General features: G+C 69.0%; 110 protein-coding genes, 1 tRNA gene, 1 pseudogene and 1 riboswitch (1 of these 113 cut by a window edge). Of the genes and pseudogenes, 53 read left to right on the top strand and 59 right to left on the bottom strand.

Annotation, left to right across the window (positions count from 1 at the left end; translation table 11 throughout):
* Positions 1-19, bottom strand: the beginning of a protein-coding gene (locus LOK44_RS12130) for a nucleotidyltransferase family protein (RefSeq protein ID WP_237570215.1). Its footprint begins 566 nt before the window's first position; only the first 19 of its 585 coding nucleotides appear in the window; the start codon lies at positions 17-19; its stop codon lies beyond the left edge, outside the window.
* A 19-nt stretch (positions 20-38) separates the two neighbouring features.
* On the opposite strand from LOK44_RS12130, the gene LOK44_RS12125 reads away from it, so the two are divergent.
* From LOK44_RS12125 to LOK44_RS12115, 3 genes are all read left to right on the top strand, one after another.
* Entirely contained in the window at positions 39-812 is a 774-nt protein-coding gene (locus LOK44_RS12125; RefSeq protein ID WP_237570214.1) for an endonuclease/exonuclease/phosphatase family protein, read from the top strand.
* 75 nt (positions 813-887) lie between these two features.
* Positions 888-1301 (top strand): phage holin family protein, encoded by a 414-nt coding sequence (locus LOK44_RS12120; RefSeq protein WP_237570213.1) that lies wholly within the window; start codon positions 888-890, stop codon positions 1299-1301.
* Entirely contained in the window at positions 1298-1624 is a 327-nt protein-coding gene (locus tag LOK44_RS12115; protein WP_237570212.1) for a DUF3618 domain-containing protein, read from the top strand. The genes LOK44_RS12120 and LOK44_RS12115 overlap by 4 nt, the downstream gene beginning before the upstream one ends.
* A gap of 10 nt (positions 1625-1634) precedes the next feature.
* Here LOK44_RS12115 and LOK44_RS12110 read toward each other — a convergent pair whose 3' ends face one another.
* On the bottom strand, positions 1635-2471 hold the full coding sequence (locus LOK44_RS12110; RefSeq protein ID WP_237570211.1) for an SDR family oxidoreductase: 837 nt from the start codon (positions 2469-2471) through the stop codon (positions 1635-1637).
* Positions 2472-2548: 77 nt separating this feature from the next.
* Here LOK44_RS12110 and LOK44_RS12105 point away from each other — a divergent pair, with 77 nt between their 5' ends.
* The gene (locus LOK44_RS12105) at positions 2549-3280 is read left to right on the top strand and encodes a GAF and ANTAR domain-containing protein (protein ID WP_237570210.1); all 732 of its coding nucleotides are present in this window, start codon (positions 2549-2551) and stop codon (positions 3278-3280) included.
* Here the strand turns inward: LOK44_RS12105 and LOK44_RS12100 are convergent.
* From LOK44_RS12100 to LOK44_RS12090, 3 genes are read right to left on the bottom strand one after another with little or no spacing between them, the layout of a single operon-like run.
* Positions 3240-5132 carry a CheR family methyltransferase gene (locus LOK44_RS12100; RefSeq protein ID WP_237570209.1) on the bottom strand — a complete coding sequence of 631 codons (1893 nt, stop codon included), beginning with the start codon at positions 5130-5132 and terminating at the stop codon, positions 3240-3242. The genes LOK44_RS12105 and LOK44_RS12100 overlap by 41 nt on opposite strands.
* Complete coding sequence (locus LOK44_RS12095) at positions 5129-5881, bottom strand: STAS domain-containing protein (protein WP_237570208.1); 753 nt, start codon at positions 5879-5881, stop codon at positions 5129-5131. Before LOK44_RS12095 ends, LOK44_RS12100 begins: the two co-directional genes overlap by 4 nt.
* Positions 5874-6869: a chemotaxis protein CheB gene (locus tag LOK44_RS12090; protein WP_237570207.1), complete on the bottom strand. Its 996-nt coding sequence runs from the start codon at positions 6867-6869 to the stop codon at positions 5874-5876. Before LOK44_RS12090 ends, LOK44_RS12095 begins: the two co-directional genes overlap by 8 nt.
* A gap of 115 nt (positions 6870-6984) precedes the next feature.
* Between LOK44_RS12090 and mbp1 the strand changes: the two genes are divergently transcribed.
* From mbp1 to LOK44_RS12065, 5 genes are all read left to right on the top strand, one after another.
* A complete protein-coding gene (mbp1, locus tag LOK44_RS12085) occupies positions 6985-7218 on the top strand; it encodes a microaggregate-binding protein 1 (protein WP_237570206.1) in 234 nt (77 codons plus the stop codon).
* 91 nt (positions 7219-7309) lie between these two features.
* Positions 7310-8521: a glycosyltransferase gene (locus tag LOK44_RS12080; RefSeq protein WP_237570205.1), complete on the top strand. Its 1212-nt coding sequence runs from the start codon at positions 7310-7312 to the stop codon at positions 8519-8521.
* Positions 8522-8656: 135 nt separating this feature from the next.
* Positions 8657-9652 carry an AraC family transcriptional regulator gene (locus LOK44_RS12075; protein ID WP_237570204.1) on the top strand — a complete coding sequence of 332 codons (996 nt, stop codon included), beginning with the start codon at positions 8657-8659 and terminating at the stop codon, positions 9650-9652.
* Positions 9653-9706: 54 nt separating this feature from the next.
* Complete coding sequence (locus LOK44_RS12070; RefSeq protein ID WP_237570203.1) at positions 9707-10888, top strand: zinc-dependent alcohol dehydrogenase; 1182 nt, start codon at positions 9707-9709, stop codon at positions 10886-10888.
* Positions 10889-11225: 337 nt separating this feature from the next.
* A complete protein-coding gene (locus LOK44_RS12065) occupies positions 11226-12923 on the top strand; it encodes an HNH endonuclease signature motif containing protein (protein WP_237570202.1) in 1698 nt (565 codons plus the stop codon).
* Here LOK44_RS12065 and LOK44_RS12060 read toward each other — a convergent pair.
* Entirely contained in the window at positions 12920-13123 is a 204-nt protein-coding gene (locus LOK44_RS12060; protein WP_237570201.1) for a hypothetical protein, read from the bottom strand. The genes LOK44_RS12065 and LOK44_RS12060 overlap by 4 nt on opposite strands.
* Before the next feature lie 109 nt (positions 13124-13232).
* Here LOK44_RS12060 and LOK44_RS12055 point away from each other — a divergent pair, with 109 nt between their 5' ends.
* The gene (locus LOK44_RS12055; protein ID WP_237570200.1) at positions 13233-13940 is read left to right on the top strand and encodes a phosphodiesterase; all 708 of its coding nucleotides are present in this window, start codon (positions 13233-13235) and stop codon (positions 13938-13940) included.
* A 49-nt stretch (positions 13941-13989) separates the two neighbouring features.
* On the opposite strand, the gene LOK44_RS12050 is transcribed toward LOK44_RS12055, so the two are convergent.
* A complete protein-coding gene (locus tag LOK44_RS12050) occupies positions 13990-14532 on the bottom strand; it encodes a hemerythrin domain-containing protein (RefSeq protein WP_237570199.1) in 543 nt (180 codons plus the stop codon).
* A 141-nt stretch (positions 14533-14673) separates the two neighbouring features.
* On the bottom strand, positions 14674-15165 hold the full coding sequence (locus LOK44_RS12045; RefSeq protein ID WP_237570198.1) for a DUF4383 domain-containing protein: 492 nt from the start codon (positions 15163-15165) through the stop codon (positions 14674-14676).
* A gap of 135 nt (positions 15166-15300) precedes the next feature.
* On the opposite strand from LOK44_RS12045, the gene LOK44_RS29745 reads away from it, so the two are divergent.
* Positions 15301-15435: a hypothetical protein gene (locus tag LOK44_RS29745; protein WP_283817804.1), complete on the top strand. Its 135-nt coding sequence runs from the start codon at positions 15301-15303 to the stop codon at positions 15433-15435.
* 13 nt (positions 15436-15448) lie between these two features.
* Here the strand turns inward: LOK44_RS29745 and phoU are convergent, their stop codons facing one another.
* Positions 15449-16129, bottom strand: a complete 681-nt coding sequence (gene phoU, locus LOK44_RS12040) for a phosphate signaling complex protein PhoU (RefSeq protein ID WP_237570197.1) — start codon at positions 16127-16129, stop codon at positions 15449-15451.
* A 197-nt stretch (positions 16130-16326) separates the two neighbouring features.
* On the opposite strand from phoU, the gene LOK44_RS12035 reads away from it, so the two are divergent.
* Both LOK44_RS12035 and LOK44_RS12030 read left to right on the top strand, forming a co-directional pair.
* Entirely contained in the window at positions 16327-17022 is a 696-nt protein-coding gene (locus LOK44_RS12035) for a HemK2/MTQ2 family protein methyltransferase (protein ID WP_237570196.1), read from the top strand.
* A 113-nt stretch (positions 17023-17135) separates the two neighbouring features.
* On the top strand, positions 17136-17675 hold the full coding sequence (locus LOK44_RS12030) for a Dps family protein (protein WP_237570195.1): 540 nt from the start codon (positions 17136-17138) through the stop codon (positions 17673-17675).
* 10 nt (positions 17676-17685) lie between these two features.
* Here LOK44_RS12030 and LOK44_RS12025 read toward each other — a convergent pair whose 3' ends face one another.
* From LOK44_RS12025 to LOK44_RS12015, 3 genes are read right to left on the bottom strand one after another with little or no spacing between them, the layout of a single operon-like run.
* The gene (locus LOK44_RS12025; protein ID WP_237570194.1) at positions 17686-18498 is read right to left on the bottom strand and encodes an MBL fold metallo-hydrolase; all 813 of its coding nucleotides are present in this window, start codon (positions 18496-18498) and stop codon (positions 17686-17688) included.
* Between the two features lie 32 nt (positions 18499-18530).
* The gene (locus LOK44_RS12020) at positions 18531-19106 is read right to left on the bottom strand and encodes a uracil-DNA glycosylase family protein (RefSeq protein ID WP_237570193.1); all 576 of its coding nucleotides are present in this window, start codon (positions 19104-19106) and stop codon (positions 18531-18533) included.
* A 7-nt stretch (positions 19107-19113) separates the two neighbouring features.
* Positions 19114-20559: a lipase maturation factor family protein gene (locus LOK44_RS12015; protein WP_237570192.1), complete on the bottom strand. Its 1446-nt coding sequence runs from the start codon at positions 20557-20559 to the stop codon at positions 19114-19116.
* Between the two features lie 106 nt (positions 20560-20665).
* Between LOK44_RS12015 and LOK44_RS12010 the strand changes: the two genes are divergently transcribed.
* Positions 20666-22231, top strand: a complete 1566-nt coding sequence (locus LOK44_RS12010; RefSeq protein ID WP_237570191.1) for a Na+/H+ antiporter — start codon at positions 20666-20668, stop codon at positions 22229-22231.
* A gap of 19 nt (positions 22232-22250) precedes the next feature.
* Here LOK44_RS12010 and LOK44_RS12005 read toward each other — a convergent pair whose 3' ends face one another.
* The 6 genes from LOK44_RS12005 to LOK44_RS11980 form a co-directional block, all read right to left on the bottom strand.
* Entirely contained in the window at positions 22251-23762 is a 1512-nt protein-coding gene (locus LOK44_RS12005; protein ID WP_237570190.1) for an FAD-dependent oxidoreductase, read from the bottom strand.
* A gap of 46 nt (positions 23763-23808) precedes the next feature.
* On the bottom strand, positions 23809-24951 hold the full coding sequence (locus LOK44_RS12000) for an AI-2E family transporter (protein ID WP_237570189.1): 1143 nt from the start codon (positions 24949-24951) through the stop codon (positions 23809-23811).
* Between the two features lie 3 nt (positions 24952-24954).
* Positions 24955-25110 (bottom strand): hypothetical protein, encoded by a 156-nt coding sequence (locus tag LOK44_RS11995; RefSeq protein ID WP_170314468.1) that lies wholly within the window; start codon positions 25108-25110, stop codon positions 24955-24957.
* A gap of 136 nt (positions 25111-25246) precedes the next feature.
* Positions 25247-25870: a pyridoxamine 5'-phosphate oxidase family protein gene (locus LOK44_RS11990; protein ID WP_237570188.1), complete on the bottom strand. Its 624-nt coding sequence runs from the start codon at positions 25868-25870 to the stop codon at positions 25247-25249.
* 8 nt (positions 25871-25878) lie between these two features.
* Entirely contained in the window at positions 25879-27027 is a 1149-nt protein-coding gene (gene menE / locus LOK44_RS11985) for an o-succinylbenzoate--CoA ligase (protein ID WP_372481237.1), read from the bottom strand.
* Entirely contained in the window at positions 27024-27335 is a 312-nt protein-coding gene (locus LOK44_RS11980) for a DUF3349 domain-containing protein (RefSeq protein WP_237570187.1), read from the bottom strand. Before LOK44_RS11980 ends, menE begins: the two co-directional genes overlap by 4 nt.
* Positions 27336-27575: 240 nt before the next feature.
* On the opposite strand from LOK44_RS11980, the gene LOK44_RS11975 reads away from it, so the two are divergent.
* The 3 genes from LOK44_RS11975 to LOK44_RS11965 are packed head-to-tail and all read left to right on the top strand — an operon-like array spanning position 27576 to position 29491.
* Complete coding sequence (locus LOK44_RS11975) at positions 27576-28826, top strand: inorganic phosphate transporter (protein WP_237570186.1); 1251 nt, start codon at positions 27576-27578, stop codon at positions 28824-28826.
* 55 nt (positions 28827-28881) lie between these two features.
* A complete protein-coding gene (locus LOK44_RS11970; protein WP_237570185.1) occupies positions 28882-29166 on the top strand; it encodes a hypothetical protein in 285 nt (94 codons plus the stop codon).
* Between the two features lie 10 nt (positions 29167-29176).
* Entirely contained in the window at positions 29177-29491 is a 315-nt protein-coding gene (locus LOK44_RS11965; protein WP_237570184.1) for a DUF3349 domain-containing protein, read from the top strand.
* Here the strand turns inward: LOK44_RS11965 and LOK44_RS11960 are convergent, their stop codons facing one another.
* The 8 genes from LOK44_RS11960 to LOK44_RS11925 all read right to left on the bottom strand — a co-directional run bounded on the left by LOK44_RS11960 (position 29492) and on the right by LOK44_RS11925 (position 35401).
* Complete coding sequence (locus LOK44_RS11960; RefSeq protein WP_237570183.1) at positions 29492-29881, bottom strand: VOC family protein; 390 nt, start codon at positions 29879-29881, stop codon at positions 29492-29494.
* 99 nt (positions 29882-29980) lie between these two features.
* A complete protein-coding gene (locus LOK44_RS11955; protein ID WP_237570182.1) occupies positions 29981-30754 on the bottom strand; it encodes an ABC transporter permease in 774 nt (257 codons plus the stop codon).
* The gene (locus tag LOK44_RS11950; protein WP_237570181.1) at positions 30751-31503 is read right to left on the bottom strand and encodes an ABC transporter permease; all 753 of its coding nucleotides are present in this window, start codon (positions 31501-31503) and stop codon (positions 30751-30753) included. Before LOK44_RS11950 ends, LOK44_RS11955 begins: the two co-directional genes overlap by 4 nt.
* Positions 31500-32450 (bottom strand): efflux ABC transporter ATPase subunit, DrrA-related, encoded by a 951-nt coding sequence (locus tag LOK44_RS11945; RefSeq protein ID WP_237570180.1) that lies wholly within the window; start codon positions 32448-32450, stop codon positions 31500-31502. Before LOK44_RS11945 ends, LOK44_RS11950 begins: the two co-directional genes overlap by 4 nt.
* Before the next feature lie 32 nt (positions 32451-32482).
* Positions 32483-33361, bottom strand: a complete 879-nt coding sequence (locus LOK44_RS11940; RefSeq protein ID WP_237570179.1) for an SDR family oxidoreductase — start codon at positions 33359-33361, stop codon at positions 32483-32485.
* An 11-nt stretch (positions 33362-33372) separates the two neighbouring features.
* Positions 33373-33933, bottom strand: coding sequence for a GNAT family N-acetyltransferase (locus tag LOK44_RS11935; protein WP_237570178.1), 561 nt, complete (start codon positions 33931-33933; stop codon positions 33373-33375).
* Positions 33934-33959: 26 nt separating this feature from the next.
* On the bottom strand, positions 33960-34463 hold the full coding sequence (locus tag LOK44_RS11930; RefSeq protein ID WP_237570177.1) for a hypothetical protein: 504 nt from the start codon (positions 34461-34463) through the stop codon (positions 33960-33962).
* Positions 34464-34486: 23 nt separating this feature from the next.
* Positions 34487-35401: a 1,4-dihydroxy-2-naphthoyl-CoA synthase gene (locus LOK44_RS11925; RefSeq protein WP_237570176.1), complete on the bottom strand. Its 915-nt coding sequence runs from the start codon at positions 35399-35401 to the stop codon at positions 34487-34489.
* A 104-nt stretch (positions 35402-35505) separates the two neighbouring features.
* Here LOK44_RS11925 and LOK44_RS11920 point away from each other — a divergent pair, with 104 nt between their 5' ends.
* Positions 35506-35781, top strand: coding sequence for a hypothetical protein (locus LOK44_RS11920; protein ID WP_237570175.1), 276 nt, complete (start codon positions 35506-35508; stop codon positions 35779-35781).
* Here the strand turns inward: LOK44_RS11920 and LOK44_RS11915 are convergent.
* Genes LOK44_RS11915 through LOK44_RS11900 form a run of 4 tightly spaced genes read right to left on the bottom strand, consistent with a single transcriptional unit; the run spans position 35759 to position 39463 of the window.
* Positions 35759-36235 (bottom strand): nitroreductase/quinone reductase family protein, encoded by a 477-nt coding sequence (locus LOK44_RS11915; protein ID WP_237570174.1) that lies wholly within the window; start codon positions 36233-36235, stop codon positions 35759-35761. The two genes, LOK44_RS11920 and LOK44_RS11915, sit on opposite strands and share 23 nt — an antisense overlap.
* A 10-nt stretch (positions 36236-36245) precedes the next feature.
* Positions 36246-36938: an HAD family hydrolase gene (locus LOK44_RS11910; RefSeq protein ID WP_237570173.1), complete on the bottom strand. Its 693-nt coding sequence runs from the start codon at positions 36936-36938 to the stop codon at positions 36246-36248.
* Positions 36935-38206, bottom strand: coding sequence for an RNA polymerase sigma factor (locus LOK44_RS11905; RefSeq protein ID WP_237570172.1), 1272 nt, complete (start codon positions 38204-38206; stop codon positions 36935-36937). The genes LOK44_RS11910 and LOK44_RS11905 overlap by 4 nt, the downstream gene beginning before the upstream one ends.
* A gap of 21 nt (positions 38207-38227) precedes the next feature.
* Complete coding sequence (locus LOK44_RS11900) at positions 38228-39463, bottom strand: CynX/NimT family MFS transporter (RefSeq protein ID WP_237570171.1); 1236 nt, start codon at positions 39461-39463, stop codon at positions 38228-38230.
* A 48-nt stretch (positions 39464-39511) separates the two neighbouring features.
* Here LOK44_RS11900 and LOK44_RS11895 point away from each other — a divergent pair, with 48 nt between their 5' ends.
* Positions 39512-40171, top strand: a complete 660-nt coding sequence (locus LOK44_RS11895) for a FadR/GntR family transcriptional regulator (protein WP_237570170.1) — start codon at positions 39512-39514, stop codon at positions 40169-40171.
* A 96-nt stretch (positions 40172-40267) separates the two neighbouring features.
* Here LOK44_RS11895 and fadD8 read toward each other — a convergent pair whose 3' ends face one another.
* A complete protein-coding gene (gene fadD8, locus LOK44_RS11890; protein WP_237570169.1) occupies positions 40268-41869 on the bottom strand; it encodes a fatty-acid--CoA ligase FadD8 in 1602 nt (533 codons plus the stop codon).
* Positions 41870-41931: 62 nt separating this feature from the next.
* Here fadD8 and LOK44_RS11885 point away from each other — a divergent pair, with 62 nt between their 5' ends.
* Positions 41932-42192 carry a DUF3253 domain-containing protein gene (locus LOK44_RS11885; RefSeq protein WP_249783437.1) on the top strand — a complete coding sequence of 87 codons (261 nt, stop codon included), beginning with the start codon at positions 41932-41934 and terminating at the stop codon, positions 42190-42192.
* 78 nt (positions 42193-42270) lie between these two features.
* Here the strand turns inward: LOK44_RS11885 and LOK44_RS11880 are convergent, their stop codons facing one another.
* A complete protein-coding gene (locus tag LOK44_RS11880; protein WP_237570167.1) occupies positions 42271-42741 on the bottom strand; it encodes a YciI family protein in 471 nt (156 codons plus the stop codon).
* Positions 42742-42855: 114 nt separating this feature from the next.
* Here LOK44_RS11880 and LOK44_RS11875 point away from each other — a divergent pair, with 114 nt between their 5' ends.
* The 9 genes from LOK44_RS11875 (at position 42856) to LOK44_RS11835 (ending at position 53136) form a co-directional block, all read left to right on the top strand.
* Positions 42856-44475 carry an amidohydrolase gene (locus LOK44_RS11875; protein ID WP_237570166.1) on the top strand — a complete coding sequence of 540 codons (1620 nt, stop codon included), beginning with the start codon at positions 42856-42858 and terminating at the stop codon, positions 44473-44475.
* A gap of 30 nt (positions 44476-44505) precedes the next feature.
* Entirely contained in the window at positions 44506-46071 is a 1566-nt protein-coding gene (locus tag LOK44_RS11870; RefSeq protein ID WP_237570165.1) for a long-chain-fatty-acid--CoA ligase, read from the top strand.
* 25 nt (positions 46072-46096) lie between these two features.
* Positions 46097-47065, top strand: a complete 969-nt coding sequence (locus LOK44_RS11865) for an o-succinylbenzoate synthase (protein WP_237570596.1) — start codon at positions 46097-46099, stop codon at positions 47063-47065.
* A gap of 12 nt (positions 47066-47077) precedes the next feature.
* A complete protein-coding gene (locus LOK44_RS11860) occupies positions 47078-48259 on the top strand; it encodes a TetR/AcrR family transcriptional regulator (protein ID WP_237570164.1) in 1182 nt (393 codons plus the stop codon).
* 76 nt (positions 48260-48335) lie between these two features.
* Positions 48336-49316 (top strand): GlxA family transcriptional regulator, encoded by a 981-nt coding sequence (locus tag LOK44_RS11855; RefSeq protein WP_237570163.1) that lies wholly within the window; start codon positions 48336-48338, stop codon positions 49314-49316.
* Positions 49317-49338: 22 nt separating this feature from the next.
* Positions 49339-50052 (top strand): DJ-1/PfpI family protein, encoded by a 714-nt coding sequence (locus LOK44_RS11850; protein ID WP_237570162.1) that lies wholly within the window; start codon positions 49339-49341, stop codon positions 50050-50052.
* A 69-nt stretch (positions 50053-50121) separates the two neighbouring features.
* Entirely contained in the window at positions 50122-50904 is a 783-nt protein-coding gene (locus LOK44_RS11845) for an alpha/beta fold hydrolase (protein WP_237570161.1), read from the top strand.
* Between the two features lie 37 nt (positions 50905-50941).
* On the top strand, positions 50942-52588 hold the full coding sequence (menD, locus tag LOK44_RS11840; protein WP_237570160.1) for a 2-succinyl-5-enolpyruvyl-6-hydroxy-3-cyclohexene-1-carboxylic-acid synthase: 1647 nt from the start codon (positions 50942-50944) through the stop codon (positions 52586-52588).
* Positions 52585-53136: a DUF3592 domain-containing protein gene (locus LOK44_RS11835; protein WP_237570159.1), complete on the top strand. Its 552-nt coding sequence runs from the start codon at positions 52585-52587 to the stop codon at positions 53134-53136. Before menD ends, LOK44_RS11835 begins: the two co-directional genes overlap by 4 nt.
* Here the strand turns inward: LOK44_RS11835 and LOK44_RS11830 are convergent.
* Positions 53097-53804, bottom strand: a complete 708-nt coding sequence (locus LOK44_RS11830; protein WP_308192734.1) for a DsbA family protein — start codon at positions 53802-53804, stop codon at positions 53097-53099. The genes LOK44_RS11835 and LOK44_RS11830 overlap by 40 nt on opposite strands.
* Before the next feature lie 90 nt (positions 53805-53894).
* Here LOK44_RS11830 and LOK44_RS11825 point away from each other — a divergent pair, with 90 nt between their 5' ends.
* Entirely contained in the window at positions 53895-55022 is a 1128-nt protein-coding gene (locus LOK44_RS11825) for a glycosyltransferase family 4 protein (protein ID WP_237570158.1), read from the top strand.
* Positions 55023-55079: 57 nt separating this feature from the next.
* Here the strand turns inward: LOK44_RS11825 and LOK44_RS11820 are convergent, their stop codons facing one another.
* Positions 55080-55904, bottom strand: a complete 825-nt coding sequence (locus tag LOK44_RS11820) for an SDR family oxidoreductase (protein WP_237570157.1) — start codon at positions 55902-55904, stop codon at positions 55080-55082.
* Positions 55905-56014: 110 nt separating this feature from the next.
* Between LOK44_RS11820 and LOK44_RS11815 the strand changes: the two genes are divergently transcribed.
* The 3 genes from LOK44_RS11815 (at position 56015) to LOK44_RS29965 (ending at position 61962) form a co-directional block, all read left to right on the top strand.
* Positions 56015-56704 (top strand): demethylmenaquinone methyltransferase, encoded by a 690-nt coding sequence (locus LOK44_RS11815; protein ID WP_237570156.1) that lies wholly within the window; start codon positions 56015-56017, stop codon positions 56702-56704.
* 142 nt (positions 56705-56846) lie between these two features.
* Entirely contained in the window at positions 56847-57479 is a 633-nt protein-coding gene (locus LOK44_RS11810) for a hypothetical protein (protein WP_237570155.1), read from the top strand.
* A gap of 4 nt (positions 57480-57483) precedes the next feature.
* Complete coding sequence (locus LOK44_RS29965; protein WP_308192733.1) at positions 57484-61962, top strand: cation-translocating P-type ATPase; 4479 nt, start codon at positions 57484-57486, stop codon at positions 61960-61962.
* Here the strand turns inward: LOK44_RS29965 and LOK44_RS29960 are convergent.
* Positions 61845-62096, bottom strand: a pseudogene (locus LOK44_RS29960) (hypothetical protein); the annotation flags it as partial. The gene LOK44_RS29965 and the pseudogene LOK44_RS29960 sit on opposite strands and share 118 nt — an antisense overlap.
* On the opposite strand from LOK44_RS29960, the gene LOK44_RS11795 reads away from it, so the two are divergent.
* A complete protein-coding gene (locus LOK44_RS11795; protein ID WP_237570154.1) occupies positions 61977-62249 on the top strand; it encodes a hypothetical protein in 273 nt (90 codons plus the stop codon). The pseudogene LOK44_RS29960 and the gene LOK44_RS11795 overlap by 120 nt on opposite strands.
* Positions 62250-62308: 59 nt before the next feature.
* On the opposite strand, the gene LOK44_RS11790 is transcribed toward LOK44_RS11795, so the two are convergent.
* From LOK44_RS11790 to menJ, 3 genes are all read right to left on the bottom strand, one after another.
* A complete protein-coding gene (locus LOK44_RS11790) occupies positions 62309-63268 on the bottom strand; it encodes an alpha/beta hydrolase (protein WP_237570153.1) in 960 nt (319 codons plus the stop codon).
* A 201-nt stretch (positions 63269-63469) separates the two neighbouring features.
* Positions 63470-66217 (bottom strand): AAA family ATPase, encoded by a 2748-nt coding sequence (locus LOK44_RS11785; RefSeq protein ID WP_237570152.1) that lies wholly within the window; start codon positions 66215-66217, stop codon positions 63470-63472.
* A gap of 117 nt (positions 66218-66334) precedes the next feature.
* Positions 66335-67537, bottom strand: coding sequence for a menaquinone reductase MenJ (menJ, locus tag LOK44_RS11780; RefSeq protein WP_504928326.1), 1203 nt, complete (start codon positions 67535-67537; stop codon positions 66335-66337).
* 147 nt (positions 67538-67684) lie between these two features.
* On the opposite strand from menJ, the gene grcC1 reads away from it, so the two are divergent.
* From grcC1 to LOK44_RS11760, 4 genes are all read left to right on the top strand, one after another.
* Positions 67685-68692, top strand: a complete 1008-nt coding sequence (gene grcC1 / locus LOK44_RS11775; protein ID WP_237570151.1) for a nonaprenyl/(2E,6E)-farnesyl/geranylgeranyl diphosphat synthase — start codon at positions 67685-67687, stop codon at positions 68690-68692.
* 97 nt (positions 68693-68789) lie between these two features.
* The gene (gene htpX / locus LOK44_RS11770) at positions 68790-69668 is read left to right on the top strand and encodes a zinc metalloprotease HtpX (protein ID WP_237570150.1); all 879 of its coding nucleotides are present in this window, start codon (positions 68790-68792) and stop codon (positions 69666-69668) included.
* A 172-nt stretch (positions 69669-69840) separates the two neighbouring features.
* On the top strand, positions 69841-70380 hold the full coding sequence (locus tag LOK44_RS11765) for a hypothetical protein (protein ID WP_237570149.1): 540 nt from the start codon (positions 69841-69843) through the stop codon (positions 70378-70380).
* 22 nt (positions 70381-70402) lie between these two features.
* Positions 70403-72148, top strand: a complete 1746-nt coding sequence (locus LOK44_RS11760; RefSeq protein ID WP_237570148.1) for a hydroxysqualene dehydroxylase — start codon at positions 70403-70405, stop codon at positions 72146-72148.
* A gap of 13 nt (positions 72149-72161) precedes the next feature.
* Here the strand turns inward: LOK44_RS11760 and LOK44_RS11755 are convergent, their stop codons facing one another.
* The 4 genes from LOK44_RS11755 to LOK44_RS11740 form a co-directional block, all read right to left on the bottom strand.
* Positions 72162-73115, bottom strand: a complete 954-nt coding sequence (locus LOK44_RS11755) for a DUF5995 family protein (protein WP_237570147.1) — start codon at positions 73113-73115, stop codon at positions 72162-72164.
* A gap of 12 nt (positions 73116-73127) precedes the next feature.
* Positions 73128-75920: a LuxR C-terminal-related transcriptional regulator gene (locus LOK44_RS11750; RefSeq protein ID WP_237570146.1), complete on the bottom strand. Its 2793-nt coding sequence runs from the start codon at positions 75918-75920 to the stop codon at positions 73128-73130.
* A gap of 65 nt (positions 75921-75985) precedes the next feature.
* Positions 75986-77011 (bottom strand): NAD(P)H-dependent glycerol-3-phosphate dehydrogenase, encoded by a 1026-nt coding sequence (locus LOK44_RS11745; protein WP_237570145.1) that lies wholly within the window; start codon positions 77009-77011, stop codon positions 75986-75988.
* A 112-nt stretch (positions 77012-77123) separates the two neighbouring features.
* Entirely contained in the window at positions 77124-77615 is a 492-nt protein-coding gene (locus tag LOK44_RS11740; protein ID WP_237570144.1) for a YajQ family cyclic di-GMP-binding protein, read from the bottom strand.
* A gap of 99 nt (positions 77616-77714) precedes the next feature.
* Here LOK44_RS11740 and LOK44_RS11735 point away from each other — a divergent pair.
* A tRNA-Tyr gene (locus tag LOK44_RS11735) sits at positions 77715-77797 on the top strand.
* A gap of 197 nt (positions 77798-77994) precedes the next feature.
* Here the strand turns inward: LOK44_RS11735 and LOK44_RS11730 are convergent.
* On the bottom strand, positions 77995-79563 hold the full coding sequence (locus LOK44_RS11730; RefSeq protein ID WP_237570143.1) for a hypothetical protein: 1569 nt from the start codon (positions 79561-79563) through the stop codon (positions 77995-77997).
* Positions 79564-79925: 362 nt separating this feature from the next.
* Here LOK44_RS11730 and LOK44_RS11725 point away from each other — a divergent pair, with 362 nt between their 5' ends.
* Together LOK44_RS11725 and LOK44_RS11720 are read left to right on the top strand one after the other, a co-directional pair.
* Positions 79926-80384, top strand: a complete 459-nt coding sequence (locus LOK44_RS11725) for a septum formation family protein (protein ID WP_237570142.1) — start codon at positions 79926-79928, stop codon at positions 80382-80384.
* Between the two features lie 286 nt (positions 80385-80670).
* Positions 80671-81978 (top strand): serine/threonine-protein kinase, encoded by a 1308-nt coding sequence (locus LOK44_RS11720; RefSeq protein WP_237570141.1) that lies wholly within the window; start codon positions 80671-80673, stop codon positions 81976-81978.
* A gap of 8 nt (positions 81979-81986) precedes the next feature.
* Here the strand turns inward: LOK44_RS11720 and LOK44_RS11715 are convergent, their stop codons facing one another.
* Positions 81987-82208, bottom strand: coding sequence for a hypothetical protein (locus LOK44_RS11715; protein ID WP_237570140.1), 222 nt, complete (start codon positions 82206-82208; stop codon positions 81987-81989).
* Between the two features lie 135 nt (positions 82209-82343).
* Positions 82344-82436: riboswitch (glycine riboswitch) on the top strand.
* Positions 82437-82582: 146 nt separating this feature from the next.
* Between LOK44_RS11715 and LOK44_RS11710 the strand changes: the two genes are divergently transcribed.
* Positions 82583-83956, top strand: a complete 1374-nt coding sequence (locus tag LOK44_RS11710; RefSeq protein WP_237570139.1) for an L-serine ammonia-lyase — start codon at positions 82583-82585, stop codon at positions 83954-83956.
* A 3-nt stretch (positions 83957-83959) separates the two neighbouring features.
* On the opposite strand, the gene LOK44_RS11705 is transcribed toward LOK44_RS11710, so the two are convergent.
* The 3 genes from LOK44_RS11705 to LOK44_RS11695 form a co-directional block, all read right to left on the bottom strand.
* Positions 83960-84307 (bottom strand): SEC-C domain-containing protein, encoded by a 348-nt coding sequence (locus LOK44_RS11705; protein ID WP_237570138.1) that lies wholly within the window; start codon positions 84305-84307, stop codon positions 83960-83962.
* A gap of 32 nt (positions 84308-84339) precedes the next feature.
* The gene (locus LOK44_RS11700) at positions 84340-84510 is read right to left on the bottom strand and encodes a hypothetical protein (protein WP_237570137.1); all 171 of its coding nucleotides are present in this window, start codon (positions 84508-84510) and stop codon (positions 84340-84342) included.
* Positions 84511-84606: 96 nt separating this feature from the next.
* Positions 84607-84939, bottom strand: coding sequence for a hypothetical protein (locus LOK44_RS11695; RefSeq protein ID WP_237570136.1), 333 nt, complete (start codon positions 84937-84939; stop codon positions 84607-84609).
* A 165-nt stretch (positions 84940-85104) separates the two neighbouring features.
* On the opposite strand from LOK44_RS11695, the gene LOK44_RS11690 reads away from it, so the two are divergent.
* Positions 85105-86655, top strand: coding sequence for an alkaline phosphatase D family protein (locus tag LOK44_RS11690; RefSeq protein ID WP_237570135.1), 1551 nt, complete (start codon positions 85105-85107; stop codon positions 86653-86655).
* A gap of 57 nt (positions 86656-86712) precedes the next feature.
* Here the strand turns inward: LOK44_RS11690 and LOK44_RS11685 are convergent, their stop codons facing one another.
* Positions 86713-89187 (bottom strand): phosphoketolase family protein, encoded by a 2475-nt coding sequence (locus LOK44_RS11685; RefSeq protein ID WP_237570134.1) that lies wholly within the window; start codon positions 89185-89187, stop codon positions 86713-86715.
* A 306-nt stretch (positions 89188-89493) separates the two neighbouring features.
* Between LOK44_RS11685 and LOK44_RS11680 the strand changes: the two genes are divergently transcribed.
* Positions 89494-89826 carry a hemophore-related protein gene (locus tag LOK44_RS11680; RefSeq protein WP_237570133.1) on the top strand — a complete coding sequence of 111 codons (333 nt, stop codon included), beginning with the start codon at positions 89494-89496 and terminating at the stop codon, positions 89824-89826.
* Positions 89827-89880: 54 nt separating this feature from the next.
* On the opposite strand, the gene LOK44_RS11675 is transcribed toward LOK44_RS11680, so the two are convergent.
* Both LOK44_RS11675 and LOK44_RS11670 read right to left on the bottom strand, forming a co-directional pair.
* Positions 89881-91284 carry an NAD(P)/FAD-dependent oxidoreductase gene (locus LOK44_RS11675; RefSeq protein WP_237570132.1) on the bottom strand — a complete coding sequence of 468 codons (1404 nt, stop codon included), beginning with the start codon at positions 91282-91284 and terminating at the stop codon, positions 89881-89883.
* Between the two features lie 79 nt (positions 91285-91363).
* Positions 91364-92200 (bottom strand): LLM class flavin-dependent oxidoreductase, encoded by an 837-nt coding sequence (locus LOK44_RS11670; protein ID WP_237570131.1) that lies wholly within the window; start codon positions 92198-92200, stop codon positions 91364-91366.
* A gap of 147 nt (positions 92201-92347) precedes the next feature.
* On the opposite strand from LOK44_RS11670, the gene LOK44_RS11665 reads away from it, so the two are divergent.
* The 3 genes from LOK44_RS11665 (at position 92348) to LOK44_RS11655 (ending at position 94718) form a co-directional block, all read left to right on the top strand.
* Complete coding sequence (locus LOK44_RS11665; RefSeq protein ID WP_237570130.1) at positions 92348-92863, top strand: hypothetical protein; 516 nt, start codon at positions 92348-92350, stop codon at positions 92861-92863.
* A 117-nt stretch (positions 92864-92980) separates the two neighbouring features.
* Positions 92981-93766 (top strand): SDR family NAD(P)-dependent oxidoreductase, encoded by a 786-nt coding sequence (locus LOK44_RS11660; RefSeq protein WP_237570129.1) that lies wholly within the window; start codon positions 92981-92983, stop codon positions 93764-93766.
* Positions 93759-94718: a phosphotransferase family protein gene (locus tag LOK44_RS11655; RefSeq protein ID WP_237570128.1), complete on the top strand. Its 960-nt coding sequence runs from the start codon at positions 93759-93761 to the stop codon at positions 94716-94718. The genes LOK44_RS11660 and LOK44_RS11655 overlap by 8 nt, the downstream gene beginning before the upstream one ends.
* Here the strand turns inward: LOK44_RS11655 and LOK44_RS11650 are convergent.
* From LOK44_RS11650 to LOK44_RS11640, 3 genes are read right to left on the bottom strand one after another with little or no spacing between them, the layout of a single operon-like run.
* Positions 94715-96010 carry an acyl-CoA dehydrogenase family protein gene (locus tag LOK44_RS11650; protein WP_237570127.1) on the bottom strand — a complete coding sequence of 432 codons (1296 nt, stop codon included), beginning with the start codon at positions 96008-96010 and terminating at the stop codon, positions 94715-94717. The two genes, LOK44_RS11655 and LOK44_RS11650, sit on opposite strands and share 4 nt — an antisense overlap.
* 26 nt (positions 96011-96036) lie before the next feature.
* Positions 96037-96807 (bottom strand): enoyl-CoA hydratase/isomerase family protein, encoded by a 771-nt coding sequence (locus LOK44_RS11645; protein WP_237570126.1) that lies wholly within the window; start codon positions 96805-96807, stop codon positions 96037-96039.
* Between the two features lie 2 nt (positions 96808-96809).
* Positions 96810-98051, bottom strand: a complete 1242-nt coding sequence (locus LOK44_RS11640; protein ID WP_308192743.1) for an acetyl-CoA C-acetyltransferase — start codon at positions 98049-98051, stop codon at positions 96810-96812.
* A gap of 166 nt (positions 98052-98217) precedes the next feature.
* Between LOK44_RS11640 and LOK44_RS11635 the strand changes: the two genes are divergently transcribed.
* From LOK44_RS11635 to LOK44_RS11615, 5 genes are all read left to right on the top strand, one after another.
* Positions 98218-99396 (top strand): N(5)-(carboxyethyl)ornithine synthase, encoded by a 1179-nt coding sequence (locus LOK44_RS11635; protein ID WP_372481225.1) that lies wholly within the window; start codon positions 98218-98220, stop codon positions 99394-99396.
* Between the two features lie 109 nt (positions 99397-99505).
* Positions 99506-101314 carry a serine/threonine protein kinase StpK7 gene (stpK7, locus tag LOK44_RS11630; protein ID WP_237570124.1) on the top strand — a complete coding sequence of 603 codons (1809 nt, stop codon included), beginning with the start codon at positions 99506-99508 and terminating at the stop codon, positions 101312-101314.
* A 4-nt stretch (positions 101315-101318) separates the two neighbouring features.
* Positions 101319-102674: an alpha/beta hydrolase domain-containing protein gene (locus LOK44_RS11625; protein ID WP_237570123.1), complete on the top strand. Its 1356-nt coding sequence runs from the start codon at positions 101319-101321 to the stop codon at positions 102672-102674.
* Between the two features lie 136 nt (positions 102675-102810).
* Positions 102811-104067, top strand: a complete 1257-nt coding sequence (locus LOK44_RS11620) for a sensor domain-containing phosphodiesterase (RefSeq protein ID WP_237570122.1) — start codon at positions 102811-102813, stop codon at positions 104065-104067.
* A 5-nt stretch (positions 104068-104072) separates the two neighbouring features.
* Positions 104073-104693 (top strand): rhomboid-like protein, encoded by a 621-nt coding sequence (locus tag LOK44_RS11615; RefSeq protein WP_237570121.1) that lies wholly within the window; start codon positions 104073-104075, stop codon positions 104691-104693.
* On the opposite strand, the gene LOK44_RS11610 is transcribed toward LOK44_RS11615, so the two are convergent.
* A complete protein-coding gene (locus LOK44_RS11610; RefSeq protein ID WP_237570120.1) occupies positions 104690-105856 on the bottom strand; it encodes a zinc-dependent alcohol dehydrogenase in 1167 nt (388 codons plus the stop codon). The two genes, LOK44_RS11615 and LOK44_RS11610, sit on opposite strands and share 4 nt — an antisense overlap.
* Before the next feature lie 12 nt (positions 105857-105868).
* Positions 105869-106396 carry an SRPBCC family protein gene (locus LOK44_RS11605; RefSeq protein WP_237570119.1) on the bottom strand — a complete coding sequence of 176 codons (528 nt, stop codon included), beginning with the start codon at positions 106394-106396 and terminating at the stop codon, positions 105869-105871.
* A gap of 151 nt (positions 106397-106547) precedes the next feature.
* Here LOK44_RS11605 and LOK44_RS11600 point away from each other — a divergent pair, with 151 nt between their 5' ends.
* Positions 106548-107690, top strand: coding sequence for a sensor domain-containing phosphodiesterase (locus LOK44_RS11600; RefSeq protein ID WP_237570118.1), 1143 nt, complete (start codon positions 106548-106550; stop codon positions 107688-107690).
* Positions 107691-108007: 317 nt separating this feature from the next.
* Here LOK44_RS11600 and LOK44_RS11595 read toward each other — a convergent pair whose 3' ends face one another.
* From LOK44_RS11595 to car, 4 genes are all read right to left on the bottom strand, one after another.
* Positions 108008-109792, bottom strand: a complete 1785-nt coding sequence (locus LOK44_RS11595; protein WP_237570117.1) for a thiamine pyrophosphate-requiring protein — start codon at positions 109790-109792, stop codon at positions 108008-108010.
* Positions 109793-109852: 60 nt separating this feature from the next.
* Positions 109853-110173: an ANTAR domain-containing protein gene (locus LOK44_RS11590; protein WP_237570116.1), complete on the bottom strand. Its 321-nt coding sequence runs from the start codon at positions 110171-110173 to the stop codon at positions 109853-109855.
* A 53-nt stretch (positions 110174-110226) separates the two neighbouring features.
* On the bottom strand, positions 110227-111342 hold the full coding sequence (locus tag LOK44_RS11585) for a diguanylate cyclase domain-containing protein (protein ID WP_237570115.1): 1116 nt from the start codon (positions 111340-111342) through the stop codon (positions 110227-110229).
* 213 nt (positions 111343-111555) lie between these two features.
* Positions 111556-115077: a carboxylic acid reductase gene (gene car, locus LOK44_RS11580; RefSeq protein WP_237570114.1), complete on the bottom strand. Its 3522-nt coding sequence runs from the start codon at positions 115075-115077 to the stop codon at positions 111556-111558.
* Positions 115078-115343: the final 266 nt, after the last annotated feature.

Here is a 115343-nt window from a genome sequence, read left to right as displayed (position 1 = left end):
CAGGTGGATGAATCGTCATGGTGGGTACCTAGTACCCCATGCGGATGGCGACATTCAACATCTTGCACGGGCGAACCGTGGGCGACGGGGTGGACCTCGACCGCCTGCGCGACTGCGTGCGGACCATCGACGCCGACGTGTTGGCACTGCAGGAGGTGGATTTCGAGCAGGAGCGGTCGGGGATGGCCGACTTGACGGCCGTCGCCGCCGAGGCGATGGGGGCCGTCAGCCACCGGTTCGTGGCGGCGATCTCCGGTACGCCGGGTGCGACGTGGATGGCGGCCACCGGCGACCATCAGCCCGGTACCGCCGCCTACGGGGTGGCGCTGCTGTCGCGCTTCCCGGCGACGTCGTGGCAGGTCGTGCGCTTGCCGCGGATCCCGATGAAGTTCCCGATGTACCTTCCAGGGCCCAATCGCGTGATGGTGGTCGACGAGGAACCCCGCGCCGCGGTCATCGGCCGGTTCGACACCCCGATCGGGACGCTCACGGTGGCCAACACCCACCTGTCGTTCGTGCCGGGCTGGAACCGCAGCCAGTTGCGGAGGCTCGTCCGCGACCTCAAGGGTCTGCCCGGGCCGCGGATCCTGACCGGCGACTTGAACCTGAACGCGAACTCGGCGCGGCGCTGGTCTGGTCTGCGCTCACTCGGCGACCCGTCTCCCACGTTCCCCGCGACCAAGCCCGACCGGCAGCTCGACCACCTGCTGACCGACGACCCGACCTTGGTGGCGCGCGCCACCGCGACCCCGGAGATGGCGATATCCGATCACCGCCCGCTAGTCGTCGACCTAGACGTTTCGCGCCGGTGATCACGGGGCACTGCCTGCCATGAACCGGGGCGAGCGAAGCGACGGGGAATTGAACCCTGCGAGAGGAGTGACCTCATGACCAGCAGTACGCGAGACACGGGATCTCGGTCGGACGCACCGATCGCAGAACTCGTCAGCGACCTGTCCGCACAGACGTCCCGTCTGGTGCGCGACGAGATGCGTTTGGCGACGGCCGAACTCAAGGAATCCGCGAAGCACGCGGGTGTCGGCGCCGGGTTGATCGGCGCTAGTGGCCTGATGGCGGTGTTCGGTTTGGCCGCGCTCATCACGGCCGCCATCGCCGGGCTGGCCCTGGTGCTCCCGGTCTGGGCCTCGGCGTTGATCGTCGCAGTCGTCCTGTTCGTGATCGCCGCTGTCGCCGCACTGATCAGCAAGGCGCAGGCGAAGAAGGTGCCGCCGCCACTGCAGGTGAGTACCGAGAGCGTGAAGAAGGACATCCAAGAAGTGAAGGGATCGGCGACGTCATGACCGACACCAGCGGCAGTGCGGGCAACCCCTCGGAACCGGCGCCCGACGCTGGCGTCGAGGAGATCCGTGCCGACATCGAGGAGACCCGTGCGGCGCTCGGCGAGACCGTCGCCGCGCTGACCGACAAGATGGACGTCAAGGGCCGCGCCGAGGACAAGGTGCACGAGAAGGTCGCCGACGCCAAGGTCGCCGTCGCGCGCACCAAGCACGTCGTCACCGAGAACGCCCGCGCCTACCCTGCGGTGCCGTGGGTTGCAGCCGCCGTCGTCGCGGTGCTCCTCGGCGGCGTTGTGGTGTTCCGCCGCCGCCGAGGCCGCCGCTGAGCGAGCCTGCTCAGCCCGGCAGGGTCTCCCCGCCGATGGGCGCGAGCACCTCACCGCTGTAGTACGACGACATTCGTCCGGCGGCGAAGAATACGTAGGACGGGGCGATCTCGTCGGGCTGGGCCGGGCGGCCCATCGGCGTTTGCTCGCCGAACGACTCGGCCTTCTCCTTGGGCATCGTCGCCGGGATGAGCGGCGTCCAAACCGGTCCTGGGGCAACGCAGTTCACCCGAATGCCGCGCTCCTGCAGTGACTGGGCCAGCGAGTAGGTGAGTGCGATGACGGCCCCCTTGGTAGCCGAGTAGTCGATCAGGGTCTTGTTGCCCCGCAACCCATTGATGGACGCCGTGTTGATGATCGACCCGCCGTCGGGCAGGTGCGCCAGCGCGGCCTTGGTGACGTGGAAGAAGCTGTCGACGTTGACGGCGAACGTGTGGCGCCACTGCTCGTCGGACAGTTCGGCGAAGTCCTCGACCGGGTTCTGGTAAGCGACGTTGTTGACCAACAGATCGAGGCCGCCGAGGGCCTCGGCGGCCTCCGCCACCACCTCGCGGCAGCGCTGGGGGTCGGACAGGTCACCGGGCAGTCGAACCGCCTTGCGGCCTTCGCGTTCCACGAGTTCTACGGTGTGCTTGGCGTCGTCGTCTTCGGAGAGGTAGGCGATTGCGACGTCGGCGCCCTCCTTGGCGAACGCGACGGCAACGGCGCGGCCGATGCCGGAGTCGCCGCCGGTGATCAGGGCGCGCCTACCGGCAAGCAGGCCCCGTCCCTCGTAGTCAGCCATCTCGTCGGAGGGACGGTCGGACATCTCGCCGGTGCGGCCGGGGTATTCGGTGTCATTGGACATGTGCGCCCGGTACCCGGGGCCCAAGCCGCCAAACCGCGCCTAGACTGGTGCCCTCAACTTCAGTACGGGGGTTCCACATGCCGTTCGATGCCACCGAGTTGGCAGGCCGCGTGGAGTCCCTCCTGCGGCAGGTGCAGGGCGGCAAGGCCACCGAGGCCGAACTCCTCCTCGGCGACCTCGTGACGGCGGCGCTCGACGGCATCTCCGCCGCTGGTGAGGTGGGCATAACGGTCACGTCCAAGCACGGTGACGTCAGCACCCTCGCAGCAACCGGTCCCGTGGCCAAGATCCTCGACGACGCCCAGCGGCGGCATCAGGAAGGCCCATGCGTGTCGGCTGCGTGGGCCAACCACATGGTGCGCGTCGACGACCTGACCACCGAGACCAGGTGGCCCGCGTACGCCGAGGATGCACTGGCGCAGACGTCGGTCCGATCGATCCTGGCGTTCCAGTTGTTCGCCGACAACCAGACGATGGGGGCGTTGAACTTCTACTCCGACGAGCCTGTTGCGTTCGACGATACCGACGTCGAAACGGGTCTGCTGTATGCGACGCACACGGCGCTGGCCTGGAATCTGCTCCGCCGCGACGAGCAGTACCGCAGCGCGCTGGCCAGCCGGGACGTCATCGGACAGGCCAAGGGCGTCTTGATGGAACGGTTCTCCGTCGACGCCGTCCAGGCCTTCGACTTGCTGCGGCGTCTGTCGCAGCAATCCAACACGGCGCTGGTCGACATCGCCCGCCGTGTGGTCGAGAATCCCGGCAAGGCTACGGAGCCACGACCTCCATCAGCAGCATCGCGCCCGTGACGCCGAGCCCGGTGGTCTGAAACGAGGAGCACGTCACGCGTACCCGCGTCGGCTTGCCGCGGCGATTGAACGTGTCGACGACGGCCTCGCTCGAGGCGTCGGGCTCGACGAATGCCGCGCCGATCAGCGGCTTGAGTTCCTGAGTCGGGAGCCCGACGTCGAGGTCGAGCAACGACCGGCCGGTCGCCTCTTCGGGCCGTAGGCCCCAGAGTTCCTGGCACCCGCGGTTCCACACGGAGACCCGCAGTTGCTGGTCCACGACGACCAAGCCGAACCGGATCGAGTTGATCAGCGACTCCGAGAAGATCTTCGCTTCGTCGAGTTGCATGCCGCGTTCGGTGAGCGCGTCGTTGATGGTGTGCAGTTCGTCGTTCGTGGACTGCAGCTCCTCGTTCATCGTCTCGAGTTCTTCGTTGGTCGACTGCAGCTCCTCGTTGGTGGTCTCGAGTTCCTCGACCGTGGACTGCAGTTCCTCGTTCGTGGTCTCGAGTTCCTCGTTGGTGGACTGCAGCTCCTCGTAGGCGGTCTCCAGCTGGTGGTTGGTCTGCACCACCTTGTCGAGTAGGGCCTTGGTGGCCGTGACGTCGAAGAACACGATCGAGACGCCAGCGAAGCCGTCGGCGGCGTCGATCAGCGGGTTAACGTGCACCTCGAACCACACCGGGTCGGCACCGGGCTGCTGCCACCGCACGTCCTGGACGCGGGCGGATCGGCGCTCGGACCTTGCCCGGTCGATGTAGGGACGGAGTTCGACCGGCCGGTAGGACACCTCGAGGTCACGCAACAACCGGCCGACGTCGCGCCCCGTCAGCCCGAGCAGCGCTTCGGCCTGATGGTTGATCATGGCGACGGTGTCCTCGCCCGTCACGACGATCTGTGCCACCGGGCTGGCGCGAAAGGCGAGTTCGCGTACGCCCTGCAGTCCTGGGAGGTCGCCATGTCGTTCCACCGGCAACGCCACGAGGTCGGCGCGTTCGACGGTGACGTGGCTGCCTACGGCCTTGCGGAAGATCCGGTTGGGCAGGTCGAGCGCCGTGAACCGCTCGGTGTGGCTCAGCAGCATCTCGGCGTGGACGAGGAACAGCGTGCCGCGCGGGCCGAGCGCGAAGTGCAGGCGCTTGACGATGTTCCGTTGCGTCTCGGCGTTGAGGTACATCAGCGTGTTGCGGCACACCAGCAGGTCCACGCGTGAGATGGGTGCGTCCTTGACGAGGTCGTTGCGGCCGAAGACGACGGCGCGCCGCAGGTCCTTGTGGAAGGCGTAGTGCCCGCCGATTTGCTCGAAGTACTTCTCCCGCAACGGTTCCGGGATCGATTCGACCTGCCGTGCGTCGTAGGTGGCCAGTCGCGCCTCGGCGAGGGCCTCCTCGTCGACGTCGGTGGCGTAGATCTTGACGCGTTGCCGGAAGGCTTCGGTGCCCATGGCCTCGGCGAACAGCATCGCGATGGTGAACGGCTCTTGGCCGGTGGCGCAGCCCGCGCTCCACACCCGGATGGGGTCCGTCGGTGAGCGCTCGGCCAGCAGGCTGGGGACCACCTCGCCGGTGATGAGATCCCACGCTTCGGGGTCCCGGAAGAACGACGTGACGTTGATCAGGATCGTGTTGAACAGGGCGTCGAACTCGTCGGAATCGGCTTGCAGCACGTCGAGGTAGTCGTCGAAGGTCTCGCAGTGCGCCTGGTCCATCCGATGCCGCACGCGGCGCATCAGGGAACCGCGCTTGTACCCGGTGAAGTCGAAGCCGCGGGAGTCGCGGACGAACCGCAGCAGTGCCTCGAATGACTCGTCTGCGGCGTCTTGCGAGTCGTCGGTTCGGCGTAATCCCGTCAAGGCTCGAACCTTACCGGTCATAGCCTGTTCTCCGGCCCGAGGACGGCCCATACGGTCTTGCCGGTCGAGGTGGGCGCCGACCCCCATGTCCGCGTCAGTGAGTTGACGATCGCGAGTCCGGACACCACGTCCGTGCCGCCGCCGGTGTCCTCGTGCCGCATGGCGGGGGACGAGTTGGCGTCCTCGACGGCGATGGTGATGGTGCCGCCGAGTTCCTCGACGATGAGGGCTGGATCGCTGAGGGTGTGGACGAGTGCGTTGTCGACCAGCAGCCACGCCACGGTCGCCGCCGCCGGTGACATGTCCTCGGCGTCCCAGGCGTCCAGACTGTCGGCGACGAACCGCCGCGCCTCGGCGCACCCCAGTGCACGGGCGATGGTCGTACGGGCGCGGCGTCGCACGGAACCGACGGGCCGGTCGAGCGCGGCCACTGCCGACTCGAGATCGGCGAAGGCGGGCACGTATCGGGTGATGCCGTTGCGCTGCAGGACGAGGCGGCCCCGTTCGTGCGCGCAGACGAGCGCCACGGGAACGTCGGGCCACCTGCTGACGTGCCAGCGCGCGCTGGTGAACACCGTCCATGCCGAGGGGGACGGCGCATCGAGGCGGGTCACGTCCACGACGACGCCCTCGGGCTGGTCGAGCGCGGACTTCACGACCGCGTCGCGCAGCGTCCGGTAGGTCGAGCCGTCGAGGATGCCTTCGACGGTGAGCACGCACGCGTTCGTCGCGGCGTCCGCCGTGATCCGCAGTGGCGCGACGCTACTCACGGCCCGGTAGGCCGATGCTCGACAGCCGGTCGCGCAGCACCGTGAGTGCCCGATCCGCTTCTTCGGCAGATGCGGTGTAGCGGGTGGCCATCATGCCCGGCCCCACTTTCTCGGCAAGCGTCCGCGACAGCTTCGCCTTCTCCTGCAGGCTGCGTACCGCCACCCACAGCGCGCCTTCGATCTCGGTGTCCCGGGCGTCGAGCAGGGCGTCGGCAGTCCAGGCGTGGCCGACCTGGCATCGGAAGCCCCGGTTCTCGACGCTCTGCAGCGATCCATTGCAATCCGGGCAGGTATAGCCCGACGGCGGGCCGAGTTCCTCGGTGTCGATCGGCGCGCCGAACTGCGGCGCCATCGCGATCCGGTTCTCCAGTTCCATTGCGGCGTCACGCGGCATGGAAGGCTCCTCCATCTTGTGGCCGCTCACCTGTTTGAGTATGCCGCTGATCTCCAGCACGGGGACCGTATGGTCTACGGCGCCCGCGGCGAGCGCATTCTTCGGCAGCGATGGGAACAGTGCGTCGTCGGGCGCCTGGCAGATCGTGATGCCGCCGCGAGCCTTGATCGCCTGCAGTCCGAGCACGCCGTCGTCGAGCACGCCCGACAGCAGCACCCCGATCGCGCGCGGCCCGAACGCCAGTGCTGCCGAGCGGAAGAGCGCGTTGATCGCTGGGCGGTGGCCGTTCTCGGTGGGGCCCTTCGTCACGGCGACGTGGTGATCGTCGAGCAGCAGGTGGTGATCCGGCGTCGCCACGTACACGTGCCCGGCCTTCAGATGCGTGCCGTGCTCCGCGGGCACCGCGGGCAGTGGGCCGGCGCGGTCGATGATGTGGGCCAGCACGCTGGGCGCCTCCGACGGCATGTGCAGCACCACCAGGACGGCGTACGGCAGGTCGGCAGGAAGGGTGGAGGCCAGGCGCATCAACGCCTCGACACCGCCCGCCGAGGCGCCGACGACGACCACGCCAACCATCGCACTGTCTTCAGTCATCATCAGTCGGCTACCCACTGATCGCCCCGTCAACCAAGATCGCGCACGGGCGTTTGGTGGTGCCGGTCATGGGAACCCGGCGTCCGTCATCGCTCGACCATCGAAGGAGGACTCCATGGCGGACAACAGCGGTCCGGAGGAAGGCATCAAGGGCGCCGTCGAGGGCGTGAAGGGCAAGGCGAAGGAAGTCGCGGGCACGGTCGCCGGTCGCGACGACCTGCAGCGTGAGGGGCAGGCGCAGCAGGACAAGGCCGACGCGCAGCGCGAGGCGTCGCAGAAGGAAGCCGAGGCCGAGGCCGCACGCAGCGCCGCCGACGCCAACGAGGCTCGGGAGAAGTCCCAGCAGTAGCCCATCCCGGCGCTATCCACGTAGCGAAACGCGGTAACCCCCTGACGCATAACCCCGTTTCACTGCGAGGCGCCCGGATATCTCGAGTTTCGTGAAGGTCAGCCTGGTCGGTCCGCATGCAGAAGTCGACGCCGACGGCCGCATCCGAGAAGGAACCCATGCCGGTCGCCGGGTGAGTGGGTTGGCCTCGGCGCTGTCCGGTCAGGGACATGCCGTCACCGTGTACACCCGACGCGCGCACGCCGGTCAACCCGACCAGTGCACGACCACCGTCGGCTACGTGGTCAAGACACTGACCGCAGGCGAGATCGCCGTGGCGCACCCGGATGACGAATTGCCCACCATGGGCGAGTTCGCGCAACGGCTCGACGCCGCATGGACGTCGGACCGGCCCGACGTCGTCCACGCCGACTGGTGGACGTACGGCATCGCCGCACAGCTCGCTGCGAATCATCATGACGTCCCGACGGTGCAGACGTTCACCGCCATCGGTTCGGTGCAGCGCCGCCGCCAGAACCGCGACGCCGTCTCCGACAACCGGACCCGCATGGAGAAGGTGTTGGCGCGCAACGCGTGCTGGGTCACGGCGTCGTGTTCGGAGGATCTCGACGAGCTGGTCCGGTTCGGGCGGCCGCGTGGCCGGATGTCGGTCCTCGGGCGCGGGGTCGACACCGAGGCGTTCACGGTCGAGGGACCCGTCGCATCCCGCACCGAACGCCACCGCGTGGTCGTGGTGGCCCGTAACCTGCTGCCGCACAGGAACATCGATCTACTGATCCGCGCCATGGCGACGGTTCCGGATGCCGAGCTGCTGGTGATCGGGGGTCCGCCCCGCAGTGACCTACGACGGCACGACGAGGCCTGCCGACTGCATCGCATCGCAGTCGAGACTGCGGTCGCCGACCGCGTGCACTTCACCGGTGCGGTTCCGCCCACCGACATGCCCGCACTGATGAGGTCGGCCGACGTCCTGGTGTGTCCCTCGGCGTACGAACCCTTCGGGCTTCCCGTCGTGGAGGCGATGGCATGTGGTGTGCCGGTGGTGGCCTCGAGCGTCGGCGGCATGGTCGACACCGTCGTCCACGACGTCACCGGACTGCTCGTCTCCTCCGTCACGCCCAGGACACTCGGACACGCCGTCCGCAACGTCTTGAGGCAGGGGGTGCTGCGCCGCGGGATGGGCCTCGCCGGCCGGGCACGGGCCAGCTCACGGTACGGGTGGGAGCGGGTCGCCCGTGACACGGAAGTGGTCTACGACCGACTGTTGACGACGGCCGACCGTCGGGTACGGCAACCTTCCTGACCATTTCGTGACGTCAGCGGCGTATGCTGTGGTGGTCTGGCTGAGCATCGAGCCGACGAGGCTCGGTCCGAACGCCCCCCGAAGGTGGTGGTTTGCGCCCGAGTCATCGCCCGGACTCCGAAGAGCGGACACGACATGACCCAAGCCTCTCGACTTCGAGATCTCGACATCGCGGAAGAACCGTCGGGTCCCGCCGATGCGTTCTCCACCATGGATCCCGTCGCGGGCGATCGCTTCATCGGCGCGCTGTACGGCGGCACGGTACGCATCCTCGGCTTCACCAGGGGCACGCCGCTACGGCACGCACGCTATGACGGCGGCGAGTTCACGCTGGACGAGGTCACGCTGCCGCGCGGTGTTCGCCTCGAGGCTGCACCCGAGTCCGGCGCACTGGTATTCGAGGTGGTGTCTGGCGAACTGCGCTTCACCGACGACGAGGGCCAGTCCACGCTGCTGTCGGCGGGGGATTCGGCGCTCGCCGCGTCGGGTCTGCCTCTGACGCTGCACGCCACCCAGGCCAGGATCCGGATCGTGGGCCTGGCGGCATCACTGCTGCGCCGGGTCGCCGGTGAACAGGCGCTGTTGTTCCAGGGGTCGCTCGAGTTCCAGCACCGCCTTCCCGTCGACCAGGCGGCCAACGACACGTGGGCGCGCTGCCTGCGCTTCGTGCTGGAGACCGTGTGGCCGAGCGCTTCGGGAGTGGGCATGCTGCTCGTCGATGCGTGCGCCAGGACCCTGGCCGCTGCGGCGTTGACGACGTTCGCCGACTCGGAGCGATCGGTCACGCTGGCGACCGATGACGCGCAGACACCCGCGCAGTTGAAGCGTGCAATGTGGTTCATCAACGGCAAGGTCGATAGTGACATCGGCATCCAGGAGATCGCCGACGCCGTGCACCTGTCACCGCGCGCCGTGCAGTACCTGTTCCGCCGCCACCTCAACACGACGCCGACGGAGTACGTCCGCCGCCTCCGCCTGCACCGGGCGCACCAGGACCTTCTCGCAGGTAGCAACGGCACCGCCACCGTGAGCGCGATCGCGACCCGGTGGGGCTTCGCGCACACCGGCCGGTTCGCGGTGCTCTACCGCCAGACCTACGGCCAGAGCCCGCACCAGACGCTGCGGGGCTGAACCGTTTCACTCGGTGTCGCGTTTCGACCGATGCCCTGCGGGTAGCACCCGAGGATGAAGGCCGTGACATGGCACGGGAAGCGCGACGTACGCGTCGACACCGTGCCCGACCCAGAGATCCAAGAGCCCACCGACGCCATCATCGAGGTGACGTCCACCAATATCTGCGGGTCCGACCTGCACCTCTACGAGGTGCTCGGCGCGTTCATGAACGAGGGCGACGTCCTCGGCCACGAGCCGATGGGCGTGGTGCGCGAGGTCGGCTCGGCGGTCACGAACCTCAGTGTCGGTGACCGCGTGGTCATTCCGTTTCAGATCTCGTGCGGGTCCTGCTACATGTGTGATCTCGCGCTCTACACCCAGTGCGAGACGACCCAGGTCCGCGAGCAAGGCAAGGGCGCAGCCCTGTTCGGCTACTCCCAGCTCTACGGCTCGGTGCCCGGTGGCCAGGCTCAGTACCTCCGGGTGCCGCAGGCCCAGTTCACCCACATCAAGGTTCCCGAGGGGCCGCCGGATGCGCGGTTCGTGTATCTCTCGGACGTGCTGCCCACGGCGTGGCAGGGCGTCGAGTACGCCGGCGTGCCAGACGGCGGCTCGGTGACCGTGCTCGGCCTCGGCCCGATCGGTGACATGGCGGCCCGCATCGCCCACCATCGCGGGTATCGCGTGATCGGTGTCGACATGGTTCCCGAACGGCTGGCGCGCGCCAACGCCTTCGGTATCGACACCATCGACCTCAACGCGATCGACATGACCGTCGGCGACGTGGTGCGGCAGATGACCGCGGGACGGGGGACCGATTCGGTGATCGACGCAGTAGGCATGGAAGCCCACGGTTCACCGGTCGCGAAGACCGCCCAGCAGATTTCGGGGCTGTTGCCCGATGCGATCGCCAAGCCGATGATGGAGAATCTCGGCGTCGACCGTCTCGATGCGCTGTACTCGGCCATCGACATTGTTCGCCGGGGCGGCACGATCTCGCTGTCCGGCGTCTACGGCGGCGCCGCCGACCCGATGCCCATGCTCACGATGTTCGACAAGCAGATTCAGCTACGCATGGGCCAGGCGAACGTCAAGCGCTGGGTGGACGACATCATGCCCCTGCTCACCGATGACGATCCGTTGGGCGTCGACACCTTCGCCACCCACGTGCTGCCCATCGAAGACGCCCCACACGCTTACGACATCTTCCAGAAGAAGGAAGACGGCGCGGTCAAGATCATGCTCTTGCCCTAGCTGAGGGAGCGCCGCAGTGGCGCAGCGCATTTGGGTCTCATGCTGAGTTCCCGCGCTCGATAGTTCGTTCGTCGCCTGCGCATCCGTCAAACGGGACCAGTCCGTTCGTGGTCGTCACCGCGTCCGGAGCGGGCCTTCCGTGATCGCAGCTCCGCCCTACCGTCGGCTCCGGGGCCGCTGTCGCCCGACCCGATGGGTCTCCACCCTCTACACCACACCGCGGACGAAATCACCGTCACGCGAACGACTTATCCCCAGTCCGTGTTTCATGCACGGGCTGGCCAGCATTCGTTTTTGGTGCGGTTCCTTGTCATGGGCCCGTAGTAGATTCGAAGGCATGTTCGAAGAGTTGGCCACCGAGGCGCAAACCTCCCGCACGGTTGCGGGATGGGCGCGGGTGGAGGCTGCAGCCACGGCCCGTCGGCTCGCCGCGATGGTCGTGCTCCTCGATCGGGCTTATGCAGCTGATGGCTCGGCCGATCGGGAGCAGTGGTACCTGGACAACTGGGGTGCCGTGGCCGCGGAGATCGGGGCCGAGCAGAACGTCACCCAGGGCGCGGCGTCGCATCAGTTGTTGATCGCGACCGCTCTGCGGGACCGGCTGCCCGAGGTAGCGGCTCTGTTCGCGCAGGGGCTGGTGTCCTACCGCGTGGTGGCGGCGATCACTGCCCGCACCGCCCTGGTGCGGGACCGGGACGCGCAGCGAGCCGTGGACAAGGCCTTCGCCGAGGTGCTGACCGAGTGGGCGCCGCTGTCGGAGGAGAAGCTGAACACCGCCATCGACGCGATCGTCGCCGAACACGACCCGCACGGTGTGTACCGGACGAAGCTCAGCGGCAAGGGCCGCAACGTCCAGTTCGACTACGACGGTTCGGGCATGGCCACGATGTTCGGCACCCTGTTCGCGACCCACGGCAAGGCAGTCGAGAAGCGCCTGAACCTTCTGGCCGCGACCGTGTGCCCCGGTGATCCGCGGACCGTCGACCAACGCCGAGCGGATTCAATCAACTCGATCACCCTGGGCCTCGACTATCTGCCGTGCCTGTGCGGCAGCGACGACTGCCCCGGACCCACCACACCTGCCAAGGGCGATGCGGTGGTCTACGTGGTGGTCAACGAGGACACCCTAGACGCCGAGTCCGATGCCGCGATGGCCCAGGACGCCGCGCTCGACGGTGAACCGGATCCGCTGTTCGACAAGCCCTTGGCGGACATTACGACGTGGGATGAGTTGTGTGGCAGCGCCGATGCTGCCCGAGGCATCAAGGCCGAAGTCACCAATGGTCACGACACCGGCGTAGGCGAGGCCGATGACGGCGACGGCGATGGCCGCGACGCCGACGCCGGGGATGACGCCGCCACCGACCATGACGCCGACGACACACGGTGGCCGAGCCCACCAGCGGCCGACGCCAACGTCGAATCGCCTGCCACCCGCCCGGGCGCCATCCTCGGCGGCCCATTCCTCCCCGGCGCGCTGGCTCGCCGCTTCGCGCTCACCGCCAAGGTCCGCAAGATCGTCCACCCCGGCGACAGCCCACCCGAACCCCGCTACACACCGTCCAAAGGACTCGCCGAGTTCGTGCGCTGCCGAGACCTCACCTGCCGGTTCCCCGGCTGCTCGCAACCAGCCACCGAAGCCGATATCGATCACACCATCGCCTGGCCCATCGGGCCGACCTGCGGGTCCAACCTCAAATGCCTATGCCGTCGACATCACTTGCTGAAAACGTTTTGGGGCGGACCCAACGGGTGGCGGGACCGACAGCTTCCTGACGGGACAATCGTCTGGACCTCACCGCACGGCCGGACCTATGTCACCGAGCCGGGCAGCAAGCTGCTCTTCCCCAGTCTCTGCAGGCCCACGGCAGCGGTCACCATCACCGGCGAAGCAAGAACCGAAGCACCGCAACACAACCCGGGACTCACCATGCCCCGCCGAAAACGCACCCGCACCCAAGATCGCGCGCAACGCATCGCCGACGACCGCCGCCTCAACGAAGCCGAGGCGCAGACCGAAGCCCCCGGGTACTAGGCGCTCAGGCCATGCGCATCGTCGATCGCGGGCTTCCACGGGCCGTAGGTGACGGTCCGCATCAGGAGTTGGCCCTCGCCGAGCATGTCGAGTGTGCGCTCGGCCTCGGCACGGTCCTCGGTGGTCATGAGAACGGTCTTGCTGTGCGGCGTCTGGATCGCGTACTCGACGACCTTCGACACCGCGTTGCCGGTAGGCATGGCGGCCTCCCCTCTCGCACGCCCCAACAGGGCGCTCATGCTGCGCGTATAGCCCCTGAACGCCCCGTTCAATCCGTTTGAGCACGCCGCAATGGGTTATGGAAAATGGATGAAACCAGCAGACGTGATCGCACTGCCTTTCCAGTGGGGCTCCGAATTGCGGCACCGCAAGCTCTTCCACCCGCGCGGGGTGCTGATGTCCGGTCGACTGGAACGCACCGCCCCCGAAGGCGAGGGCCTACCGCTGGTCTCCGGACCCATCATCGGCCGGGTGTCGAAGGCCCTCGGTGCCCCAGGTCGCCTCCCCGACATCGGCGGGCTCGCGTGGCGCATGGAGACGCCCGAAGGCTCGGGCAAGTGGGACATCCTCCTGGCATCGGTCGTGCACGGGCCGCTGAGCCGCGCCGTGCTGCGCCCGATCCTCGGCTGGACGGGCTCGGAGTTCTCCACGCTCATGCCCCTCGCTCACGACGACGAACTGTGGTGGCTGCGGGCACGCATCACCGCGACCGTCGACGGCGGCGGACTGGCCCTCACCGACATCGCCCGCAGCGCATCAGGCGATGGCCTCGACGTCACCGTCGAGCAGGCACGAAAGTTGAACGAGTTCCAGCCTCTCGCAAGCCTGCACTTCGACGGCGTCGTCTCCGGAGAGGACATCTCGTTCGATCCGATCGTCAACGAGCCCCAGCACGTCCGGCTGACGCCCCAGTGGCTGACCGACTTCCGCCGCGCCGCCTACCGGCGCAGCCGCGAGGGCCGCGACGCACCGAACCGCCCCACGCCCGAAGAGGCCGCCGAAGCCAACGACTCCTGACGCGAACCGGCCCCCGCGCGCAGGCGGGGGCCGGTCCGACCAGCAGTGATCAAGCAGCGCCCCGCAGTGCATCGCGGGCGCGATCCAGCATCGACGCGAACGGCCCGACGGCGAAGTTCGCGAACCCGGACTCGACCCCTGGGTGCGGATGCGTCGGCGCGATGCGCTCGGCTGCCTGCACTGCGGACGCCATCTTGCGGCGTTCCTCGTCGTCGAGTTCGGTCTCCAACAGCGTGAACTCCTCAGCCTCCTCGTGCTCGGCATGGGCGAGGACAGCAGCCTGCAAGTGAATCAGCTCCTTGCTGAACTCGGCTGTGCCGCAGGGGATGTTCTCCAGCCGCGCCAGCGCATCCTTCGAGTCGTGCTCCTCGGCCAACCGAGCGTCAGCCACGGCGGCGCCGCCGTCGACCTTCCGGCGCACACGCGGGTGCACCATCATCTCCTCGGCGGTCTCGTGCACCGCCAACAACGCGCGCAGTCGGTCGAATGCCTCCTGCTGCTGCTCGGTGGTGCTGGCATCGAGTGTCTCGATGAACAGAGCCCTGATGGCCTCGTGCTGTTGCTTCAGGTAGGTGACGACGTCTTCTGTCACGATGAGTTGCCTCCGCAGGTAAATCGACTTGGGCTGACAGCGCGTGGGCTGTGCGCCGGTCGGTGATCCGATTACCCGACGGCAAGAGTCGAAAAACACCGTGCAGCGGGAGGGGAGACGCTCCCCTCCCGCAGCTCGCCATCAGGCGTTGGGGCCCAACGCGTTCGGTGAGCTGGTGGCCGTCAGTGTCCGCTTGCCCAGGAGCACCCCGAGCGCGATCATCCCGATCGCCAAGACCAGATGCAGCCAGTTGTCCGCCTGGTTGAGCGGGACGAAGTTCGCGGCACTCTTGTGATCGATCACCAGGCCGTAGGCGAACAGCACCGCGTAGATGATGCCGCCGCCGATCAGGTAGTTGCGTGCCAGGGGAGCCGTGCGCGCCATCAGCACGCCCGCGACGCCGAAAAGCAGGTGCACGACGTTGTGCAGGATCGACACGTTGAAGATGCCGAGCAGCATGGCCCCGGAGTGGTGCCCCGCACCCATGAGCTGGTCGTAGTTCGTCGTCACGCCGGGGATGAAGCCGGCGATGCCGACGAGCAGGAAGACGGCCCCGACCGCGAGCGCGGCCATCTGCACGGGGGTGCGGTCGCGGGTCACCCGAGCGGTTCCACCGGTGTTTGCTCTGGTCATGTTCAGTCCTTAGGTCGGAGGAGCCTCGGCGATACCCCGGGTACCGGTGCACAAACAGGGTTTGTCGCGTTCGGCATGGGGTAGCTGAAGCTCATGATCAACCGGCTTTGGACTCACCGAACCTCGCGTCGCACCGTGGCAGCGGGAGTGTGCGCCCTCGGCGTCGCCGTGCTGCCCGTCGTCACCGCATGCGGGACGACGCAGGATGCGCCGACCTACACCGACACGTCGGAGACGTCGACCAGCGAGAGCGCCCCGACGACGACCTAGACGACCACGGACGTCACCGACGGATGACGTGCGCCGGCGGTTGGTCGAAGCGCAGGGGAGCGCGACCCGTTGAGCGGAAGACGATCCTGCGGGCGATCTCGACGGCGTGGTCGGCGAAGCGTTCGTAGAACCGGCCGAGCAGCACGACGTCGACCGCAGATGCGGTGCCGTGGCTCCACCGCAAATCGGTCAGCAGACCGAACAGCCCCCGGTGCAGCTCGTCCATCGCGTCGTCGTCGTGCTGCACGCGCTCGGCATGGTCCACGTCCCCGGTCAGCACCGCCGACTGGACGTCGCGCGCGAGGTCGACCGCCACCCTGCCCATCTGGACGAAGTGCTCCGCGGCGACCTCGGGTACGGCCACGTCGGGATGATGCCGGCGGGCGATCTTCGCGACGTTGGCGGCGAGGCCGCCCATCCGGTCGGCGTCCGCGGCTATCTGAATCGCCGACACCACTATGCGCAGGTCGCGGGCGACCGGTGCCTGCAGCGCCAGCAGGGCCATCGCACGATCCCGGGCACGCGCGTCGATTGCGTCGAGGCGCGCGAGTTCGGCCGGCACCCGGTCGAGGCACGGCCCGTCGGCGCGGACCAGCGCCACCGTCGCACATTCCATCAACGACGCCGCTATCCCGCACATCTCACCGAGTTCGCTCGACAGATGGTCGAGTTCGGCGTGGAATTCGGTACGCACAGTTCCTCCCCCGCTCGAAGACCGCCGGTACCCGCTGTGCGGCGGTGTCAAACACGATCCGCAGCTCCAACTGCTCCGGGGGTCACGTACGAGTCTCGATCCGGTTTCAACCGATAGGTCTAATTCGGCGCAGACGGGGAATCCCCACGTCAGCGAACACCGAAGTGAACCACCTGATTCAAGATGCCGGAGCACACGTGACTACTGCAATTCAGCACGCCGAGACGGTTCTCGACGTTCCCACCGTCACCCCCGACGTCTACCCGCCGCAGCACGACTCGGCCCTGCTGATCGACGTCCTGCGCTCGACCGGCCGCGTGCCCGGCAACCGCGTCGCCGATCTGTGCACGGGTAGCGGCGTGGTCGGATTGGCCGCGGCGGCATCCGGCGCGTCCGACGTCACCGCCCTCGACCTGTCCGCCGACGCCGTGCGATGCGCCCGCAGCAACGCCGCCGCAGCCGGCCTGAACGTCGACGTCCACCTCGGGTCGTGGGCCAGGGCCGTGGAGTTCGGCCCGTTCGACGTCGTGACGTGCAACCCGCCGTACGTCCCCTTCGACGACGGCGCGGACGTCGTGCCCGTCGCGGGCCCGTCGACGGCGTGGAACGCCGGACGGGATGGGCGACTGGTGCTCGATCCGCTCTGCGAGAACGTGCCATCGATGCTCGCCGACGGCGGCACGGTGCTGATCGTGCAGTCGGAGTTCGCAGGCATCGGCGCCACCGTGCGTGCGCTACGCGCCGCAGGCCTTCGGGCAGACGTGGTTGCAGAGCTGCTGGTCCCGTTCGGGCCGGTGATGTCGGCACGGGCCCAGTGGCTGGAGCGCGAGGGGTTGCTCCCACACGGCCGACGCGAGGAGTGGATCGCGGTCGTTCGCGGCGACGCGCGCTGAGGAGATTCGGACATACGTCACGTGCTCGTCAGATTGCCGGGCGCACCCACCGGGTAGATCTTCGGACGGATCACGTAGTCCACGCAATCGCGTAGTCCACGAAGGAGAACACCATGACGCAATTCACCATCCCCGGCCTGTCCGAACAGCAGGGCCGTGAGATCGCCGACCTGCTGCAGAAGCAGCTCAGCACCTACAACGACCTCCACCTGACGCTCAAGCACGTGCACTGGAACGTCGTCGGTCCCAACTTCATCGGGGTGCACGAGATGATCGACCCGCAGGTCGAGTTGGTCCGCGGCTATGCCGACGAGGCCGCCGAGCGGATCGCCGCGCTCGGCGCATCGCCGCAGGGCACGCCCGGCGCCATCGTGAAGGACCGCACGTGGGACGACTACTCGGTCGGCCGCGACACCGTGCAGGCCCACCTGGCCGCCGTCGACCTCGTCTACAACGGCGTCATCGAGGACACCCGCAAGACCATCGAGCGCCTCGAGGAACTCGACCTGGTGTCGCAGGACCTGCTCATCGGCCACGCCGCCGAACTCGAGAAGTTCCAGTGGTTCGTCCGCGCGCACCTGGAGAACTCGAGCGGCCAGCTCGCCAACGAGGGCAAGGACACCGAGAAGGGTGCCGCTGCTTCAGCGCGGTAGCGCCGGCGAGCTAGATAGTCACTGACGCGCCGCGGGTCACCCGAAGAAGTCGTTCGGAGTGCCCGCGGCGCGCCATTTCTCGCTCGAAGTCGGCCAGTGGCGAGGCGAACACCCCGTAGTCGTCGAAGTGCACGGGGATGACCTTCGGCAGGTCGAGCAGTTCGACGACGTCGGTGCCCTGCTGGGCGTCCATCGTCACCGTGAGCCCGAACGGCAGCTTGGGCCCCGCGGGCAACCGGGTGCCGCCCAGGTGCAGCACCCCGGCATGGATCGACTCGAAACGTGCTGGAATCTCCGACAACTCGTCGATGAGCAGCGTGTCGCCCGAGACGTACAGCCGCGAGATGACGCTGCCGGCGAGCGGGCCGAACTCCAGCATGGTCCCGTTCACGGGCGGCAGGAAGCGCTGCGCCCACAGCGGTGCATGCCGGCCGGGCAGCGCCGTGACGGTGATCCGCGACTGCGTTCCGGTGAGCGTGTGCGACTGCCACGTCGACATCCCGGTCGCACGCGGAAAGCCGCGCTTGCGCAGCGCCTTTGCTGCCGCGTGCGTGGTCAGGATCGGGAGGCCGTGGTCGAGCCCCTTCTGAGCTACGCGGTCCCAGTGGTCACCGTGCATGTGCGACAACACGATCGCGTCGAGTCTCGGTAGCTGGTCGACGGTCAGCGCGGGCGGTTGCAGTCGCTTGGAGAGCAGGCCGTAGCCGAGGTACGCGTGCTGGCCCTGGTGCAGGAAGTTCGGGTCGGTCAGCAGCGTGAGGTCGCCGGTCGAGATCAGCGTGGTGGCGTTGCCGATGAACGTGACGGTGACGGTCGTTGACATGGCCCCCGGCTACCCGCCCGCGCCGCCCGCAATCACCGGTTCGGCAGCAGTCCCGCGGCGAACCGCAGATCGTCGACGAGCGCTTGGAACGCCTCGTCGCGTCGCTCCTGGGGCCCGCGCAGGATCGACGACGGATGCACGGTCGCCACCACGGTCGGATCCACCGGCGGCACGTCGTCGCCACCGGGCAGGCGCAGCGCCTCCTGCCGATGTGCGGTGAGCCGAAAGTCGTTGCCCAGCAGCGCCTTCGCTGCGGTCGCGCCCAGCAGGACCACCACGTCGGGATTCACGGCCTCGAGTTCGGCGAACAGCCACGGCCGGCATGCCACCACCTCGGTGCGCGTGGGCGTCTGATGGATCCTGCGCTTGCCACGCTCGGGCAGCGCCTTGTCGAGCAACCGGCCTGCAGGCCCCACGAACGGCCGGCCTGTCCGATCCTCCTGGTCGCCGGGCTGCTCGCCGACGAGCATCATGGTCGCCGATCGGGCGCCTTCACCGAACACCGTCTGGTCGGCATCCCGGAACAGGTCGCAGCCCTGGCAGCCCTTCGCTGCGGCGGCCAGGTCGTCGAGATCCTTGGTCGGGGGCAGGAAGTCGGCAGCGGTCACGTGGTCATCACCTCTTCATTCGGTCGAGTTCGCGCAGGTCCAGCGGCGCCAGGAAGGTGCCGACCAGATCTCGGTGCCACCACGCCCGTTCGGTCCTGCGTTCGTGCGCGGTGGTGAAGCGGTAGCGGTACAGCAGCGCTCGCACGTAGCGGGGCGGCTCGTCGAGAAAGGGGTTGTGCCGCAACAGCCGTACGATGTCGGGGTCGTTGCGCAGTAGCCCCTCGCAGAAGCGTCCGATCCACGGCTGCGCGTACGCCGGAGAGATGGCGGCGAACCACAGCAGCCAATCGAGCCGCAGATGGTACGGACTCCACTGCCTGGGCATACGCGTGACGTCGCCGGGCTTTCCCTTGAACCCGTACTCGACCCACGACGCCTCGTCGACGGGATCCGCGTCCGTCGTGCCCTCGAAGACCACCTCGTTGCGAGTGCGCCCGACGGTCCCGAAGGCGCCGTAGGAGTTGACCAGGTGCAGTGGGTCGAAGGTCTTGTTCATGCGCTGGCGTCGCGACAGCAGATTGCGGGCGGGCCGCCAGCTGAGCACGGCGACCAGCACGGCGAAGGCGACGACGATCGCGCCGAACCAGACGGGCATGACACCGGCGTGCTCGGGTGGCGAGAGCCCGGTGACCGCGGCGACCGCGCCGTCGTCGACGGCACTGAACGCGAGCACGATCGTCAGCCAGTTCAGCCACGCGAAGTTGCCTGACGCGACCAGCCACAGCTGGGTGACGATGACGATGCCTGCCGCGACGGCGGCGACGGGCTGCGGGGCGAACAGGCAGAATGGCACGACCAGCTGCGCGACGTGATTGCCCGCGACCTCGACGCGGTGCAGCGGCTTGGGCAGCCGGTGGAAGAACCAGCTCAGCGGGCCCGGCATCGGCTGGGTCTCATGGTGGTAGTCCAGACACGTCAGGTTTCGCCAGCACTCGTCGCCGCGCACCTTGATCAACCCGGCGCCGAACTCGACGCGGAAGAGCAGCCACCAGGCCGCCACCAGCACCGCCCAGGGTGGTGCGACGTCGTCGTTGCCGAGGAACACCGTCAGGAAGCCTGCTTCGAGTAACAGGGACTCCCAGCCGAACGAGTACCAGAGCTGCCCGACGTTGACGATCGACAGATACGCCGCCCACAGCACCAGCCACAGCGCCATGGCCAGCCAGAGCGGCACGGCATAGCCGAGACCCAGCACCATGGCGGCGGCCAGCGTCGCGCCCGACCAGCACACCAGGGCGAAGAAGCGGTCCGAGTAGTGCAGCTGGAAGACACTGGGCGCCGTCCGGAACGAGTGCGTGCGCAGGAACGCGGGGATCGGCAGCATGCCGCGGGTGCCCAGCAGCCCCTTGAATTGCAGGGCCGCAGCGGCGAACGCGACGACGTAGATGGCCGCGATGCCACGCTCCCAGAGCCATCTGGTCCAGGAGTAGTCGGATGCGATCAACCAGTCCACGACGTTCCCTCCGCGCGGAACGGGTGCCCACTGCCCCGCCCGGGAAACCCGGCGGGTTCGGTTTCGCGATTGCGGGGAAGTCCGGTTCGTCTGTGAAGGAGACCCGTTGACCCTGCTCATGATCCTGATCGCGGCGACCGTGGTGCTGGCTCCACTGGCCGAGCGCATCACGGTGCCCTATCCGGTGATGCTGCTCGCGTTCGGTCTGGTGCTCGCCTTCATCCCGGGGCTGGCCATACCGAACATCGACCCGGGATGGATCCTGCCGGTGGTGCTGCCGCCGCTGCTGTTCGCCGCCGCCAGGCGCACGTCATGGCGCCAATTCCTGGACAACCGCCGCGCCATCGGCCTGCTCGCGGTGGCGCTGGTCGCGGTGACGGCGTTCGTCGTCGGCGCGGTCGCCAGCGCCGTGGTGCCAGGGCTGCCCCTGGCCGCGGGTGTGGCGCTCGGCGCGGCCGTCGCTCCACCCGATCCCGTCGCAGCCACCTCGGTGGCGCGCAAGCTGAAGCTGCCGCGGCGGCTTCGGACGGTCCTCGAGGGCGAAGGGTTGTCGAACGACGCCACGTCACTGGTGCTCTACGAAGTCGCGGTGGCGGCCACCCTGACCGGTGCGTTCTCGCCATGGAAGGCGACGGGCACGCTGGCGGTGGCCGTGACGGTCGGCATCGCGGTTGGACTCGCGCTGGCACTGGCGACGCGACGGCTCCTCGACGTGCTGCCTGCGCACCCCGCGGGTAGCGCGCTGGTGCTCGTGATCCCGTTCGTGGCCTACGGAGCCGCCGATCTCCTCCATGGCAGCGGCGTGCTGGCGGTCGTGACCGTCGCCCTGGCCCTGAGCCGATCCGGCGACGTGGAATCCGCCCAGACCCGGCTCGTCAGCGGCACGACGTGGGACGTCGTAGAGCTGCTCCTCACCGGTGCCGCGTTCGCCTTCGTCGGAGTGGAGTTGCGCAACGTCGCGGCCAACGTATCGGGGCCGTTGGACGTTGCCATCGGGCAGGCGCTGATCGTCACGGCAGTGGTGATCGCGGTCCGGTTCCTGTGGATCTTCCCGGTCGCCGCCGCCGACGAGAAACTGCGTCGCCGCCAGGGTGCGGCGGGCGAGCCCACCGGGTGGCGCGAGATGACGATCGCGTCGTGGGCGGGCATGCGCGGCGTCGTGACGCTGGCGTGTGTGTTGGCACTACCCGTTGGCACGCCAGGCTTTCCGGAGCGCGACCGGCTGATCTTCATCGCGTTCGTCGTGATCATGGTGACGATGCTGGTGCAGGGTCTGACGCTGCCGTTCCTGGTGCGGCGCCTGAACGTGAGCGTGTCCAACGACGAGCGGGACGAGGCCACCCAGGATCTGATCCGGCGGGCCAGGGCGGCCGGCCAGCGGCGACTCGACGAACTGCGCTCCGGCGGTGACGTCGACGCCGACGTCCTCGAGCACGCAGGCGAGAACGCCGACCGGATGTGGCACGCCATCGGGTTCGCTCCGGAAGAGCACGACGCCGAGGAGAGCGCGCGGCACACCGACCATGCAATGTCGAGCAATGCCGTGAAGGATCAGGTCCTCGAGGCAGCCCGCAACGAGATCGTCACCGCCAGAGCGGAATCCGGTACCGATCCGACCATCGTCGACGTCGTGCTGCGCAGGCTCGACGCCCGCGGCGCCCAGCCGGAGTAGCGTTCAGCCCCCGCAGAAATCAGCCAGAGTGCGAGAGTCCATGCGTGGCAGGGCCCTCGAGCAGTGCACCGTCGGGGCTGAACCGGGACCCGTGCAGCGGGCACTCCCACGCCTGGTCGGCGTCGTTCCACGACACGATGCCCCCGAGGTGGGGGCACACCGGTGACGTCCGATGGTGCACGCCGTCGACCACGCAGTCCGCGCGCAGATTCCACGGCGGCCCGCTGACCACGCCGGTGCCCTCGGTGGGGGAGGGGTGGTTGGTGATCGGGCTGACCCAACCCTTGGCAAGGTGGAAGCCCACCTCGAGGTTGGCCTTCACCGCGGTGCCGAGGCCTGCGAGTTCCCCGGTGCGCCAACTGGAGAACGCCCGTGCCCAATCCATCCGGCCGCCCAAGATCCGGCTCGACAGCGCCAGGCCGGACGCCACGCCGTTGGACATGCCCCACTTGTCGAAACCCGTTGCCACAAAAAGCGTCTCGTTGCCGGGCGTGAGCGGCCCGACGTAGGGGAGCTCGTCGATGGGCGAGTAGTCCTGCGCGGACCAGTAGTGGGTCTCCACGGCACCCGGGTAGTGCAGCTCGGCCCAGCGGCGCAGCTGTTCCACCGACTTCGCAGGCGAGTCGGCGCGGCCCACGGTGTGGCCGCCGCCGCCGACGACCAGCTTGTCGCCGTCGGCTCGCGGGGCGTAGCGCACCGACCGCGTCGGTGAGTCCACGGACAGGAACATCGACCGGGTCACGTCGCCAGGGACGTCGAAGGCCAGGCAGTACGAGCGTGAGGGTTGCAGCCTGGCGAAGAACGCTCCGCGGTCGAGGATCGGGATTCCGGTCGCCAGCACGCACTGCTGGGCGGTCATCGAGACCCTGTTCTGATCGGGGGAGTCGGCGTCATCCGGCGAGACCTCAAGGCGGACTGGATCATTGCCGGAGACGCTGCGCACGCGAACGCCTTCGATCAGCCTGCCGCCGTGCGTCTCGAAATCGACGACGAGGCTCTGCAGGAACGGCATGGGGTCGATCTGCGCCTGGTCGCGCAGCCGGACACCACCGGCGAACGGGAACGGGACGTCGGCTTCCGATGCCCAGTCCGCGGGCAGACCGGCCTCGCGGCAGGCGTCCAGTTCGGCGCGCGCGTCGGCGACGCCGGATGCGGACTGCGCGTAGCTGAACGCGTCCTCCCGCTGCGCGTCGAGCCCGTGCTCCTCGCAGTGCCGAAGCAGCCAGTCGCGGCCCTCCAGGTTGCCGGTCACGTACCCCTTCACCACGTCCTGGCCGTGCCGGGCGGCGATGCGGGAGAGCTTCGTGCCCTGGAGCAGGCTGACCTTGCCGGTCGTATTGCCGGTGGTGCCCGCGCCCACGTGGCGGGCCTCGAGCACCACGACGCGCTTGCCGGCACGGGCCAGCAGCACGGCGGTCGTCATGCCCGCGATGCCCGCGCCGACCACGATGACGTCAACGGCCACCTCGCCGTCGTCGAGTGCGGGCGGGGACGCTGATTCGACGCGGTCGGCGAGCCAAAGTGAGGGCATGGCCGGCGCGTACCCGGTCGCCGGACCACGAAACGGCGCCGCCGGGCTAGCGCGTCGGCCCGGGGTCGTCGACGTTCAAGTCGACCAGGGGGCCGTCCTCGTGGTCGAGCGAATCGGCCTCCGAGTCGGGATCCTGGGCGGCGAGCACCCGCACGAAGCTGTTGAAGAACGCGATGGCAGGCACCACGAGCAGGGCGCCGATCACGCCCGCCAGCACACCGCCTGCGGTGATGCCGATGACCACGGCGAGCGGGTGCAGCGACACCGCGCGACCCATGACCAGGGGCTGCAGGACGTGGGCTTCGAGCTGCATGACGGCGATGATGAGCGCGAGGGTGATCAGTGCGTAGAACACGCCCTTGGCCAGCAGCGCCACGATGACCGCGAGGAACCCGGTGACCAGCGCGCCCACCACGGGTACGAAGGCGCCGAGGAAGATCAGTGAGGCCAGCGGCAGCGCCAGCGGAATGCCCATGATCGCCAGGCCGCTGCCGATGGCGACCGCGTCGACGAGGGCCACCAGCGACGTGGCGCGCGCATAGCCGGCCAGGGAATGGAACCCGGCGGCACCCGCTTCGCGCACCCGCGCCCGCTGAGCGCGCGGGATGAGGCGGGTGACGAACTCCCAGATGTTGCGACCGCCGAGGAGGAAGAAGATCACCGTGAAGAGGCACAGCAGGATCCCGGTCAGGATCTCCGCGATGGTGCCCGCGGTCGAGAGGGCGCCGGTGGTGAGCTGCGCCTGGTGGTCGCGCAGCGAGTCGATGACGGTGTCGCCGGCCTGGTTGATCTGGTCGCGGCTGAGGTCGGCGGGCCCGTTGATGAGCCAGGCCCGGGCGCCCTCGATGCTGCGCGTCACCTCGTCGACGAGTTGCGGTGCGCCGTCGACGAATTGGTTCACGACGAACGACATGACGCCGGTCAAGATGGCCAGACCCAGCACCATGACGAACGCCACCGCGCCCCCGCGAACCGCGCCGTAACGATCTAGGAAGTCGACGGCGGGCAGCAGGAGCGCGGTGAGGATCAGGGCAATCGCGATCGAGACGACCACGACGCCCATGGTCTGAAGTAGCCAGAGCAGTGCGTAGGCGGCCGCCCCAATGACGAGCAGCCGCCATGACCACGCCGCGGTGGCGCGGACCAGGGGGTGTACCGCCTGGTCATCACGCCCCGCGGCAGAGGTCACGCGCTAGAACCAGACTTTTCGACCACCGACCGGGCGGCCAACCGCTCCGAGGATCCACAGCACGACACCGACGACGACGAGAATCGCGCCGATCGTGTACAGAATGCTCAGGCTGGTGAAATAGCCGATCAACAACAGGATTACGCCGAGGACGATCATGTCCGTTCCGATCTGTAGGCGGGGTGTAACGGAACGTGAATTACCTGAAACGTCAAAATCAAACCTAAATACTGAAACATCGGTTTCGACGCGATCATGCTGGGCACCCGCTGGCAAACTGCTTTCGACGCGGCCGTCAGTACAGGGCGGACCGCATGTTGTCCTCGTCGAAGTGCGTCTTCAACTCCTCGAGACTGATCTCGCGATAGACCGCCTTGGCCAACTCGGCGACGCTCGGCACCGCCGTCGGATTCCACGTCTGCGGCGTCCAGGCGTCCGACCGCAGGAACGCCTTGGCGCAGTGGAAGAACACCTCCTCCACCGCGATCTCGAGCGCGAGGATCGGCCGCTTGCCGTCCACGACCATGGCGTCGAAGTAGTCGGCGTCGGACACCACGCGCGCAGTGCCGTTGATGCGCAGCGTGTCACCGCGGCCAGGGATGACGAACACCGTCCCGACGTGGGGACGCTGCAGAACGTTGAGGTAGCCGTCGACGCGCTTGTTGCCCGGCCGCTCGGGGATCGCAATCGTGGTGTCGTCGATGACGTGCACGAAGCCCGGCGGGTCGCCCTTGGGGGAGACGTCGACGCGGCCGTGGGCGTCGGTGCTGGCGACGAAGCCGAGCGGGGAGTGTGCCAACCAGTCCCGCTGCACGGCCGACAGTCGCGGCTTGACCTTCCCGGCGACCGCTGCGTTCGGATGGCCGACGATCGCCCGCAGTTCCTCGACACTGGTGACGACGGTGACTTCGCGACCCATGGGAGCCATCATGCTCCGGTGTCGAACCGCACGGTGAGTTCCCTGCGGTCGACCTTGCCGATGCCCCGGCGCGGCAGGTCGTCGACGACGTGCACCTCGCGCGGCGCGGCAGTGGCGTCCAGCGTCTGGCCGACGTGCTCGCGCAACTCGGCGGGCGTTGGCGGCGCGCTGCCCGCAGTGAGCACGACTGCCGCCGCGACGCGCTGACCAAGGCGCGGGTCGGTCACGCCGAACACCGCGCAGTCGGCGATGGCGGGGTGCGTGGCCAGCGCCGCCTCGACGAGACCCGGCATGACGGTGAGCCCGCCGGTGCTGATCGCGTCGTCGATGCGGCCAAGCACGCGCAGGGCGCCCGAGTCATCGACGGCGCCTGCGTCGTCGGTGCGGAACCAGCCCGGTTCGGCGAACGGATCCGGGATGACGGGGTTGCGGTAGCCCTTGGCGACGGTGGCGCCGCCGAGGAGGATGCGGCCGTCGTCTATGCGTACCGCCACGCCTTCCAGGGGCACGCCGTCGTACACGCAACCACCCGCCATCTCACTCATGCCGTACGTCCGGACGACGGAAACCCCTGCGCGCGAGGCCCGTTCGGCGAGTCCGGCGGGCATCGGCCCACCGCCGATCAGCACGGCGTCGAGTTCGGCGAGTGCGGCGGCGTCCACCGGATCGGCCAGCGCCTTGTCGAGTTGCACGGCCACGAGCGACGCATAGCGGCGACCGGAGTCCATCTCGTCGATGGCGGCGCGCAGTTCCCCGGGGGCGAAGCCGGGGATCAGCGCGACCGGGGTGGTGCCCGAGATGATGCTGCGCACCACGACCTGCAGCCCCGCGACGTGGTGGGCGGGCAGGGCGAGCAGCCAGCTGCCGGGACCGCCGAGTCGTTCGTTGGTGGCATCGGCGCTTGCGATCAGGGCGGCCGCAGTCAGCGTGGCGCCCTTGGGCGTTCCCGTCGTACCGGAGGTCGACACGACGACCGCGACGTCGTCGGCGACGTCCTCGCCGACGCGCAGCGCGCCTGCCAGGAGTTCGGCCTCCCGCTCGTCGGCTGGCAGCGGGACGATGCCGGACTCGCGGCCGTCGAGGACGCCTTCGAGCGCGGCGACCAGTGCCGACGGGCTGGGTACGGGCGGTATGACGACCGCGCGCAGGGTGGCTATGTGGGATCCTCGGCCGAATCCTCGCCACGGGGATCGTCCAGCGGCCAACCCTTCGTCGCCAGGCGTGCCCGTACGCGCTCGACGTCCTCCTCGCGTGGGAGTTCGTCGGTGACCTGGGTGATCTGCACCCCGATGTCCACGTGGTCGAACTCGCCGCGCTCGAGCAGCGCCTGGGTCACGGTCTTGACCTCGTCCTTGGACAGTCGACGGTCGAGCAGCGCCATGAGCGGCACCCGGTCGGGGCCGGGAACGCCTTCGGGGTAGCCCGAAGTAATCCACGCCACGATCTTCGTCAGGAATGCGTTCACTGCGTCGAAGCCCCCTTCCGGCAGTAGGTCGTCGGTGTCGCGATGGATCGATGCTAGCGGCGGCCCGCTGCGGTCGACGGGTGACTCGAACCCTGCGAGCTGGCTGTGCGTCTTGCCGGCGACCGGGACGTGAACAGTCGATGAACACCTCGGCGAAACAGGCAAACTGCCTGTTCAGCCGTTCTATCGATGGTGAGACCGGCTAGGTGATTTCGCTGAGAATCCCTCAGAATCATGCTCATGAGCGCTGAGCTGATCATTCTGGTGCTGTTGATTGCCACGGCACTGGCATTCGACTTCACCAACGGGTTCCACGACACCGGCAACGCGATGGCCACGTCCATCGCGACCGGTGCCCTCAAGCCCAAGACCGCCGTCATCCTGGCAGGCGTCCTGAACCTCGTCGGCGCGTTCCTGTCGGTCGAGGTCGCCATCACGGTCACCACCTCGGTGCTCAAGATCCAGGACAGCTCGACCGGGTCGCTGGTCGAGGGCATCGACGCATCGACGGGCCTGACGATCATCTTCGCCGGCCTGATCGGCGGCATCTTGTGGAACCTCCTCACGTGGCTGTTCGGCATCCCGTCGAGTTCCTCGCACGCGCTGTTCGGCGGTCTGATCGGCGCCGGACTGGCAGCGCTCGGCACGGCGGGCGTCAACTGGAGCGGCGTCTTCGGCAAGGTCATCGTCCCCGCCCTCGCAGCGCCCTTCATCGCAGGCCTGGTCGCGGCATGCGGAACCTGGATCGTCTACCGCCTGACCCGCAAGGTCCTCAAGAAGCGCCGCGAGGAGGGCTTCCGCTGGGGCCAGATCGCCACCGCGTCACTCGTCGCACTGGCACACGGCACCAACGACGCACAGAAGACCATGGGCGTCATCGCGCTCGCGCTCATCACCACCGGCCACCTCACCGGCGACGTGAAGGAGGACGGCCTGCCGTTCTGGGTCATCGCGTCCTGCGCCCTGGCGATCGGGCTCGGCACCTACATCGGCGGCTGGCGCGTGATCCGCACGCTGGGCAAGGGTCTGGTCGAGATCGAGTCCCCGCAGGGTCTGGCGGCCGAAGCGTCCTCGGCGGCGATCATCCTGTCCTCGAGCGCCGCGGGCATGGCGCTGTCGACCACCCACGTCGCGACCGGATCCATCCTCGGCAGCGGCGTCGGCAAGCCCGGTGCACAGGTCCGCTGGGCCGTCGCGGGCCGGATGGCCGCAGCCTGGCTGATCACGCTGCCCGCCGCCGGACTCGTCGGCGCGCTCTCCTTCTGGCTGTCGCACTTCGTCGAGAACGCGACCGGCTCGTCGCTGGCAGGCGACGGCCTCATCTTCGTCATCCTGGTGGCGCTCTCGGGCTACATGTACTGGCGCGCCCAGCAGCAGAAGGTCAACCACGAGAACGTCAACGCCGACTGGGATGAGTCGACCAACTCGGTGGTCCCCGCCGACGCGCGCGACATCGCGGCCGACCCGACCAAGCCCACGGCCTCGGTCTAATCCGCGACCTTCGCAACCATCGCAACCAAGAGCCTTCTAAGAGAAGAGAACTCACATGACCTACCTGGAATCCATCCTCAAGGTGCTCGCCGTCGGGCTGATCCTCGGCGCCGGCCTGCCCGCGGTGTTCGCGGTCGGCCTCGTCGCCTACTCGAGGGGCGCAGGCGGTGCGGAAGCCGACGGCACGGTCGACGCCCCCAACCCCGCGCTCAAGGCCTTCGGCGTGCTGCTGTTCGCCTTGGTTACGGCAGTGATCGTGATCGCGATCCTGTGGATCACGAAGGGCACGATCGACCACCACTTCGGTTTCAACCCCGTCCCCTTCCTTCCGGGAAAGTGAGCTGCACACCATGACCGAGACGCAGAGCGCGAGTTCGTTCGACAACGTCGTCACCTGGCTGCGCGCGGGCTACCCCGAGGGAGTGCCGCCAAAGGACTACTTCGCGCTGCTGGCGCTGCTGAAGCGCTCACTGACCGAGGAGCAGGTCGTCAAGGCGGCCCAGACGGTGCTCAGGAGCGTGGACTCCGACACCGTGACCGAGGGCGAGATCCGCAGGGCCGTCGAGGCGGTCATCGAGAAGGAGCCCAACCCCGAGGAGATCCACCAGGTGGCGTCGCGGTTGGCGTCGGTCGGCTGGCCGCTCGCGGGAGCGCCCGCCTCCTAGTCAGTCGTTCCTGGTGTCGCGGCGCAGCGGATGCGTCTCGGGCACCTGGACGAAGATCAGCGTGATGCCGTCGGGATCGGTGACGTGCATTTCGTGCAGACCCCACGGCTCCTGCTTCGCGGTGCGGGTGATGTTTACGCCGCGACCCTCCAGCTCGGCCTGGGTCGCGTAGACGTCGCGCACCTGCAGCCACAGCGCTCCGGGAAACGGCGGCCCACCCTCAGCCGGTGCGCCGTGACCGGCGAGTTCGATCAGCGACTGCCCGGCGTAGAACACCGTGCCTGCGCCGTACTCGCGAGCGACCGCGAGACCGATGTCGTCGCGGTAGAACTCGATCGACCGCGCATAGTCCGCCGGCCGGAACAGGACCCGACTGGCGAGAATCTCCATGCCATCGTGTCTAACACACCCTCTGATTTCCGCCGAACGTCGGTTACCGCCACGGTTCCGGGCGGGGACCGTGACACGATCCAACACTCGTCGCGAGCGCTAAGCGCCAGACTCGGCGGCCTTTCGGTACCCGCGCACCGCGATCGGGCCGAAGACCGCGAGCAGCCCGGCCACCCACGCGATCGACTGAAGTACCGGCCACAGCGTCGGGCCACCCTCGGCCAGACCGCGCATCGCCTCGATCGCCGGCGACATCGGCTGCGCGCGCACGGCCGGCTGCAGCCAGCCGGGGAACACGTCGATGGGCACCATGCCGGAGTTGAAGAACAGCAGCAGGAAGCACACGGTCGACAGCCCGGTGATGATGTTCTTGCCGCCCGCCTGCACGCCGACCGCGACGATCACCGTCGCGAACCCGATCACCATCAGCACGGGAACCAGCACGAAGCCGATCGCACCGAGCCAATTGCCGTTGAAGCGCAGGCCCATCGCGATGCCCACCGCGGTGATGGCCAGCGATCCGACCAACGCGCGGCCCGCTTCGGCGAGCAGCCGTCCGGACAGCGCACTGGCCCGGTGCACGGGCAGTGCCCACAGGCGGCTCAGCAGTCCGGACTCGCGCTCGTCGGGCAGCGCTGCGCCCGCGCCGATCGCGCCGAACAGGGCGCCGACGATCGCGCACATCGGCACCAGGCCGTAGAGGCTATTGCTCCCGGTGAGGGTCGCAATCGACTCGCCGATCACCAGCTTGTAGACCACCAGCAGGAAGGTCGGGAAGATCAGCGCCTGGATGAGGACGACGGGCTCACGCGTCCATCGCACCAGCAGACGTCCGGCCTGCAGCCTGCTCTGCGAGACGAACGTGCTCGTCACGGGGCCCTCCTTTGCATCCGGACCGCGATGCCGCCGAAAAGCGTCAGCAGTCCGGCACACCACGCCAGGCCCAGCAGCAGGTCAGCAGTCGTCACCTGACCCTTGGCGAGTTCGCGCAGCGTCTGGGCGATCTGCGACACCGGCTGCCGCGTGACGAACCAGCCGAGCCAGCCGGGGAACGCCGATGCCGGCGCGATGCCGGTGGACAGCATGACCAGCAGCAGCTGGGGGATGAGCAGGGTCTGCCCGGCTGCCTCGGCGTTCGTGGACACCGAGCCGAGCGCGTCGGCGCCCAGCGACAGGGCCAGCGACAGCAGCAGGGCGATGCCGCAGAACCCGAACACGTCGACGACGTCGCCCTGGAACCGGAAGCCGAACGCGTAGCCGACGGCGACCGCCGCGGCCAGCGACGCGGTGGCACGGATCAACGCCGAGAGCATCCGCGCCGTCACCGGCACCAGCGACGTCATCGGGAGGCTGCGCAGCCGAATTCCCATGCCGCTGAGGTTGTCTCGCGCCGCGCGGTCCGCGGTCGTCATCGCGGTGAAGATCATGGCCTGCACCACGATCACCGGCAGGATGTACTGCGGGTAAGAGGAGGCCCCGGTGGCTTCGATGTCGACGACGTTGCGCAACGTGATGTCGAAGCACACGAAGAACGCGACCGGACCACCGATCGCGAAGATCAGATCGCCGTCGCGCAGCGTGCCGAGCACCGACCGCTGGGTCAGGGCGGCCAGCGCGCTCACGGGGCCGATTCCTGGACGGGTGCTCCGGTCAGACTGAAGAAGACCTCGTCGAGTGACGGCTTGCGCAGCGAGATGTCGTGCAGGTCGAGGTCGAGCGGGGCGACACGGCCGAACACCTCGGACATCGTGGTGAAGCCGTCGGGCGCTGGGACCGACACCGTGCCGCGGTCGGGGTTGGTCTCGACGCCCGCGAAGCCGTCGAGCGCGGCGGCCACCCGGGGCAGGTCGGCGAGGTCGACCGGGCTGATCTCGCAGTAGCTCCCGCCGATCGTGCGCTTGAGGTCGTCGGGGGTGCCGTCGGCGATCACGCGGCCGCGGTCGATCACGACGATGGAGTCCGACAGCGCGTCGGCCTCCTCGAGGTACTGGGTCGTCAGCAGGGTCGTGATTCCTTGGTGCCGTAGCGATCCGACGAGGTCCCATACCTCCCGCCGGCTGCGGGGATCGAGCCCGGTGGTGGGCTCGTCGAGGAACACGACCTTGGGTGGGACCACCAGCCCGCAGGCGATGTCGACGCGGCGGCGCATGCCTCCGGAGTAGGTGGCGACGCGCTTGTCGCCCGCGTCGGTGAGGCTGAAGGTCGCGAGCATCTCGTCTGCGCGCTCGCGGGCGCTCTGCTTGTCCATGCCCCGCAGCCGGGCGAACAGGACGAGGTTCTCCCGGCCGGTGAGCAGTTCGTCGATGGCGGCGTACTGGCCGGTGAGGCCGATCGACTCGCGCACCTTTCCGGCCTGGGCCACCACGTCGAACCCGGCGACGGTCGCGGTGCCGCCGGTGGGCCGCTGCAGCGTGGAGAGGATGTTGATCGTGGTGGTCTTGCCGGCGCCGTTGGGGCCGAGCACGCCGAGCACCGAGCCCACCGGCGCCGAGAACGTGACACCGCTCAGCGCCTGATGGTCGCCGTAGCGCTTGGTTACGCCGTCGAGGGCGATCGCGAGGTCGGACACGCAAGCGAGTATGGCATGCCTAACCTAACTAACTAACCGCTGGTCGGCTGGACCCGCTGGCGCTTCATGACGGCGTCCACGGCGCCCGGCGCGAACGTGTTGACGAAGTCAGCGGTCATCGCCATCCGCGGGGCGATGCGCACCGGACGGTTGCGCGCCGCGGTCACCATCCAGTCGGCCGCCTCGTCGGCGCTCAGGCCCGGCACGCCGTCGTAGGCCCGCGTGGGAGCGATCATCGGCGTCTTCACCAACGGATAGAACAGCGTCGTGGAGTGCACGCCGTCGGCCGCCCACTCGGTCTCGACGACCCGGCTCACGGCGGTCAGCGCGGCCTTGCTCGCGTTGTAGACGGCGAACAGCGGCGACGACTCGCTCAGCACGCCCCAGGTCGACACGTTGATGACGTGACCGTCGCGGCGCTCGCGCATGCCAGGTCCGAAGCCGCGGATCAGCCGCAGCGGCGAGTAGTAGTTCAGGGTCATCGTGCGCTCGACGTCGTGCCACCGGTCCAGCGACTCGGCCAGCGGTCGCCGGATCGAGCGGCCCGCGTTGTTGATCAGCACGTCCACCCCGCCGAACCTCTCGTCGACGTCGGCCACCAGGGCATCCACGGCGTCGAGATCGGACAGATCGCAGTCGATCGCGGTCGCGTCCCCGCCTGCCGCGGTGACGTCGGCGACCACGGCGTCGAGCAGGTCCCTGCGGCGCGCGACCACGATCACCTTGGCCCCGGCGGCCGCCAGCTTGCGGGCACCCGCCTCGCCGATCCCCGACGACGCCCCGGTGACGAGGATGCGCTTGCCGGTCAGGTCGATGTCGCGTCGCGGCGCGAGCAGCTGGGCGGTCAACGGCGGGCGCATGCTGGCCAGCAGCAGGCTGTCGGACAGGCGGCGCAACGGGTTCCTGGTCACGGGCACCGAGCTTAGGCCCGCGTGAACTCGCGCAGATTCACCACCGCGAGCGTCTGCCGGACACCGTGCTCGGAGAACGTCATCGCGGGCTCGAAGCCGAGCCGGCGGGCCAGGCTGAGCGACCTGGCGTTGGCGCTGTGCGTCACGATGATCACGGGCTCGTCGGGCAGCTCTGCAGCGGCCGCCCGCAGTACCGCGGTGGCGGCCTGGAACGCCCAGCCCCGACCCCAGGCCCGCGGGCTCAGCGTGTAGGCGAGTTCGAGTTCCTCGCCGTCGGGGCTGATGTGGCCGGGGTGGTGCACGCCGCGACGGGTCAGCGACATCGTCCCAACGAAGGCGTCGGATGCCTTGTCGGCGATCAGGTAGGCCCCGGGCGAGCCGGTCACCGCACTCACCCCGACCTCGTCGAGATCGCGCGCGACGTCGTGCCGCGACTGCGCGCCGCCGAGGTGCGCGCGTACCTCGGGGTCGCTGGCGTGGGCGATGATCGCGTCGCGGTCGGAGTCGCGGGCCTTGCGCAGCACGACGTCGCCGGCGTCGATGCGCAGCGCGGTCAGCGTTCGTCCGGGCACCGGTCGAGTGTGCCAGGCCCGGCTGGTCATGCCCCTGCGCGCGGCGCGGGGCGTAACACGCAGCGCGCGTAGCCAATCCACGACACGATGACCAGGACGACCGCGAGCCCGATGACCGTCGTCGTCGCCGAAGCGACCTCCACGCCCACCGCGTCGCGGCCAGGGGCGTGCCGGTCGACGACCGGCAGCAGCATCAGCGGCAGCAGGCCGACGCCGAACGTCGCCATGGCGCCGATCACCGAGGCGCCGAACGCCGGCCGCACCGCACCCCAGATGGTCAGCCCCGCCGTCAGGTAGACGAGCACCGCCAGCGGCAGCGGACGCAGGCTGGCGTCGACCTCGCCGGTCCGGCGCCATGCGCCCCACCCGGCCATCTCGGCGTACCCGGCCACGCCGTACGCCGCGAACCAGGGCGCCACGGTCGCGACCACGACGATCGACGCACCGAGGATCCCGATCGCCCATCGGGTGAGTGTCGCTTCGATGGCAGTACCTTCCTGTGCGATTCGTGGAGTCTCACCTGCGCTCACCGCAGGAAATCCTCCACGAATCGCTAGAAGTAGCGGGGGAACTTGGACCAGTCGGGGTCGCGCTTCTCCAGGAAGGCGTCGCGGCCCTCGACGGCCTCGTCGGTCATGTAGGCCAGGCGCGTCGCCTCGCCTGCGAACACCTGTTGGCCGACCAGCCCGTCGTCGAGCAGGTTGAACGCGAACTTCAGCATCCGGATTGCCTGCGGCGACTTCCCGTTGATCTCGTGGGCCCATTCCAGCGCGACCTTCTCGAGGTCGGCGTGGTCGACGACCTCGTTGACCGCACCCATCGCGTGCATCTGCTCGGCGGTGTATGGGCGGCCCAGGAAGAAGATCTCCCGGGCGAACTTCTGGCCGGTCTGTCGGGCCAGGTAGGCGCTGCCGTAACCGCCGTCGAAGCTGCCCACGTCGGCGTCGGTCTGCTTGAACCTCGCGTGCTCGCGGCTGGCCAGCGTCAGGTCGCACACCACGTGCAGCGAGTGCCCGCCACCGGCGGCCCAGCCGTTCACCAGGCAGATCACGGGCTTGGGCATGAACCGGATCAACCGCTGCACCTCGAGGATGTGCAACCGGCCTGCCTGGGCCGGGTCGATGCTGTCCGCGGTCTCACCGGAGGCGTACTGATAGCCGGTACGGCCCCGGATCCGCTGATCGCCGCCGGAGCAGAATGCCCACCCACCGTCCTTGGCCGACGGCCCGTTGCCGGTCAGCAGGATCACCCCGACGTCCGATGACATCCGTGCGTGGTCGAGGACGCGATACAGCTCGTCGACGGTGTGCGGCCGGAACGCATTGCGCACCTCAGGACGGTCGAACGCGATGCGGACGGTCGGCTTGCGGACGCCGTCGACGACGTGCCGGTGATAGGTGATGTCGGTGAGTTCGAAGCCCGGCACGGGTTGCCACAGAGACGGGTCGAACGGGTTGTCTGAGCTCACGGAACGACTGTAGAGCGTGACGTCGACGAGTTTCGCAGCGCTCGCCCAGGGGTAGAGAAGCCCCGCAACGGCGTGCTCAGCGCGCCACGATGAAGGAGACGACGATGAAGCGCGTAACTGGTGTGTTGGTGTCCGGTATTGCTGCCGGACTGATGCTGGTCGGATGCTCGCCGTCGGTTCAGGGTGGCGACACCCCGTGCAAGGACTTCGTGGGTGCCGATGAGAAGACCCAGAACGAGGCCATCAACAAGATGCTGAAGGACGAGAAGGGCGCCGAACCCGCGTCGCTCGAGGTCACGGGCACCCGGCTCGCCGTGTCGACCTACTGTCAGACCGCGGGCAAGCAGGACGAGCCGATCAAGAACGCCCCGCACCTGTAACCGGATCGAATCGGAACACCGCGCATCGCCCGGCGAGGGCTTCGAACTCGTCGGGCGTGCCGCCGGTGACCAGGCCCGAACGCTTCATGAAGCTGACTCCGGTCGGTACCAGCGTGGGGAATTGCCGCAGTAGCGGACGGGCGTCGTCGGCCGACAACTCGACCATCCGGACCGTTTCGCGACGCTTGCCGGTCGTCAGCGTCGCAGTTTCGGCCGCGCGAGCGTTGCGCTCCCAATCCGCCCCGGGGAAACCCGCAACCACGTAGCGGGTGCCGTCGACCACCATCGGCGTGATCGGCGTCGGGCGCGGCTTGCCGGTCTTGCGGCCGGGCACGGTGAGGATCACGGGGCCCCCGCCATTCGAGTTCCCGAAGACACCCAGCTTCATCACGGTCATGAAGACCTTGTTCATCGGCTTGAGCCACCAGGGCGGGGTTGGGTTGCCGTCGGCCATGTTTGGAAGGCTAGACCTCGACGCCTGCACCCGTCACGGCCTCGAGCAGGCCGTTGGGTCGCTCGGTGGTCGGCAGCGGGTCGACGAGCGCGAATCGGCATCCGACGGCCAGCGCGCCACCGTCGGCCTCCTCGCTGTCCCCGACCATCAGCGCATCGGCGGCGTCCACCCCGAGACGCGACAGCGCGGTGTTGAAGATCTCCGGGGTCGGCTTGACCGCGCCCACCTCGAACGACAGCACGAATTCGGTGACCAGCTCCTCCACGCCGAGGCTGCGGAACGTCGGCCGGATGTCCCACGCGATGTTCGACACGACGCCGACGGCGATGCCGGCCCGCCGCAGGCGTTGCAGCACCTCGGCGGTGTCGGGGTAGGGCACCCAGTACGACGGGTCGACGGTGCGGGCGTAGAGCTGCTCGGCATGATCGTCGGTGAGCCCGGACTCGCGCATCACGTGCAGGTAGGCCTCGCGGTGCAGGTGCGGCTGGAGGTCGCGATTGGCCCAGCTGCGGTACTGCTCGTCGGACATCTCGACCGGCCGCCCCGTCGGCGCGGTCAGCCGGTACATCAACTCGGCGCGGACGTGCTCGTCGACCACCTTCTCGTTGACCAGGATGTCGTCGAACCAGCTGTCGTCCTCCTCGAGCCGGAACAGCGTCCCGGAGAAGTCGAACAGCACCGCGCGGGTTTCGGACTGCGTCATGACGTCTTCTCTCTGCGTGCGCGAGCGGCCTTGCCCTGCAAGACCTCTCGTTCGGCATCGTTGGTGGTCAGCGTGGCGGCGACGTCGAACTGGGCAGCGGCCTCATCGTCGCGGCCCAGTCGGGCGAGCAGTTCGCCCCGCACGCTGGGCAACAGGTAGGAGCCCTCGAGCCCGCTGATGTCGTCGACGAGGGTCAGGGCGTCACCGGGGCCGGAGTGCATCGCCACCGCGACGGCGCGGTTCAGTTCGACCACCGGTGAAGGCGCAATCCGCAGCAGCCCGTCGTACAGCGCGACGATGCGCGCCCAGTCGGTGTCGGCCGCGGTCGGGGCGACGGCATGGCATTCGGCCAGCGCGGCCTGCAGTGCGTACGTGCCCCACCCGGTTCCCTTGCGCTGCAACGCCATCGAGGCCCGCTCCAGGGCGGCGACGCCGCGCACTATCTGAGCCCGGTCCCACGCGGCGCGGTCCTGGTGCTCCAGCAGGACGGGCGTGCCGTCGGGCCCCGATCGCGCGGCGAACCGCGAGGATTGGAACTCCATGAGCGCGACCAGGCCGTGCGCCTCGGGCTCCTCGGGCACCAGCGCCGCCAGCGCGCGGCCCAGACGCAATGCCTCCGTGCACAATTCGTCGCGGATCCAACGCCGGCCGAACGAGGCGGAGTAGCCCTCGTTGTAGACGAGGTAGATGACGCCGAGCACCGCCGACAGTCGCCGGGGGTACTCCGAGGGATCCGGCACCTCGAACGGAACCCGGGCGTCGCCGAGGGTCTTCTTGGCCCGGACGATGCGCTGGGCGATGGTCGCCTTGGGCACGAGGAACGCCCGCGCGATCTCTTCGGTGGTCAGGCCGCCGACGACCCGCAGGGTCAATGCGATCTGGTTCTCCCGCGACAGCACCGGGTGGGTGGAGATGAAGATCAGCCGGAGCACGTCGTCGTCGATGCGGTCGGGGTCCCACGCCTCGTCGTGCGTGGTCTCGAGGTCGCGGGCCAGCGCCGCGTACTTGGCGTCCTGGCGGTCCAGACGGCGCCACCCGTCGATCGCCTTGCGCTTGGCGACGGTGGTCAGCCAGGCGCCTGCGTTGCGCGGCACGCCGGTGGTGGGCCACTGCTCGAGTGCGTCGACGAGCGCTTCCTGGGCGAGGTCCTCGGCTAGCCCGACGTCACCGACGAGGCGGGTCAGCGTGGCGACGATCTTGGCCGCCTCCATCCGCCACACGGCATCCACGGTCGGCTGCACTCCCGAAGGGGCGGACGCGGTGGACATCCGATCATTCTGCCGAGTGAGCTAGACGTACCGCGCGCGCCCGGCGAATGCACCCGCCACGATCTGCACGACGTACACCGCCAGGAACATCAGCCACGGCACCGTCCAGCCGTGCGTGACGTCGTGCAGCAGGCCGAACAGGAAGGGGCCGGTGCCCGCGATGAGGTAGCCCAATCCCTGTGCCATGCCGGACAGTTGCGCGGTGTCCTCGGCGTTGCGGGCGCGCAGGGCGATGATCGCCAACGCCATCGAGAACGCGCTCATGCCGACGCCGATCAGCACGCTCCACAGGATGGGCGCCGCGCCGGGCGCGAGCATCAGGCCGACGGCGCCGGTCATCCCGAGCAGGCCGAGGGCGACGACCCAGCCGCTCTGGCTCGGCTTGCGCGCGGCCAGCGGCGAGATCACCAGCGCGATCGGCACGCCGATCAGCGACGTCAGCCCGACCAGCAGGCCGGCGTCGGTCTTGCCGATGCCGTTGTCGATGAAGATCTCGGGCAGCCAGCCCATGACGATGTAGGCCATGAACGCCTGACATCCGAAGAACAGCGTGACCGTCCACGCCAGCTTGTTCCGCAGCAGCGAGCGTCGCGGGCCGGTCGGCGCGGTGCTCGCGGCCCAGGTGTCGCCGTGCCGCCGCGACGCGGGCATCCAGGCGAGCAGCGCGACGAAGGCCACGACCGCCCACGCGGCCAGCGCGATCCGCCAGCCGCCGAGCGGTTCCTCGAGGCCGGGCGTGACCGCCGAGCCCAGCGCCCCGCCGCCCTGCAGTGCGGCGGTGTAGATGCCGGTCATCAGACCCACCCGGGCGGGGAACGAGCCCTTGATGACGACTGGGATCAGGACGTTGACCAGCGCGATGCCCGCGCAGGCGATGAGCGTCGCGCCGAGGACGAGGTGGGGCCCGTCGACGACCCGCAGGGCCAGCCCCGCGGTCAGCGCCACGAGTGCGGTCGAGATGGTGCGGCCCAGGCCGATCCGCGACGAGAGCCACGGCGCGGCGAGGCCTGCGGCGGCGAAGCACAGCGCGGGCAGGGTGGTCAGCAGCCCGGCCCACGTCGCGGAGACCCCGAGGTCGCTGCGCATCTCGCCGAGGAGGGGAGCGACGCTCGTCACCGCGGGCCGCAGGTTCAGCGCGGTGAGCACCACGGCGAGGGCCAGCAGCGCGCCGCCGGCGACCGCCGGGACCCGGTCGGCGCCGAGTTCGGGCGCGTACGCGTCGAGGTCGACCGTTTCGTCCCGCTTCTCCGTGCGCATCCTGCTAGATTGCCATACATCCCATGATTGGTTGAAAGGATGTCCTCTGTGCCGTTGAGCACCGCACGACGCGCGGGCCTGGTCGACCAGGTGATCGAGCAGCTTCGGACGTCCGTGAGCAGCGGCGAATGGCCCGTCGGCGAGCGCATCCCCAACGAGACCGTGCTCGTCGATTCACTCGGCGTCGGTCGCAACACCGTCCGCGAAGCGGTCCGCGCGCTGGCCCACGCGGGCATTCTCGACGTGCGGCAGGGCGACGGCACCTACGTCCGGGCGACCAGCGAGGTGTCGGGCGCGCTGCGCCGCCTGTGCGGCGCCGAACTACGCGACGTGCTGCAGGTGCGCCGCGGCCTCGAGGTCGAGGGCGCCAGGCTGGCGGCCGCCAACCGGACCGACGCCGACGTCGCCGAACTGCGGGCGCTGCTGGCCCGCCGCGACGAATGTCTGCAGGACGGGCGCACCGACGACTTCGCGCGCGCCGACGTGGAGTTCCACCTCGCGGTCGTCGCCAGTTCGCACAACGTCATGCTGACCGAGCTGTACCGCGGGCTGCTCGAGGCCGTCGCCGCGAGCGTCGCGACCACCCACGAGAAGCCGGTCGAGATCGTCGACCACGGCCTGCTGCTCGACCACATCGCAACCGGCGACGTCGAGTCAGCCGCCCGCACCGCGGGCGAACTCCTCGACCGCATCCTCGCCGCCCTATAGGGGTTACCTCCCTCGGCGAGCGTGCGTGTCTGCGGGCGACACGCCGGGTCAGAACCCGAGTTCGCGCACGCTCGCGGGGCGTCTTCAGCCGCCGCCTCAGCCGACGCGGCGCTCCGAGCCCTCCCAGAACTGCGCGCGGACGGCCTTCTTGTCCGGCTTGCCGAGCGCGGTGACGGGCACCGAGTCGACGACCACGACCTGCTTGGGCGACTGCACCGACCCCTTGCGCTCCTTGACCGCCGACTGGATCTCGGCGGTCATGCGGGCCACCGACTCGTCGTCGGTCGCGGCGTCGGGGCGCAGCACGACGACGGCGGTGACGGCCTCGCCCCACTTCTCGTCGGGCGTGCCGATCACGCACACCTGCGCCACCGCGGGATGCTCGGCGACGACGTCCTCCACCTCGCGCGGGAACACGTTGAACCCGCCGGTGACGATCATGTCCTTGGTCCGGTCGACGATGAACCAGAAGCCGTCCTCGTCTTCACGCGCCAGGTCGCCGGTGTGCATCCAGCCGTCGCGGAACGTCTCGGCCGTCGCCTCCGGCTTGTTGAGGTATCCGCCCGCCAGTAGCGGCCCCGACACGCAGATCTCGCCGACCTCCCCTTGGGGCACCGGCTGGCCGTCCTCGCCGAGTAGCGCCGTCCGCGCGAACAGCGTCGGCTTCCCGCACGACGTCAGCCGCTTCTCGTCGTGGTCGGCCTTGGCGAGGTACGTGATGACCATCGGGGCCTCGGACTGCCCGTAGTACTGCGCGAAGATTGGCCCGAACCGGTCGAGCGCCTCCTTCAGCCGGACCGGGTTCATCGCCGATGCGCCGTAGTAGACGGTCTCCAGCGACGACAGGTCGCGGGTGTGCGAGTCGGGGTGGTCCATCAGCGCGTAGATCATCGACGGCACCAGCATCGTCGCGGTGATCTTCTGCTCCTCGATGGTCCGCAGCACCTCGGCGGGATCGAACTTCGGCAGCACCACCATCTCACCGCCCTTGACGATCGTCGGCAGGAAGAACGCCGCGCCGGCATGCGACAGCGGGGTGCACATCAGGAACTTCGGACGGTCCGGCCACTCCCACTCGGCCAGCTGGATAGTCGACATCGTGGTGGTCGCCTGCGACGTCATCATGACGCCCTTCGGCTTGCCGGTCGTGCCGCCGGTGAACGCCAGCCCGGTGACGGTGTCGGGTGCGAGGTCCGCGGCGACCAGCGGCTGCGGCGAGTACTTGGCGGCCTCGGCGGTCAGGTCGACGCCCACGCCCTCGAGCGCCTCGGGCACCGGACCGATCGTCAGCACCTGCTTGAGCGACGGGACCTTCTCCAGCAGCCCCAGCGCGCGCTCGGTGAACATCGGGTTGGGATCGATGATCAGCGACGTGACCTCGGCGTCGGACAGCACGTAGGCGTGATCGTCCAGCGAACCGAGAGGGTGTAGTGCCACGCGGCGGTACCCCTGGGTCTGGCCGGCTCCGACGATCATGAGGACCTCGGGTCGGTTCAACGCCAGCAGTCCGACGACAGCGCCGGTGCCCGCGCCCAGCCCCTCGAAGGCCTGAACGTACTGGCTGATGCGTTCCGCAAGCTGTCCGCCGGTGAGCGTGGTGTCGCCGAGGAACAGCACCGGCTTGTCCCGGTTGCGCTTCAGCGCGCCGACCGTGAGGTGGCCGGAGTGGATGGGATGACGCAGCAGCGAGTCGGTCATGGCATCAGATTAGAACGTGTTACAACTCTGGTTTCAAGGTGCGGGTTTCAAGCATGGCCGCAATGGGCTTCACTCGACGGGTGAGCGACAAGCTGCGGTCGGCGATCCTCGACATGGCCCGCGAGCGCGGCCCGGCCAAGACGATCTGCCCGTCCGACGCCGCGCGGGCCGTCGGCGGGGAGCAGTGGCGCGATCTGATGGACGACGCCCGCGACATCGCCCGCGACCTGGCCCGCGCCGGCGACGTCGAGATCACCCAGAAGGGCGAGGTGCTCGACCCCGACGCGACGTGGCGCGGACCCATCCGGATCCGCGCCACGTAGCCCTGTTGCGTCGAACTGGAGAGTCACGTCGTGATTTCGCGGTGCGAACGACGTGACTCTCCAGTTCGGCAGGAAAACTCAGGACTGAGCGAACCGATCAGCGTCCGCCCGCGCCTGGGCCGCCAGCTTCTCGGCCAACTCCGCCTTCCACTGGATCTCCTTGCGGACCCACGGGTTGTCCATCGGGAACTCCTCGGTCTCCGACACCCGTCGCACCTCGAGCTTCACGCCCGGCCCCAGCGGCACCTTCAGCGCCCAGCGCTTGGCCTCCTCCTTCGACGACACGTCGAGGATCCAGAACCCGTTGAACAGTTCCTTGGCCTCGGTGTACGGCCCGTCGGTCACCACCGGCGGGTCGGCGTCGAAGTCGACCACGAAGCCTTCCTCGGGCCCGGTCAGGCCTTCGCCGGCCAGCAGGACGCCGGCCTTCATCAGTTCCTCGTTGAAGCGGCCCATCGACTCGATGATCTGGTCGAAGTCGATCTCCTGCTCGGCCATCATCGCCTCGGCCTCGGGGGCCACCCGCATGATCAGCATGTATCGCGCCATCGTCTCTCTCCTTCATCTCGTGGGAGGGGCACCGTCATCGTGCCCTCGATGACACGTCGAACGGCAAGCCCCGAAATCGACACGCGACGCGAACTTTTCTGAAGAATCCGGTGCATGTCCTCCCCGACGCACGCTGACCTGGTCGTTCACGGAACCGTTCTGACCGTCGACGAGAACCGGCCGACGGCCGAGGCGCTCGCGGTCACCGGCGGCCGCATCGTCGCGGTCGGGACGCGCGCCGACGTCACACCCTTCGTCGGGCCCGACACCGACGTCGTCGAACTCGGCGACGCATGCGTGATGCCCGGTTTCGTCGAGGCGCACGGGCACCCGCTGATGGAGGCCATCGTGCTGGCCGACCGCATCGTCGACATCCGGCCCGTCACGATGCGTGCCACCGACGACGTGCTGGCCGCCATCCGCAACGAGGTCGCCAAGCGGGGATCGGACGGCGCCTACCTCAACGGCTGGGATCCGCTGCTGCAGGAGGGGCTGCCCGAGCCCACGCTGCAGTGGCTCGACGCCCAGGCGCCCGACACCCCGCTGGTGATCATCCACAACTCCGGCCACAAGGCGTTCTTCAACACCGCGGCCGCGCGCACGCTCGGTCTCACCCGCGACACCCCCGACCCGAAGGGTGCCTCGTATGGGCGCGACGCCGACGGGAACCTCGACGGCACGGCCGTCGAGTCGGGTGCAGTGTTCTCGCTCATCGGCGGCGTGATGGACGTGGCCGGGTATCCGGCGATGCTGCTCGCCGAGTGCGCGCGGCTCAACCGGGCCGGGCTTACGACGTGTTCGGAGATGGCGTTCGACCCGATGTTCCAGCCGGCCCTCGACGCGCTGCACGACCACCTCACCGTGCGGTTGCGCACCTACGAGATGTCGACGGCCCGGATGACGACGGCCGCGCAGCCAGTGAACGGCGACGACGTGGTCAAGCAGGTCGGCATCAAGATCTGGGTCGACGGGTCGCCGTGGATCGGCAACATCGACCTGACGTTCCCCTACCTCGACACCGAGGCCACCCGGTCGATCGGCGTCGTGCCCGGCTCGTGCGGATGCGCCAACTACACCCGTGAACAGCTGACCGAGATCGTCGACGCCTACTTCCCGCTGGGCTGGCAGATGGCGTGCCACGTGCAGGGCGACAACGGCGTCGACACGATCCTCGACGTGTACTCCCAAGCGCTGCAAGCACATCCGCGTGAAGATCATCGACTGCGGCTCGAGCACGTCGGCGCCATCACCGACGAGCAGCTCCGCCGCGCCCACGACATGGGCATCACGTGCAGCATCTTCGTCGACCAGATCCACTACTGGGGCGACGTCCTCGCCGACGGGCTGTTCGGCGAGGAGCACGCGTCGCGCTGGATGCCGGTCGGTTCGGCGCTGGCCACCGGCATGCGGGTCTCGCTGCACAACGACCCGCCCGTCACGCCGGAGGAGCCGCTTCGCAACATCGGCGTCGCCGTGACCCGCACGGCGCCTAGCGGCCGCGTGCTGGGGCCGGAGCAGCGGATCACCGTCGAGCAGGCCATCCGTGCACAGACCATCGATGCGGCGTGGCAGTTGTTCTCGGACGACGTGATCGGATCGCTGGAGGTCGGCAAGTACGCCGACCTGGTGGTGTTGTCGGCCGATCCGCGGACCGTGCCGCCAGAGGACATCGCGGACCTCGAAGTGCGCGCGACCTACCTTGCGGGTAAGCGCGTTTATGCCAAAGCCGGTTGACAACGCTTGTTGTCATGGCACCCTCTTGGCATGTCCGCGCTGCCTGATCCCCGATTCCTCGACGAACGCGTCGCCCACTGGGCCACGACCAAGCCGGACGACGAAGCCGTCACCTTCTCCGGCCGCACCTGGACGTGGTCGCAGTGGTACGACCGCATCCGCCGCTTGGCCGGCGCGCTGAGCGAGCGCGGCGTCTCCCGTGGCGACGTCGTCGCCTTCCTCGACAAGAACCACCCCGCGTGCGTCGAAACCACTTTGGCCGCAGCATCTCTGGGTGCCGCCACCGCCATCGTCAACTTCCGGCTGGCCGGCGACGAGATGGACTACGTCCTCAACGACTGCGGCGCCAAGCTGCTGATCGTCGGCGCGGAACTCAAGGCGGGCATAGACAAGATCCGCGACAAGCTGAGTGGCATCGAGCACGTCATCGAAGTGACGCCCGACGGCGCCGAGGGCGACGAGTACGAGGCCATGCTGGCCGCGGCCACTCCGGTCGACCGTTCGCCCGACGTCGAACCCGACGACGTCTGCATCATCATGTACTCCTCGGGCACCACCGGCCGGCCGAAGGGCGTCTCGCTCACCCAGGCCAATCTGATCGCGCACACCGCCAACGCGTTCGCGGGCTGGGAACTGCAGGAGGGCGACAAGAACCTCGTCGCGATGCCGCTGTTCCACGTCGGCGGTACGTCGTACATGCAATTGGGCCTGCACACCGGGATCACCAGTTACATGACCCGCGACGTCGACGGAGCACAGCTGGCCGGCGGCATCCTGTCCGGAGCAAACCGGACCTTCCTGGTGCCCGCGGTGCTCGCCAAGGTGCTCGAGTCGGGCGAGGACGCGGTCAAGCTGTTCAGCGCGCTGAAGACCTACGGGTACGGCGCGTCGCCGATGCCGCTGCCGCTGCTGCGCCAGGCGCTGCAGGCGTGGCCCGACACCGACTTCATCCAGGCCTACGGGCTGACCGAGGTGGGCGGCGTGATCAGCCTGCTCGCGCCGGAGGACCACCGCGGCGACAACGAGGAGCGCCTGGTGAGTGCCGGGCGGCTGGTGCCCGGGGCGGAGGTGCGGGTGGTCGACCCCGACAGCCTCGAAGACGTGGAGTCCGGCGAGCAGGGCGAATTGTGGTTCCGCACCAAGCAATTGATGAAGGGCTACCACAACAAGCCCGAGGCGACGGCCGAGGCGATCACCGAGGACGGGTGGTTCCGCACCGGCGACATCGGCCGGGTCGACGAGGACGGCTACATCTTCGTCGAGGACCGGCTCAAGGACATGATCATCACCGGCGGTGAGAACGTCTACTCGATCGAGGTCGAGCGCGTCCTGGCCGAGCACCCCGCGGTGACCGAGGTCGCGGTGATCGGCGTGCCCGACGAGAAGTGGGGCGAGGCCGTCAAGGCCGTCGTGGCGCTGGAGGGCGAGGCGTCCGAGAGCGACATCATCTCGTGGGCGCGCGAGCGGCTGGCCAGTTACAAGTGCCCCAAGACCGTCGACATCCTCGACGAATTGCCGCGCAACCCCACCGGCAAGATCCTCAAGAAGGACCTCCGCAAGCCGCACTGGGAGGGGCGCGAGCGGTCCACCGTGTGAGGCCGTTGTCCCGCCTAGCGGCATGATGGACGGCGTGACCCCGCACCTCGACGACCTCGTCGACCGCCTGCACGTCATCGCGCTGCCGATGCGAGTTCGGTTCCGCGGCATCGACGTTCGCGAAGTCGCACTGTTCGAGGGGCCGAGCGGCTGGGGTGAGTTCGGGGCGTTCCTCGAATACGGTCCCGCCGAGGCGTCGCACTGGCTGGCTTCGGCGATCGAGGCGGCCTACGTCGAGCCGCCGGCCCCGGTGCGCCGCCGCATCCCGATCAACGCGACGGTGCCTGCGGTCGAGGCCGCACGGGTGCCCGAGGTGCTGGCCCGCTTTCCCGGCGCTCGTACCGCGAAGGTGAAGGTGGCCGAGGCGGGGCAGACGCTCGCCGACGACGTCGCCCGCGTGGAGGCGGTGCGGGCGTTGGTGCCGACGGTGCGGGTCGACGCCAACGGCGGGTGGACGGTGGCCCAGGCCGTAGAAGCGGCCCGTGCCCTGACCGTCGGCGGCCCGCTCGAGTACCTGGAGCAGCCGTGCGCGACGGTGCCCGAACTCGCCGAGGTGCGCCGCCTGGTCGACGTCCCCATCGCGGCCGACGAGAGCATCCGCAAGGCCGACGATCCGCTGCTCGTCGTGCGCGCGAAGGCGGCCGACGTCGCGGTCGTGAAGGTGGCGCCTCTCGGTGGCGTTCGACGTCTGCTCGACATCGCAGCGCAGGTGGACGTGCCGATCGTCGTGTCGAGCGCCCTGGATTCGGCGGTCGGCATGTCGCAGGGCCTGCTGGCCGCCGGGTGCCTGCCCGAACTCCGGCACGCATGCGGGTTGGGCACCGGCGGACTGTTCGTCGAGGACGTCACCGAACCGCTGCTACCCGTCGACGGTTATCTGCCGATTGCGGCCGTCGTGCCCGACCCCGCGCGGCTCACGGCACTCGCGGCGACATCGCAACGCAGGCAGTGGTGGATCGAGCGCATAACCGAGTGCCTACCGCTCACGTCGTGATCAGCTGACGTCGTGCGCAGGCGCCCAAAGGATCGCAAGGAGCAGATCGCCCGCGCGTCGGCGGAGGCATTCAGCGAACTCGGCTATCACCGGGTCAGCATGGACGACATCGCTCGTCGGGTCGGTGTGACGGCGACGTCGCTGTACCGCCACTACGCAGGCAAGTACGACCTCTTCCGACTCGCCGTCCTCGCACTGGGTCAGCAGCTGGTCGACTGCACCGCGTTCGCCGACGAGTCCGATGGCGAGACCCCGGAACAGGCCTGGGACCGCCTCGTCACCGCGCTGATCGCGACGACGCTCACGTACCGCGTCAGCGGCGGGCTGTACCGCTGGGAGGGGCGCTACCTCGAAGAGCAGGACCAGGCCGTCCTGAACGGCCAGGTCAAGTTGGTGAATCGCAGGCTCCAGCGGCCGTTGACGGAACTGCGTCCGAACCTGACGTCCCGGCAGCGGTGGACGCTGTCGTCGACGGTGCTCAGTGCCATAGGAAGCATCACCGATCACCGCGCTCAGCTCCCGACCGACCGGGTGCACGCGATCCTGACCAGGATTGCGCGCGACGTGCGGGACACCGACCTGCCCGATGGGTCTGCGGAGAAGCGACCCCTGCCCGGCCGCGTCACGCCGGCCGCGGCAGCAGGCGAGTACGAAACGATCCTGCACGCCGCGATGGGCCTGTTCAACGAGCGTGGCTACCGCGAGACGGGCATGGAGGACATCGCGGCTGCAGCAGGCATCCCTACCTCGAGTCTCTACCGGTTCTTTCCCGGCAAGAGCGCCATCCTGACCGTGTCGTATCGCCGTGCGGCAGAACGGGTATCGGGTGACGTACCCGCGGCTCTCGCCGACGCGGACGGCCCCGTCGACGCGGTCGGCCAGCTGATCGACGCGTTCGTCACCCGGTCCTTCGCCGAACCGGAACTCGCATACGTCTACTACGCCGAGCGGGGCAACCTGCCCGCCGAGGACCTGGCCGCGCTGACCGACGTCCAGCGGGCCACCGTGGCGGCGTGGGCGCGTCAGGTCACCGAGGCGAGGCCTGAGATCGCTTCGGGCGAAGCCAGATTCGCCGTGCACGCTGCCTTCGCGATGGTGGTCGACCTGGGTCGGCTGATGCAGTACGAGCGCACCGCGGAGGCGCAGGCCGTCGTGCGCCACCTGCTGCGGGTCACGCTGCTCGGCGCGGCCTGATCGCGACGTTGGCCGTGTCCTGATTCGTGGGGTACGTGGCATGGACGCCATCGGCCCCGTCGCCCACACTGAGGGCGTGAGGCGGACCGTGGTGATCCTGGGCTTCGAGGGCGTGCAGGCCCTCGACCTGGTGGGTCCGTTCGACGTCTTCACCGCCGCCAGCGCCTGCCTGGCCGCAGCCGGACGGAGTCGGGACGGTTACGGCGTCTCCGTCGTGTCCCTCGGTGGCGGGTCGGTCAAGACCGGCACGGGTCTCGAACTGGTCGCGCACCCGCTGCCCGAGGACGGTGCGGCGCTGGACACCGTCGTGCTGCCGGGCGGGTTCGGCTCGGACGACGTCCGCCGCGACCCCGAGGTCATCGCGTGGATTCAGCGGGTCGCCAAGACCGCGCGCCGGGTCGTCAGCGTCTGCAACGGCGCGCTGCTCGCCGCCGAGGCGGGGCTGCTCGACGGCTGCCCGGCCACCACGCACTGGGCGTTCGCCGGACAGCTGGCCCGCGAATACCCAGCTGTCCGAGTCGATCCCGAGCCCATCTTCGTGCGCAGCTCCGAGACCGTGTGGACCGCCGCCGGCGTCACCGCGGGCATCGACCTGGCGCTGGCGCTGGTCGAGGACGACTACGGCACCGAGATCGCGCAGACCGTGGCCCGCTGGTTGGTGCTCTACCTCCGTCGTCCCGGCGGCCAGACCCAGTTCGCCGCCCCGGTGTGGATGCCGCGCGCCAGGCGGGCGCCGATCCGTGCCGTGCAGGAGGCCATCGAGTCGGATCCGGGCGGCGCGCACGCGATCGCCGACCTCGCGCGTCGCGCCGCGATGAGCCCGCGGCACTTCACCCGGCTATTCACCGAGGAGGTCGGCGAGGCCCCCGGCGCCTACGTGGAACGCATCCGCACAGACGCCGCCCGTCGCCAACTCGAGGAGACCGACGACACCGTCACCGTGATCGCCGCGCGGTGCGGCTTCGGAACCTCGGAGACCATGCGCCGCAACTTCGTTCGACGGATGGGCGTCTCACCGGACCAGTACCGGCGCAGCTTCGCCACGGCCCCCGCCTGACCACCCAACACAGGAGACCACCATGCAGATCGCCATCGTCCTCTATCCGAACTTCACCGCCCTGGACTTCATCGGTCCCTACGAGGTGCTGCGCAACCTGCCCGACGCGCAGGTGCGCTTCGTCTGGCACGAGACCGGACCGGTGCCCGCCGACTCCGGCGTCCTCCTCGTCGGAGCCACCCACACGTTCGACGAAACCCCCTCGCCCGACGTCATTCTCGTCCCCGGTGGTCCCGGCACCATGGAACACGCCCGCGACGAGAAGGTGCTCGAGTGGCTGCGTCGCGCCCACGAGACGTCGACGTGGACGACGTCGGTGTGCACGGGGTCGGTGCTGCTGGCCGCAGCCGGACTGCTCGACGGCCACCGCGCGACGTCGCACTGGAGCGCGTTGACGCTACTGCGGACCTTCGGGGTGACACCGGTCGGTGATCAGCGCATCGTGCGGGAGGGCAAGCTCGTCACTGCAGCAGGGGTGTCGGCGGGCCTGGACATGGCGATGTGGCTCGCCGGGCAGATCGCCGGCGAGGCGCGCGCCAAGGTGATCCAGCTCGTCATCGAATACGACCCGCAGCCGCCGTTCGACTCCGGCCACATGTCGAAGGCGTCGGCGACCACGAAGGCCACCGCGACCGCGCTGCTGTCACGGGACATGATCGCCACCGGCCAGGTCACCGCGCCGGTACGGCTGCTCTGGGATCGCGCGATCGGCAAGGTCCGCGCCCGCACCCGGTGATTTGTGCACGCTCGGGCGCGCTCACCGCGCCTCGGGGTGCACGAATCGCTCTCAAGTAGGGTCGCGGGCGTGAATCTGGCCTACGACGACCGCGGATCCGGCGACCCCGTCCTCTTCATCGCCGGCCGCGGGGGAGCGGGACGGACGTGGCACCTGCATCAGGTGCCCGCGTTCCAGCGGGCCGGCTACCGCGTCATCACGTTCGACAACCGCGGGATCGGCGCCACCGAGAACGCCACCGGCTTCACCACCGCTCAGATGGTCGCCGACACCGCCGCGCTGATCGAGTCGCTCGACCTGGGCCCGGTGCGCATCATGAGCGTCTCGATGGGGTCCTACATCGCCCAGGAACTGATGCTCGCCCGCCCCGACCTGGTGTCGGCGGCGGTGCTGATGGCCACCCGCGGCCGCGAGGACCGCACGCGCGAGTTCTCCCGGGTGGCCGAGCGCGAGTTCCACGCCGCGGGCGTCGAGCTGCCGCCCGCCTATGACGCCAAGCTGCGGTTGCTCGAGGGCTTCTCGCCGAAGACGCTCAACGACGACGCCGCCGTACGCGACTGGATCGACATGTTCACCATGTGGCCGACGAAGATCACACCCGGGCTGCGCGCCCAGATCGACGTGGCCCCGGACGGCAACCGGCTGCCCGCCTACCGCAGCATCGTCGCCCCGGCGCTGGTCATCGGGTTCGCCGACGACATCATGTTGCCGCCGCACCTCGGCCGCGAGGTCGCCGACGCCCTACCCAATGGCCGGTACCTGCGGATTCCCGACACCGGACACCTCGGCTTCCTCGAGCGTCCCGACGTGGTCAACGCAGCCGCTCTGGAGTTCTTCGCCGCCGGGGTCTGAACGGCATGTGACACGCTGTAGTAGTGGTGATGAACCGATGAACCCGTCGACGACGCAGGCGCGCATCGTCGTCGACGAACTCGTCCGCGGCGGCGTCCGCGACGTGGTGCTGTGTCCCGGTTCCCGCAACGCCCCGCTCGCCTTCGCCCTCGAACAGGCCGACCGGCAGGGCCGGCTGCGCCTGCACGTCCGCATCGACGAGCGCACCGCGGGCTTCCTCGCCATCGGGCTCGCGGTCGCTGCGGCCTCGCCGGTCTGCATCGCGATGACCTCCGGTACCGCCGTCGCCAACCTCGGCCCCGCCGTCGTCGAGGCCAACTACGCGCGCGTTCCGCTGATCGTCCTGAGCGCCAACCGGCCCTACGAACTCCTCGGCACCGGCGCCAACCAGACGATGGAGCAGCTGGGCTACTTCGGCAACCAGGTTCGCGAGACCATCAGCCTCGGTCTGGCCGAGGGGTCGCCGGAGAAGCTCGACGCCCTCAACGCGCAGTGGCGCTCTGCCACCTGCCGAGTCCTGGTCGCGGCGAAGGGTTCTCGCAGCGCCAACGCCGGGCCAGTGCAGTTCGACATCCCGCTGCGCGAGCCGCTGGTGCCTGACGCCGGCGACGTCGACGACGCGGTGCCGCCCGGACGGCCCGACGGCAAGTCGTGGACCGTCACGCCCACGGTGTCGTTCGATCAGCCGCTCGACATCGACGTCACGCCCGACACCGTCGTGATCGCCGGCCACGGCGCAGGCGTGCACCCAAACCTCGCCAATCTGCCGACGGTCGCCGAGCCCACCGCCCCGCCGGCAGCCAACCCGCTGCACCCGCTGGCGCTGCCGCTGCTGAAGCCGCGCCAGGTGATCATGCTGGGCCGGCCCACCCTGCACCGCCCGGTATCGGCACTGCTGGCCGACTCCTCGGTGCCGGTGTTCGCCCTCACCACCGGACCTCGCTGGCCTGACGTCTCGGGCAACTCGCAGGCCACCGGCACCCGTGCGGTGCTCAGCGGCACGCCCGACCCGGCGTGGATCGCGCGCTGCGCGAAGGCCAACGCGGCCGCCGTCGACACCGTCCGCAGCCAGCTCGAGACCCACCACCTCACCACCGGCATGCACGTGGCCGCCGCGGTCGTCGACGGTCTGCGCGACGGCGACCAGCTGGTGCTCGGGGCGTCGAACCCCGTGCGGGACGCGGCACTGGTCGGTCTGCAACGGCCGGGGATCTCGGTGCGCTCCAACCGCGGGGTCGCGGGCATCGACGGCACGGTGTCCACGGCCATCGGCGCCGCGCTGGCCCACGAGCGAACGGGGGGCCGGACCGTCGCACTGCTGGGGGACCTGACGTTCGTCCACGACAGCTCCGGCCTGCTGATCGGCCCCACCGAACCGCGGCCGAAGAGCCTCACGATCGTGGTCTCCAACGACAACGGCGGCGGCATCTTCGAATTGCTCGAGCAGGGCGACCCGCGCTTCTCCGACGTCTCGTCGCGCATCTTCGGCACCCCGCACGACGTCGACGTCAGCGCGCTGTGCCGGGCATACCACGTCGAGGCGACCCAGGTGGAGGCCGATCAGCTCGCCGCCGTCGTCGCCGAACCGTTCGACGGCATGCGCGTCGTGGAGGTGAAGGCCGACCGTTCGTCGCTGCGCGGGCTGCACGCAGCGATCCGCAGCGCGCTGCGAGACATGCCGTGATCGCGACGCTCACCAAGGCCGTCCCCGAGGCCGTCGCCACGGTGCGTCGCGTCCTGATCCCGCACCTCTACGGCGAACCGGGCGAGACGAGGCCGCAACGCGTCATCCGCTACGCCCGCATCGGGGTCGTGATCTTCGCCTGCCTGGTGACGCTGCAGTCGGTGCTGCTGATCGCCGGTGCGTGGCGCAACGACCGCCAGATCGAGCGGCACATGGGCGTCGCCGCGGCCGAGGTGCTCGACGCTGGACCGCGGCGGTCCACCATCGAGTTCGTCACCCCCGACCGCGTGACCTACCGGCCCGAACTCGGCGTGCTGTACCCGTCGGAACTCGACACCGGCATGCGGATCTACGTCGAGTACGACGAGAACGATCCCGACGTCGTCCGCGTGCGGGACCGCAACGCGCTGCTCGCGGTCATCCCCGCTGGATCGATCGCGGTGCTCGGCTGGGTGATCGCGGGCGCAATGCTGGCGGTACTGGCGCTGCTGGCGCGCAGGCTCGACCGTCAGGACGACATGAGCGTCGAGAGCCAGTCGTTGTCGTAGACGTCGATCTTCTCGCCGTTCACCAGGTCGAAGACCGTCGGCGTTCCGGTGTCGACCGGGTCGATCTCATAGAGGAACTCGTAGTTCGTGTCCGACATGCCGGTGGTGTCGAATGCCATGTCGCCGTGGGAGATCCGGCCGACGACGGCACCGGGGATGCCTGCGCGACCGGCCATGTCGGCCATCTTCTCGGCGCTGGGGCCTGGCCCGCCGGGCTCCTGGTTGGCCCATAGTTCCTGGACGAAGCGCTGAAACTGCGGGCCGGTGGCAGCGGCGCCCTCGGCGGAGTCCGGCGTCGCCGCTTGGAACATTGCGTTCGCGACGCGGGCCGAATGGCCGTCGGTCTCGTCGTCGAGGAAGGTCAGTGGCCGGTAGGTGACGGCCAGCTGGCCGGTCGCGACGTAGGACGCGAGCTGGTCGCCGAAGTCGGCCTGCAGGTCCGCGCAGTGGCTGCATTGCGGCTCGGTGAAGATCTCGACCTCGACGGGCGCATCGTCGAATCCCAGGCGGATGCCGTACCCGTCCTCGGTGATGACGACGGGCGCGGTGGCCGGATCGGGTTGCGCGACACCGGTGACCTGCTTGGTGCATCCGGCGGTGAGGAGGACGGCCGCCACGATCGCGACCAGCAGACCCGTCCGACCCATCTGCGCTCCTTCGGTCGTCACGTCGCTCCCAGTATGCGGGGGTGGGAATCTTCGCGTGTCGTATCCCTTGCGGCAACCTCCGCGACAGGCGCGGCTGCCACGCTCTGCGGTGTGCGAGTAGCCATCGTCGCCGAGAGCTTCCTCCCCAACGTCAACGGAGTCACGAACTCAGTGCTCCGGGTGATCGAGCATCTCCGCCGCACGGGCCACGAAGTGATGGTGGTCGCCCCGGACACTCCAAAGGGCCAGGACCCCGCCGAACGCGTGCACGACGGCGTTCGCGTCCACCGCGTGCCGTCGCGGATGTTCCCCAAGGTGACGTCGCTACCGTTGGGCGTGCCGCGGCCGCGGATGGTCGGCGTGCTGCGCGGCTTCGACCCCGACGTCGTGCACCTGGCGTCGCCCGCGCTGCTCGGCTACGGCGGACTGCACGCGGCCCGCTACCTCGGCGTGCCGACGGTGGCGGTGTTCCAGACCGACGTCGCGGGCTTCGCGGAGAGCTACGGCGTCGGCGTGATGTCGCGCGCCGCATGGGCGTGGACGCGGCACCTGCACGGCATGGCCGACCGCACCCTGGCGCCGTCGACGTCGGCGATGGAGAACCTCACCGCCCACCGCGTGCCCCGGGTGCACCACTGGGGCCGCGGCGTCGACATCACCGGCTTCGTGCCCTCGGCGCGCAACGGTGGACTGCGCGCGGCGTGGTCGCCCGACGGCAAGCCGATCGTGGGCTTCGTCGGGAGGCTCGCCCCCGAGAAGCACGTCGAGCGCCTCGCGGTGCTGGCCCGCCGCGGCGAGGTCCAGTTGCTCGTCGTCGGTGACGGCATCGACTCGGCCAAGCTGCGCGCGCTCATGCCCTCGGCGGTCTTCACCGGAGCGCTGTACGGCGCCGAGCTGGCCGCGGCCTACGCGAGCATGGACGTCTTCGTCCACCCCGGCGAGCACGAGACGTTCTGCCAGACGGTGCAGGAGGCGATGGCCTCGGGCGTACCGGTCATCGCGCCGAACGCGGGCGGCCCGCGCGACCTGGTGGCCCCGATGCACACCGGCCTGCTGCTTGGCGTCGACGAGTTCGAGGACAAGCTGCCAGGCGCCGTGGCGCACCTGCTGGCCGAGCGGCAGCGCTACTCGACCGCCGCCCGGCGCAGCGTGCTCGCGCGCACCTGGCCGGCGGTGTGCGGCCAACTGGTCGGCCACTACGAGCAGGTGCTCGGCATCCGCGGGGTCCGCGCGGCCTGACCCCCGCGATTCGTGGAACATCCCCTGCGCTCAGCGCGGGAAATGTTCCACGAATCGCTAACCCTGGGCGAGTTCGGCGACGGGCTGCCATTCCTCCCAAGTCGCCAGCCTGCTCTCGTAGTCGGCCTTGGCCAGCGTCAGCGGCAGTGACCCGAAGAACACCCGCAGCGGCGGCTTCTCGGCGTCGACCACCTTCAGCAGCGCAGCCGCCGAGGCCTTCGGGTCGCCCGGGGCGGACATCCGCTGGCTGCGACGGCGGTCGGCCTCGGCGTGCACCTCGGCGTAGTCGGGCAGGGGAGTCGCGCGCCGCGACGACGGTCCGGCCCAGTCGGTGTCGAAGCCGCCCGGCTCGATCAGCGTGACGTGGATCCCGAAGCTCTCCACCTCCTGCGCCAGTGACTGGGAGAAGCCCTCCAGCGCCCACTTCGACGCGTGGTAGATGCCGACGTTCTGGAACGCGGTGATGCCGCCGATCGACGACACCTGGATGACGTGGCCGCTGCGTTGTGCCCGCAGAAACGGCAGCGCCGCCTGCGTCACCCACAGCGCACCGAAGACGTTCGTCTCGATCTGGTCGCGCGCGTCGGCCTCGGACAGCTCCTCGATGAAGCCGAACTGCCCGTAGCCGGCGTTGTTCACCACGACGTCGAGCCTGCCGAAGTGGTCGTGGGCCTGCTCGACCGCCGCGAAGTCGGCGTCTCGGTCGGTGACGTCGAGGCGGATCGGCAGCACGGCGTCGCCATATCGGCTCACCAGGTCGTCGAGCGTGGACACGTCGCGCGCGGTGGCCGCCACCTTGTCGCCGCGGTCCAGCGCCGCGATCGCCCATTCCCGGCCGAACCCCTTCGACGTGCCCGTGATGAACCAAACCTTTTCCGCCATCGCCTTCTCCTGTGTTCGAGTTCGTGTCGCGTCTCGCGAGTCTGTGCCGTTCAACACCATCGCCCATCACCCATTCCCGGACGGCGGATGTTCACAGGTAGCTTTGACTGGTGAGCAGGGCGTCGCTGGAGAAGAAGCCGCACGAGGTCGCGTCGATGTTCGACGGCGTCGCTCGCCGCTACGACATCACCAACACCGTGCTCTCGCTCGGCCAGGACCGGTTCTGGCGGAAGGCGACGCGCGCGGCGCTACGCATCGGGCCCGGCGACCGCGTCCTCGACCTCGCTGCGGGCACCGCCGTCTCGACCGTGGAGCTGGCCGCCTCGGGTGCGTGGTGCGTGGCGTGTGACTTCTCGGTCGGCATGCTCGCCGCGGGCGCGCAGCGGCCCGTGCCGAAGGTGGCCGGTGACGCGACGCGGTTGCCGTTCGACGACGAGACGTTCGACGCGGTGACGATCAGCTTCGGCATCCGCAACGTGGTCGACCACGAGGCGGGCCTGCGCGAGATGGCGCGAGTGACCCGTCCCGGCGGCCGTCTCGTGGTCTGTGAGTTCTCCACGCCGACGAACGCGATGTTCGCGACGGCGTACAAGGAGTACCTGATGAAGGCGCTCCCGCGAATGGCGACCGTGGTGTCGTCCAACCCGGACGCCTACGTATACCTCGCCGACTCGATCAGAGCATGGCCTACGCAATCGGAACTGGCGCAACGCATTTCGTCAGCCGGCTGGTCCGACGTACGCTGGCGGAATCTCTCCGGCGGCATCGTGGCGCTGCACGCCGCCGTCAAACCCGCCTGATAGCAAACTCGAAATTCGGCTTCGGTCAAAGTCTTTCGCAACCCGAACGACTTCGCCTACGGTTGAGTTCACCTTGCGTGGGTACGCTCCGGTGTCCTGACGGTGAACGACGGGTGAATCGCAGGGCGCGGAAGAGGGCGACATGAACATCATCCAGACAGCGACGCGCGTCGTCGTGCAGGCAGCCGAGGCTACGGTGGCCACGGCCGGAGCGCTGAGCGGTGCCGCGATCTCCGGCGTCGCCGGCGGTATCCGAGGTGCGGTGAACGGTGCCCGCGACGGAGTCCGGACGGGAAGCCACTCCGGACCCGCCGCTGCACTGACCATCGGAGCGGTCGGAGCGGCCGGTCTGGTCGAGTGGCCCCTACTCGTCGGCATCGGGGGCACCGCGATGGTGCTGCACCGGCTGAATCAACGGCAGCAGCCCGAGCCGGCCAAGGCGCGACTGTCCGCCGTGCCCGACCTGGCCGAGTCCAAGCCGGGCCCCGGCACTACGCAGGCCGCGACGGCGAGTTCGGCGCAGACCGCGACGCCCACCCCAACCAAGACGCCCACCAAGGCGGCGCCCACCAAGGCTGCTCAGAAGGCACCGGCCAAGAAGGCAACGCCGAAGAAGACCGCCAACGCCACGCCCGCCGACTCCGTGAAGGCGACCGCGACCACGGGGGCCGCCAAGGCGACCAAGGCAGCCAAGAAGGCCAGCCCTCGCAAGACCTCCCCTCGCAAGACCTCCCCTGGCAAGACCGCAGCATCCAGTTCCACGACCAAGAAGTAGAGACTTGAACCTGACCCGTCTGGTGCGGTCGTCCGTATCGCTCCCGTTCCGCGCCCTGGACACTGGAGTACGCGCAGCCACGGTCGCCGCCACGGTGGGCGTCGGCCTCGTCACCGACCCCACCCGCATCGCGACCGCCACCCCCAACGACTTCGTCAACGCCGTCACCGACGTCGCCGCGGAGATCTTCGGCCGCACGCCCTCGCGGCGCCGCTGGCAGGGCGACCGGAGGTGCTGGATCGAGGTCCGCGGCCTCGACGACTCCGAACCCGGCGACCTCCTGCCCCAAGCCGTGCTGCGTCACGTCCGCGACCAGCCGGGCGTACTGCGCGTCGACCTCAATCACGCGCTGTCTCGCGTCGTCGTGCACACCGACGGCACGGAGTCGCTCGACGAACTCTCCGACGCCGTCGCGGCCGCCGAACGCGACGCCGACGTCGACACGACCCAGCCCTCGATCGACCTGCCCGGTGACGGCATCGTGCTGGCGAGCAGCATCACCGCGCTGACGGCCAACACGCTCGGGCTGGCCACGGCCCTGGTCGGCCGAGCGCTGATGTGGCCCAAGCTGGTCCCAGGACTGTCGGCAGCGGTGACGTTCGTCGACTACCAGCCTCGCCTGCGCGGACTGGTGGAGGAGTGGCTCGGTGAGGACGCCACCGACACCGCCCTCGCGCTGGCCGCCAGCATCGGCTACACCCTCGGCCAGGCGCCCACGTCACTGGCCGTCGACGTCTTCATGCACCTCGTCCGCGTCGCGGAGGCCCAGTCGGCCGCGTTGGCCTGGCAGCGCCACGAGCCCACGCTGGCCGGGTACGCCGAATCCACGGACGGCATCCGGCCCAACGAACGCCCGCAACCACTTCCGTCGGGACCCGTCGAGCGTCACGGCGACCGCAGCAGCGTGATCCAGGGCGTCGGCGCCATCGTGCTCGGCATCGCCACGGGCGGTATCTCGGGTGCCGCGACGACGGCGTTGGTCGCCGCACCGAAGGCCGCGCGCAACACCCGTGAGGCGTTCGCCGGGACCCTGGCACGCGGACTCGCCGACCGCCACGACGTCGTCCCGCTGCGCTCGAACGCGCTGCGCAGGCTCGACCGCATCGACGCCGTCGTCATCGACCCGCGCGTGCTGTGGACCGACGACCTACGCGTCGGGCGCATCCGCGACGTCGACGACCGTCGCCGCGCCGAGGTGTGGCAGTGGGCGCAGGACCAGATCGACGCCGACGCGCTAACCGCAGGCTGGCACGACGAGCCCGCAGGCGACGGCGCGAGTGGCCGAGTGCTGGTGCGCTACGCCACCCATGCCCTGGCATCGTCGGTGCTACGCGAAATCCGCCGCAGCGCAATCGAAGTCGTGTCAGTTGACGTCGATGGTCTCGACGATCTGCGGTCGTCGTTCGACGACCTGCACCCATTCGACGGGCGGCTCGACGACGCGCTCGCCGCATCGGTGCGCCGCCTGCAGGACGACGGCCGCACGGTCGCCCTGGTGTCGTCGGCCGCCGCACAGGCGCTCGCCGACGCCGACCTGGCGATCGGCGTCGCGATCGACGCGGCCTGCTGGCATGCCGACGTCATCGCCGACGACCTCGACGGCGTGTGGCGCGTCCTGCACGCGATCCCCGCTGCCCGACGGGCCAGTGAACGCGGCGTGCAACTGGCCACCGGAGCATCGGTGCTCGGGGCCCTGCTGATGGTGCCCGGCGTCCGCGGCCGCGGCCCAGGACCCGTCACCGCAGGTGCAGGAGCCGGCGCGTGGACCGGCTACCGCATCGCGCGGCAGGTGCTCGGCGACCCGACGCCGGCGCCGCCGCCCACGCTCGAATGGCACGCGATGTCGATCGAACAGGTGCGCCGCAAGCTGCCCCGCCCGGAACGACTCGCCGCCCCTGCGCCGCGCTCGCGCGTCCAGGCAACGGCGTCCACGGTCACCGGCATCGCCCGCGCGGTCGGCGACCCGGTCAGGTCGAACGTCGCCGACTTCGCCACCGCGATGAAGGACGAACTGTCCGACCCGCTGACGCCGGTGCTCGCGATCGGTTCCGCGGCCAGCGCGATCCTCGGGTCGCCCGTCGACGCGATCCTGGTCGGCTCGGTGCTTACCGGCAACGCCGCGCTGGCGGCCGTGCAGAGGTTGCGCGCCGAACGCCTCCTGAATCGCCTTCTGGCAGTGCAGGATCCGCCCGCCCGGCTGCTCACCGGGGGCGGCGAAGAGACGGTCGACGCCGTCGACCTGCGCCCTGGCGACGTCATCGAGGTGCGCCCTGGCGAGGTCGTGCCGGCCGACGTCCGCCTGACCGAGGCGACAGATCTCGAGGTCGACGAGTCGTCGCTGACCGGCGAGTCGCTTCCCGTGCCGAAGCGTCTGGCGGCCACGCCCGCCGCACCCGTCGCCGAGCGGTCGTCCATGTTGCACGCCACGACCACCGTCGTCGCGGGGACCGGGGTCGGCATCGTCACCGCGGTCGGCTCGCAGACGCAGGCCCGACGCGCCGAACAGGCGCCCGGCCGGGACAACTCCTCGGTGGGTCTGCAGGCACAGCTGCGCGACCTCACCAACCGCGCACTGCCGGTCAGCCTCGCAGGTGGCGCCGTGGTGACCGGCCTCGGCATCCTGCGGGGCGCGGGCCTGCGGCGGGCCGTCAGCAGCGGCGTCGCGGTGAGCGTGGCCGCGGTGCCCGAGGGGCTGCCGCTGGTGGCCACGCTGGCGCAGCAGGCATCGGCCCGCCGGCTCAGCGCTCTCGGTGCGCTGGTGCGCAGCCCGCGCTCGGTGGAAGCGCTGGGCCGCGTCGACGTGGTGTGCTTCGACAAGACGGGAACGCTCAGCGAGAACAGGCTGCGCGTCACGTCGGTGGAAGCGCTCGGCGGCGCCGAGGAGGACGTGCTGCGCCACGCGGTGCGCGCCACCCCGCCCGCCAACGGCGACGGCCACGAGCACGCCACCGACGCAGCCGTCGCCGACGGGGGCGACGGGATCGACGACGGAGACGCGGGTGCAGCCGACGCGTTCCTGCCGTTCCGCAGTGGGCGCCCGTTCGCTGCCTCGATCCACGGGAGCGTGCTGTCGATCAAGGGCGCACCCGAGGTGCTGCTCGCCGCGTGCGGTGACACCGCCGCCACCGACCGCGTTCAGCAGATGGCCGCCGACGGACTGCGTGTGCTCGCCGTCGCTCGGCGCGACCTCACCCAAGCCCAGGCACGCGAGGCGACCGCTGATGCCGACGTGTTCGACGCGATGTGCCGCGAGGAGCTTCGACTCGTCGGGCTGCTCGGGCTGTCGGACACGCCCCGGCCCGACGCGGCCCGCGTGCTGGCGGGCCTCGCCGAGCGGGGCATCGACGTCCGGCTCATCACCGGCGATCACCCGGTCACCGCGACCGCGATCGCGAATGAACTAGGCCTCGCAGTCGGCCCGGATCAGGTGATCAGCGGCCACGACTGGGAGGCGCTGTCGCGGCGCGGCCAGGAGCAGGCCGTCCGCGAGCGGATCGTGTTCGCCAGGATGTCGCCCGAGCACAAGGTGCAGATCGTCGAGACCCTCGAACGGCTCGACCGGGTGTGCGCCATGGTCGGCGACGGGGCCAACGATGCTGCGGCCATCCGCGCGGCGACCGTCGGCATCGGCGTGGCGTCGAAGGGAAGTGACCCGGCGCGCAGCGCGGCCGACGTGATGCTGCTCGACGGACGCATCGGGTCGCTGCTCGACGCGCTCGAGGAGGGCAGGCAACTCTGGCAGCGCGTGCAGGCGGCAGTATCGGTGCTACTGGGCGGCAACGCAGGCGAGGTGGCCTTCGCGGTGCTCGGGACCGCGCTGACGGGCCGCGCCCCGTTGAACACACGACAGCTGCTGCTGGTCAACATGCTCACCGACGCGCTGCCGGCTGCTGCGTTGGCGGTGAGCCCACCGACTGCCCCGGCCCGCGGCGCGGGCAACGGCCCCGACGAGGCCGCGCTGTGGCGCACGGTCGCGGTCCGTGGCGCGACGACGGCTGGTGCGGCCTCGGTGGCCTGGGCGATGGCCGGCGTCACGGGACGTCAGCAGCGGGCGTCGACCGTTGCTCTGGTCGCTCTGGTCGCCACGCAGCTGGGTCAGACGCTCATCGACTCGCACAGCCCGCTGGTCGTCGGCACCGCAGTCGGGTCGCTGCTCACACTGGGTGCGCTGATCAGCACGCCCGGGGTGAGCCAGCTGCTGGGCAGCACGCCGCTAGGGCCGGTGGGCTGGGGGCAGGCGCTGACGACCGCCGCGGGGGCGACCGCCATCGCCGCGATCGCGCCGCGCGTACTGGGCCGTGCGAGCGAGGATCAGCCCTCGCCGTCGACCTCCAGCACGCCGAGTCGCCAGAGCACGGCGTACAGCTCGCGCAATGGAACGGTCAGCACGCCGGTGACGACGTCGGTCAACGGATCCGAGCCAGAGGTTGCCACGTCCGCCACGCTCGACGCGTCGGACGTCCACCCGTCTAATACGCCATGACCAGGAGTTGACGAATGGCCGAAGAAACGTCGCCGGACAGCCACCGCGAGGCCGTCGAACGCGTCCGTGACGCACGGAGTTTCGCGGTCAACCTGCCGGTGGTGGGACGCATCCGGGTGCCGCGCCCGGAGCACCTCGCCTACTACGGGGCGCTGGGCGCGCTGGCGGCCCTGGAGATCATCGAATGGCCGATCGCCCTGGCCATCGCCGCGGGCCACGTGCTGGTGGAGAACCAACACTCCAACCGGATCGTCGAGGAGATCGGCGAAGCGCTGGAAGACGTCTAGAGACGACTGATGCCGGGCACCGCGACGGTCGTCGCAGCACCCGGCATCAGGTTTGGTACTTAGGCCCCCAGCGTGCGCTGGATGTCCGGCTTCATGGCGTTCAATTGCGAACCCCAGTAGCCCCAGCCGTGGGTGCCGTTGGGCGGGAAGTTGAACGTGCCGTTGCTTCCGCCGTCAGCGGTGTACGCCTGCTGGAAGGCCCGGTTGCTGTCTTGGGTAATGTTCTCCAGCAGCTGGCCGGCGATGTCGCCGCCGCCGCCGAGGTCACCCGGTCGGCCGTTGCCGGTGTACACCCAGATGCGGGTGCCGTTGGCCACGAGTCGACCGGCCTGCAGCGTCGGGTCGTTGCGCTGCCATGCCGGGCCGCCGCCGGGTCCCCACATCGCCGAGGCGTCGAAGCCGCCCGCATCGCGCATCGCGAATCCGACCAGCGTGGGCCAGAGTCCCTGCGACAGGTTGAGGAAGCCCGAGAGCGAGCCCGCGTAGCTGAACTGACCGGGGTGGTACGCGGCCAGGATCAGCGCTGCGCTGCCCGACATCGACAGACCGACGACGGCGTTTCCGCTGGGCGAGATGCCCTTGTTCGCCGCGAGGTACGACGGCAGCTCGGAGGTGAGGAACGTCTCCCACTGGTAGGTCTGCGTGGTGCCGTTGCCGACGGCCGGGTTCTGCCAGTTGGTGTAGAAGCTCGACATTCCGCCGACGGGCATGACGACCGACAGACCGGACTCGAAGTAGTTCTCGAACGCCGCGGTCTCGATGTCCCAGCCGCTGTTGTCGTCGCGCGCACGCAGCCCGTCGAGCAGGTAGACGGCCTTGGGGCCGCCGCCCTGGAACCTGACGGGGATGTCGCGGCCCATCGCGGCCGAGGGCACCATCAGCGTCTCGACCGGGAGGCCGGGCCGCGAGTAGGCCGAAGCGGTGGCTGCGCCGCCTGCCAGGGCGACGAGCCCGGGCAGCAGCAGTGCCACCAGCGTGACGGCGGAGAGCCGTCGCATCCAACTGTGTAGGGATTTCATGAGGTGGTGTACATCCTTCTCGTTGCAACTGGCGTCGAACGCCTGGTCTCTTCGATGAATCGACAGCCGGCTCGGGCCTACTCGGGCCATCGTGGGCAGCCGGTGAGCGCAGCTGCTTAGCGCGTCACCAGGTTTCTCGCACGGGCCGTGGTTCCCGTTACTTCGTTGGCCATTCCTTACGGTTACGTCACATCGACGCGGTCAGCGAGGTGGGCGGCCGATTCGCTGAGCGAGCTGCGCACGCGACCGGATCCCGAGCTTTCGGTAGATCTGCGTGAGGTTCGCCTCGACGGTCTTGAGACTGATCGATAGGGCTTGGGCCAGGTCCCGGTTGCTCATGCCGTTGACGGCGAGTTCGGCGACCCGCTGCTCGGACGGGCTCAGGACGTTCGCAGGGCCGGAGTTCGCGCCGTTGGCCAACGCAGCCCGCGTGCGCTCTGCCCACGCCGCGGCACCCATCCGTTCGAACTCGCGCAGCGCTTCGGTCAGCGTGTCCCTGGCTGCGCTGGACTGCCGCTGGCGGCGTTGGAGTCGGCCCAGCACGAGCTGGGTCCGGGCCCGTTCGAACGGCATGGGCAGGGCGTCGTGGTGCGCCATGGCCTCGTGCGCGGACCGCACGGCGCTGGGCAGGTCACGGTGCGCCGCGAACCACATGGCGCGGCAGCGTGCGCCGGTGGCCAGGAGTCGCTGCCGGTCCGGTCGGCGGCCGTTCGCCTCGAGCGCCTCGACGAGCGGGAGCGCATCGTCCGCGCGGCCCACGGCGATCAGCGCTTCCACTGCGTCGGGAACGAACCACATGCTCACCACGTCGCCGTCACGGGCGAGGTCGGCGGCGCCGTCGATCAACCGGCGCGCGGCGGTGAGCGCAGCCTCGTAGTCGGCCACCGACACCTCGGCCGCCGCCATCGCCAACGTGGGCCACGAGGCCAGATGCGGTGCGCCGGCCCGCTGCGCCAGGGTGACCGCCTCGCGAGCGGCACTGCGCGCCAGGTCGATCCGGCCGGTGTGGGCGGCGACGGTCGCGCGCAAGGTGAGCGCGATGATCCAGATCAGGTTGCCGCCCGCCATCTCGGCGCGCGCCATGGTGTCGTCGGAGAGTTGCTGCGCCTTGGCGAGGTCACCGCGCCAGATCTCGATCAGGGTCGCGTGGCCCGTCATCGCCATCAGGTCGTTCTCGGCGCCGCGTTCCGTACAGCGCAAACGCAGGTCATCGGCTGCCGCCGCAGCTCGTGCCAGGTTGCCGATCCAACCTTGGACGAACACGTCGACCGCGCTGGCACGCAGCCCGAACAGGGCGTCGGAGTCGCGGTCTTCGAGTTCGAGCGCACGGCGCAGCGCGGCGTGGTCGACGCCGCGGCCGAGGTGGAAGTCGATCGTGACGCGCATCGCGAGCGCCTGGCTGGTCAGCGACGGATCGTCGACGCGGTCGGCCAGGCGCAGCGCCTCGGCAATGGAGTCAAGTGCCTCGGCTGCGCCGCCGCCGTGGAACTGGGTGAAGGCGCGCAGCGTCAGGCTCGCCATCGCGGTGGCCGCGTCGGCATCGCCTTCGGCTACCGCCCGTGCGGCGAGCCGGGCGGCCTCGGCGAAGGAGTCGTCGTAGACGCAGACCCGGGCCAGCTGGATGAGCGCCCGGGCGCGCAGTGGGCCAGTCGGGAGTTGGTCGACCAGGCCGGCGAGCAGGTCCCGGGCCCGGTGGGCGTCGCCCGCGCGGAAGTGGTGATCGGCTGCGCGCATCCGGCGGTGTGGGTCCGTGCCGTCGAGGGTGACGGCGAGGTCCAGCAGTTCGGCTGCCGCTGCGGGCGCACCCCGGCTACGGGCCCGTGCGGCCGCATCGTCGAGGGCGCCGAGCGTGGCGGGGTCGGGTGCGGTGGCGGCCAGTGCCAGGTGACGGGCGCGTGGTTCGGGGTGGTCGACGATCCGCGACAGGGTGGCGTGCATGGCGCGCCTGTGCTGCGGACTGCCGAGGTCGTAGGCGCCGCGCGCCAGCAGGGGATGGGTGAATCGGACGCGGTTGCCGTCGATCACGACGATGCCCTCGGTCTCGGCCGCCTCGAGCAGGTCGACCACCTGGTGCGGGCTGCGGTCGGTGGCTCGGGCCAGCAGGTCGACCGTCGGCGTTCCGGCCGCCGCGGCCGCGAACAGCATGTGCTGACTTTCCTGGTCGAGGCGGCCGAGACGGTCGCCGACGAGTTCGGCCAGCGACGCTGGCAGCGCGACGTCGTCGGGAAGCGGCCGATCACCCATCGCTCGGGCCAATTCGAGTGCATAGAACGGATTGCCGCCGGACAGTTCGGCAATGCGGGTCATCGCCGTGCGGGAGAAGGTTCGGCCGAGGTTCGCGGTCAGGACCGCCCGCAGTCCGGTCGTCTCGAGTGGGCTCATCCGGATCCGCTGCACTCCGAGCAGGCTGGCGACCCGAAGCCAGTCGGCGCCTCGGCCGGCGGTGGTGTCCGTGCGTTCGGCGACCAAGATGCCGATCCGGCCCCGGAGCCGACGTACGGCGAACGCGACCACGGCACGGGACGAGGGGTCGAGCCACTGCGCGTCGTCGATCGCGACGAGCACGGGCGACGACGGCGTCAGCTGGTCGGCAATCGAGAGGAATGCGGACGCGACGACCCTCTCGTCGGTCGGGGGGTCGTCCCGACGGTCGTCGACGCGGTGGCCGACCCGGTCCAGCGCAATGCGCTGAACGGCGGGCAGGGATTCGAACAGACCGGGTTCGACCCCCGCGAGCAGATCGGCGACGGCCGCATAGGCACCGCCCGCCTGATCGGCGCGCGCGCCGAACACCCGGAACCCGCGCTCCGATGCCATCCTCGTCGCCGCCCGCCACAGCGTCGTCTTCCCGATACCCGGTTCGCCCTCGATCACCAGCACCGACGGGTGGGTCTCGGCGGACCTCAGAAACTCGGCGACGGCTTGCGACTCGGCCGGTCGCTCCACCACCCGATTCGGATAGCCGACTTTTAGCTCGTTCAAACGCGCGACTTCGTTGGAAACCACGTTCAACAGCGCGTATTTCGTTGGGCCGCGTCGCGAAGGCACTTCACGTCATTTGCTCGATCAACTGAATGGCGGTCGGTTGTCGAGTCGGGCCGAACCACTGCCCGCACGTCGCCACAACTTGGCGATCCAGTCGTCGTCCTCGTCGGTGACGAGATTGCCCATCACCCGCACTGCGACGCCCATGAGGAACGTCGACCGCATCGCGAACGGCCCCGCTGACGGCAGGAACCGGGGGATCGTCAGCAGCAGCGCCAGCCGGCGGGCGACCGAGAAGCCCTGGGCGTAGTGCCGCCGCAGTTCGGCGGGCCAGGCGTCGGTGAAGTCTCCCGACCCGAGCATCTCGGCGGCCAGCCGCCCGGTCTCCAGGCCGTAGTCGATGCCCTCGCCGTTGAGCGGGTTCACGCATGCCGCGGCGTCGCCGATCAGCACCCAGTTGGGGCCGGCGACACCCGAGACGGCGCCGCCCATCGGCAGCAGCGCGGAGAGGCCGGCCCGCGGTTCACCCTCGAAGCCCCACTCGTCGCGGCGTTGCTGCGTGTAGTACGACATCAGCGGCCGGAGTGCGGCATCGGCCGGACGCTTGGTGGTCGCGAGCGCGCCGACGCCGATGTTCACCTCGCCGTTGCCGAGCGGGAAGATCCAGCCGTAACCGGGCAGGACGTCGCCCGCGGGGGAGCGCAGCTCCAAGTGCGAGGTGATCCACGGCTCGCTTGCGCGCGGCGTCGCGATGTACCCGCGGATCGCCACGCCGTAGACGGTCTCCTGGTGCCAGGCGCGACCGAGCTTGCGGCCCAACGTCGAGCGGGCACCATCGGCGACGATCAACTCCGCGCACCCGATCTCGTCGCCCGAGTCGAGGATCACCGACGTGACGCGGCCCGTCGAATCATGCCTGACGTCAACGGCTTTGGTGCTCAGGAGCATCTTGGCGCCGTCGTCTGCGGCGACCGACCGAATGCGGTCGTCGAGTTCGGTTCGGGGCACCGCACTGCTGGTCGGCGGAAACGAGGGGCCCGGCCACTCGATCTCGACGTCGGCGCCGAAGCCCGCCATCCGCAGGCCACGGTGGGTGACCCTGCCGTCGAGCCACTCGCCGAGGCCGAGCAACTTCAGTTCGGCAACCGCCCGCGGGGTGAGCCCGTCGCCGCACGCCTTGTCGCGGGGGAATTCCGCGGAGTCGATCACGAGGACGTCGCGACCGCCGCGCGCCGCCCAGGCAGCGGCAGCCGAACCGGCGGGCCCGGCCCCGATCACGACCACGTCATGCCGAATCACACCCCGGGTCGCTTCGCTCCTGCCCGCCGCAATCACACCCCGGGTCGCTTCGCTCCTGCCCGCCGCAATCACACCCCGGGTCGCTTCGCTCCTGCCCGCCGTAGCCGCCACACTCCCCAGTATGTTGGACCCATGAAGACACCGGCGACCGTGGTCGCGGGCGTGGACTTCGGCGATGCTGATTTCGCCGCGCGTGTGCGCGACGGGGTGGCGCGCGTCGAAGATCTGATGGCCACCGAGCTGGGCAAGTCCGACGAGCTGATGGCCGAGGCCGTTCAGCACCTGTTCAAGGCGGGCGGCAAGCGGTTCCGTCCGCTGTTCACCGTCCTGTCGGCGCAACTCGGTCCGGAACCGGACGCGTGGCAGGTGACCGTTGCCGGTGCGGTGATCGAGCTGGTGCACCTCGCGACGCTCTATCACGACGACGTCATGGACGAGGCCCAGGTGCGCCGCGGCGCCGACAGCGCCAATGCGCGGTGGGGCAACAACATCGCGATCCTGGCCGGTGACTACCTGTTCGCGACGGCGTCGCGGCTGGTGTCGCGGCTCGGCCCGGAGGCGGTGCGGATCATTGCCGACACCTTCGCCGAGCTGGTGACCGGCCAGATGCGCGAGACCCGGGGCGTGCCCGAGAACACCGACTCCGTCGAGCACTACCTCAAGGTGGTGTACGAGAAGACCGCATGTCTGATCGCGGCGTCCGGCCGGTTTGGCGCGACGTTCTCCGGCGCCGACGACGAGCAGATCGAACGGTTGTCGCGCATCGGCGGCATCGTCGGCACCGCGTTCCAGATCTCCGACGACGTCATCGACATCGACAGCGATCCCGACGAATCCGGCAAGGTGCCAGGGACCGACCTGCGAGAGGGCGTGCACACGCTGCCCGTGCTCTACGCGCTGCGTGAGACCGGTCCGGACGCCGAGCGGCTGCGGACGCTGCTCTCTGGTCCGGTGGAGGACGACGCGGACCTGGCCGAGGCGCTCGCGCTGTTGCGTTCGTCACGCGGCATCGTCGAGGCCAAGGCGACCGTGGCGCAGTACGCCGCCGACGCTCGCAGCGAGCTGGCCAAATTGCCTGCCGGCCCCGGCCGGGACGCGTTGGCGGGTCTGGTCGAGTACACCGTCAACCGGCACGGCTGACGGTTAGGAACCGCGACACGCCCTCAGGCGTTTGATCATCGGAAGACTTCGAGTTCTACGTTCTTCGAGTTCAACGTTCAAGGAGGTTGGCCCGCCGATGACCTGGCATCCGCACGCGAACCGATTCAAGACCTTTCTGCTGCTGGTCGGCTTCTCAGGTCTGATCGTGTTCGTCGGAGCCCTGTTCGGCAGGAACGTGATGTTCCTGGCCGTGCTGTTTGCCGTCGGCATGAACGCCTACGTCTACTTCAACAGCGACAAGATGGCGCTCAAGGCGATGCACGCCCAGCCCGTCACCGAGCTGCAGGCGCCTGCGATGTACCGGATCGTGCGCGAGCTGGCGAACGCCGCGCATCAGCCGATGCCGCGGCTGTACATCAGCGACACCGATGCGCCCAACGCGTTCGCGACGGGGCGCAACCCGCGCAACGCCGCGGTGTGCTGCACGACCGGCATCCTGCGGATCCTCGACGAGCGTGAGCTGCGCGCGGTGCTCGGCCACGAGCTGTCGCACGTCTACAACCGCGACATCCTGATCTCGTGCGTGGCGGGCGCGATGGCCTCGGTGATCACCGCGCTGGCCAACCTCGCGTTCTTCGCGAGCATGTTCGGCGGGAACCGCGACGGTGGCACCAATCCCTTTGCGATCCTGCTGGTTTCGCTGCTCGGCCCGATCGCGGCGACCGTGATCCGGCTGGCGGTCTCGCGGCAGCGGGAGTACCAGGCCGACCAGTCCGGCGCCGAGCTGACCGGCGACCCGCTGGCCCTGGCCAACGCACTGCGCAAGATCAGCCGCGGCGTCGAGGCGGCCCCGTTGCCGCCCGAGCCGCAACTGGCCGACCAGGCGCACCTGATGATCGCCAACCCGTTCCGCTCGGGCGAGAAGATCGGCAAGCTCTTCGCCACCCACCCGCCAATGGCCGACCGCATCGCCCGCCTCGAGCAGATGGCCGGCCGCCCCCCGGGTTACTACTGATCTCCCGACCTCCCGCGAGCGTGCGTGTCTGCGGCCGACACGCCGCGTCAGAACCCGAGTTCGCGCACGCTCGCCGGCTAACGAACCGAGGCCCGTCGCCGATGATCTTGGTGTGACGACCCCTTCCCGAGGTAACCGAGCGCCCATCCAACGCCTGCTCTACTCTGATCGCGTGCTGAGCAGAACACTGATCGGCCTGGTTGCTGCGGGGGCAGCAGCGTTGGGCATGTCCACCGTGGCAAACGCCGAGCCGCAACCGGCGCCGCCACCCCCACCGCCCAACGTCAACGTGCTGACGCCAGTGAAGCCCTCGGAGTTCGCGGCGATGGACGGCAGCTTCTACTCGTTCCGGGTCGCCGACGGCGTCACGTGCGTGCTGAACCGGACCACCGGCGGCTACGGCTGCAGCGGCGCACTGCCCGCGGCTCCAAATGCGGCCAACGTCGTCAGCGGCGGACAGATCGGTGCGCCGGGCTTCTCGAACGCCGCGGCGCCGATCTACGACGGTCTCGCCGCCGACGCCAAGCCGATGCCCGCAGGCTCGCGCATCAGCTTCCGCAACGTGACGTGCGGCTTCGACGGCGTGGTCACGACGTGCCAGAACAACTTCGATCAGGCCGGCTTCGTGCTGAGCCCGGCGGGCAGCTTCATCCTCAACGCGACAAACCCGCTGCTGGATCGCCCCGAGGGAACGAACCCCTACTTCAACTAGGGCTGACGCCTACCATCGTGCGATGGCATCCGTTGCGGTGCTTGGGGGTGGAATCGGGGGGCTCAGTGCTGCCCATGAACTCGCCAAGCGTGGATTCGACGTCACCGTCTACGAAGCGCGCAAGGAGTTGGGCGGCAAGGCACGGTCGATGCCAGTCCCCAACACCGGTATGGACGGCAGAGCGGACCTGCCCGGTGAACACGGGTTTCGGTTCTTCCCGGGTTTCTACCGACATCTCGATGCGACGATGGAAGAGATTCCGTACGCCAGCGGCTGCGTGAAGGACAACCTGACCCAAGCCACCGAGATGTTGCTGGCCCAATCGCACGGTTCGTCGAATGAGATCCTCGCGCCGCTGAAGTTCCCGTCGAGCCCCGGCGACGTCGTGAAGATGATCAGGTTCTTCCGGATGATTGCGTTCGACCTGGCGATCCCGCTCGCGGAGTACGCAGCCTTCGTCGAACGTGTTCTCGCGTTCCTCACCTCGTGCGACGAGCGTCGACTCGCAGAATTCGAGCGACAGAGCTGGTGGGACTTCCTCGACGCCGACCACCGATCCGCACAGTTCCAGAAGTTTCTGGCCAAGGGCATGACGCGGTCGCTCGTCGCGGCGCGCGCCGAGGAGATGTCGGCCCGAACGGGCGCAGCGATTCTGACGCAGCTGGTGCAGGACCAGGCACAGGTCGATGGGAAGGTCGATCGAGTGCTCGACGGCCCGACGAGCGAGGTGTGGATCGACCCCTGGGTGCGGTACTTAGCGACGCCGCCGGCGGAGCAGCCATGGCGGGCCGCGGTGACGTTCCGATGCGGACACCCCGTCACCGCGATCCAATGCGACGGCAGAGACATCACCGGTGTCACCGTCGAGGGCATCCCGGGGACGGTGACCGCGGACTACTACGTCGCTGCGGTGCCGGTGGAGAAACTGGTTCGCCTGCTCACCACGCAGCTCCGCGCAGCCGAGCCCCGTCTCGGATACCTGCACCGGCTCACCACGCGGTGGATGACGGGCGCCATGTACTACTTCGACGTGCCGCTGACCGCCTTCCCTCCCGGGCATGCCATCTACATCGACTCGGAATGGGCACTGACGTCGATCGCCCAGGGCCAGTTCTGGCGCGACTTCCCACTCGCGGACCGGGGCGACGGACGGGTGCGCGACGTGCTGTCGGTGGACATCTCGGACTGGGACACCTGCAGTAAGCGACTCGGCAAGCCTGCCCGCCAGTGCACCGAAGAGGAGATCCTCGACGAGGTGTGGGAGCAACTGCTCGATCACCTCGACCACGGTGAACTCGAGGAGAAGCACCTGCTGTCGCGTTTCCTCGATCCCGCAATCGATTTCCGCGACCCGGGCAAGCTCGCCAACGACGAGCCGCTGCTGATCAACACGAAGCGCTCATGGCGATACCGGCCTGATGCGACGACTCGAATTCCCAACTTCTTCCTGGCATCCGACTTCGTCCGGGGGAACACCGATCTCGCAACCATGGAGGGCGCCAACGAGGCCGCCCGCAACGCGGTCAACGGCATCCTCGCCAAGGAGGGGCGTCCCGCGACGGATCGTTGCCCGACGTTCCGGCTCGTGGAGCCCGCGTTGCTTCGACCGCTTCGATACGTCGACGAGGTGCTGTGGCGCTCGGGCCGCAGAAGGCCCAAGAGGCCGGCGTTCGCCACCGACGCGTCCGGAAGGGTGGAGGGCACGAACCCGTTGTCGTGGTTCGTGGCAAGGGGTCTGCGTGCGGTCGACGCGGTGCTGCCCGGCTGAGGCACCGGCGTCGTTAGCGCATCAGGGCCTGCACGAACACGGGGTCGGCTGGCACCGGGGTCTGGGCTGCATCGTCGAACCGCCGGACGTTGCGCGCGATGTCGCGACTCTCCGACCGGGCGATGCATCGCACGACGGACGGCATCGGCCCGATCGTGGGATTGAGGAAGAAGACGCTCATGACACTGGCCCAGGCGTCTTGAATGTCCGCGAGATCCCTATGCTGGTCGGGTTTCTCGACGAGAAGCCCCGCCCACGCCCACGCGAGATCGCGGAACTTGACGATCCACTCCGCCACGATCGAGTCGACCGCCACCCTGGACAGCAGCCAGCCGAGCACGGGCGATAGTTCTGTGAGCGCAGCCAGAACGGGTTTCACCTGGCTGGCCAGGATGACGTTCACGTAGTCGAAGTCGTGTTCGAGGTCGGGCAGGGCGTTCCCGCCAACCCGAGCGGCGGCAATGCCCAGGTCGTGCATGATGTGCGCACAAATTCCGGTGAGCAGGTGCTGCACGATGATGGGCTCGTCGTAGGAGACGCCGTCGAATGCCCACTGCCACACCTTGGTTGGCCGCTGGTAGGGCTCCGGATGGAAGTACGCGTTGAGCGCGTCGAAGTAGCGCCCGACGAAGATCAACGTGAGTTCGCGCATCCGGTCGGCGTCGTCGAATTCGCCGCCCTCGATCGCCAGCTCCACCGCAATGGCGATCCGCTTCTGCATGGTCGCGAAATACCCAATGCCGTTCGGGATCTCGATCGACCAGTCGACGATGTCGTCGACCTGACGGATGACCGATTGGACGTCGGTCGGCCTACTGAGCCAAGGCAGCGGGCGGTCTGCAGGGGGATTGGCGAACACCGGTCCCAGGGCCTGCGGCAACGGTTGGTCCGGTACCCGAGCATCGGCATTCTCCGCCCGCTTCGCCTTGGTCTTCTTCTTCGACTTCTTTGACTTCTTCGACGACATGGCACATCCGTTTCAGTTGGCGGCGTCGACGTGCGGCGCAGGGGGCATGCGACGCGCGAGTTCGACGCGCGACCGGACGCCGAACTTCCGGTAGATCCGGGTGAGGTTGTGTTCTACGGTCTTCGTTCCGATGAACAGTGCTGCTGCGATGTCGCGGTTGGACATTCCGGCTGCGGCCAGCTCGGCGACGCGCTGCTCCGACGGCGTGAGTTCGTTGGCACGAGCGGGATGCACCTTGGTGCGAGCGAGTTCGACCCGCACCTGGTTGGCCCATAGTGGCGCGCCGATGCGCTCGAATTCGTTCAGCGCGCGGGTCAGTGTCATTGCTGCCGCGTCTTTTTGCCGGCGCCGTCGTTGTAGCTTTCCCAGGAGGAGTTCCGTGCGCGCCCGCTCGAAGGGCATCGCGAGGCGTTCGTGCTCTGCCATGGCGTCGTGCGCGACGGCGATCGCACTCTCGACGTCACCTCTGGCGGCCAGAAGCATCGCGCGGCACCGCGCTCCAGCGGCGATGTTCCATGACCGGCCGAGCCGGGCGCCGTTGTTCTCGAGCGTCTCGATCAACGGAGCGGCTTCGTCGAAGCGGTCGAGCCCGATCATGGCTTCCGCCGCATTCGGTACGTACCAGTGGCTCATGATCTCGCAGCCGGGTACGTAGTCGAACCGGTCGAGCATCGGTCGCAGGGTGTCCAGCGCGTCGGCGTACTTGCCTTGCGATACCTCTAGGAAGGCCAGTGACATGAGCGGCCACTCGGCAGTCCGCGGCGCGTCACAGATACTGGCGGCGGCGAGTGCAGCTTGGGCGTCGGCCCTGGCCTCGCGCGCGTGTCCCGCGTGAGCGTGCACTGCCGACCGGATCGAGAGGGCGATGACGTCGACGTGCCCGCTGCCGAGCTGCTGAGCTCGCTCGACGGACTCGTCGGCGAAGCGCTGCGCCTCGAGGTAGTTCCCCGCCCACATCTCGATGAGGGCGCTGTACCCGGATACGCCCATGAGGTTGCGGTCTGCGCCACGTTCGATGCAGCGATCACGCAGGTCCAGCATCTTGGCCCGAGCCACGTCCAGACCTCCGGTGAACGCGTACATCAATGCCTCGATTGCACTGGCGTTGAACGGGATCGGGACGTCGGTGTCGGCACTCTCGAGGTGTACCGCGCGGGTGATGGCATCGAAGTCGGCGCCGTGGCCGAAGCTGAACTTGGCATGCACCCACAAACTGGTCGCCTGGGCGACGAGTTCCGGTATGCCGGCCTCGGTGGCGACCGTGACAGCCTGTTGCGCACTGTTCAGCGACTCGGTCAGCATGCCCTGCGGTGGGGTGCCGCTCGCGAACGACCCCATGACCTGGGTGAAGGACGAATTCATCAGGGTGGTCACGAGGAGCGGTGGTACATCGCGTGAATCTTCGACGGCTTGGGCGAGCAGATCGTTCGCCTGCTTGAAGTTGTTCTCGTACATGCGGATTGCCGCCATCAGGTTCAGGGCGATGGCGCGCAGCATGCCCGGGCGCAGAATGTCGAGGATGGGGGCGAGAAGGCCCTCGGCGTGGTCGGTGTTTCCGGCCTGGAAGTGGTCGCCCGCTGCCCGTACTCGCCGCGACGGCTTGTCGCCACCGAGACCGATGGCGAGGTCGAGGAGTTCGGCTGCGGCTGCGGGCGCGCCGCGGGATCGTGCGGCGTCGGCGGCGGCGTCGAGTGCGGCCAGCGTGGTCTCGTCGAAGCTCGCGGTCGCCAGGGCGAGGTGACGGGCACTGACTTCGGGCGCTGCCTCGATCTCCGCCAGTGCACGGTGCATGGTTCGGCGCGCGGCGGCGGATGCGTCGGTGTAGACGCCGCGAGCCAGCAGGGGGTGGGTGAATGCCACCCGGTTGCCGTTGATGGTGATGATTCCGTCGGTTTCCACGTCCGCGAGGAGGTCGACGACCGTGTCAGGGGAGGCGCCTACGACTCGAGCCAGCAGGTCCACCGTCGGGTGGGTGACACTTGCGACCGCGAGGAGCAGTCGACGCACGTCGCCGTCGATGCGCCCAAGGCGTAGTCGTACCAGCTCGGCGAGTGTCTCGGGTAGATCCGGTTCGGGGTGCAGCGGCTGACCCTCCATCGCCCGGGCCAATTCCAATGCGTAGAAGGGGTTGCCACAGGCGAGCCGAGTGATGCGAATCAGCACCGGTCGCGACAGCGGGCGGCCAACTCTCGTCGTGAGGATGGACTCCAGGTCGCCGGGGGCAAGCGGAGTCAACCGAGTGCTGTCGACGTCATCGCTGAGTCCGCCCACTCTCAGCCAAGTTCGGGCTCTACCCCTGTCCGGATCGCACCGCTCGCTGATGAGGATCCCGATTCGCCCGCGGGCCCGCCGTGCGGCGTAGGCGACGACGACTCGGCTCGACGGATCGAGCCACTGCACGTCGTCGATGGCCATCAGCACGGGTGCACGCCTAACGAGATCGTTGAGCACCGAGGCCAGTGCCGCGCCGACGACGCGGTGGTCCGTCAGATGACCGTGGCCGTCGGCCCGCAGCAGCACCCGATCCACCGCGAGTCGCTGCACTGGCGGCAGGGAATCGATGACGTCCGACGGGACGTCGCGGAGTAGATCACCGACCGCGGCATACGCCATGACCGTCTCGGCCTCGCCGACGCGTGCCGTGATCACGGTGAAGCCGCGGTCGTAGGCCTCGTCGACGGCGGACGACCACACCATGGTCTTGCCGATGCCGGCGTCGCCCTCGATGACGAGTGCAGCTGGGCCGGTCGCTGCAGCCGTCAGCAACGCCGAGATCTTCGTGCGCTCCGCCGTGCGCCCCCTCATCGACCCCCCGGTCATGACCTAGGTCATCTCGTGGGTTCGGCGACGGTGGCGGTGGATGGATACAACTAGAACCCCGAGCCGTGTACTTCGTGGCCGGGCTTTTCGACCATGAGGCCGCGGTAGGCCTCTTCGACCGTCGAGCCGTGATTGACCACGCCGTCGACCTCGCGCGCGATCGGCATGGGAATGCCGTACTTCTCGGCGAACTCCATGACGACGCTGGCGGCCTTGACGCCTTCGGCCACCTGGTTCATCGCGGAGATGATCTCCTCGATCGACTTGCCCTGTCCGAGCTGCTCGCCGACGTGCCGGTTGCGGCTGCGCTGGCTGGTGCAGGTGACGATCAGATCGCCGATGCCGGCCAGGCCCGCGAAGGTGTCCCGGTGCCCGCCCATGGCTTCACCGAGCTTCGACATCTCCCGGACCGCGCGGGCCATCACCATGGCGCGGGTGTTCTCCCCGATGCCCAGCGAGTAACCCATGCCCACGGCGATGGCGTAGACGTTCTTCAGCGCCCCCGCGATCTCGACGCCCACCACGTCGTCAGTGGTATAGGTGCGAAATCGCTTGGTGCGGAACAGCTGTCCCAGATTCGCCGCCATGTGCTGATCCGGCATCGCCAGCACCGCCGCGGCGGCGTAGCCGTCGGCGACCTCACGCGCGATGTTGGGGCCCGCCAGGATGCCCGCCGGGTGGCCGGGTAGCACCTCGTCGACGACCTGGCTCATGCGCAGATTCGTCCCCTGCTCGAGGCCCTTCACCAGCGACACCACGGGGACCCACGGCCGCAGCTCCTTGGCGAGCTCCTCGAGGACGCCGCGGAACCCGTGCGACGGCACGCCCATCACGACGACGTCGGCACAGTTCGCGGCTTCGCTGAAGTCCGTGGTGGCCCGCAGCGTGTCGGCCAGCTCGACCTCGTCGCCGAGGTACTTCGCGTTGCGGTGCCGCTCGTTGATGTCGGCGGCCGTCTCCTCCGAACGCACCCACTGCAGCGTCGGTCCGCGTCGCGCACAGATGGATGCCACGGTGGTACCCCAGGAGCCGCCGCCGAGCACGACGACGTTGGGTTCGCGATGATCGGATGCCATGCCGATCAGGGTATGGCGGGGCCGCGTCCGCGAGGTCGCTTTTCCCGCCGAACGTCGATTACCGCAACGGTCGAGCGCGCGAACCGTGGCTCAACCCGACATTCGTCGGCGCTTAGCGGTAGTTCACGAACTGCAGCGCGACCTCGAGGTCGGCGCCGCGCAGCAGCGCCTGGACGGCCTGCAGGTCGTCGCGCTTCTTCGAGCTGACGCGGATCTCCTCGCCCTGGATCTGCGCCTTGACGCCCTTGGGGCCCTCGTCGCGGATGAGCTTGGTGATCTTCTTGGCGTTCTCGCTGTCGATGCCCTGCTTGATGCTGCCGATGACCTTGTAGGTCTTGCCCGACGGCTGCGGGTCACCGGCGTCGAACGCCTTCATGGAGATGTCGCGCCGGATCAGCTTCTCCTTGAACACGTCGACGGCGGCCTTGACGCGCTCCTCGGTCGACGAGGTGAGGATGATGCCTTCCTCGCCCTGCCATTCGATGGTGGTGTCGGTGCCGCGGAAGTCGAACCGGGTGGACAACTCCTTGGCCGCCTGGTTGAGCGCGTTGTCGACCTCCTGACGATCTGCCTTGCTGACGACGTCGAAGCTTGAATCCGCCATGGGAGTCCTCCTCACGAGGGTGGGTGCGTTTTCGTCTTGGGACCATCCTCGTTGTACCCTGCTAGTCGCACCAAACCCGGGTCGGGTGGCGTGCATACCGGCAGGTTGCCCGAGCGGCCAATGGGAGCGGACTGTAAATCCGTCGGCTAACGCCTACACAGGTTCGAATCCTGTACCTGCCACGCAGATCAGGCCCCCTTTCGAGGGGGCCTGATTGCGTTCCCGAACTCAGCGGCGTCCCACCTCAGCGTCCTCACAGGACGGTCTCCGTAGCGTGGGCCGTAGGCGAGGTGGCCCACCCCTCGGGCGCCGCCTGGCCGAGGTCTCGCCGGCTCGCTTCTCCCTATGGGTCGGCGGGACCGTCTATGCGTGGGGGCGCCTACTTGAGTACGACGACGACGGCGTACCCGTCGTGATCCCCGGTGGTCGTCGTTGCCGTGTTGTAGGCGTTGTTCAACGGGACCATGCCGCCGTAGGTCGCCTGTCCGCTGGCGATTAGTCGCATGGCCAGCGCGTTGCGGGCCACGTTCGACGACACGTAGGCGTGCCTGGGCAGGAACTCGTAGATGACGAACTCCTCGGTGCTGAACGCGCCACTCCAGACGTATCCCTGCGCCGTCTCCACCGGGTCGGGCCCGAAGATGCGGCCGTGGTTGTTCGGGAACAGGAAGAAGTTGTCGGAGAACCCCAAGAGCGGTCCGGTGGGCTGTTGCCCATAGAGGATGTCGTCGATCGTGCCGCGGAAGCCGGTGCTGTGGAAGGGCTGCCCGGGGAATCCCGACCAGAACATCGCGCAGTTGAGCTTCGCGGCGGATTCGGCTGCGGACGACGACGTCGGGTCGACGATGATGACGTTGACCGGCTCGAGGACGGTCCTGCCGCCGTACGGCAGTCCGCCGTAGTCCGCGATCTGCCCGTTCGGTTCCAGCATCCACTTGCCGATGTCGCCGTACGGCGTCGCCACGTCGTCGGTGGGGCTGGGTACGCCGACGGCCGTCGACGGCACCGCGTTGGTCGGGATCGTGACGGACGGCCCCTGCGGGAAGATGTGGGTGACGCCCCAGATGAAGCGTTCGATCTCCCGGTGCACCAGCTGCAGTGCCGCCTGCAGGATCGGGAACGGTGCGACGGGCGCATCACCGGTGCCCGCTGTCGGTGAGATCCCGAGGGCGGACAGGACGTGGCCGACGACCATCGCGATCGGGTTGGCCGGGGCCGGCTTGACCTGAGTCGACGAAACCGGGGAGATCGCAACGTTGTTCGTCGGTGACACCGGTGCTGCGGCGGGCAGCGCGCCACCCGTTGCCACGACAGTCGTGACGACGGCCTTGGGCACCGTCGTGATGGACTCGTCGACGACGTCCTTCAGGGCCGTCCCGTGGGTGCCGACGATCCGGGGCGCCTGCGAGGATTCGGTGTCGCCCCGAGTAGCTGGCGATTTCGAGCCCGAACCGCCCGGCTCCTTGGGCTGAACCGCCGAGACGATCTGCTGCGGGATTTCCGCGACCAACTCCGGCAGCGTCTTCGGCTCGTCGTCGACAGCGGGCCGATCGGCGTCGCGGCCGTTGCCCACCTGCATGGTCGGGACGTTCGACGGCGGGTCGGTCTCGTCGTCCGTCGAAGTCTCATCGTCCGTCGAAGTCTCGTCGGTCGACGGGGTCTCGGTCGAGTCGGTGTCGGTCGCTCTGGTGCCGGGCGACGTCTCCGTAGTACCCGCGGTCGCCCCCGTCGAGCCGGTCGACGTGTCCGGCGAGGACTGTCCGGTCGATCCGCTCGAGGCGTCCGGCCCCTCCGCGTGGGCCACGCCCGCGCCACCGGCCACCGCCGCTCCGATGCCCAACGCCAGCGCCAGTGCACCGACTCGGCCGACGAAAGATGCGGCACTCGACGCCGATGCTCGCGAATCCCGTTGGTGCGCTGCGATGATCGACGCGCTGTGCCGGCCCATGGTCGTTCCCTTCGTCCCCCCGCGGATCGCCACGCCTCTCCGCGTCCCCTGTAGTCGGACGAAGTCTAACCCCGACGGCCTGGCTTTCCGCAAACGATCCCAGCCGTGAGCGGCCGGGCAGTCGCGCGGCAGGGCGTAACGATCTTGGACGCAAGAACGATGGCTCGCCACCTGCGTCGATGATGCATTGCCAGTAACGGCACAACGCCTGCGCGCTCGATCGCGACGGCAGACATCGTTTGCCGCGAGCAAAGATGGTTGGGGAGCGCTTCGAACGAAACGGATCGCCCTCGCAGACCGTCGTCCATACTCGCCGGAGGCAACGATTGCTGTCCGAGGGAGACGCGCTGGTGAGGTACTCGATGGCGGTAACAGCGAGTGTCGTGGTGACGGTCGGCGCGCTGTCCGGGTGCATGGGTCAGCTGCCGACCGACGAGGCCAGCTCGACCGCGACGGCACCTCCGGAGCGGGAGGGGCGGTCGGTGGCGTCCTACTTCCGGGCCGGCGACTGCATCGAGGACATCTCGCCGTCCGCGACGGCGGTGACGCTGGTCGACTGTACGAAGCCACACGCTGCCGAGGTCTACGCCGTGTTCGCGCTGCCGGACGGACCGTTTCCGGGTGATGTCCGCATTGAGGAGTATCAGGACAGGTGCAGTAGGGCGGCTCTCGCGGAGTACTCCTCCACCGCGGCGAACGACCCGTCCGTGGACACCGTCAGGCGATCCCCGGATCGGGCCTCGTGGGACATTGGGGATCGATCGGTGACCTGCATCGTCACCTTCGATCCGCCACGGACGGGCTCCGTCCGTCAGCGATGACGGCAAATGTGCCAATTAGTTTGTTTCGATCGGGCCATATCGGATACCGCTCCAGTGGGCCGCGCTGCTTGTCGACGCACATCGAAGGGCAGGTCCAGCGAAGCCCCGTCGCGCTTGCGTTCAGACAGAAGCGCGATACGAGAGCGGCGGGGCTTCGTCTCGATTATCGGCGATCGTTCGGGATCGCGAGAAAACTGACGACCGCGTTCACGATTTCGTCAGAACCGGCCGGATCTGCCCGCGTGGCGACGTTTACGCGTGGGTCAACGGGGATAGCCTCCCGCGCATGAACGGTCCCAGCCTGTTGGGCGGCCGCTACGAACTCCGCGACATTCTCGGGTTCGGGGGGATGGCCGAGGTCCGTGATGGCTGGGACACCCGCCTGGACCGTGCCGTCGCGGTGAAGCTGCTGTACCCGGGCTTGTGTTCGCAGCCCGAGACCCGTGAACGGTTCACCGTCGAAGCTCGCTCGGCTGCCGCGCTCAACCATCCCGACATCGTCTCGATCTTCGATTTCGGCGACGACGACGAGTCGCCGTTCATCGTGATGGAGCGGTTGCCCGGCGAGACGCTGGGCGATCGGATCGCGCTGGGTCAGCTGTCCTCGGCAGAGGTGCGCGAGGCGCTGTGTAGCGTGCTGTCCGCGCTGTCCGCGGCACACGCGGCAGGGATGCTGCATCGCGACGTCAAGCCGGGCAACGTCCTGCTGACGTCGTCCGGCGGGGTCAAGCTCGCCGACTTCGGCATCGCGAAGACCCCCGGTGGGGCGCACACGACGACCGGCCAGATCGTCGGCACGTTGGCTTACATGAGCCCCGAGCGGATCGCGAGCAAGCCGGCGTCGGTCGCCGACGACCTCTACGCCGTGGGCGTGGTCGGATACGAGTCGCTCACTGGTCAGAAGCCGTTCCAGCAGGACGAGATCATGCCGTTGGCCCGGGCGATCCTCGAGGAGGATCCGGTGCCCCTGTCCACGCTGCGGCCTGACGTGGACCCCGACCTCGCCGCCGTGATCGAACGGGCGATGTCGCGTGACCCGCAGCGCCGGTTCGCGAACGCCGACGACATGCGGGACGCGCTCACGGGGGGAGTGGCACGACAATTCACCCCGGCGCGGCCCGTGGCGTTCGCGGCTCCCGTGAGTCCGCCGCCGGTGTCCGCATCGTCGACGGGCCCGAGTCCGCGGCCCATCACCAGGGTGTTCGACGCGCCCACCGACACGATCTCGGCCGTGTCCGCGAGTCCCGTCGGAGACGGGGACAGGGCAGGCAGGGGGCGGGCCGTCGCGGTGGCGTCGGCGGTCCTGTGTTCGATGGCCGCACTGGTCGTGGTGTTCGGCCTCGATCGGTCGCCGACGTCGACGACGCCGAGCGACACCGAGCCGGTCAGCATCAGCACTCCTGCGGCACCGCCCGCCGCACCGCCGCCGCCGGCTCCCATGACCGTCACACAGCTGGCACCGGCCCCGGTCGTCGAGCCGCAAGCCCCCGCGTCCGCTCCCGTCGTCGAGCAGGCTACGCAGCAGAAGGAGCGCGGCAACGGCAACAACGGGAATGGCAAGGGCAACGGCAACGGCAACAAGAAGCCGAAGTAGTCAGCGGTTTAGCGGAACCACTTCCACGGCTTGTCCCAGTGGCCGGGCGGGACGCCCACGACGTGGCCGATCTGGCCGGGAGGCACGCCCAGCCATTGGCCGACCTGCCCCGGCGGTGGCTTCGGATCCCAGTAGTCGGGGTCGGCCTGCGCGGGCGCACCCGCCGCGATCGCACACAGTCCCATGGCCGCGGAGATCGCCGCCGTGGCTGCGAGCTTCTGCACGTTCATCGGTCAGTCCCCCTTCGTTCGGTCATGCCTGTGCCCATGATCAACACCCGGGACGGCGGTCGTGTTCCGGCATCGTCGTTGCCCGACGCCGCGATCCATCCGGCGGTACCCTCGGTGGACAACTGAACATGCCGTAGACGCGTGGCGGGAGAACCTCCTCAACCGGAGGCGCCGTAGGAGCAATGTCCTCCCCAGGAATCTCTCAGGCCCAAGCACCGCCGCGTCGAGGCGACTCTGGAGAACAGTGACCGCACAGCAGCCGTCGCTTACCGAAGGTGAAAGGCGCTGCGGCGCCCAAACTCTCAGGTGCCAGGACAGAGCGGGGAGGTGCCGTATTCGATGCCCTCCGGGGCACGACGAAACCGGAGTACCTCGTGACCATCAGCGTGTTCGATCTCTTCACCGTCGGCATCGGGCCGTCGAGTTCCCACACCGTGGGGCCGATGCGCGCTGCCGTACGCTTCGTCGAAGGTCTCTCCGACGACGGCGTGCTGGCCGCAGTCCGTGATCTGCGGGTTGAGCTGTTCGGCTCGCTCGCGGCCACCGGCGCAGGCCACGGCACGATGTCCGCGGTGCTGGTGGGGTTGGAGGGCCTGCATCCCGATCGGATCGATGCCGATGACATGGCGGCGCGGCTGCAGCGGATGCGCGAGACGGGTCTGGTTCGCCTCGGCGGGCAGGTCGAGGTTCCGTTCCGCGAGGCCGACATCGTGCTGTCACCGCAGATCGTCCTCGACCGGCACCCCAACGCCATCACTCTCACCGCTCACGGCGAGGACGCGGACGTGCTCGCCGCCGGTACGTACTTCTCGGTCGGCGGCGGGTTCGTGGTCGCCGAGGACGAGGCCGCCCCCGACCCGGGGCAGGCCAAGGGCGTCGTCTTCGGATCCGCGCGCGAACTCCTCGACCTGGCGGCCCGCCGCGACACGTCGATCTGCTCGGTCATGGCCGAGCACGAGCAGGCCCTGCGACCGATGCCCGAGGTGCGCGCGCGCCTGCTGCACATCCGCGACGTCATGGCGCAGTGCTTCGAGCGCGGCATCGCCCAGGACGGCTACCTGCCCGGCGGGCTCCGGGTCCGCCGACGGGCGCGAGCCTGGCACGAACGGCTGGCGGCCGAGGATCCGGATCGCGACCCCGTGTTCGCCGAGGATTGGGTGAACCTGGTCGCACTCGCGGTCAACGAGGAGAACGCCGCGGGCGGACGCGTCGTCACGGCGCCCACCAACGGTGCGGCGGGCATCATCCCTGCGGTCCTGCACTATGCCGTGAACTACTGCCCGGCGGGGCGGGCCGACCCCGACGACACCGCAGTGCGCTTCCTGCTGACCGCGGGCGCGATCGGGTCGCTGTACAAGGAGCTCGCATCGATCTCCGGCGCGGAGGTCGGGTGTCAGGGCGAGGTGGGTTCCGCGGCCTCGATGGCGGCAGGTGGCCTCACCGAAATCCTTGGTGGCACACCACTTCAGGTCGAGAACGCCGCGGAGATCGCCATGGAACACAGCCTTGGTCTCACGTGCGATCCGATCGCCGGGCTGGTGCAGATCCCGTGCATCGAACGCAACGCGATCTCGGCGGGCAAGGCCATCAATGCGGCGCGGATGGCGATGCGCGGCGACGGAACCCACCGGGTGAGCCTCGACCAGGTGATCGAGACCATGCGGGCCACCGGTCGGGACATGAGTTCGAAGTACAAGGAGACGTCGGCGGGCGGACTGGCCGTTGCCGTCAACGTCGTGGAGTGCTGAGCCCTACCCGCGCCCGTGGCAGCTCTTGTACTTCTTGCCGCTTCCGCAGAAGCACGCACCGCGCCGCGGTATGGGCATCTCGTTCAACCGTCCGGCGAGGGCCTTGTCGATGACGTCGTCGAGCCGTTCTGGTGTCGCGGGTTCCTCGGACAGGATCCAGATCGTCAGCAGCACACCGACGATGGCCGAGAGAGCAGCTGCGACTACCGGCGGCTCGGCGGACTGCTCGCGCAGCCACCTGCCGAGTGGGGCGGACACCGGGTCGACGGCCTCCGCCAGGTCGTCGACCGACTGGGCGCATTCGACGGTGCGCAGCGCCGACCCGAGTTGGAATAGGTCGTGCGCCGGCATCCGGTAGAAGACGCCGTCGAGACCGAGGCGGTTTACCGGAGGTCCATGACGACGGGACCGATGCACGCGTGCCGCATGTACCGGAACGGGTGATCGCAGATCGGGCAAGCTCCATCGTCGTCCTGCTGCGTCATGACCGCGGAGTGCGATCGGAGGCGGTCGGCGACCATGGTGGTGGTGTGCGTGAACAGCGTGGACAACATGACAGTCCCCCCAGACGTCGAGCGATGTTTTCCCCGCGGCCCAGCATAGACCGGAAAAACAGACGCGGACGTCAAAAGTTAGCAAATCCTCCAGCGTCAGCCCGGTGGGGCCGATGCGGGGGTCCGCGGTGCCGGGGCCGACTGCCTCGGCGCGGGCCCGGGCGCAGGAGCCTGGCCGGGTGCGGGGACCGCGCCGGGTGCGGGCGCGCCTGCCGGTGGTGCCATTCCCGGCCCCATCGGCGGAGGCGGTTGCTGCAGTGTCGGTGACGGCGTAGTCGGCTGCGCGGGGATGCGGTCGACGCCGTTGCCCTTGACGATCAACACGGCCAGCACGATGAACCCGGCCAGCGCGATCACTGCCAGCGCCGCAAGCGCATACCAGAGCGCATTGGCTGCCTTGCCTACCTGCGGTGACGTCGTCGTCGCCATTGAGCACCACCCTTCGCGCTGCCGAGTGTAGCGAGACGTTTTGGCGCCGAAGTGTCAACCCTCGACGCCGCTGGTGGGGCACGTGTGCCGTGATCGTAAGACCGTGGGTGGACGCCGTACGCCTGCGCGTAACCGCTGCGACAGTCGCCCGGCAGACACTGCGCCGTGCCCATCACGCCGAGTCGGCGCAGCGTGCTCAAGGCGGGTTTCGTGCTCGCCGCACTGCCCGTCGTCGGGTTCACCGATCACCGGCGAGCCGGACCCTTGGCGGCCGACCCGTTCACCCTGGGCGTGGCGTCTGGCGAGCCCGCGGCCGACGGCGTGGTGTTGTGGACGCGGTTGGCGCCGAACCCGTTGGCCGACGACGGTTTCGGCGGCATGCCCGCCCGCGCGGCCGACGTCGAATGGGAGGTGGCGACCGACGAGTCGTTCACTGCAGTGGTTCGACGCGGTGTGACGACGGCCGTGCCCGAGTCGGCGCACAGCGTGCACGTCGAGTTGCGCGGGCTGCGGCCGGGCGCCGAGTACTTCTACCGGTTCCGCACGTCGGGGCACGTGTCTCCGGCCGGGCGCACCCGCACCTCTCCGGAACCGGGCTCGCTGCAGCCGTTCACGATGTGCTTCGCGTCGTGCTCGCACTACGAGCAGGGCTGGTTCACGGCGTACCGCCACCTCGCCGACGAGCAGCCGGACCTCGTCCTGCACCTCGGCGACTACCAGTACGAGTACGCGGCGGGCCGCAGCGCCGACGGGGTGCGCGACCACGTCGGACCCGAGACGGTGACGCTGGCCGACTACCGGCAGCGCTACGCCCAGTACAAGACGGACCCGGACCTGCAGGCGGCACACGCCGCCGCGCCGTGGCTGGTGGTGTTCGACGATCACGAGGTCGCCAACAACTGGGCCGACGAGGTGCCCGACGAGCCGGATCCCGGTTTCCTCGGCCGCCGAGCGGCGGCCCTTCGGGCCTACTACGAGAACATGCCGCTGCGACCGTCGGCGCGGCCCCGTGGCATCGACATGGCGCTGCACCGGCGGGTCGATTGGGGAGCGCTGGCGTCGATCCACATGCTCGACACGAGGCAGTACCGCACGGATCAGCCCTGCGGTGACGTCTACGGATCCGACTGCCCCGAACGGCATTCGCCCGCAGCCACGTTGACCGGCATCGAGCAGGAACGCTGGCTCCTCGACGGCTTCGCTCGGTCGCGGGCGCGGTGGGACGTCCTGGGGCAGCAAGTGTTCTTCGGCGAGGTCGACCTGGTGGCAGGGGCGGGCCGCGGCTACAACCCGGACGCATGGGACGGCTACACCGGCAACCGGGATCGCATCGTCGCGGGCATCGTCGACTCGCCGGTGCGCAACGCCGTCGTGCTCACCGGTGACGTCCACGCGCACTGGGCCGCCGAGATCCGCGAGCGGGCTGGTGAGCCGTCGTCGCGAATGGTGGCAACGGAATTGGTGACCAGCTCGATCACCTCCGGCGGCGACGGCTCGGACACCCGGCCCGACGTCGAGGCGGTGCTACCCGAGAACCCACACATCCGGTACTTCTCGAACCGCCGCGGCTACGTGCGCACCCGGATCACGACCGACGCGATCCAAGCCGACTTCCGCACGATGCCCTACGTCTCGCGGCCCGGTGCACCGATCGCGACCGGCGCGTCGTTCGTCATCGCCGATCGCGACCCCACCCTCCGCCGAACTGGAGCGTAGCGTCGCTGATAGGCCGCGACGGCGACGTGACTCTCCAGTTCGGCGCAGGTTGGGCGACTACTCGTTGTCCCCACCGGTCGAGACGGCGGCGTCATCGGCGAAGGACTGGTCGTGCGACGACGGCCACGCCCAGTCCCGGACCTCGGGGATGTCCTCGCCGTGTGCGCGGGTGTACTGGCGCGCGGCCAGGCGCTTGTCGACCATCTGCTGGCGCAGCGTGGCGTAGCGCGAGCCCAGGGACGGAACGCGGTCGATGACGTCCATCACTAGGTGGTAGCGGTCGAGGTCGTTGAGCATCACCATGTCGAACGGCGTCGTGGTGGTGCCCTCCTCCTTGTAGCCGCGGACGTGGATGTTCTCGTTGACGGCGCGGCGGTAGGTCAGGCGGTGGATCAGCCACGGGTAGCCGTGATAGGCGAAGATGACCGGACGGTCGCGAGTGAAGATCGCGTCGAACTCACGGTTGGTCAGACCGTGCGGATGCTCCTTCTCGTCCTGCAGCCGCATCAGGTCCACGATGTTGACGAAGCGGATCTTCAGTTCCGGCAGGTGCTTTCGCAGGATGTCGACGGCGGCGAGGCCTTCGAGGGTGGGCACGTCACCGCACGTGGCGACCACGACGTCCGGGTTCTCGCCGGCCTCCTCGGAGCCTGCCCAGTCCCAGATGCCGAGTCCCCGCGTGCAGTGCGCGACGGCCTCGTCCATCGTGAGGAAGTTGGGGCTGGGCTGCTTGCCGGCCACCACCACGTTGACGTACTGGCGCGAGCGCAGACAGTGGTCGTAGGTGGACAGCAGGGTGTTCGCGTCCGGCGGCAGGTAGACCCGCACCACCTCGGCCTTCTTGTTGACGACGTGGTCGATGAAGCCTGGGTCCTGGTGGCTGAACCCGTTGTGGTCCTGACGCCAGACGTGGCTGGAGAGTAGGTAGTTCAGGCTCGCGATGGGGCGGCGCCAGGGAATCTCGTTGGTCACCTTGAGCCACTTGGCGTGCTGGTTCATCATCGAGTCGACGATGTGGATGAACGCCTCGTAGCAGTTGAACATGCCGTGCCTGCCGGTCAGCAGGTAGCCCTCGAGCCAGCCCTGGCACTGATGCTCGGACAGCATCTCCATGACACGTCCGGCCCGGGCCAGGTGCTCGTCGACCTCGGGGCTCAGGTATTCGGCGTTCCACTGCTTGTCGGTCGCCTCGTACACCGATTGCAGGCGGTTCGACGCGGTCTCGTCGGGCCCGAAGATGCGGAAGTTGTCCGGGTTCAGCCGGATAACCTCGGTGAGCCAGTTGCCGAGTATCCGGGTGGACTCGGCGATGGTGGCGCCCGGTGCGGGCACGTCGACGGCGAAGTCGCGGAAGTCGGGCAGGCGCAGATCCCGCAGCAGCAGTCCACCGTTGGCGTGCGTGGTGGCGCTCATGCGCAGCCCGCCGGGAGGGGCGAGTTCGGCGACCATCGGGTCGAGTTTGCCGTCGGCGTCGAACAATTCGTCGGCGCGGTAGGACCCCAGCCAGTCGTTGAGCACCTGCAGGTGCTCGGGGGTGTCGCGGGCGCTGCTCAGCGGCACCTGGTGGGCGCGCCACGAGCCGGTGCTCTTCTTGCCGTCGATGTACGCCGGTCCGGTCCAGCCCTTCGGGGTGCGGAAGACGATCATCGGCCAGCGCGGCATGCGGTCGTCGTCCTCCGGCCACGCCTTGATCTCGGCGATCTGGTCGAGCACGGTGTCGAGCAGCTGGGCGAACTCGCGGTGCGCCGTCGCGTGCTCGGTGTCCTCGGTGGCGGTGAAGAAGTGCGGCTCGTAGCCGTAGCCGATCATCAGGCTGCGCAGGTCGTCCTCCGGGATACGCGCCAGCACAGTCGGATTGGCGATCTTGTAGCCGTTGAGGTGCAGGATCGGCAGGACGACACCGTCGTTGAGGCGGTTGGTGAACTTGTTGGAGTGCCAGCTGGTGGCCAGCGGACCGGTCTCGGCCTCGCCGTCACCCACCACGGCGGCGACGAGCAGGTCGGGGTTGTCGAAGGCGGCGCCGTAGGCGTGGGAGAGCGCGTAGCCCAGTTCGCCGCCCTCGTGGATCGAGCCGGGCGTCTCGGGCGCGACGTGCGACGGGATGCCGCCGGGAAACGAGAACTGCCGGAACAGCCGGCGCATGCCCTCCTCGTCGGCGGTGACGTCGGAGTAGACCTCGGAGTAGGTGCCGTCGAGGTAGGCGTTGGCGACCAGTCCCGGACCGCCGTGGCCGGGGCCGGTGACGTACATCGTGCGCTGCTCGCGCTCGCGGATCGCCCGGTTGAGGTGGGCGTAGATGAAGTTGAGCCCGGGCGTGGTGCCCCAGTGCCCGAGGAGGCGGGGTTTGACGTCGTCGCGGGACAGCGGCGTGCGCAGCAGCGGATTGCTCAGCAGGTAGATCTGCCCGACGGACAGGTAGTTGGCGGCGCGCCACCAGCCGTCCACCTGGGCCAGGGTGTCGTCGGTCAGCGGTGCCGTGTCGGTGGTGCGCCAGGCCGTGGGTTCGCGCTCGGTGTCCGTGGTCAGTACCACTAGTGCTCCTCGTGCTCGGGGTCTGGACTCCATGTAACCCGCATCGACGACTTCATGCAGACGTCCCATGCAGGTGTTCATCAGGCCGTTGATTGCATCGAGCAGGACTTGGGTAGTGCAGGGATGCGCTGCCCGGGCTCATTCGCTACGGGGGAATGGCGCGGGGACAAGCAGTGTTGCGGTGTAACGCAAACCGTCCACTGGACGATTTCCTTTGCAGTGTGATGGACTGATCGCACTGAATTGGCGCGCGAGCTGCACATTCGAGGTTCGAACAGAAACACCAGGGTTGGGAAGGTAATGAGAATGCGTATTGCAACCAAGGCTTTGATTGCATCGGGCGGCGTGGCCGCTGCGCTGTTGGGCACGGCCGGGATGGCCTCCGCGGCCCCCGATACCGAGGCCATCGTGAACACCACGTGCACGTACCCGCAGATCATCGCGGCCGTGAATGCTCAAGATCCCGCCGTCGGGCAGGAGATCACCAGCGATCCGCAGGCCGTCGGCGTCCTGCAGGGCTTCGTCGCGGCGAACCCCCAACAGCGTCGTGGGCTCATCGCGCAGGCGCAGATGTTCCCGCAGATCACCCAGTACACCGGGCTGATCAACAACGTTGCAGGCACCTGCAACAACTTCTGACGTAGCACCACGCGGTGAAGACCGGCCGGGAATCCCCAGCCGGTCTTTCCGTCGTCAGGGGCCCGTGTCCTCCGACAGGCCGGCGAGCTTCTCGTTGCACGCGGCGAGCGTCGCCGCGACCGCGTCCACGGCCTTGGCGCGGGTCTCCTCATCGGTCGGCAGGTCGGCGAACATCCCGCGCAGGATGTTCAGCCGGGCCGACTCCAACCATGCCGCCAGGTCGGCGTCGCGCAGCCAGCGCGACTGGGCGTCGTTGTCGGACATGGTGATCCGCAGCCAGTCCGCGGGTGTGTCCGGGTGGGGTACCGGCACGCACAGCGCGTTGCGTTCGTCGTCGGTGTCGTAGTTCGCGTCGACGTGCGCGATGAGCGCCGAGCTGAAGACCTGTTGGCAACCGCGCACGCTCTGCAGCGTGATCTTCTCGTCGGAGAACACCGGCACCGACGGTGGCCGCGACAGGCCCGACGCCGTGCAATCGACGTAGAGGCTGCCGGGGTGGGCGGGCATCGTGCCGTCGCGCAGGATCAGCCGTTCCGGTTCGATCCGCTCCACGTGGCCGAGCCGCACCACGTCGCCGATGCGGCGCAGCTGCTCCAGCTCGCGCTCGGACACGATGGCGCAGTGGTACATGGTCGGCTGTACTGCCGTGTCGATCCGCATCAGGCTCCCGTTGGCCTCGAGGCGTTCGAACAGGTCGTCGACCGAGGTGGCCTCGATTGAGGCTTGCATGCGGCCGACGATCGCGGCCCGGACGTCGTCGAGGAACCGCGGCGCAGGCTGTACCGTCGCCCGGTTCATCAGCCAGGAGTCGCGCGGCATGATCCACCGCACCCGCTCGGGTGGAATTCCGTTGCGCAGCAACCACAGGCACGCGTCCATCCCGGTCTTGCCCGCGCCCACGATCGTGAAGTGGTCGTAGTGCGTCGCCCGCCCGGGTAGGTCGTTGGGTGTGACGACCTCGACGTCGGGGGCCGCCGTGTACGGCGGGGGACGCATGGACGGCACCGTGGTCTTGAGGTAGGTGGCGTCGACGAGGCGGCGTCCCACGTCGACGGTGTGCTCGGTGCCGTCGAGCGTGCGGAGGCGGTGGTCGCCGAGGTAGCGCGTCATCGGCAGGTAGGTCAGCCGTCCGGTGGGCTCGAGGTGGTGGCGCATCACCTGGTCGTAGTAGGCGCACACCTCGCTACCGCTGGCGAGTTCGTAGAAGCCCTCGTTCCATCCGCCGGAGTCGACGACGTCGTCGCCGAACGGGCGGGAGTTCACGCCGTAGTAGGCCGACGGCTGGTGCAGCCGGACGAACGGATAGGTCGCGAGCCAGTGGCCGCCGGGCTGGTGGCCCTCGTCGACGAGGACGACCGTGGCCTGCGTGTCGGCAGTGTCGGTGAGGAGCGTGTCGACGAACGCCATGCCCATGGCGCCTGCTCCCACGACCAGGTAGTCGGCTTCGATGGTGCTCACCGGAGCCGACGTTACGCCGGAGTCCCGCGGCAGGTGGTGGGGTTCGCTGCGATGGTTCGTTTGGCGGGACCGGTCCGGACTAACCCCCGATGACCGTCTCGCCGAACTCCGTGATCGTCTCGGGCGGTGCGAAGTCGGCGAACCACACGTAGAAGCGTTGTGCGCCCTGATCTTCGAGCCTGCGGAAGTGGGCGCCGAGCGCGTCGGCGTCGCCGCACACCAGGCCGGGTCCGAGGTGACCGAACCGCCGTTGCGCCTTCTCGGTGGTCGCTGCCGGGTCGTCGCCGCTGCGGACGAATCCGGTCATCTGCTGCACGGTCGCCTTGGCCGAGCCGATCTTCGGAAGGAACTCCGGCAGTCGATCGACGTAGGTGGCGGGCAGGTTCCACCAGTCGGCGTGTTCGCGGACCAGGCCGAGCATCCGCGGCCCGATGCCGCCGAGCACGATCGGGATCGGTTGGCTGGGCGTGGGAATCTGGGCGCGCTCGTCGTCGGCGTCCCAGTACTGCCGCAGGGCGCGCAGGGTGTCGCCGAGGGCGTCGACGCGTTCGCGTGGTGACGCGGTGCTGAGGTCGAACTTCGCGAGTTCGTCGGGCATCGACCCGGAGCCGAGTCCGAGTTCGAAGCGCCCGCCGGAGGCCTCGGCGAGGGTGACGGTCTGCTTTGCCAGGACGGCGGGATGCCGGAACGCGTCGCACAGGACGAGGTGGCCGATCCTCAGCCGCTCGGTGTGCGCGGCCACCCACGTCGCGACGGTCATGGCCTCCCAGATGGGACTGGTCGGCGCCATCGGGGTCTCGAGGTGATCGAGGAACGCGATGCCGTCGAACCCCGCCGTCTCCGCGGTGCGGGCCTTGAGCACCAGATCGTCGAGGCCCTGCCTGCTCTGCGGGACGTAGAGGAACCACTCGGCCATCCGGCGTCCTTCCGTGGGTGAAGCACCGATGGTAACGGCATTCTCCGCAGAAGAGAGGCCATTCTGGTCGGTGGCCGCGGGTCCGCCGCGGTCCGGCCTGGCTGTTAGCATCGCGACGATCGTCTACTCCGATCCGAAGGAGGGCCCGTGGCCCGCACCGCGGCAGTGTGGGCCTCGTTGGCCGCCGGATCGATGCTGTGGACGTCGGGTGTCGCGGCCGCCGATCCGCACCCGCCCGGCACCGCCTTCGCGATCGGCATGTGCGTCGACGGCACGCAGCCCGTACTGGAGCGGCCCCTGCGGTTCGCCTACAACTGTGACGGCACCGGCGTGATGACCGACATGAACTGGACGTCGTGGGGCCGCGTGGGTGCGAACGGCACCGGCACCGACGTCTCGATCGAATGTCAGCCCAACTGCGCGCAGGGAACTCGGCTCGCCAACCCGATCGTGGTGCGGGCGTGGAACCCCGTATCGCCGACGAGTGACGATTGTCCGCGCGGCGTGCAGTACTACTCCGACGTCACGATCGCCTACCCGAAGAGTGCGCCGCCGTGGATCGATCCGGGCACGACGTGGGACGTGGGCACCGACTTCGTGACCGTCGACGGCATGCCCGCGGTGCACTTCTCGGGGCTCGCGCCCAACTGCCTGGCCCGCTAGCCGCCTCCCGGTCGATTCCGCGGTGATGGTCGCCTTGCCGTGCCTATACTCCGGCTGAGCGGTAACGGCATTCTCCGTGGGTGAGAGTGCATTTCCGGCAGCGAGAGGACGGTCGACGTGGGAGCCTGCGACGGGAGGATCGCCCTGGTCACCGGCAGTAGCCGGGGGCTGGGCAAGGCGATCGCGCAGCGACTGGCGGCCGAGGGCGCGACGGTCGCACTGACCGCCCGCACGATGGACCCCGACCCCAAGTACGACGGCTCGCTGGCCCAGACCCGCGACGAGATCCTCGCCGGCGGTGGCCACGCGATCGCCGTGCAGGCCGACCTGTCGTCGAGCGAGGACCGCGAGCGGCTGTTCGCCGAGGTGGTGAATTCGGTTGGGGCGCCCGACATCCTGGTCAACAACGCAGCCGTGACATTCCTGCGCCCGCTCGACGGGTTCCCGGAGAAGCGGGTACGGCTGATGCTGGAGATGCACCTCGTCGGACCGCTGCACCTGTGCCAGTTGGCGATTCCGGCGATGCGCGAGCGGGGTCGCGGCTGGATTCTCAACCTGACGTCGGTGGGCGGGGATCTGCCGGACGGGCCGCCGTTCTCGGAGTTCGACAGCGAGGCGGGCTTCGGGATCTACGGAACGGCGAAGGCCGGGCTGAACCGCCTGACCAAGAGCCTGGCCGCCGAGCTGTACGACGACGGCATCGCGGTCAACGCCGCAGCGCCGTCGGACCCGGTCGCGACGCCGGGGGCGGGCACGCTGGACCTGGCGAAGACGAAGACCGAGGACATCGCGCTGATCACCGAGACGGCGTTCCGACTGTGCACGGGTGATCCGGCGACGTCGACCGGCCTGATCGCGAAGACCCAGCCGTTCCTGCGTGACGTCGGATGGCTGGGTGACTGAGTTCGACCTCGACAGGCTGCGGGTCCGGCTCGCCCGCAGCGGTGTTCGCGAGGTCGGCGTGCTGGCGGGCGGGGCGTCGAGCCTGACGTTCCGCGGCGTGCTCGACGAGCGGCCGGTCGTGGTGAAGGTGGCGCCGCCCGGGCACGAGCCGGTCGGCCATCGCGACGTGCTGCGGCAGGCGCGAATCCTGAGGGCGCTCGGGTCGACGGACGTGCCGGTCCCGGAGGTGCTGGTCGAGGACGCCGGGTCCCCGCCGCTGTTCGTGATGTCGTTGGTGGCGGGTGAGTCGTTCGAGCCGCTGTTCGACGGCGATACTGGCCTCGGCGGCACCGAATTCGACGCCGTTCCGAACCGATATCGAAGCGCGGCACGTTGTTTGGCGACACTGCACGGGCTGAGCCCGGTCGAGTTGGGTGTGGGCGACGAGCCCGTGGTCGACGCGACCGCCGAGGTGGACCGCTGGTGCGCGACGCTGCGGACTGTCGACCAGGACCTGGTGCCGGGCTGGGAGGCGGTCAGCGGCGAGCTGTCGGCCGGTGTGCCCGCGCCGCTGGGTCCGGCGGTCGTGCACGGCGACTTCCGGCTGGGGAACCTGCTGGCGGTCCGGAGCGAGGTGACGGCGGTGATCGACTGGGAGATCTGGTCGGTCGGCGATCCGCGCATCGATCTGGGCTGGTTCCTGGCCAACGCCGATCCGGCCACCTATTCGCGACCGTCATCATTCGTTGACGCCGTGCCGTCGCGTGGCGACCTGCTCGAGCACTACACGCTCGACGGCGCCGACGTGCCCGACGTGGCGTGGTTCATCGCGTTGGCGTGCTTCAAGTCCGTGGCGACGTGGTCGCTGATCGTCAAGCACAACCGCCGCAGGCCCACGCCCCGCGCGGAGTTCGAGGAGATGGCTCCCGTGCTGCCGCGGCTGCTGCAGCGGGCCCGGACGCTGCTGGCCTAACCCCGCGGTATGCCCGCGAGCCGGTCGGCGAACTTCGCCTCCGCAGCCTCGCGCAGCCGCAGGACGTGCTCGGACGGGAACCCGTCGGGCGCCGGTACGACGTCCTTGAGCAGCTGGCGTGCCAGCGTCACCTTGTGCACTTCGGTCGGGCCGTCGGCCAGGCCCAGCACGAACGACTCGGTGAGGTACTGCACGAACGGCATCTCGTGCGACGTGCCGAGCGAGCCGTGGATCTGCAGTGCGCGCGCCGACACGTCGTGCAGCACCTTCTGCATCATGGCCTTGACGGCCGAGATGTCGCCCCGGACGGCCTTGTAGTCGTTGAACTCATCGATCTTCCAGGCGGTTTGGAGGGTCAGCAGCCGGAACGCCTCGATTTCCATCCAGGAGTCGGCGATCATCTCCTGCACCATCTGCTTGTTGGCCAGCACCTCACCCTGGGTGTAGCGCGACACGGCCCGCTCCGTGATCATGTCGTAGATCCGGCGCACCAGCCCGACCGTCCGCATTGCGTGGTGGATGCGGCCGCCGCCGAGGCGGGTCTGCGCGACGACGAACGCGCCGCCGCGCGGGCCGAGCATGTGATCGTCGGGCACCCGGACGTTCTCGTAGCGCACGTACCCTTCGCGGCCACCGCCGAGCGGCTGGTACCCCAGGCCGACGTCGCGCAGGATGTTGATGCCGGGGGTGTCGCCGGGCAGCACGAACATCGAGTAGCGCTCATACGGCGGCGCTTCGGGATCGGTCATCGCCATCACGATGATGAACGACGCCATCGACGCGAACGACGAGTACCACTTCTCGCCGTTGATGACCCAGTGGTCGCCGTCTTGCACGGCGGTGGTGGTGAAGACCTTGGGGTCGGCGCCGCCCTGGGGCTCGGTCATCGAGAAGCACGACACGATGCGGTTGTCGAGCAGCGGCTCGAGGTAGCGCTGCTTCAGCTCCGGCGTGCCGTAGTGCGCGAGGATCTCGCTGTTGCCCGAATCCGGTGCCTGGGAGCCGAATACGATTGGCGCGCACTCGGAGCGGCCGAGGATCTCGTTCAGGAGCGCGAGCTTCACCTGCCCGAAGCCCGGGCCGCCGAGGTGCGGGCCTAGGTGGGTGGCCCACAGCCCGCGGTCCTTCACGATCTGCTGCAGCGGCGGAATCAGCGCCTGGCGCACCGGGTCGTTGAGGTCGTGGGACTCCTCGACGATCATGTCGATCGGTTCGCACTCCTCGCGGACGAATCGTTCGACCCACGCCAGTTGTTCGGCCCACTCGGGGTCGGTGGTGAAGTCCCACGCCATGCGTCGGTCCTTTCAGCTGGGGCCCGTCACGACCACGCGGCGCGGCGTGCGGCCGCGTCGTCGGTGGCGTGGGTGAGCACCTGGTTGCGGTTCTCGAGTTCGAGTGCGGCGTCGAGGTTCGGCGCGTCGGTGTTGACCTGCAATGCGCGCTTGGTCAGTTCGACGCCCAGCGGTGCCAGCCCGGCCACCTGGCCGGCCAGTTCCAGCGCGCGGTCGAGCAGGGCGTCGGCGGCGACCACCTGGCTGACCAGTCCGCGGCGATCCGCCTCGTCGGCGAGCACGGTACGGCCGGTGAGCGTCCAGTCGGCGGCGACGCTCGTTCCGACGATGCGGGGCAGGTGGTAGCTGGTTCCCATCTCCGCGCCCGAGAGGCCGAGCAGGATGGCTGCGTTGCCGAACTTGGCAGTGTCCGAACAGATTCGGATGTCGGATGCCAGGCATAGCGCCAGGCCTGCGCCGACGCAGGCGCCGTTGACCGCGGCGATGACCGGCTGCGGTGCGTCGCGGATGGCGCGGGGGAGCGCGGCCATCGCCTCCTGGAAGCGCATCCGGTCGATCGCGGGGGCGGTGGCCTCGAGCATGCCGGGCCCGAAGTCGCGGACGTCGATGCCGGAGCAGAACCCGCGGCCCGACCCGGTGAGCACGATGGCGCGCACGGACCGGTCGCCGCCCAGCGCACGGAACGCGCCGATGAGTTCGTCGCGCATGACCTGGTTGATCGCGTTGAGCCGGTCGGGCCGGTTCAACCGCAGGACGGCGACGCCGTCGGTCGACGTGTCGAGCAGCAGTGTCTCCATCGTCAGACACGCTCGATGATGGTCGCGGTGCCCATGCCGCCGCCGGTGCACATGGTGACCAGGCCGGTGGTGAGGTCGCGGCGTTCGAGTTCGTCGAGCACCGTGCCGATGAGCATCGCCCCGGTGGCGCCGATGGGGTGGCCGAGCGCGATGGCGCCGCCGTTGACGTTGACCCGCGCGGGGTCGAGGCCGAGGTCGCGGATCGTCTTGAGCGGCACGGCGGCGAACGCCTCGTTGACCTCCCAGAGGTCGATGTCGGCCGCACGCATGCCTGCGCGGTCGAGGCAGCGCTGCGCGGCAGGGCCGGGCGCGGTCAGCATGATGATCGGCTCGCTCCCGATGGCCGCGGTCGCGCGGATGCGGGCGCGTGGGGTCACGTCGTGCCCGTCGAGCCATGCCCTGGACGCCACGGCGGCCGCGGCTGCCCCGTCGACGACGCCCGAGGAGTTGCCCGCGTGGTGCACGTGGTCGATCGCCTCGACGCCGTAGCGCTCGGCGCCAATCTGGTCGAACGTCCGGCTCTCGCCGTCGACCGAGGCGGAACCCATCTGCGCGAACGCGGGTTTCAGCCCGGCGAGCTTCTCGGCGGTGGTGCCGGGCCGGGGGTGCTCGTCGGTCTTGAGCACCACCGCGCCGTTCGCGTCGGTGACGGGGATGACCGACCGGTCGAAGCGGCCCTCGGCGATGGCCTCGGCGGCGCGGCGCTGGCTCTCGGCGGCGTAGGCGTCGACGTCGGTGCGGGTGAAGCCCTCCAGCGTGGCGATCAGGTCGGCCGAGATGCCTTGCGGGACGGTGGGGTAGCGCGCTCGGAAGGCGGGGTTGTCGCCGTCGATCGTGGGCACGCCAACCGACGAGCGCTTGCGCGAGGAGTCGACTGGTAAGCCGACGTCCCAGCGGGACATGGATTCGACGCCGCCGGCGAGCACCAGGTGCTCGGCGCCGGACGCCACGGCGGTCGCGGCGACGGTGATCGCCTGCTGGCCGGAGCCGCAGAACCGGTTGAGCGTCATGCCGGGCACGCTCTCGGGCCAGCCGGCGAGCAGCACCGACAGGCGGGCGATGTCGTCGGCGTGGTCGCCGGACAGGATGCCGTTGCCCGCGATGACGTCGTCGACCTCCGCGGGGTCGAAGCCGATACGCCGGGCGAGCGCGGTGATGCACTGGGCGAACAACGCCTGCGGATGGATGCCGTGCAGGGCGCCGTCGGGGCGGCCCTTGCCGCGGGGCGTGCGGACGGCGTCGATGATCCAGGCGTCGATGTCGAACTCCCGTCATTGCGAGAACCGGTGATCCGATATTGAGAATCATGTTCTCATGCTCACCGGTCTACCACGCCGGGTTTGGGAACGCGTTCTCGCCCGCGGGCGTTCCGGCGCCTCGGGCGCGGCATAGGCTGGTCACCGCCGTGGCATGCCATCGCGCGCCGCCGGCCCGACGCCAATCCCTGGAGGATCCGTGGACCAGTTGACCCTCGGTGTCATTGCCAACACCCGCAAGGAGAACGAGCACCGCCTGCCGATCCACCCGGAGCACCTCGACCGCATCGACGCCGACGTTCTCAGTCGCATCTACCTCGAACGGGGTTACGGCGAGCGCTTCGGCTTCAGCGACGAACAGCTCGAGCGCCACGTCGCGGGGACGCGTTCGCGCGCCGAGCTGATCGCCGAGTGCGACGTGATCCTGCTGGCCAAGCCCGACGCCAGGGATCTGGCCGAGCTGCGCGACGGTCAGGTGCTGTGGGGCTGGCCGCACTGCGTGCAGGACCGCGAACTCACGCAGCAGGCGATCGACCGCAAGCTGACGCTGATCGCGTTCGAGGCGATGAACTTGTGGAGCGAGGACGGCGCCTTCAAGCTGCACGTCTTCCACAAGAACAACGAGATGGCCGGCTACTGCTCGGTGCTGCACGCCCTGTCGCTCCTCGGCTCGACGGGCACCTACGGGCGACGGATGCGGGCGGCGGTCATCGGGTTCGGCGCCACCGCGCGCGGTGCGGTGACCGGTCTGCACGCCCACGGGGTCGTCGACGTCGACGTGCTGACCAACCGCAACGTCGCCGAGGTGGCCAACCCGATCCACTCGGCCAACATCGTGCAGTTCGAGAGCGGCGACGACGGCAGCTTCGCGCTCACCGACGACGGGCGCGTGCCGCTGGAGCCGTTCCTCGCCGGGCACGACATCGTCGTGAACTGCGTGCTGCAGGACCCCAATGCTCCGCTGATCTTTCTGACCGAGGACGACCTGGCCTCGTTCCGGCCGGGCAGCCTCATCGTCGACGTCTCCTGCGACGAGGGCATGGGCTTCAGCTGGGCGACGCCGACGTCGTTTGGGTCGCCGAGCTTCGTCGTCGGAGACAACGTCACCTACTACGCCGTCGATCACAGCCCGTCGTACCTGTGGAACGCCGCGACGTGGGAGATCAGCGCGGCGCTCATCCCGTATCTGCCCACGGTGCTCGACGGCCCGCAGGCGTGGCGCGACGATCAGACGATTCAGCGCGCCATCGAGATCCAGGATGGCGTCATCGCCAACCCCGAGATCCTCGAGTTCCAGAAGCGCGAGGCCGAGTACCCGCACGCCGCGAGCTGAGAGGCGGGCCCGAAACTGGCAAGGACTGCCTAGTTCCTCGTCGACTCGACGGATTGTGCGGTAACTTCTCCTCGACACACCGACTGGCCGCAGCCGAGGAGTTTCTACGGTGGATGCGACACCTTTCGGGCATTACCAGTTGCAGATGCTGCTGGGCCGGGGCGGAATGGGCGAGGTCTATCGGGCCTACGACACCAGGACCGACCGCGTCGTCGCGCTCAAGGTCCTGCCGCCGCACATGGCCACCGACGAGGTCTTCCAGCAGCGGTTCCGCCGCGAATCCCAGGCCGCTGCGGGCGTGAACGACCCGCACGTCGTCCCCATCCACGGCTACGGCGAGATCGACGGCAGGCTCTACCTCGACATGCAGCTGATCGAGGGCCGCACGCTCGGCGCGATCCTGGCGGAGGACAAGAAGCCGCTCGATCCCGCGACGGCGGTGTCGGTGATCGAACAGGTCGCCGGCGCACTGGACGCCGCGCACGCCAAGGGTCTGATCCATCGCGACGTCAAGCCGTCGAACATCCTGCTGACCGACCGGGACTTCGCCTACCTCATCGACTTCGGCCTGGTGCGCACCGCGGGCGAAGCGGGGATGACGACGGCGGGCAACACCCTGGGCACGTTGGGCTACATGGCGCCGGAGCGGTTCGAGGGCGGGCCGATCGACGGCCGTGCGGACACCTACGCGCTGGCATGCGTGCTCTACGAGCTGCTCACCGGCGTGCGGCCGTATCAGGCCGACAGCCTCGAGCAGCAGATCGCCGGGCACATGATGTCGCCGCCACCGAAGCCGTCGGCCAGCGACCCGAAGTTGGGCGCGTTCGACGACGTGATCGCCACGGGCATGGCGAAGAAGCCGATCAAGCGGTACCAGACCGCGGCCCAGCTGGCGGGCGCTGCGCGGCGGGCGTTGACCGCACCGGTCCCGCGGGCGCGTTCGATCCGGACCAGCGGACGGCATTCCGCACCCGTGCCGACCGGCCACCACCCCGCGCCGTGGCGGGCGCTGGCGGTGTCGAGCGCCGCCGTGGTGCTGGCCGGCCTGTGCGCGTTCGGGGCGTGGCAGCTGTGGGGGTCGCAAGCCCGGGGAACCCAACCGGTCGGAGTGGCCGAGTCGACGGTGCCCGCGGTGGCGCCCGACGGCGCGGTGCCCCAGATCGCCGCGACAGTGCCGCCGGACGTCCGTGCCACGGGCCGACTGGTGATCGGGGTCAATACGCCCTACGCGCCCAACGAGTTCGAGGATTCCTCCGGCAAGATCGTCGGCTTCGACGTCGACCTGATGAATGCGATCACGCGCGTGCTCGGGCTGTCGGCGGATTACCGCGAGACCGCGTTCGAGAGCATCATGCCCTCGGTCGGTGGCGGCAGCTTCAACGTCGGGATGTCGTCGATCACCGACACTGCCGAACGGGAGAAGACCGTCGACTTCGTGACGTACTTCCAGGCGGGCACGCTGTGGGCCCAACGGGCAGGCGGGTCCGTCGACCCGGACGCGGCGTGCGGGCTGCGGGTGGGCGTGCAGTTCGCGACGATCCAGGAGACCACCGAGCTGCCCGCCAAGAGCGCCACCTGTACGGCCGCCGGGCTGGCGCCGATCGACATCGTGGTCTACAGCCGCCAGGACGACCTGACGCAGGCGCTCGTCGCCGGTGACGTCGAGGCGATGTCGGCCGACTCCCCGGTCACGGGCTTCGCGGTGAAACTCAGTGCGGGCGCGCTGGAGCCGGCAGGCGAGATCTTCGACGTGGCGCCGTACGGCTATCCCGTCGCGAAGGGCTCGCCGCTCGCCGAGTCGTTGCGGTTGGCTGTCGAGCACCTCATCGCCACCGGCGAGTACCGCACGATCGCCACGATGTGGGGTGTCGAGAAGGGCATGATCGACGCGCCGACGATCAACGCCGCCGCTGGGTGATCGAGTGAGCGACCCGGTCGTCACGCCGGTGCCCGGTGTGCCGAACCTGCTGCTCGGCGCATACGACCTGGGCACGGTCGGCTATCGCGCCGAGGAGTTCTTCGTCTCGGGCGCTGCCGCTTCTGCGGAGATGTCCTCCGACGCCGACTACACCACGCGCATCGTCGCGCTGACGCCCACCGACCCGGCGCGGTTCAGCGGAACGGTGATCGTGGAGTGGCTCAACGTCAGCGGCGGTCTGGATGCGCCCGCGGTGTGGTTCATGGCGCACCGCGAGATCGTCCGCGCGGGTCATGCCTACGTCGCGGTGTCCGCGCAGCGGGTCGGGATCGAGGGCGGCGCCAGCCTCGGCATGGACATGTCGCTCAAGACGCAGAATCCGCAACGGTATTCGGCACTGCGCCATCCCGGCGACGCCTATGCGTACGACGTGTTCAGCCAGGTCGGACGTGTGGTGCGCGACGCCGACGTCCTGGGCGGCGTGACGCCGGAAACCATTCTGGCGGTGGGGGAGTCGCAGTCCGCGCTGTTCCTCACGACGTACGTCAACGTGGTCGACGCGCAGGCCGCGGTCTACGACGGGTTCTTGGTGCACTCCCGGTTCGGCCCGGCAGCGCCGCTGGACGGCAGTTCGATCTTCGACGATGCCGGCGATCAGCAGGCGGTGCCGTTCGTCGACGAGTTGCGAGTGCCGGTGCAGACGGTGATCACCGAGACCGATCTCGTCGGCGGCGTGCGGGCTGGTTATTTCGTTGCGCGACAACCCGACTCGGAATGCCTGCGCGTGTGGGAGATCCCGGGTACCGCGCACGCCGACAACTACACGATCAACGTGGGCTTCATCGATTCCGGCGCCGCGCCGCTGGCTGACCTGGTCGCGGCCTACGCGCCGACGCGGTCGCTGATGGGCCAGCAGTTGCCGTACGCCGTCAACTTCGCGCCGCAGCACCACTACGTGCTGCAGGCCGCGATCGCGCGGCTCGTCGAATGGGTGCGCACCGGCGCCACGCCACCCTGCGCCTCGCCGATCGAGCTGACCGATGCCGCCGAACTCGTCCTCGACGAGAACGGCTTGGCCGCGGGCGGAGTCCGCACGCCGTGGGTCGACGTGCCCGTGGCGCGAACCTCGGGTCTTCCGCCGGGCGGCGGGGCGACGGCCAACGTGATGGCGCTGCTGTTCGGTTCCGGCGAGGTGTTCGACGCCGATACGCTCGCCCGGCTCTACCCGGGCGGCCCCGCTGACTACCTCGGCCGGTTCACCGACGCCCTGGACACGGCGATCGCGGCCGGGTTCCTGCTGGCTGCCGACCGCGAGGAGATCCTCGCCCTCGCCGCCGCGACCTACCCGGGCGGCCGGTAGCACCGCCCTCGGGCACCAAATCGTCACATTCCGCGGCGGGCCGCGCCCGCGATGACCACCTAGTATCGCGAGAGAGCCCGGCGATGTTTGCTGCATCCGCGATTGGGCACACGACGTGCAACCAAGGGGGGGGCTCGTGGCCAGGTTGCAGGCGCAGGCTTCGGTGGCCGTTGGCCGTCTCGACGACGCGGTCGCAGGCGTCGGCATCGTCCCGGCGTACCAGCCGATCGTCGCGCTGCCGGACGGCGTCACGGTCGGTTACGAGGCGCTGGCGCGGTGGCCGTCGCTCGACGACCCCCACCCGCAGGCCGTGTTCGAGCACGCTGCGACCCACGGCGGCCTCGACGGTCTCGACCAGTCGTGCATCGTCGCGGGGATCGACCTCGCACTGCGCAATCACCTGGCGCCCGGCACCATGCTGCTGATCAACTGCGAACCCACCAGCACCTACGTCGGGCCGGCCGACGATCAGGTGTTGGCGTTGGCCCGCGACCGCCTCGTGGTCACGTTCGAGTTCACCGAGCGCAGTCTGCTGGCGCACCCGCAGGCGCTGTTGCGCAAGCTGGCGCAGATCCGCGCCGACGGCTTCTTGATTGCTCTCGACGACGTTGGTGCACACCCGGACTCGCTGGCGATGCTCGACGTCGTCCGTCCCGACATCGTCAAGCTCGATCTCGCTCTGGTGCAGTCGGACCCCTCACGCGACCAAGCCCGGACGCTGTCGGCGGTGCTCGCCCATCACGAACGCACCGGCGCGGTGATCCTCGCCGAGGGCATCGAGAACGACCACCACCTCGAACAGGCGCTGGCGCTTGGCGCCGACCTGGGGCAGGGATACAAGTACGGCCACGCCCGTGCGCTCGACGAGCACGGCGACGCGGCGCCGTGGTCGATGCCATCGGAGCGCAACGTCGTGGCCGTTGACTCCCAGTCGCCGTTCGACCTCGCGTCGCGGTCGCTCGAGCCGCGGACCGCCCGCAAGAAGACGCTGCTGGCGTTCTCGCGGCACATCGAGAGCCAGGCCCGTCACGCCGTCGACCCGCCGATGCTGATGACCGCACTGCAGCGCGCGAAGTATTTCACGCAGGCAACGAAGGCCAAGTATCAGGCAATGGCGGCCGAACTGCCCCTCGTAGCCGTCTTTGGCGAGGACCTGCCCGACGACCTCGGGCACGGAGTGCGCGGCGTGCCCTTGGCTTCCGACGATCCGCTCAGGCTGGAGTGGACGGTGGTCATCCTGGGCCCGCACACGGCGTCGGCACTGATCGCCCGCGAGCGCGACAGCCCCGAAGCCCAGCTGGAAGACGGAGACCGTCGGTTCGACGTGGTGATGACCCACGACCGGTCGCTGGTGACGATGTGCGTGCGGAGCCTGCTGGACCGCATGTGCTGAGGCTGGTGCGCGGCGTTCCGCTCAGTTGGGTGTGGCTGGCGATCCTCTTCGCGACGACGCGGCGTCAACGGTCGGCAGGGCGGCTGGGATCGCGACGTCTGCAGCGCGAGCACTCGACGAACCTGCGCCGGCTTCGGACGGAGCCCGCGCGGGTGCTGGTGTCGAGCCTGTTCTGGCTCGACGATCGCCGGTGGTGGCCGTACGTCCCGGTGTTCGCGACGGTGGTGGGGCCGGCGGAGCGCCGATTGGGCACGGGCCGTTGGCTTCTCGTCGGCTCGGCTGCGCACCTCATCGGCACCTACGTCGGGCAGGGCCACCTGCGGCTGCGCATCCGCACGGGCCGCGCACCGTCGCGGCTGGTCAACGCTCGCGACGTCGGCGTGAGCTACTTCGTGCTCGGGGTGGCAGGCGCGCTGTCGGGCTACCTCCCGCCCGCGTGGCGCGCGCAGACCCAGCTCGTCGTCGCCGGCGCACTCGCCGCCAACGCCGTGGCACGGCCGACCGCCACCGAGGTCGGGCACCTGACGGCCTTCACCGTCGGGCTCGCAGCGAGCACGACGGCACCCGATCGCGAGGGTAAGCCGTATCCGCCCGACGAATGGCCAAGCGCCGCAAGGCGTTCCTAGGGCCGCAAAGCGACCCGGATGCAGCCGTCGGTCTTGTTCTTGAACATGTCGTAGGCGCGGACGCCTTCGGACAGCGGCAGGTCGTGCGTGATGAGCATCGACGGGTCGAGGTCGCCCTGCTGCACGTAGTCGAAGAACTGCGGGATGTAGCGCTGGCCGTGCTGTTGCGCCGACCGCAGGGTGAGGCCCTTGTTCATGATGGCGCCCATCGGAAACTTGTCGGTGAGCCCGAAGACGCCGAGCACCGAGACGACGCCACCCTTGCGGCACGCTAGGATTGCCTCGCGCAGGCTGGCCGCACGGTCGGTCTCGAGGCGCAAGGCCTGCTTGGCGCGGTCGTAGGCGTGCTGCACGCCGGTGCTGTGCGCCTCCATGCCGACGGCTTCGATCACCGAGTCGGGCCCGCGTCCGCCGGTGGCCTCCCGCAGCGCCTCCTGGACGCTGTCGACCTCGGCGTAGTTGATGGTCTCGGCGCCCAATCGCTCTGCCAGCGTGAGCCGTTCGGGCAGTCGGTCGATGACGAGCACTTTGCCCGCCCCGTTGAGCAGCGCGCTGCGGGCGGCCATCAGACCGACGGCGCCCGCACCCCACACCGCGACGGTGTCGTCGGCGGCGATGTTGCAGAAGTCGGCGCCCATGTACCCGGTCGGCACGGCGTCGGACATGAACAGGGCCTGCTCGTCGGTGACGTACTCGGGCACCTCGAAGCAGTTGACGTCCCCGAACGGCACGCGGATGTACTGGGCGTGCGAGCCCGCATACCCGCCGAATTCGTGGGTGTAGCCGTAGATGCCCGCGGTGGGGGAGCCGAGTAGGGGTGCCTGGAGTTCGGCGTTGGGGTTCGTGGTGTCGCACAGCGAGTACAGGTCGCGGTCGCAGTACCAGCACTGGTTGCACGCGATGAACGACGGGACGACGACGCGTGCGCCGACCTTGGTCTTGGTCACGTCGCGGCCCACTTCGATGACCTCGCCCATGAATTCGTGGCCGAAGACGTCGCCCTCACGCATGCCGGGGATGTAACCGTCGATGAAGTGCAGGTCGGATCCGCAGGTGGTGGTGAGCCGCACCTGCACGATCACGTCATTGGGGTTGAGGACCTGCGGGTCGTCGACGGTCTCGTACGCGAGATCGTTGACGCCATTCCAAACGAGCGCTTTCATGTCGTGTCCTTCTCAGCGATCCGACGGGCGGGCGCTGGGGTTGTACTTGATGGTGGGCAGTTCGCCGGTCATGAGCAGCGCTCGCGCCCGGTACAGCGCCTTGAACAGCAGAGGGCCGGTGAGCGCCCCCGGGGCGGCCGCGTTGATGCGACCGATGACCTCGGTGCCGCGGTGCTGAGGGGCGTCGCGGAACTCCAGGACGATGCCCATCTCGGACTCGGGGTTGACGTCGACGAAGCGCAGCCGTTCGCCCTCTTCGGACGAGACGACGCAGTTCCACTCGCCCGCCTTGTCCCCGGACCCGTCGCCCGCGAACTCGAAGCGGAGCCGGTCCGCGCCGGAGGATTCGACGACCGCGATGTCGCCGAAGATCTGGGAGAGGTGGCCGGGGTCCCGGAGGAAGTCCATCACTTGATGACGCGGCCGACCGATGGTGACGGCCTGCACCCGGGACTCCGTGGTGGCGGCGTCGGCGACGCGCTCGGCCACCTTCTCCGCGACGTGCTTCAGCTGCTCTTTGACGTTGTCGACGACGTTCATCGCTTCTCCTCGAATGTCATTGACGTCCGCGTACCCGAGGGCCGATGCGCGAAACGTTGCGCCCAATCCCGTCAAGGGGGTGGTCAATCGCCGAACCTTGGTGTTTGCTGTGAATGCGGAGTGTCGCCGAAGGCCGAGGCAGGGGGTCCGCATGGCCGAACTGAACCCGCGTGCTCCGACGTCGGACGACGTCGGACGACTCGATGCCGCAATCGACGGAATCGGCATCGATCCCGCCTTCCAGCCCATCGTCGCGCTGCCTGATGAGCAGGTCATTGGCTTCGAGGCGCTGGCGCGCTGGCCGGTGCTCGACGATCCGCGGCCGCAGCGGGTGTTCGCGCATGCGACCGACCACGGTGACCTCGATCGGCTCGACCTGACCTGCATCAAGGCGGCCCTGCGCGGTGCACTTCAAGACCACCAGCCGACAGGGACCCTCCTGCTGGTGAACTGCGAGCCGACCAGTGTCTACGTGGGGCCCACGGATCTCTCCGTGTTGGCCCGGGCGCGGGACCACTTCCGGGTGACGTTCGAGTTCACCGAACGCAGTCTGCTGGCGCATCCCCGCGCATTGCTGCGGAAGCTCGCCGACGTTCGCGCCGACGGCTTCTTCATCGCGCTCGACGACGTTGGGGCGCATCCGGATTCGCTCGCGTTGCTCGACGTGATTCTCCCGGACATCGTCAAACTGGATCTGGCTCTGGTGCAGTCGAACCCGTCGCGCGATCAGGCGCGGACGATGTCAGCGGTGTTGGCCCACCACGAGCGCACGGGCGCGGTGATTCTTGCCGAGGGCATCGAGACCGACGACCACCTCGAGCAGGCGCTGGCGTTGGGGGCGACGCTCGGTCAGGGCTTCAAGTTCGGCCAGGCGGCTGCCATCGACGACGCGGCGACGGCGTGGCCGATGCCGTTCGAGCGCAACCGGGTGGACGTGGAGTCGCGGTCACCGTTCGAGGTGGTGTCGGAGACACACCCCGTTCGCACGGCGCGCAAGGACACGCTGGTGGCGTTCTCGCGGCACATCGAGACCCAGGCGTGGCACGCTGCGGACCCGCCCATGCTCATGGCAGCGCTGCAGCGCGGCCGCCACCTCACGCCGGCCACCCACGCCTGCTACGAAGACCTGGCAACCCGGCTGCCGCTGGTGGCCGTCTTCGGCGCGGGCCTGCCGGACGACCCCGGCTCGGGTCTGCGCTACGTACCGCTGTCGTCGTCGGATCCGCTGTGCCGGGAGTGGGCGGTGGTCATGCTCGGTCCGCACACGGCCGCAGCGCTCCTGGCCCGCGAGTAGGAGTCGTCGGACGCCGAGGCGGTGCCCGATCACGAACGTCGCTTCGACCTCGTCATGACCCACGATCGCGCGCTGGTTACGTTGTGCGCACGCAGCCTGCTGGAACGGATGCGCTGAGCACGCGCAGGTCTCAACAGTCACAGCAGTCACTGGACGGACTGCGGCAAGCGACTTGCGAATGTTCCACCTGGCGAGCGAATTGGTCGGGCCGCGAACCCCTTCGAGGCACGCATTCGCTGACCAGGTGGAACAAGTCCCGATCCGTCACGGCCGCCTGCGCAGTGACTGGTGTGACTCGTGAGATCCGGAGCGACCGATCACTCAGCGGCCTGCTGCTCCTCGGCACGCTCCCGCATCGACCCACCGCCGTCCTCCTGCTCGATCGCCTCGTACATGGCCTCGGCCTTGGACTCCGGCATCAACGGCGGAAGCAGCGGCGCGGCTGGATCGGTGATCGCCTCGATGACGAACGGGCGGTCCGCCGCAAAGGCGCGCTGCCAGGCGTCACCTGCCTGCGCGGACTCGGTGATCCGCACGGAACCGAGCCCCAGCATCTCGGCGTAGGCCGCGTAGGGGAGCGCCGGCACCTCCTGGGATGCGGGAAAACGCGGACTGCTCTCCATTTCCCGTTGTTCCCAAGACACTTCAGCCAGATCGCGGTTGTGTAGGACAAGGACGACGAACCGCGGATCGGCCCAAGTCTGGTAGCGGTCGGCCAGCGTGATGAGTTCGGACAGTCCGGCCATCTGCATGGCGCCGTCGCCGATGAGCGCGACGACGGGTCGGTCGGGCGCATCCAGCTTGGCGGCGATGCCATAGGGCAGCGCGCATCCCATCGAGGCCAGGTAGCCGGAGACGTGGGCGGGCACGCCGGGCGGTAGGCGGAGGTGCCGGGCGTACCAGTAAACGGACGACCCCACGTCGATGGCCACGCGCACGTTCTCCGGGAGGTGCTTGGACAGCTCGCGGATCACGAACTCGGGGTTGGCGTTGGCCGACTCCTCGTTGCAGCGCTGGTCGGCGAGCTGATGCCACTCTTCGGTCCAACCGTGCACCTGCTGCTCCCAGCCGCGGTCGGTCTTGCGCTCGAGCAGGGGCAACAGGTCGGAGAGTGCTTGTCGCGCATCGCCACTGACCGCCACCTCGATGCCGTACTTGGCTCCGAGCACGCGCGGCTCGATGTCGATCTGCACCGCGCGGGCCTGGCCCGGCGCCGGGTAGAACTCGGTCCACGGGTCGTTGGAGCCGACGATGAGCAGCGTGTCGCACTCCTCCATGAGGTGAGCGCTCGCAGTGGTGCCGAGGTGCCCCATCACGCCGGTGTGCCAGGGCAGCGTCTCGTCGAGCAGCGGCTTGCCGAGCAGCGACGTGGTGACCCCGGCGCCCGTGGTCTTGACGAGTTCGGCGATATGGTCGGCGCACCCGGCGGCGCCGCGGCCGACCAACAGGGCGATTTTGCTGCCGGCATTGAGCACCTCGGCGGCGTCGCGGATCTGCGACTGGGGCGCAATGATCTGCGGTCGTGCGGATATCGGTGAGGACGGGACGACGCCGTGGGCGTGCTCGTCCTCTTCGGGCATCTCGGCCTTCTGCACGTCGTGGGGAATGATCAGGCACGTCGGGGTCTGGGTGGCGATCGCCGTGCGCATCGCGTTGTCGAGCGCGGTCAGTGCCTGCTCCGGCCCGAACACCGTCTGGACGTACTGGCTGCAAACGTCCTTGAACAACGAATGCAGGTCGACCTCCTGGAGGTAGCCGCTGCCCAGTGCGGTCGACACCACCTGTCCGACGATCGCCACGACGGGCCTGCGGTCGAGCTTGGCGTCGTACAGCCCCGCGAGTAGGTGAATGGCGCCCGGTCCCTGGGTCGCCATGCAGACACCGACCTTGCCGCTGTACTTGGCGTGGCCGCAGGCCGAGAAGGCCGCCAGTTCCTCGTGCCGGGTGGAGACGAACTCCGGTCCGTCAGCGCGCTGGAGTGCGCCGAGGAGCGTGTTGATGCCGTCCCCGGCGTAACCGAAGACCCGTGCCACGTCCCATTGTTGGAGGCGGGCGACGAGGGCGTCCGCGACGAGCTGTGGCTGAGATCCGGTTGAGGTCATGGGTGTGGGCGTACCCGGGTTGCGCATGCCGAACCGCCCGCGGTGACCGCGCCGGACGCGTCAGTTGTGCTCGGGCGCGGCCGTGTCGACGGCGCCACCGACGGCCAGCCGGGAATCGAGCAGCAGCCCCCAGCGTGCGCGGACCACGTCGTGAGCGCTACTGGCGTCGTCGCGATGCGACGCCACGTCGAGCAACGCGGAGGTGATGCTCGACAGCCGATGCCCGGTGTCCCGCGCCGCGGTGACCAGGTCCATGAAGGCGTCCTCGCTGCTGCATCCCCGGAGGCCGATCAAGACGCCTTCGGCCCGGTCCAGGCTGCGTCGACCGGGCGCCGCGGCCTCGCTCGCAGCTGTCGGGCGGTGCGCCCACTGTTCCATCATCTATTGATCTCCGGTTCATGTTTCGGCACGCGACATACCCCGTCGAAGATGGCTCATGCGCTGAACTCATCGCCGTCGTTGGCCGCGGCGAGAACGGCCAGGGGAGGGCACTGCGTCATCCGGACCTCGTTGCCGCCGGCGAGGCGCGCGTTAGAGACCTGCTCAGCGGCCAACGTCAGGAGTTCGTCGATGACGTCGGTGGCGGGCGCGTCGACGAGCGGGTGCAGCGGCGTTGTGACGACGCCGATGCTCGCCGTCAGACGGTAGGGCGCCGTGGCGACGGCGGATCCCAGGCGGTCGGTGAGCGGTGTGGGGTCCGGGGTGGTGAGGACCTCGGCGACGAGGAACTGGGCGTCGTCATTGTGCGCGAGCAGCGTGTCGCGGCGGACGGCCTCGTTGAGGCGGGCTCCGATGGCGACGCGGGCGCGGATGGCGGCACCGGTTTCCGAGATGGCGGCGTGTAGCGAGAAGCCGTCGAGGTCGATGACCATGACGGCGAGGAACCGGTCGTCGCCGCGGTTGCGCGCACCGATGAGGGCGGCGAGGCGCTCGTCGAAGCCGTTGCGGTTCAGCAACCCAGTGACCTGGTCGAGTTGTCCCGCTCGGTCGCTGCGGACGTCGATGAGGCGCAGTGCGACGCTGCCCACGGAGGTGACGAAAGCGGTGAGCATGACGATCAGCAAGGCCCCACAGACCGCCACGACGGGGTCGGTCTGGGCGATCCGAAAGCCGAGCACGGCCAGGGTCGCCGCACCGATCGTCCACGGGATGATCAGCAGTCGGGCGCCGTGAAACAGCACGGTGAACGCCGAGAGCGCCGCAAAGGTAACCGCTCCGAGCAGACCCAGCATCGGCTGCGCCGTAATGATGCAGTCCGTGGCTGCGCATAAGGCACTGATGATGACGAAGGCCAGCGAGACGCCCCGCGCCGGCCAGTGGTGGGTGAGCCACGCGATCGCCATCACGGAGCAGAGCGCTGCGACGGCGATGGCGAGGGGTGGGCCCCACGCGCCGTGCGGTCCGGCGGAACTCGAGATCAGCCCGACTGGGATGACGCCCAGGATCACCGTGGTCACCGCAATGGTCCAGCTCACCGGCCTGCGCAGATCTTGGGCTGCAAGCTGCGCAGTCAGGCGGTAGTAGTGGTCGGGGCCGAGCAGCGCGGTCAACGCGGCACCCGCTTCGAGCCATCGGTCATGTCAGCCATCCCCCCGGATCAGCATCATCTGAGGTTAGGCCCTGGGCGCGTGGCATGCAGCTACACCGCAGTAATGCTCTGGCTGAGCAAATGATCGAACTCTCATGGCCGATCGCCACGCGCGAGACTGCGGCAAGATCGCGAATCCCTTCGAATTGCGATCTCACCGCAGTCTCGGCGGAGTTCAGAGCAGCCCGAGCAGCTCGAGATCGGTCGCGTACTTGACGATCACGGGAGCGGACAGGTGCGGGATGTCCTTGTCCGGACCGATCTTCGCCTCTTGCACGGCGGCGCGGAAGTGGTCCGCAGGCGCGAGTGACCCGTTGATCGGCGTAGCCGGCTGCTGGTAGTTGTGCAGCAGCGGGATCAGCGACGCCTGCCGCTGCTTCTCCGGCAGCGCGCGCAGCGCGGTTTCGAAGCGCTCCAGCCACGCCGTGTACCCGGCGACACGCGTGATCGGGTAGCCCGCCTCGACGAGCCAGTCGACGAAGGTGTCCATGCTGATGCCGTCGTCGTAGGGGTTCATCACGTGGTAGGTCTCGTAGCCATCGGTGACGTTGGCACCCAGGGTGGAGATCGACTCGGTGATGAATTCCACTGGCAGACCGTCGAAGTGGGACCGCTGCCGGCTGCCTCCCGCGTCCAGCTCGTAGAACGAGTTGGGGGCGATGCCCGTCGCGACCAGCGAGAGCATCATGCGGGTGAACATGTCGGGCACGTTCAGCTGTCCGGCATAGGTGGTGTCGGCCATGATCATGTCGCACCGGAACACCGATACCGGCAGGCCTGCGTGGTCGTGCGCCTCGCGGAGCAGGACCTCACCACCCCACTTGCTGTTGCCGTACCCGTTGGCGTAGGTCTCGTCGACCTTGCGGGTGGCGCTCATCTGCCGGACGTCGGTCTCCTCGACGAACTGGCCCGGCGTGATGCCGTCGCCGACGCCGATGGTCGAGACGTACACGAACGGCTTGATGCGGCTGGTCAGCGCGATGCGGATCAGCTCGGCGGTGCCGACGACGTTCGGCCCGAACAGCTGGCTGTAGGGCAGCACGTGGTTGACCAGCGCGGCGGGGTCGACGATCAGGTCGACGGTGTCGGCGAGCCGCTGCCAGTTCTCCTGCGACAGGCCGAGATTGGCCTCGCCCTTGTCCCCGGCCAGGACCTCGAGGTGCTCGGCAGCCAGGTCGCGGTAGTGGGCCAGAAGCGTGGGGTCGCCGCTGTCGAAGGTGGCATCGAGGCGGCGGCTCGCATCCTCATCGGACTTGGCTCTGACGAGCGCGATGACCTTGCCGCCGACGAGGCTCATCCGCTCCAGCCACTCCATCGCCAGGTAGCGCCCGAGGAAGCCGGTCGAACCGGTCAGCAGCACCGTGCGTACTTCGCGAGCCGGACCCGGCAGTGACGGCGCCGCAGCCAGCGTGGCCTCGTCGACGAACTTCTCCAGCGTCAGGTCGCGGGCGTGGACCTCGGTAGCGTCGCGACCGTGCACGGCATCATAGGTCGGCCGCTTCGACCCACCGCCAAGCTGCTGTTCGACGTAGGCGGCGATGGCCGCCAGGTCGCTGGCGGGGCTGACGATGATGCCGACCGGCACGTCGACGCCGAAGATGTCGTGCAGCAGGTTCGCGAACGTCAACGCCGACAACGAGTCTCCGCCGAGTTCGGTGAACTGGACGTCGGGGGAGACGTCGGTGGCCGCTGCGCCGAGCAGTGCGCCTGCGGCTCGGCCAACGGTCTCGAGCACGGGCTGGTCCGCGCCGTGCTGCCGCAGTTCGCGCAGCACATCGGCCTGCCCGTCGACGAGATCGACGTACATCTGCTCGAGTTCGGGGCCGTAGCGCGCCTTGAGTTGTGGGCGAGCCAGCTTGCGAATGCCGGTCAGCAGTCCGTTCTCGAGCGTGAACGGCGTCGTCTCGACCAGGAAGTCGCGCGGGATCTCGAAGGACTGCAGGCCCGCGTCGCGGGCGACGGTCTGCAGGGCCTCGCTCAAGAGCGGCTTAACCGCCTCGGTATCGCCGCCGACGCTTGACAGCGCATCGTCGGTCGGAACGATCACCGCGAGCACGTAGGACCGGGCGCTGTTGCCGTAGACGAAGATCTGCCGGATCGACGGGTGCCCGCCGTAGGCAGCCTCGAGCTTGGATACGGTGACGAACTCGCCCTGGGACAGCTTGAGCACGTTGTTGCGGCGGTCAACGTAGACGAGTTGGTCGGGTCCGATCTCGGCCATCACGTCGCCGGTGTGGTACCAGCCGTCGGCGTCGAAGAGTTCGGCGGTGATCTCGGGCCGCTTGTAGTAGCCGGGGATGAGATCGGTTGACTTGACGTACAACTCGCCGCGCGGGTGGGGCCGGTCGGTGGAGAAGTAGCCGAGTTCGGGGACGTCGACCAGCTTGTAGTCGAGCACCGGCGGTCGGCGCAGTGTGTCGTCGACCAGTACGACGCCGTCCTCGGTCGAGCCGTAGCCGTTGATGAGGTGGACGTCCATGAAGTCCTCGGCCCAGGTGCGCAGCTCGGGAGAGATGGGCGCGGAGCCGGTCATGGCCGAGAACTGCCGTCCGCCAAGCATCTTCACGCGCTGCTCGGCGAGCACTTCCTGCTCGACCTCGTCGCGATCGGCGCCGTCGGCGACGCGCTTGTCGACCTGGCTCTGGATCTCCTGGAACAGCATCTCCCAGATGCGGGGGACCAGGTCGAGCTTGGTGGGCCGCACCAGGGCGAGGTCGTCGAGCAGGGTGGACAGGTCGCTCTTGGCGGCGAAGTACGCGGTGCCGCCGGCGCCGAGCGTCGAGTACAGGATGACGCGGCCCATGACGTGGCTGATCGGCATGAAGTTGAACGTGATCGCAGGCAGCTTGCCCTCGGTGTCCCACTCGGGGGCGAACCAACCGCGCCAGCAGTTGGCCATCAGACGGTCGGTGTACATCGCGCCCTTGGGCGTTCCGGTGCTGCCGGAGGTGTAGATCAGCAGTCGCAGGTCGTCGTCGTTCCCACGCACGAGTTCGGGCCCGGCTCCGTGCCTGGGTCCCGCGGCGATGACGTCGTCGAGTGCCTCGACGGTGACGTCCTTCTTTGCAAGCCGGGTGACGGCGTCCTCGAACGCCTCGCGGTGGTCGTCGATCTGCGGGTGGTAGTCGAAGACGATGAGTCGCTGGGGCGCGTAGGCGGTGAGCGAGAGTTCGACGGCGTCGGCAAGGTGGTCGACGCTGGAGAGGATGGCGACGGGCTCGGTCTCGACCAGGATGGGATGCAGCTGGGAGACGGGGGCGCTGGTCTGCAGCGGGACGGCGACGGCGCCGGAGAGTGAGAGCGCCGCATCGACGACGACGTAGTCGGCGCTGGTGAAGCCGAGTGTGGCGACGCGGTCGCCGGGCGCTACGGGATCGTTGGAGAGGGAGTCGGCCAGTGCCCGGATGCGCGCCCAGGTCTCGCCGTAGGTGATGGTGTCGAAGCGGGGCTGGTACTCGGCGACGGTACGGCCGTCTGCGTCCTGCACGAATTCGACGGCACGCTGGCCGAGGGCGGGGCGGTCGGCGTAGCCGGTCATGACGGTGCGGATGGCGTCGGCGAGCGTCACGCCGGGGCGCTGCAGTGCCTCGGTGATCGCGGGGTCGGGCCTGGCAGCGACCAGTTGGGCGTCGCCAGAGGTCAACCGCTCGAAGCGTTCTTGGCGGCGGGCTTCGCGATCGGTGGCGGGAGTGGCCATGTACGTCTCCTCTGACAAATCGGTATTCAGTTCACGTCGGTGGACACCACGTGGTGCCTATCTACGAAAGTAAGATAGGGAATCTATGTATTCCTGTGAGTCTGCTGGCAGTGCGCGCGCGATCGAGGCGCTACCTGCAGTGATCGAGGTTCGGGGGTCGAAGCGGTGACGTAGTTCACCCCGGGTGTGATCGCGCTCGGCGAACGCGTCGAGGTGCTCCTGCAGGTGACCCACAGCAAGCGCCGGAATATTTCATAGGTCAGCTA

This window comes from Mycolicibacterium lacusdiani (genome assembly GCF_021916785.1).
Classification (GTDB): domain Bacteria; phylum Actinomycetota; class Actinomycetes; order Mycobacteriales; family Mycobacteriaceae; genus Mycobacterium; species Mycobacterium lacusdiani.
Note: the sequence above shows the minus strand (reverse complement) of the source record. Positions and strands in the feature narration are given on the sequence as shown.

Bases quoted from the DNA above. Each gene is read 5' to 3' on its own strand.
- LOK44_RS12125 (WP_237570214.1), top strand. From the start codon at position 39: ATGCGGATGGCGACATTCAACATCTTGCACGGGCGAACCGTGGGCGAC.
- LOK44_RS12120 (WP_237570213.1), top strand. From the start codon at position 888: ATGACCAGCAGTACGCGAGACACGGGATCTCGGTCGGACGCACCGATC.
- LOK44_RS12115 (WP_237570212.1), top strand. From the start codon at position 1,298: ATGACCGACACCAGCGGCAGTGCGGGCAACCCCTCGGAACCGGCGCCC.
- LOK44_RS12110 (WP_237570211.1), bottom strand. From the start codon at position 2,471: ATGTCCAATGACACCGAATACCCCGGCCGCACCGGCGAGATGTCCGAC.
- LOK44_RS12105 (WP_237570210.1), top strand. From the start codon at position 2,549: ATGCCGTTCGATGCCACCGAGTTGGCAGGCCGCGTGGAGTCCCTCCTG.
- LOK44_RS12100 (WP_237570209.1), bottom strand. From the start codon at position 5,132: ATGACCGGTAAGGTTCGAGCCTTGACGGGATTACGCCGAACCGACGAC.
- LOK44_RS12090 (WP_237570207.1), bottom strand. From the start codon at position 6,869: ATGACTGAAGACAGTGCGATGGTTGGCGTGGTCGTCGTCGGCGCCTCG.
- mbp1 (WP_237570206.1), top strand. From the start codon at position 6,985: ATGGCGGACAACAGCGGTCCGGAGGAAGGCATCAAGGGCGCCGTCGAG.
- LOK44_RS12075 (WP_237570204.1), top strand. From the start codon at position 8,657: ATGACCCAAGCCTCTCGACTTCGAGATCTCGACATCGCGGAAGAACCG.
- LOK44_RS12070 (WP_237570203.1), top strand. From the start codon at position 9,707: ATGAAGGCCGTGACATGGCACGGGAAGCGCGACGTACGCGTCGACACC.
- LOK44_RS12065 (WP_237570202.1), top strand. From the start codon at position 11,226: ATGTTCGAAGAGTTGGCCACCGAGGCGCAAACCTCCCGCACGGTTGCG.
- LOK44_RS12060 (WP_237570201.1), bottom strand. From the start codon at position 13,123: ATGCCTACCGGCAACGCGGTGTCGAAGGTCGTCGAGTACGCGATCCAG.
- LOK44_RS12055 (WP_237570200.1), top strand. From the start codon at position 13,233: ATGAAACCAGCAGACGTGATCGCACTGCCTTTCCAGTGGGGCTCCGAA.
- LOK44_RS12045 (WP_237570198.1), bottom strand. From the start codon at position 15,165: ATGACCAGAGCAAACACCGGTGGAACCGCTCGGGTGACCCGCGACCGC.
- LOK44_RS12030 (WP_237570195.1), top strand. From the start codon at position 17,136: ATGACGCAATTCACCATCCCCGGCCTGTCCGAACAGCAGGGCCGTGAG.
- LOK44_RS12025 (WP_237570194.1), bottom strand. From the start codon at position 18,498: ATGTCAACGACCGTCACCGTCACGTTCATCGGCAACGCCACCACGCTG.
- LOK44_RS12005 (WP_237570190.1), bottom strand. From the start codon at position 23,762: ATGCCCTCACTTTGGCTCGCCGACCGCGTCGAATCAGCGTCCCCGCCC.
- LOK44_RS11995 (WP_170314468.1), bottom strand. From the start codon at position 25,110: ATGATCGTCCTCGGCGTAATCCTGTTGTTGATCGGCTATTTCACCAGC.
- LOK44_RS11990 (WP_237570188.1), bottom strand. From the start codon at position 25,870: ATGGGTCGCGAAGTCACCGTCGTCACCAGTGTCGAGGAACTGCGGGCG.
- LOK44_RS11975 (WP_237570186.1), top strand. From the start codon at position 27,576: ATGAGCGCTGAGCTGATCATTCTGGTGCTGTTGATTGCCACGGCACTG.
- LOK44_RS11970 (WP_237570185.1), top strand. From the start codon at position 28,882: ATGACCTACCTGGAATCCATCCTCAAGGTGCTCGCCGTCGGGCTGATC.
- LOK44_RS11965 (WP_237570184.1), top strand. From the start codon at position 29,177: ATGACCGAGACGCAGAGCGCGAGTTCGTTCGACAACGTCGTCACCTGG.
- LOK44_RS11960 (WP_237570183.1), bottom strand. From the start codon at position 29,881: ATGGAGATTCTCGCCAGTCGGGTCCTGTTCCGGCCGGCGGACTATGCG.
- LOK44_RS11920 (WP_237570175.1), top strand. From the start codon at position 35,506: ATGAAGCGCGTAACTGGTGTGTTGGTGTCCGGTATTGCTGCCGGACTG.
- LOK44_RS11915 (WP_237570174.1), bottom strand. From the start codon at position 36,235: ATGGCCGACGGCAACCCAACCCCGCCCTGGTGGCTCAAGCCGATGAAC.
- LOK44_RS11910 (WP_237570173.1), bottom strand. From the start codon at position 36,938: ATGACGCAGTCCGAAACCCGCGCGGTGCTGTTCGACTTCTCCGGGACG.
- LOK44_RS11905 (WP_237570172.1), bottom strand. From the start codon at position 38,206: ATGTCCACCGCGTCCGCCCCTTCGGGAGTGCAGCCGACCGTGGATGCC.
- LOK44_RS11900 (WP_237570171.1), bottom strand. From the start codon at position 39,463: ATGCGCACGGAGAAGCGGGACGAAACGGTCGACCTCGACGCGTACGCG.
- fadD8 (WP_237570169.1), bottom strand. From the start codon at position 41,869: ATGACCGACTCGCTGCTGCGTCATCCCATCCACTCCGGCCACCTCACG.
- LOK44_RS11885 (WP_249783437.1), top strand. From the start codon at position 41,932: ATGGGCTTCACTCGACGGGTGAGCGACAAGCTGCGGTCGGCGATCCTC.
- LOK44_RS11880 (WP_237570167.1), bottom strand. From the start codon at position 42,741: ATGGCGCGATACATGCTGATCATGCGGGTGGCCCCCGAGGCCGAGGCG.
- LOK44_RS11875 (WP_237570166.1), top strand. From the start codon at position 42,856: ATGTCCTCCCCGACGCACGCTGACCTGGTCGTTCACGGAACCGTTCTG.
- LOK44_RS11870 (WP_237570165.1), top strand. From the start codon at position 44,506: ATGTCCGCGCTGCCTGATCCCCGATTCCTCGACGAACGCGTCGCCCAC.
- LOK44_RS11865 (WP_237570596.1), top strand. From the start codon at position 46,097: ATGGACGGCGTGACCCCGCACCTCGACGACCTCGTCGACCGCCTGCAC.
- LOK44_RS11850 (WP_237570162.1), top strand. From the start codon at position 49,339: ATGCAGATCGCCATCGTCCTCTATCCGAACTTCACCGCCCTGGACTTC.
- menD (WP_237570160.1), top strand. From the start codon at position 50,942: ATGAACCCGTCGACGACGCAGGCGCGCATCGTCGTCGACGAACTCGTC.
- LOK44_RS11820 (WP_237570157.1), bottom strand. From the start codon at position 55,904: ATGGCGGAAAAGGTTTGGTTCATCACGGGCACGTCGAAGGGGTTCGGC.
- LOK44_RS11810 (WP_237570155.1), top strand. From the start codon at position 56,847: ATGAACATCATCCAGACAGCGACGCGCGTCGTCGTGCAGGCAGCCGAG.
- LOK44_RS11795 (WP_237570154.1), top strand. From the start codon at position 61,977: ATGGCCGAAGAAACGTCGCCGGACAGCCACCGCGAGGCCGTCGAACGC.
- LOK44_RS11790 (WP_237570153.1), bottom strand. From the start codon at position 63,268: ATGAAATCCCTACACAGTTGGATGCGACGGCTCTCCGCCGTCACGCTG.
- grcC1 (WP_237570151.1), top strand. From the start codon at position 67,685: ATGAAGACACCGGCGACCGTGGTCGCGGGCGTGGACTTCGGCGATGCT.
- htpX (WP_237570150.1), top strand. From the start codon at position 68,790: ATGACCTGGCATCCGCACGCGAACCGATTCAAGACCTTTCTGCTGCTG.
- LOK44_RS11760 (WP_237570148.1), top strand. From the start codon at position 70,403: ATGGCATCCGTTGCGGTGCTTGGGGGTGGAATCGGGGGGCTCAGTGCT.
- LOK44_RS11755 (WP_237570147.1), bottom strand. From the start codon at position 73,115: ATGTCGTCGAAGAAGTCAAAGAAGTCGAAGAAGAAGACCAAGGCGAAG.
- LOK44_RS11750 (WP_237570146.1), bottom strand. From the start codon at position 75,920: ATGAGGGGGCGCACGGCGGAGCGCACGAAGATCTCGGCGTTGCTGACG.
- LOK44_RS11745 (WP_237570145.1), bottom strand. From the start codon at position 77,011: ATGGCATCCGATCATCGCGAACCCAACGTCGTCGTGCTCGGCGGCGGC.
- LOK44_RS11740 (WP_237570144.1), bottom strand. From the start codon at position 77,615: ATGGCGGATTCAAGCTTCGACGTCGTCAGCAAGGCAGATCGTCAGGAG.
- LOK44_RS11730 (WP_237570143.1), bottom strand. From the start codon at position 79,563: ATGGGCCGGCACAGCGCGTCGATCATCGCAGCGCACCAACGGGATTCG.
- LOK44_RS11725 (WP_237570142.1), top strand. From the start codon at position 79,926: ATGGCGGTAACAGCGAGTGTCGTGGTGACGGTCGGCGCGCTGTCCGGG.
- LOK44_RS11720 (WP_237570141.1), top strand. From the start codon at position 80,671: ATGAACGGTCCCAGCCTGTTGGGCGGCCGCTACGAACTCCGCGACATT.
- LOK44_RS11715 (WP_237570140.1), bottom strand. From the start codon at position 82,208: ATGAACGTGCAGAAGCTCGCAGCCACGGCGGCGATCTCCGCGGCCATG.
- LOK44_RS11705 (WP_237570138.1), bottom strand. From the start codon at position 84,307: ATGCCGGCGCACGACCTATTCCAACTCGGGTCGGCGCTGCGCACCGTC.
- LOK44_RS11700 (WP_237570137.1), bottom strand. From the start codon at position 84,510: ATGTTGTCCACGCTGTTCACGCACACCACCACCATGGTCGCCGACCGC.
- LOK44_RS11695 (WP_237570136.1), bottom strand. From the start codon at position 84,939: ATGGCGACGACGACGTCACCGCAGGTAGGCAAGGCAGCCAATGCGCTC.
- LOK44_RS11680 (WP_237570133.1), top strand. From the start codon at position 89,494: ATGCGTATTGCAACCAAGGCTTTGATTGCATCGGGCGGCGTGGCCGCT.
- LOK44_RS11670 (WP_237570131.1), bottom strand. From the start codon at position 92,200: ATGGCCGAGTGGTTCCTCTACGTCCCGCAGAGCAGGCAGGGCCTCGAC.
- LOK44_RS11650 (WP_237570127.1), bottom strand. From the start codon at position 96,010: ATGGCGTGGGACTTCACCACCGACCCCGAGTGGGCCGAACAACTGGCG.
- LOK44_RS11645 (WP_237570126.1), bottom strand. From the start codon at position 96,807: ATGGAGACACTGCTGCTCGACACGTCGACCGACGGCGTCGCCGTCCTG.
- LOK44_RS11635 (WP_372481225.1), top strand. From the start codon at position 98,218: ATGCCATCGCGCGCCGCCGGCCCGACGCCAATCCCTGGAGGATCCGTG.
- LOK44_RS11610 (WP_237570120.1), bottom strand. From the start codon at position 105,856: ATGAAAGCGCTCGTTTGGAATGGCGTCAACGATCTCGCGTACGAGACC.
- LOK44_RS11605 (WP_237570119.1), bottom strand. From the start codon at position 106,396: ATGAACGTCGTCGACAACGTCAAAGAGCAGCTGAAGCACGTCGCGGAG.
- LOK44_RS11600 (WP_237570118.1), top strand. From the start codon at position 106,548: ATGGCCGAACTGAACCCGCGTGCTCCGACGTCGGACGACGTCGGACGA.
- LOK44_RS11595 (WP_237570117.1), bottom strand. From the start codon at position 109,792: ATGACCTCAACCGGATCTCAGCCACAGCTCGTCGCGGACGCCCTCGTC.
- LOK44_RS11590 (WP_237570116.1), bottom strand. From the start codon at position 110,173: ATGATGGAACAGTGGGCGCACCGCCCGACAGCTGCGAGCGAGGCCGCG.
- car (WP_237570114.1), bottom strand. From the start codon at position 115,077: ATGGCCACTCCCGCCACCGATCGCGAAGCCCGCCGCCAAGAACGCTTC.